The organism is Anaerolineales bacterium (assembly GCA_003105035.1).
GTDB lineage: Bacteria > Chloroflexota > Anaerolineae > Anaerolineales > UBA4823 > FEB-25.
Map to the genome: position 1 here is coordinate 1 of PQAL01000002.1, position 115,343 is coordinate 115,343.

At 52.7% G+C, this 115,343-nt stretch carries 97 protein-coding genes, 1 tRNA gene and 3 pseudogenes (1 of these 101 running past the window's edge); 51 read left to right on the forward strand and 50 right to left on the reverse strand.

Going from position 1 to position 115,343, the window contains the following annotated elements; translation table 11 throughout:
* The first annotated feature begins 198 nt into the window (after positions 1–198).
* Complete coding sequence (locus C3F13_00295; protein ID PWB56553.1) at positions 199–1,221, forward strand: hypothetical protein; 1,023 nt, start codon at positions 199–201, stop codon at positions 1,219–1,221.
* Positions 1,222–1,311: 90 nt separating this feature from the next.
* Here C3F13_00295 and C3F13_00300 read toward each other — a convergent pair whose 3' ends face one another.
* Positions 1,312–2,085 (reverse strand): 2-deoxy-D-gluconate 3-dehydrogenase, encoded by a 774-nt coding sequence (locus C3F13_00300; protein ID PWB56554.1) that lies wholly within the window; start codon positions 2,083–2,085, stop codon positions 1,312–1,314.
* 742 nt (positions 2,086–2,827) lie between these two features.
* Here C3F13_00300 and C3F13_00305 point away from each other — a divergent pair.
* From C3F13_00305 to C3F13_00350, 10 genes and pseudogenes are all read left to right on the forward strand, one after another.
* Positions 2,828–3,070, forward strand: a complete 243-nt coding sequence (locus C3F13_00305) for a hypothetical protein (GenBank protein PWB56555.1) — start codon at positions 2,828–2,830, stop codon at positions 3,068–3,070.
* Positions 3,071–3,096: 26 nt separating this feature from the next.
* Positions 3,097–3,753, forward strand: a complete 657-nt coding sequence (locus C3F13_00310) for a hypothetical protein (GenBank protein ID PWB56556.1) — start codon at positions 3,097–3,099, stop codon at positions 3,751–3,753.
* On the forward strand, positions 3,746–4,177 hold the full coding sequence (locus tag C3F13_00315; GenBank protein PWB56557.1) for a hypothetical protein: 432 nt from the start codon (positions 3,746–3,748) through the stop codon (positions 4,175–4,177). The genes C3F13_00310 and C3F13_00315 overlap by 8 nt, the downstream gene beginning before the upstream one ends.
* Before the next feature lie 11 nt (positions 4,178–4,188).
* Complete coding sequence (locus C3F13_00320; protein PWB56558.1) at positions 4,189–5,421, forward strand: NADH-quinone oxidoreductase subunit F; 1,233 nt, start codon at positions 4,189–4,191, stop codon at positions 5,419–5,421.
* Between the two features lie 30 nt (positions 5,422–5,451).
* Positions 5,452–6,027: a (2Fe-2S)-binding protein gene (locus C3F13_00325; protein ID PWB56729.1), complete on the forward strand. Its 576-nt coding sequence runs from the start codon at positions 5,452–5,454 to the stop codon at positions 6,025–6,027.
* On the forward strand, positions 6,024–8,453 hold the full coding sequence (locus C3F13_00330) for a xanthine dehydrogenase (GenBank protein ID PWB56559.1): 2,430 nt from the start codon (positions 6,024–6,026) through the stop codon (positions 8,451–8,453). Before C3F13_00325 ends, C3F13_00330 begins: the two co-directional genes overlap by 4 nt.
* A 10-nt stretch (positions 8,454–8,463) precedes the next feature.
* The gene (locus C3F13_00335) at positions 8,464–9,432 is read left to right on the forward strand and encodes a molybdopterin dehydrogenase (GenBank protein PWB56560.1); all 969 of its coding nucleotides are present in this window, start codon (positions 8,464–8,466) and stop codon (positions 9,430–9,432) included.
* Positions 9,433–9,480: 48 nt separating this feature from the next.
* A pseudogene (locus tag C3F13_00340) lies at positions 9,481–10,026 on the forward strand (pyruvate ferredoxin oxidoreductase).
* Between the two features lie 342 nt (positions 10,027–10,368).
* Positions 10,369–11,577 (forward strand): pyruvate ferredoxin oxidoreductase, encoded by a 1,209-nt coding sequence (porA, locus tag C3F13_00345; protein PWB56561.1) that lies wholly within the window; start codon positions 10,369–10,371, stop codon positions 11,575–11,577.
* A 114-nt stretch (positions 11,578–11,691) separates the two neighbouring features.
* Positions 11,692–12,558 (forward strand): pyruvate ferredoxin oxidoreductase, encoded by an 867-nt coding sequence (locus C3F13_00350; protein ID PWB56730.1) that lies wholly within the window; start codon positions 11,692–11,694, stop codon positions 12,556–12,558.
* Between the two features lie 78 nt (positions 12,559–12,636).
* On the opposite strand, the gene C3F13_00355 is transcribed toward C3F13_00350, so the two are convergent.
* From C3F13_00355 to C3F13_00435, 17 genes are all read right to left on the reverse strand, one after another.
* Positions 12,637–13,554, reverse strand: a complete 918-nt coding sequence (locus C3F13_00355) for a hypothetical protein (protein ID PWB56562.1) — start codon at positions 13,552–13,554, stop codon at positions 12,637–12,639.
* A 17-nt stretch (positions 13,555–13,571) separates the two neighbouring features.
* The gene (locus tag C3F13_00360) at positions 13,572–14,567 is read right to left on the reverse strand and encodes an anion permease (protein ID PWB56563.1); all 996 of its coding nucleotides are present in this window, start codon (positions 14,565–14,567) and stop codon (positions 13,572–13,574) included.
* Between the two features lie 13 nt (positions 14,568–14,580).
* Positions 14,581–15,198, reverse strand: a complete 618-nt coding sequence (locus C3F13_00365; GenBank protein ID PWB56564.1) for a DUF47 domain-containing protein — start codon at positions 15,196–15,198, stop codon at positions 14,581–14,583.
* Between the two features lie 18 nt (positions 15,199–15,216).
* Complete coding sequence (locus tag C3F13_00370; GenBank protein ID PWB56565.1) at positions 15,217–16,149, reverse strand: hypothetical protein; 933 nt, start codon at positions 16,147–16,149, stop codon at positions 15,217–15,219.
* Between the two features lie 45 nt (positions 16,150–16,194).
* Positions 16,195–17,625, reverse strand: a complete 1,431-nt coding sequence (locus tag C3F13_00375; GenBank protein PWB56566.1) for a hypothetical protein — start codon at positions 17,623–17,625, stop codon at positions 16,195–16,197.
* Between the two features lie 194 nt (positions 17,626–17,819).
* Positions 17,820–19,079 (reverse strand): hypothetical protein, encoded by a 1,260-nt coding sequence (locus C3F13_00380; GenBank protein PWB56567.1) that lies wholly within the window; start codon positions 19,077–19,079, stop codon positions 17,820–17,822.
* Positions 19,080–19,241: 162 nt separating this feature from the next.
* On the reverse strand, positions 19,242–20,330 hold the full coding sequence (locus tag C3F13_00385; protein ID PWB56568.1) for a sugar ABC transporter ATP-binding protein: 1,089 nt from the start codon (positions 20,328–20,330) through the stop codon (positions 19,242–19,244).
* A 12-nt stretch (positions 20,331–20,342) separates the two neighbouring features.
* A complete protein-coding gene (locus C3F13_00390; protein ID PWB56569.1) occupies positions 20,343–22,178 on the reverse strand; it encodes an iron ABC transporter permease in 1,836 nt (611 codons plus the stop codon).
* 27 nt (positions 22,179–22,205) lie between these two features.
* On the reverse strand, positions 22,206–23,123 hold the full coding sequence (locus tag C3F13_00395; protein PWB56570.1) for a hypothetical protein: 918 nt from the start codon (positions 23,121–23,123) through the stop codon (positions 22,206–22,208).
* Positions 23,124–23,295: 172 nt separating this feature from the next.
* On the reverse strand, positions 23,296–24,252 hold the full coding sequence (pfkB, locus tag C3F13_00400; protein PWB56571.1) for a 1-phosphofructokinase: 957 nt from the start codon (positions 24,250–24,252) through the stop codon (positions 23,296–23,298).
* Between the two features lie 6 nt (positions 24,253–24,258).
* On the reverse strand, positions 24,259–25,107 hold the full coding sequence (locus C3F13_00405) for a hypothetical protein (GenBank protein ID PWB56572.1): 849 nt from the start codon (positions 25,105–25,107) through the stop codon (positions 24,259–24,261).
* Between the two features lie 10 nt (positions 25,108–25,117).
* A complete protein-coding gene (locus tag C3F13_00410; GenBank protein ID PWB56573.1) occupies positions 25,118–26,329 on the reverse strand; it encodes a hypothetical protein in 1,212 nt (403 codons plus the stop codon).
* A 29-nt stretch (positions 26,330–26,358) separates the two neighbouring features.
* On the reverse strand, positions 26,359–27,708 hold the full coding sequence (locus C3F13_00415) for an MFS transporter (GenBank protein PWB56574.1): 1,350 nt from the start codon (positions 27,706–27,708) through the stop codon (positions 26,359–26,361).
* Positions 27,677–28,882, reverse strand: coding sequence for a phosphoglycerate mutase (locus C3F13_00420; protein ID PWB56575.1), 1,206 nt, complete (start codon positions 28,880–28,882; stop codon positions 27,677–27,679). The genes C3F13_00415 and C3F13_00420 overlap by 32 nt, the downstream gene beginning before the upstream one ends.
* Positions 28,883–28,975: 93 nt before the next feature.
* Complete coding sequence (locus tag C3F13_00425; GenBank protein ID PWB56576.1) at positions 28,976–30,568, reverse strand: phosphoglycerate mutase (2,3-diphosphoglycerate-independent); 1,593 nt, start codon at positions 30,566–30,568, stop codon at positions 28,976–28,978.
* Between the two features lie 23 nt (positions 30,569–30,591).
* Positions 30,592–31,368 carry a hypothetical protein gene (locus tag C3F13_00430; protein ID PWB56577.1) on the reverse strand — a complete coding sequence of 259 codons (777 nt, stop codon included), beginning with the start codon at positions 31,366–31,368 and terminating at the stop codon, positions 30,592–30,594.
* A 24-nt stretch (positions 31,369–31,392) separates the two neighbouring features.
* Entirely contained in the window at positions 31,393–32,127 is a 735-nt protein-coding gene (locus C3F13_00435; GenBank protein ID PWB56578.1) for a hypothetical protein, read from the reverse strand.
* A 187-nt stretch (positions 32,128–32,314) separates the two neighbouring features.
* Here C3F13_00435 and C3F13_00440 point away from each other — a divergent pair, with 187 nt between their 5' ends.
* The 11 genes from C3F13_00440 to C3F13_00490 all read left to right on the forward strand — a co-directional run bounded on the left by C3F13_00440 (position 32,315) and on the right by C3F13_00490 (position 45,658).
* Complete coding sequence (locus C3F13_00440; GenBank protein PWB56579.1) at positions 32,315–33,349, forward strand: LacI family transcriptional regulator; 1,035 nt, start codon at positions 32,315–32,317, stop codon at positions 33,347–33,349.
* Positions 33,346–34,821, forward strand: a complete 1,476-nt coding sequence (locus C3F13_00445; GenBank protein PWB56580.1) for a hypothetical protein — start codon at positions 33,346–33,348, stop codon at positions 34,819–34,821. The genes C3F13_00440 and C3F13_00445 overlap by 4 nt, the downstream gene beginning before the upstream one ends.
* Before the next feature lie 11 nt (positions 34,822–34,832).
* Positions 34,833–35,666, forward strand: a complete 834-nt coding sequence (locus tag C3F13_00450) for a D-mannonate oxidoreductase (GenBank protein PWB56581.1) — start codon at positions 34,833–34,835, stop codon at positions 35,664–35,666.
* A gap of 63 nt (positions 35,667–35,729) precedes the next feature.
* Entirely contained in the window at positions 35,730–36,995 is a 1,266-nt protein-coding gene (locus C3F13_00455; protein PWB56582.1) for a hypothetical protein, read from the forward strand.
* A 33-nt stretch (positions 36,996–37,028) separates the two neighbouring features.
* A complete protein-coding gene (locus C3F13_00460; GenBank protein ID PWB56583.1) occupies positions 37,029–38,495 on the forward strand; it encodes a phosphogluconate dehydrogenase (NADP(+)-dependent, decarboxylating) in 1,467 nt (488 codons plus the stop codon).
* Positions 38,496–38,569: 74 nt separating this feature from the next.
* Positions 38,570–39,616, forward strand: a complete 1,047-nt coding sequence (locus C3F13_00465) for a hypothetical protein (protein PWB56584.1) — start codon at positions 38,570–38,572, stop codon at positions 39,614–39,616.
* Positions 39,617–39,623: 7 nt separating this feature from the next.
* Positions 39,624–40,643 carry an inositol 2-dehydrogenase gene (iolG, locus tag C3F13_00470; protein ID PWB56585.1) on the forward strand — a complete coding sequence of 340 codons (1,020 nt, stop codon included), beginning with the start codon at positions 39,624–39,626 and terminating at the stop codon, positions 40,641–40,643.
* A gap of 67 nt (positions 40,644–40,710) precedes the next feature.
* A complete protein-coding gene (locus C3F13_00475; protein ID PWB56586.1) occupies positions 40,711–41,835 on the forward strand; it encodes a creatininase in 1,125 nt (374 codons plus the stop codon).
* Between the two features lie 59 nt (positions 41,836–41,894).
* Positions 41,895–43,088 carry an alcohol dehydrogenase gene (locus tag C3F13_00480; protein ID PWB56587.1) on the forward strand — a complete coding sequence of 398 codons (1,194 nt, stop codon included), beginning with the start codon at positions 41,895–41,897 and terminating at the stop codon, positions 43,086–43,088.
* 71 nt (positions 43,089–43,159) lie between these two features.
* Positions 43,160–43,984: a hypothetical protein gene (locus tag C3F13_00485; GenBank protein PWB56731.1), complete on the forward strand. Its 825-nt coding sequence runs from the start codon at positions 43,160–43,162 to the stop codon at positions 43,982–43,984.
* A 231-nt stretch (positions 43,985–44,215) separates the two neighbouring features.
* Positions 44,216–45,658 carry an IMP dehydrogenase gene (locus C3F13_00490; GenBank protein ID PWB56588.1) on the forward strand — a complete coding sequence of 481 codons (1,443 nt, stop codon included), beginning with the start codon at positions 44,216–44,218 and terminating at the stop codon, positions 45,656–45,658.
* A gap of 96 nt (positions 45,659–45,754) precedes the next feature.
* On the opposite strand, the gene C3F13_00495 is transcribed toward C3F13_00490, so the two are convergent.
* The 15 genes from C3F13_00495 to C3F13_00565 all read right to left on the reverse strand — a co-directional run bounded on the left by C3F13_00495 (position 45,755) and on the right by C3F13_00565 (position 64,292).
* The gene (locus C3F13_00495) at positions 45,755–47,623 is read right to left on the reverse strand and encodes a peptidase S8/S53 subtilisin kexin sedolisin (protein PWB56589.1); all 1,869 of its coding nucleotides are present in this window, start codon (positions 47,621–47,623) and stop codon (positions 45,755–45,757) included.
* Positions 47,624–48,068: 445 nt separating this feature from the next.
* Positions 48,069–48,920 (reverse strand): short chain dehydrogenase, encoded by an 852-nt coding sequence (locus C3F13_00500; protein ID PWB56590.1) that lies wholly within the window; start codon positions 48,918–48,920, stop codon positions 48,069–48,071.
* A gap of 159 nt (positions 48,921–49,079) precedes the next feature.
* A complete protein-coding gene (locus C3F13_00505; GenBank protein ID PWB56591.1) occupies positions 49,080–50,156 on the reverse strand; it encodes a peptidase M24 in 1,077 nt (358 codons plus the stop codon).
* A gap of 101 nt (positions 50,157–50,257) precedes the next feature.
* Positions 50,258–51,220: a xylose isomerase gene (locus C3F13_00510; GenBank protein PWB56592.1), complete on the reverse strand. Its 963-nt coding sequence runs from the start codon at positions 51,218–51,220 to the stop codon at positions 50,258–50,260.
* A 118-nt stretch (positions 51,221–51,338) separates the two neighbouring features.
* Entirely contained in the window at positions 51,339–52,166 is an 828-nt protein-coding gene (locus C3F13_00515; GenBank protein PWB56593.1) for a sugar phosphate isomerase/epimerase, read from the reverse strand.
* A gap of 30 nt (positions 52,167–52,196) precedes the next feature.
* Complete coding sequence (locus C3F13_00520) at positions 52,197–53,072, reverse strand: hypothetical protein (protein ID PWB56594.1); 876 nt, start codon at positions 53,070–53,072, stop codon at positions 52,197–52,199.
* A 94-nt stretch (positions 53,073–53,166) separates the two neighbouring features.
* Positions 53,167–54,318, reverse strand: a complete 1,152-nt coding sequence (locus C3F13_00525) for an ABC transporter substrate-binding protein (GenBank protein ID PWB56595.1) — start codon at positions 54,316–54,318, stop codon at positions 53,167–53,169.
* Positions 54,319–54,638: 320 nt separating this feature from the next.
* Positions 54,639–55,646: an ABC transporter permease gene (locus tag C3F13_00530; GenBank protein PWB56596.1), complete on the reverse strand. Its 1,008-nt coding sequence runs from the start codon at positions 55,644–55,646 to the stop codon at positions 54,639–54,641.
* A gap of 12 nt (positions 55,647–55,658) precedes the next feature.
* Positions 55,659–56,654, reverse strand: a complete 996-nt coding sequence (locus C3F13_00535) for an ABC transporter permease (protein PWB56597.1) — start codon at positions 56,652–56,654, stop codon at positions 55,659–55,661.
* Positions 56,655–56,658: 4 nt separating this feature from the next.
* Positions 56,659–58,185 carry a sugar ABC transporter ATP-binding protein gene (locus C3F13_00540; GenBank protein ID PWB56732.1) on the reverse strand — a complete coding sequence of 509 codons (1,527 nt, stop codon included), beginning with the start codon at positions 58,183–58,185 and terminating at the stop codon, positions 56,659–56,661.
* 92 nt (positions 58,186–58,277) lie between these two features.
* Positions 58,278–59,126 carry a sugar phosphate isomerase/epimerase gene (locus tag C3F13_00545; GenBank protein ID PWB56598.1) on the reverse strand — a complete coding sequence of 283 codons (849 nt, stop codon included), beginning with the start codon at positions 59,124–59,126 and terminating at the stop codon, positions 58,278–58,280.
* 10 nt (positions 59,127–59,136) lie between these two features.
* The gene (locus C3F13_00550; GenBank protein ID PWB56599.1) at positions 59,137–60,450 is read right to left on the reverse strand and encodes a hypothetical protein; all 1,314 of its coding nucleotides are present in this window, start codon (positions 60,448–60,450) and stop codon (positions 59,137–59,139) included.
* A gap of 315 nt (positions 60,451–60,765) precedes the next feature.
* On the reverse strand, positions 60,766–62,097 hold the full coding sequence (locus C3F13_00555; GenBank protein PWB56600.1) for a hypothetical protein: 1,332 nt from the start codon (positions 62,095–62,097) through the stop codon (positions 60,766–60,768).
* A gap of 129 nt (positions 62,098–62,226) precedes the next feature.
* Complete coding sequence (locus C3F13_00560) at positions 62,227–63,390, reverse strand: dehydrogenase (protein ID PWB56601.1); 1,164 nt, start codon at positions 63,388–63,390, stop codon at positions 62,227–62,229.
* A 38-nt stretch (positions 63,391–63,428) separates the two neighbouring features.
* Entirely contained in the window at positions 63,429–64,292 is an 864-nt protein-coding gene (locus C3F13_00565) for a hypothetical protein (protein PWB56602.1), read from the reverse strand.
* A 527-nt stretch (positions 64,293–64,819) separates the two neighbouring features.
* Here C3F13_00565 and C3F13_00570 point away from each other — a divergent pair.
* The 13 genes from C3F13_00570 (at position 64,820) to C3F13_00630 (ending at position 77,225) form a co-directional block, all read left to right on the forward strand.
* Entirely contained in the window at positions 64,820–65,593 is a 774-nt protein-coding gene (locus C3F13_00570) for a GntR family transcriptional regulator (GenBank protein ID PWB56733.1), read from the forward strand.
* A gap of 51 nt (positions 65,594–65,644) precedes the next feature.
* Positions 65,645–67,180, forward strand: coding sequence for a xylulose kinase (locus C3F13_00575; protein ID PWB56603.1), 1,536 nt, complete (start codon positions 65,645–65,647; stop codon positions 67,178–67,180).
* A 37-nt stretch (positions 67,181–67,217) separates the two neighbouring features.
* Positions 67,218–68,261 (forward strand): oxidoreductase, encoded by a 1,044-nt coding sequence (locus tag C3F13_00580; protein PWB56604.1) that lies wholly within the window; start codon positions 67,218–67,220, stop codon positions 68,259–68,261.
* A 21-nt stretch (positions 68,262–68,282) separates the two neighbouring features.
* Positions 68,283–69,326: a Zn-dependent alcohol dehydrogenase gene (locus C3F13_00585; protein PWB56605.1), complete on the forward strand. Its 1,044-nt coding sequence runs from the start codon at positions 68,283–68,285 to the stop codon at positions 69,324–69,326.
* Between the two features lie 5 nt (positions 69,327–69,331).
* A complete protein-coding gene (locus tag C3F13_00590) occupies positions 69,332–70,279 on the forward strand; it encodes a hypothetical protein (protein ID PWB56606.1) in 948 nt (315 codons plus the stop codon).
* A gap of 20 nt (positions 70,280–70,299) precedes the next feature.
* A complete protein-coding gene (locus tag C3F13_00595; protein PWB56607.1) occupies positions 70,300–70,872 on the forward strand; it encodes a glucose-6-phosphate isomerase in 573 nt (190 codons plus the stop codon).
* A 78-nt stretch (positions 70,873–70,950) separates the two neighbouring features.
* Positions 70,951–71,910: a shikimate dehydrogenase gene (locus C3F13_00600; GenBank protein PWB56608.1), complete on the forward strand. Its 960-nt coding sequence runs from the start codon at positions 70,951–70,953 to the stop codon at positions 71,908–71,910.
* 14 nt (positions 71,911–71,924) lie between these two features.
* Positions 71,925–72,368: a hypothetical protein gene (locus C3F13_00605; protein PWB56734.1), complete on the forward strand. Its 444-nt coding sequence runs from the start codon at positions 71,925–71,927 to the stop codon at positions 72,366–72,368.
* A 27-nt stretch (positions 72,369–72,395) separates the two neighbouring features.
* The gene (deoC, locus tag C3F13_00610; protein PWB56609.1) at positions 72,396–73,094 is read left to right on the forward strand and encodes a deoxyribose-phosphate aldolase; all 699 of its coding nucleotides are present in this window, start codon (positions 72,396–72,398) and stop codon (positions 73,092–73,094) included.
* A 296-nt stretch (positions 73,095–73,390) separates the two neighbouring features.
* On the forward strand, positions 73,391–74,362 hold the full coding sequence (locus C3F13_00615) for a sugar phosphate isomerase/epimerase (protein PWB56610.1): 972 nt from the start codon (positions 73,391–73,393) through the stop codon (positions 74,360–74,362).
* A gap of 27 nt (positions 74,363–74,389) precedes the next feature.
* Positions 74,390–75,448 carry an alcohol dehydrogenase gene (locus C3F13_00620; protein PWB56611.1) on the forward strand — a complete coding sequence of 353 codons (1,059 nt, stop codon included), beginning with the start codon at positions 74,390–74,392 and terminating at the stop codon, positions 75,446–75,448.
* 74 nt (positions 75,449–75,522) lie between these two features.
* Positions 75,523–75,912, forward strand: coding sequence for a hypothetical protein (locus tag C3F13_00625; protein PWB56612.1), 390 nt, complete (start codon positions 75,523–75,525; stop codon positions 75,910–75,912).
* A gap of 71 nt (positions 75,913–75,983) precedes the next feature.
* Entirely contained in the window at positions 75,984–77,225 is a 1,242-nt protein-coding gene (locus tag C3F13_00630) for a 2,4-dienoyl-CoA reductase (protein ID PWB56613.1), read from the forward strand.
* 115 nt (positions 77,226–77,340) lie between these two features.
* On the opposite strand, the gene C3F13_00635 is transcribed toward C3F13_00630, so the two are convergent.
* Complete coding sequence (locus C3F13_00635) at positions 77,341–78,192, reverse strand: hypothetical protein (GenBank protein PWB56614.1); 852 nt, start codon at positions 78,190–78,192, stop codon at positions 77,341–77,343.
* A gap of 333 nt (positions 78,193–78,525) precedes the next feature.
* Here C3F13_00635 and C3F13_00640 point away from each other — a divergent pair, with 333 nt between their 5' ends.
* Together C3F13_00640 and C3F13_00645 are read left to right on the forward strand one after the other, a co-directional pair.
* Positions 78,526–78,909: a hypothetical protein gene (locus C3F13_00640; protein ID PWB56615.1), complete on the forward strand. Its 384-nt coding sequence runs from the start codon at positions 78,526–78,528 to the stop codon at positions 78,907–78,909.
* 130 nt (positions 78,910–79,039) lie between these two features.
* On the forward strand, positions 79,040–79,942 hold the full coding sequence (locus tag C3F13_00645; GenBank protein ID PWB56616.1) for an MBL fold metallo-hydrolase: 903 nt from the start codon (positions 79,040–79,042) through the stop codon (positions 79,940–79,942).
* Positions 79,943–80,196: 254 nt separating this feature from the next.
* Here C3F13_00645 and C3F13_00650 read toward each other — a convergent pair whose 3' ends face one another.
* On the reverse strand, positions 80,197–83,520 hold the full coding sequence (locus C3F13_00650) for an endonuclease/exonuclease/phosphatase (GenBank protein PWB56617.1): 3,324 nt from the start codon (positions 83,518–83,520) through the stop codon (positions 80,197–80,199).
* Positions 83,521–83,921: 401 nt separating this feature from the next.
* On the opposite strand from C3F13_00650, the gene C3F13_00655 reads away from it, so the two are divergent.
* From C3F13_00655 to alr, 3 genes are all read left to right on the forward strand, one after another.
* A complete protein-coding gene (locus tag C3F13_00655) occupies positions 83,922–84,272 on the forward strand; it encodes a hypothetical protein (GenBank protein ID PWB56618.1) in 351 nt (116 codons plus the stop codon).
* Between the two features lie 42 nt (positions 84,273–84,314).
* The gene (locus tag C3F13_00660; protein PWB56735.1) at positions 84,315–84,734 is read left to right on the forward strand and encodes a hypothetical protein; all 420 of its coding nucleotides are present in this window, start codon (positions 84,315–84,317) and stop codon (positions 84,732–84,734) included.
* 111 nt (positions 84,735–84,845) lie between these two features.
* Complete coding sequence (gene alr, locus C3F13_00665; protein PWB56619.1) at positions 84,846–86,000, forward strand: alanine racemase; 1,155 nt, start codon at positions 84,846–84,848, stop codon at positions 85,998–86,000.
* A gap of 60 nt (positions 86,001–86,060) precedes the next feature.
* Here the strand turns inward: alr and C3F13_00670 are convergent, their stop codons facing one another.
* The 10 genes and pseudogenes from C3F13_00670 to recO form a co-directional block, all read right to left on the reverse strand.
* Positions 86,061–86,939 carry an EamA family transporter gene (locus tag C3F13_00670; GenBank protein ID PWB56620.1) on the reverse strand — a complete coding sequence of 293 codons (879 nt, stop codon included), beginning with the start codon at positions 86,937–86,939 and terminating at the stop codon, positions 86,061–86,063.
* 194 nt (positions 86,940–87,133) lie between these two features.
* Positions 87,134–89,110, reverse strand: a complete 1,977-nt coding sequence (locus C3F13_00675) for a hypothetical protein (GenBank protein PWB56621.1) — start codon at positions 89,108–89,110, stop codon at positions 87,134–87,136.
* Positions 89,111–89,322: 212 nt separating this feature from the next.
* Entirely contained in the window at positions 89,323–90,174 is an 852-nt protein-coding gene (locus tag C3F13_00680) for a hydrogenase (GenBank protein PWB56622.1), read from the reverse strand.
* A gap of 3 nt (positions 90,175–90,177) precedes the next feature.
* Positions 90,178–91,179: a sulfite reductase gene (locus tag C3F13_00685; GenBank protein PWB56623.1), complete on the reverse strand. Its 1,002-nt coding sequence runs from the start codon at positions 91,177–91,179 to the stop codon at positions 90,178–90,180.
* Complete coding sequence (locus C3F13_00690) at positions 91,176–92,594, reverse strand: hypothetical protein (GenBank protein PWB56624.1); 1,419 nt, start codon at positions 92,592–92,594, stop codon at positions 91,176–91,178. Before C3F13_00690 ends, C3F13_00685 begins: the two co-directional genes overlap by 4 nt.
* An 11-nt stretch (positions 92,595–92,605) precedes the next feature.
* Entirely contained in the window at positions 92,606–93,010 is a 405-nt protein-coding gene (locus C3F13_00695; GenBank protein PWB56736.1) for a hypothetical protein, read from the reverse strand.
* 939 nt (positions 93,011–93,949) lie between these two features.
* Positions 93,950–94,963, reverse strand: a pseudogene (locus tag C3F13_00700) (hypothetical protein).
* 246 nt (positions 94,964–95,209) lie between these two features.
* Positions 95,210–96,016: pseudogene (locus C3F13_00705) on the reverse strand (pyridine nucleotide-disulfide oxidoreductase).
* Positions 96,013–98,037 carry a disulfide reductase gene (locus C3F13_00710; GenBank protein PWB56625.1) on the reverse strand — a complete coding sequence of 675 codons (2,025 nt, stop codon included), beginning with the start codon at positions 98,035–98,037 and terminating at the stop codon, positions 96,013–96,015. The pseudogene C3F13_00705 and the gene C3F13_00710 overlap by 4 nt, the downstream one beginning before the upstream one ends.
* A gap of 326 nt (positions 98,038–98,363) precedes the next feature.
* Entirely contained in the window at positions 98,364–99,170 is an 807-nt protein-coding gene (gene recO, locus C3F13_00715; GenBank protein ID PWB56626.1) for a DNA repair protein RecO, read from the reverse strand.
* A gap of 126 nt (positions 99,171–99,296) precedes the next feature.
* Between recO and C3F13_00720 the strand changes: the two genes are divergently transcribed.
* The 3 genes from C3F13_00720 (at position 99,297) to rimO (ending at position 102,647) form a co-directional block, all read left to right on the forward strand.
* Positions 99,297–99,872 carry a 50S ribosomal protein L9 gene (locus tag C3F13_00720; GenBank protein PWB56627.1) on the forward strand — a complete coding sequence of 192 codons (576 nt, stop codon included), beginning with the start codon at positions 99,297–99,299 and terminating at the stop codon, positions 99,870–99,872.
* 95 nt (positions 99,873–99,967) lie between these two features.
* The gene (locus tag C3F13_00725; GenBank protein PWB56628.1) at positions 99,968–101,290 is read left to right on the forward strand and encodes a hypothetical protein; all 1,323 of its coding nucleotides are present in this window, start codon (positions 99,968–99,970) and stop codon (positions 101,288–101,290) included.
* A 13-nt stretch (positions 101,291–101,303) separates the two neighbouring features.
* On the forward strand, positions 101,304–102,647 hold the full coding sequence (rimO, locus tag C3F13_00730; protein PWB56629.1) for a 30S ribosomal protein S12 methylthiotransferase RimO: 1,344 nt from the start codon (positions 101,304–101,306) through the stop codon (positions 102,645–102,647).
* Positions 102,648–102,771: 124 nt separating this feature from the next.
* Here the strand turns inward: rimO and C3F13_00735 are convergent.
* The 5 genes from C3F13_00735 to C3F13_00755 all read right to left on the reverse strand — a co-directional run bounded on the left by C3F13_00735 (position 102,772) and on the right by C3F13_00755 (position 106,343).
* Positions 102,772–102,847, reverse strand: a tRNA-Arg gene (locus C3F13_00735).
* A 121-nt stretch (positions 102,848–102,968) separates the two neighbouring features.
* On the reverse strand, positions 102,969–103,670 hold the full coding sequence (locus C3F13_00740) for a succinate dehydrogenase iron-sulfur subunit (GenBank protein PWB56630.1): 702 nt from the start codon (positions 103,668–103,670) through the stop codon (positions 102,969–102,971).
* Between the two features lie 14 nt (positions 103,671–103,684).
* On the reverse strand, positions 103,685–105,478 hold the full coding sequence (locus C3F13_00745) for a succinate dehydrogenase flavoprotein subunit (protein ID PWB56631.1): 1,794 nt from the start codon (positions 105,476–105,478) through the stop codon (positions 103,685–103,687).
* A gap of 30 nt (positions 105,479–105,508) precedes the next feature.
* A complete protein-coding gene (locus tag C3F13_00750; protein ID PWB56632.1) occupies positions 105,509–105,937 on the reverse strand; it encodes a hypothetical protein in 429 nt (142 codons plus the stop codon).
* Positions 105,938–105,956: 19 nt separating this feature from the next.
* The gene (locus C3F13_00755) at positions 105,957–106,343 is read right to left on the reverse strand and encodes a hypothetical protein (protein PWB56633.1); all 387 of its coding nucleotides are present in this window, start codon (positions 106,341–106,343) and stop codon (positions 105,957–105,959) included.
* A gap of 281 nt (positions 106,344–106,624) precedes the next feature.
* Between C3F13_00755 and C3F13_00760 the strand changes: the two genes are divergently transcribed.
* The 8 genes from C3F13_00760 to C3F13_00795 form a co-directional block, all read left to right on the forward strand.
* Positions 106,625–107,110, forward strand: coding sequence for a hypothetical protein (locus C3F13_00760; protein ID PWB56634.1), 486 nt, complete (start codon positions 106,625–106,627; stop codon positions 107,108–107,110).
* Positions 107,111–107,112: 2 nt separating this feature from the next.
* Entirely contained in the window at positions 107,113–107,772 is a 660-nt protein-coding gene (locus C3F13_00765; GenBank protein PWB56635.1) for a cytochrome b6, read from the forward strand.
* Positions 107,679–109,028 carry a hypothetical protein gene (locus tag C3F13_00770; GenBank protein ID PWB56636.1) on the forward strand — a complete coding sequence of 450 codons (1,350 nt, stop codon included), beginning with the start codon at positions 107,679–107,681 and terminating at the stop codon, positions 109,026–109,028. The genes C3F13_00765 and C3F13_00770 overlap by 94 nt, the downstream gene beginning before the upstream one ends.
* Positions 109,029–109,048: 20 nt before the next feature.
* The gene (locus tag C3F13_00775) at positions 109,049–111,079 is read left to right on the forward strand and encodes a hypothetical protein (GenBank protein ID PWB56637.1); all 2,031 of its coding nucleotides are present in this window, start codon (positions 109,049–109,051) and stop codon (positions 111,077–111,079) included.
* A 327-nt stretch (positions 111,080–111,406) separates the two neighbouring features.
* Positions 111,407–112,735 (forward strand): hypothetical protein, encoded by a 1,329-nt coding sequence (locus C3F13_00780; protein PWB56638.1) that lies wholly within the window; start codon positions 111,407–111,409, stop codon positions 112,733–112,735.
* A gap of 65 nt (positions 112,736–112,800) precedes the next feature.
* Complete coding sequence (locus tag C3F13_00785) at positions 112,801–113,700, forward strand: hypothetical protein (protein ID PWB56639.1); 900 nt, start codon at positions 112,801–112,803, stop codon at positions 113,698–113,700.
* Between the two features lie 75 nt (positions 113,701–113,775).
* Positions 113,776–114,522, forward strand: a complete 747-nt coding sequence (locus C3F13_00790) for a tRNA (guanosine(37)-N1)-methyltransferase TrmD (protein ID PWB56640.1) — start codon at positions 113,776–113,778, stop codon at positions 114,520–114,522.
* 56 nt (positions 114,523–114,578) lie between these two features.
* Positions 114,579–115,343: the 5' portion of an MFS transporter gene (locus tag C3F13_00795; GenBank protein PWB56641.1), read on the forward strand. Its footprint extends 513 nt past the window's final position; the window shows 765 of its 1,278 coding nt (coding positions 1–765); its start codon is at positions 114,579–114,581; its stop codon lies beyond the right edge, outside the window.

Sequence of the window (115,343 nt, forward strand, 5' to 3'; positions counted from 1 at the left end):
GGATTCGAGCAGTTAATCACGCATTTTATCAACTGTGTACAGCAGCGCACCACACCACTTACCTCGGCTCAGGAAGCTTATCGCACCCAGCTGCTCTTGGAACAGATGGTAGCAGCCGGTTCGTGAGCTTCAATCCAAGAAAACCCGACCGCGTTCTGAACAAGCACGCGGTCTTATATTATCTTTAGGAGATTAGACATGGCAAATCATAACCGCCTCACCGTGCTCAACACGATTGTAGAAACCGGTCTCATCCCGGTGTTCTATCATCGGGATGTTGAGGTGGCAAAAAAGATCGTAGCAGCCTGCGTGGCTGGAGGGGCACGTGTGGCAGAGTTTACCAACCGGGGCGACTTTGCGCCACATGTGTTCCATGAGCTTTCACAGCACTTCGCCAAGGCTGACCCGAAGGTGATCCTGGGGGCGGGCTCCATTGTAGATGCGCCGACGACTGCCCTGTACATAGCTTCAGGTGCCAGCTTTGTTGTCGGCCCAAACCTAAATCCTGAAGTAGCCCGGCTGTGCAACCGCCGCAAGATCTCTTACAGCCCAGGCTGCGGCAGCGCCTCAGAGATCGCTGAGGCTGAAGAGCTGGGTGTGGAGATTGTCAAAGTTTTTCCAGGCGATTCGGTCGGTGGTCCACAGTTCGTAAAATCGATCCTGGGTCCTTGCCCCTGGACGCGTATCATGCCCACCGGCGGCGTGAGTGATACCCGTGAAAGTATCTTCGCCTGGTTTAACGCTGGGGTAGCAGCGGTTGGGATCGGCGGCAACCTGATCAGGAAGGAATGGCTGGCGGAAGGCAACTATGATGCAATTTCGGAGCGCGTGGCACAGGTCTTAGCCTGGATTCGCGAGGCGCGCGGCATGTCTCCCATCGCGGGGATTGAACATGTGGCCTTGTATCCTTACGCTGGGTCTTCCGCGCAAAGCCTGGCAGAATGGTACGGGCAGGTATTTGGCTTCAAGGTTCAAGATGGCAAATCGAGTATCATGCTGGAAGCCAGCGGTCCTGGCCGGATTGAGCTCATGAAAGAGGGTCAAACAGACCGTTGCCACATCGCGGTAAGGGTGTTTGACTTTGACAAGGCAGCTGAAATGCTCAGAGCTAAGGGAGTCGAGCTGGAAGAACCCAAGGTGGGTCAGGATTTTAAAGCCGCATTTTTAAAGCAGACGGACCCGGCCGGAAATCAGGTCCATCTGCTATGGAGACGCGTCTGAGTGAATTGACGCCTGTCTATTTTGAAAACGGGATGGATTCGTCCCTGGTCAACTTATCGGCAGAAGACCAGGGATTTTTTTACGATTTGACTACCAGGCAAGCCACCCACCATCTACTGCAATATTGGTTCCATGGATATAAGCACCGGCTTCCGAGGCAAGTAGCAGGGCTGCACCTTGCAGGTCTTCGATCGTACCCCAACGCCCCATCGGGATGCGTGCCTCGATGTCGATTTTCTCACGGTGGTATTCAGGGTCATTCACCAGCGGGTCGGTTAAATCGGTATGCATATAGCCGGGGGTGATCGAGTTCACGTTAATGCCCTTGGGTGCCAGATCATTCGACATGGCTCTGGTGAAGCCCAGGACACCGTGCTTGGAAGCCGTATAGGCAGGGACGAGTAAACCACCCTGGTGTGACAATAGCGAGGCGATGTTGATGATTTTCCCCTGGCCTTGCTTTACCATCTGCCGGGCAGCAGCCTGAGCGAGGAACCAGGGCGCATTCAGGTTGACCTGGAGTGTATTCTGCCAGTTTTTCACGGAGTATTCTAAGATCGGTTGACGTGGGCAGATGCCAGCGTTATTTACCAAGATATCCAGCTTGCCAAATTCGGTCACTACCTCATCAATCAGGCGTGCGAAGTCATCTGGGGTAGCAGTCAGTAAATCCACTTGTTTCCAGGCGTGCTTGTGACCCAAGGCCAGTACTTTAGAGCGCAACTCGATTGGATCATTACGATCAAAACTCACAATATCAGCTCCCGCTTCAGCCAGGCAAAGGGCAATCCCTTTTCCCAGGCCACGGCGGCTCCCAGTGACGACTGCAACTTTCCCATCGATGCGAAATTTGTCCAGAATCATCTTGATCGCTCCTCAGATTAGTATCGTTGTACGTTTATCACCTTGCGGTGGCTTGTTTGCAAACTTAGCTCAGCGGCTGAAAATATGCCAGCATTTAGCAACAATGCAGGAAGGCATAATTCAATTATCTGAGAAAGTTCTTTCCTTTCGCATGGTCAGGTAAATATTAACTTAGTGCAGTATTGCTCATTTGGATTATAGCATCTCCGATTAATGAAGAGAAGTAGTGAAACAGATTAAAGAGTAAGCTAATTGTAAAGTCTGAGTGACAAAGGTAATTACTTGACAGCATGAAGAAGTCTGTTATACTCCAAAGTTGTAATTACAACATAACATTACTACAATTTGAGCATTTTGTAAACCCGAATTAATATCGTCTTTGATTGTTCCTTGAGCATGTAGCATTATTGGTTACATGAATACCCAAGCGTTGGCTGCCAGGAGTTTCTACCCCACTTTTTCATCATGTCTCGGAATGAATTCTTCGCACAGCTTTTGTATTCTCGGCACATCATTTAAACACCCGGTCCAGGTAATTTCGGGTCATATTTTTGATAAGGCTTCGCAGGTTGAGCAGGGTGCGGACGAGGGTTCCTCTTTTCAAGAATTAGTTATCATGCAGGTTCTCTTGAGTTATCACCTGACCCTTTCTCACAATCCAGGCATAATCAGTGGTTCTACCGCACACTCATAATGATATACTTCCTTTCCAAACGGTAGGAACGAGAATGAGGAAACCCCGATGTCTGTCCGAGTCGATCTCAACCCAATTTTGAGAAGAATGTACCAGCCAGGTTACGACCCTGACAAAGGGTTGATCCTTACCGATGCGGTGGGGAAAACATTGCACGAGATAGTCACCGGCTTGGGTATTCCTCCTGACGAAGTATCTTCGATCCTGGTAAATCATCGTGTTGAACAGCCAAATTACAAAGTGCAAGACGATGACGTGATCCATCTCTCGGTTGCTATTAGTGGCGGGTGACGGAAGATACTGGGCGAGGTAAGCATATGACAGAAGTACAGCTAACAATAAATGGTAAAGCAACCCGCTGCCAGGAGGACCTAACCATCTTACAAGCTGCCGAGCAGATCGGTATCGAGATTCCGACGCTCTGTTATAGCCCTGACCTGCATGCCACAGGTGTCTGCCGCATTTGTGCCGTAGAAGTGGAAGGTTCACGGACACTGGTTGGCGCTTGCCATACTCCGGTTGCACCTGGGATGGTGGTTCGCACACATTCCCCCAAGGTTTTAGCTGCGCGGCGAGCTAACGTCGAGCTTTTGCAAGCCGCACACGATGCCATCTGCGTCACCGACCCCACCTGCGAGCTGTGCGATCTTCATAAATTGTGCTCCGATTTGCAGGTACGGCGTAGTGGATTCCGTGTCAGGCAGCGCCGTTCTTATCCTATAGAGGTAGACAATCCCTATGTTCTCCGCGACATGTCAAAATGCATTCTATGCCGCAGATGTGTTTCGGTATGCAATGAAATTGCTAAAAAGAATATCTTCTCCATCGCGTATCGAGGCTATGGCTCTAAAGTGGTGGTGGATTGTGATGTAGCCCTGGTCACCGAAGCCTGTCGAGATTGCGGAAAATGCATCGATTACTGCCCGACCCAGGCCTTGAGGCTACCGGAGAAAGTAGAGGTAACCAATGCCTGAAAAGTTGACCGTCAAAGGACGTGAGCAACTGCTGTCATTGCTGCAAGCTGAGCATGAGCGTAACAGCCACATCTCTGAGAAATTTATTGAGCAGACCGCAGTATCATTAGGTCTTTCTGTCAGCGAAGTGTACGGCGTAGCAACTTTCTACCACTTACTCTCGATCAAGCCATTAGGCCGGAATGTCATCCGGGTATGCAAGTGCTTTCCTTGTTACCTCAAAAGTTCGCAGCTGGTGGTGGAGACCATCCAGAAAGAGTTGGGCATCTCACCCGGTGAGACAACTCCAGACGGCAGGTTTTCCTTTCAATTAACCAATTGCATTGGCGCATGCGACCAGGCCCCGGCGATGTTACTGAACCATGATCTGCACGGCTGCCTGACCCCCGCCAAGATTGTTAAGGTCCTTCAGGCGTATCCGTAGAGCGGAAAAGAATGCCAGAAAAGCAACTTGTTCTCAAAAATTGTCAGGTTATAGATCCCAGGGACATCAACACTTACCTGGAACAGGATGGATTCAAGGCATTAAATCGGGCATTGGGTATGACACCCGAAGCGGTTATCGCTGAGGTCAAAGCTTCAAATTTAAAGGGCCGCGGGGGGGCGGGTTTTCCCTGTGGATTGAAGTGGGAGCTTACCCGAAAATCTGCCGGTGACGAGAAATATTTTATTTGCAATGCGGATGAAGGTGAGGTAGGGACGTTTAAGGATCGTTACATCTTGCAACAAGATCCTTTCACCCTGATTGAGGCGATCGCGATCGCAGCCTATGCCATAGGCGCGCAACGAGCTTTCATGTACCTCCGCGCAGAGTATCACTATTTGCTTGATCAATTGTTGGATGCAATTGCCCAGGTAAAAGCCACGGGGTTCCTGGCGCATGTAAATATAGAAATTTTCGAGGGTGCAGGTGCGTACATTTGTGGAGAAGAGTCTGCGCTCATGGACTCGATCGAGGGCAAACGGGGTGAAGCCCGTTTCAAACCCCCCTATCCGCCGAGCAAGGGCTTGTGGGGTAAACCGACGGTAATCAATAACGTCGAAACCCTGATGAACATTCCCCTGATTATGCTGCATGGCGCGGCATGGTTCAATCAAATTGGGACCGAAAAGAGTAAAGGCACCAAGGTTTTTTCCGTCAGTGGAGACGTGGCAAGGCCCGGCGTGTGTGAGTTTGTAATGGGCAGCCGGCTCGATGAAATCGTCCTGGATTGGGCTGGGGCCAAAGATATCAAGATGGTCCAGGTTGGTGGAGCGACAGGTGCGGTCATCCCGTTTGCGTCGCTCAAGACACCTCTGGCGTTTGAGACGGTGCTGGGTTCAGGTGCAATCACTGTCTTGAATAACAGCCGAGACACATTGGATTTTGTCACCCGCACTATCCAGTTTCTCGCTGAAGAATCGTGCGGGAAATGCACTCCTTGCAGGGAGGGGAGTGAGGTAATGCTCGAAATTCTGGAACGACTGGCCAAGGCGGATGGTCAACCCGAAGATATCAACACTCTGTCGGAATTATCCACGGTATTGTCTCTTACCTCGTTGTGTGGGTTGGGGCAGGCCACTTCGATCCCGGTGCTGGATACCCTCAAATATTTCAGAAACGATTATGATGCTCGCATAAGACAATCCGTTCTCTTACGCGCTGTGCGGCGCCAGACAAACCAGTGATGGGATGAGATACGAAAGGTGCTCAACCAGATGACGGACTCCTATCTGTGCCCTTACTGTGCGGTAACGGTCGATGCATTCGATGCACTGAAAACACATGTCATCGCCGAACACTCGACAGAACCGCTTCCATTGCCTGATGGCGTGATCCAGCTCACGATAAATAAACAAGCCTATCAGCTTTATGTAGAGCCAGAATGGACACTGCACCATGTCATCCATGACCGCTTAGGGCTTACCGGAACGAAGACGTTTTGCGACCGAGGCGCCTGTGGCTCCTGCACGGTCAACATTGATAGCCGGCCGGTACTCTCCTGCATGACGCTTGCGATCGAGTGTAAGGGCAAGACCATCGAGACCATTGAAGGGATTTCAGCTGACCACCATCCTTTGATTGAAGCGTATGTCACGCAGCATGCCATGCAGTGCGGCTATTGCACGCCCGGTTTTATTGTGACTGGCAAGGCGTTGCTTGACCACAATGCCGATCCAACTGAGGAAGAAATTAAGGAAGCATTGGCGGGTAACCTTTGCCGCTGCGGTACCTACCCTCAACATCCCAAAGCAGTGCTTGAGGCAGCTCAGGTTCTCAGGGAAGGAAGATGACCATGGCGGACGAACCGGGATCCTATCAGAAGCTACGCACAGAAGGGCAGTACAACGTCGGTCCTGAGCCGCTGGATATAGCCTTCAGGGAGATTGGCAAGCGTGGTCAACGTCGTTTGGATGGCTATGAGAAGGCGACCGGAAAAGCACTTTACACGCGCGACATGGAACTCCCCGGGACATTATATGCGCGAGTACTGCGCTCACCCTATCCCCATGCAAGAATCATATCGATGGATACCCAACAGGCGGAGACGTTTCCCGGGGTCAGGGCTGTGTTACGTTATGATGATCCAGAAATCAGCGGCCGGATATTGAATGGCAGTTATTTTGCCCAGGGATGGTCACGCCCAAAGTTGGCTGGATGGGCTCTAAAACCAATTCACCTGGTCTTGGCAGATGAAGCCTGGTACGAAGGACAACCGATGGGTGCCGCGGTCGCCGCTGAAAGTGAAGATATCGCACAGCAAGCTTTGAGCCTCATCCGCATTGAATGGGAGGAGCTGCCCTTTGTCCTTGACCAGGAAGAGGCGCTTAAACCTGATGCACCTATCTTGCGCCTAGGTGCTTCGAGTAATGAGGTTCATGACCCGCGCAAGTTTTTTGAGGTGGGTGATGTGGCGCAAGGTTTTAAGGAAGCTGATCAGGTGATAGAATTCAAAGCCCGACGCCGGCCGCACCTGTGGGCTGGTGCGGAGATGCCCAGCGCCTTGGTGCGCTGGCTGGACGGCCGCTTGGAGCTGTGGGTGCACCAGCAACAACCTTACATCGCCAAGCAGCTGATCGCTGAATGGCACAACCTCCCCATGGACAAAGTCACCGTCAACACCCTCTATCAGGGTTGCTCATTCGGTGGTCGTGGCAACCCGGCCAACCACTCTGAAAACGGCATCAATATTTTAGCCAGCCTGTTATCGAAGGCAACGGGACGTCCGGTCAAGATGCTCTACGACCGGCGCGACACTTTCTTCGGTGAATCTGGTGATATGGCGGTAAGCGATTTTAAGGTGGGCTTCAAGAATGACGGAACCATCACCGCGGTTCAGATGAAAAACATCTTCGCTGTCTACCTGGCTGCCACAGGGATTGACCATTTTGTGGATAACACGCGCATCAAGAACCTGGCATGCGAGGCAACCCCGGTGGATGTGAGCATTGGTCCAGCCTGGTGGGCACGTTGTGAGCATCTGACCAGTTGCCTGGCCTTGACGCTGATCTTTGATCATGTCGCGGCGACATTGAAGATGGATCCCATTGAGGTAGCTCTATTAAATGATGGTAGCCATGGGCATGATACCAGCTATCTAGACGAGTACAAACGTGAGTATGGATTCCCCGCTCGCGATAGTCTCAAGGAATGTGTCGAAACCGGTAAACGGGTTATTGGCTGGAATGAGAAATGGCACTTGCCGGGTACCCGGCGATTAGAGAATGGCAAGCTGCATGGGATTGCCTTCACCTGGTCTCACAACTGGGACGATACACGCGGCGCAGGTTCAGCTGCCGTGATGATCGAAAATGACGGCTCGGTCACCATCATTGGACAGCATGTGGACATTGGCCCGAATCCGTGGACGCCACTGTGCCAGATTGTGGCTGATGAGATCGGGGTTCCCTTCGAAAGCGTGCATATCAAGCCCTGGACCGGCGATACCGGATTTGTGCTCATGTCACCTGATGGCTCCTGCAATTTAGTCACCAATGGAAACATTGTGCGCAAGGCCGCCCACAAAGCCAGGCAGATGCTTCTTGAACTGGCGGCTGAAAAGTTCAAAGTAGAAAATCCCGAAGAGCTTGAGATCCAGGATGGGCTAGTTTTTCTCAGGGCCGATCCTACGCAGGCCCTTCCAGTCCGGGAGATTGTGGCCCGCTCGGTACCCATGCATGTTTCTAGTGCCTTCTGGACTCAGCCGCCCATCATCGGTTGGGCATGGCACAATCAGGGTATCTGGGGTCAGGCGAATGAAACCGGACGACCACGCTTATGCCGTCAGGTACATTTCATGGAAGTCGAAGTCGACCCCGACACAGGCCAGGTGGAGGTGACCCGCGTGGTCAACGTTAATGATGTGGGCAAAGCAGTCTCGCCTGAAGGAGTAGAGGGGCAGATGTATGGTGGCACGGTCATGGGTGTGAGCCGTGGGACAACCGAAGAGATGATTTGGGACCCCAATACGGGTGTGCTGCTCAATGGCAACCTGCTGGATTATAAATATGCCACGATCCTCGACTGCGGGCCAATCGACACACCGTTTATTGAGACCGGATTAGGGCACGGCCCATATGGAGCATCAGGTATTGGTGAAGCCACGGCTACGATCATCCCGGCATTGGTTGGCCCGGCTGTATATAACGCGATCGGCTGCTGGGTGGACGATTTTCCTATCACTCCAGACAAAGTACTAAAAGCTCTGGGGAAGATCTAAGGGTACCGCGATGAATAAATTCACCCACATAAATGCCACCAGCATCGAAGAAGCCGTCTTGCTCTTGCAGCGCTATAGAGGCAGGGCAAATCTCATCGCGGGAGGGACTGATCTCCTTGGAAAATTGAAGGATGAGGTCATGCCAGCCTATCCCGAGGCGATCATTAATCTCAAGTCGATCCCAGGTCTGGATTTTATCCACTACGAAAATGAAATGCTCAAGATAGGTGCATTGACCCGGTTAGCAGATATTGCCGCTGAGCCGATCATTCAAAGCCAGTACTCTGCATTAGCCCAAGCAGCCAGTCGAACCGCATCGCCTCACCTGCGTGAGATGGGCACGCTGGGCGGTAATCTTTGCCAGGATATCCGCTGCTGGTATTATCGCAGCCCCAATAACCGCTTCCCCTGCTTGCGGAAAAGCGCCGGTCGCTGCTACGCACTTACTGGCGACGATCGCTATCACTCCATCTTTGGCGGAAGTGTGGAAGAAGGCTGTATCGCGGTACACCCGAGCGATACCGCACCAGCACTCATTGCGTTGAATGCTCAGATAAAGACCTCCAGGCGTATCATCCGCGCTCAGAATTTTTTCCAAGTCGATGAGTGCCGGACTACCATACTGGAGGACGATGAAATTGTGACTGAGATCCATGTGCCAAAGCCGCACGGCAAGAGCGCCTTTGAAAAATTCGCCCTCCGCAAAGCGATTGATTTTCCGATCGTAAATGGAGCAGCTGCGATTGAAGTACAAGATGGTTTAGTGAAGACTGCCAGAATTTGCCTTAATGCGGTTTATGTCATTCCTTACAAAGCAACCTTGGCTGAGCAAGCCCTTGTTGGCCAACCGCTCAATATTTCCAGCGCCCAGGCGGCTGCAGATGCGACCGTTTCAAATGCTCTACCCCGCCATCGCAACCAATTTATGGTCGAGTTCACCCGGGCGTTGGTGAAGAGATTGGTTCTGGCCTGCCAATAATGATCTGTTTTTATAACCTTTATTTTATTTAGAGATGGGAGAAAAATCTTGAAAGAAATACGGCTTCATGGAAGAGGTGGCCAGGGTGCAGTCCTGGCGGCTGAATTAATGGTTGTGGCAGCCTTCGAGGATGGTAAGTATGGTCAGGCGTTCCCTGCCTTCGGAGGCGAGCGTAGAGGTGCTCCGGTACAGGCGTTCGTCCGCCTGGACGAGCATCCGGTGCGAGTGCGCTACCGCGTCAATCAGCCTGACCATGTCATCATCATGGATCATACCCTGCCAAACATGGTGGATGTGTTGGATGGTCTTAAACCTGGCGGGCTGGCACTGATCGACAGTGAAAAATCACCAGCCGACTTGCTGTGGTCCGTCGATGCACCGGTTTATGCAGTTCCAGCCACGCGCATCGCCCTCGAGGTATTCGGCCATCCGTTCGTTAATCCCGCCATGCTAGGTGCCTGGGCTGCCGTTACCGGTGAGGTCAGCCTTGAAGCAATCACACATGCGTTCCAGCATCGCTTTCCCGGTTCACTGGGTGAAAAGAATGGCCGCGCCGCAAAGCTGGGTTATGAATTTATCCGTGACGGGGCAGCCCCAGTTCAGGTAAAGAAAGCCGCCCAGGCAGTGGGGCGTCCCTCCGTATGGCTGCGGGAAGAGGTGGCAGGCGTACCGGGGCAACCCTTGCATTTCGCTTCAGTAGTAGCTGCACGCACCTCCCTGGCATACCCAACGGGGAGCTGGCGTTACAGCCGACCCGAAATCGACCTGGAAGCTTGTAATGGTTGCACGATCTGTGAAACGTTCTGCCCCGACAGCTGTATGGCCATCGTGGACGAGAAAGCTGTTGTTGACTTCGAGTTTTGTAAAGGCTGTGGTATTTGTGCCGAAGTATGTGCTCGGGATGCAATTCAAATGGTGAGCGAGGAGGCGTGAGAAATGGCAAAAGGTAAACTATCTGTAATGGAAGGCTCAATGGCAGTCGCGCAGGCTGTCAGAGCCTGCCGACCAGCAGTGGTCTCTGCTTATCCTATCACGCCCCAAACCCACATCATCGAGTTTCTCGCCCAGATGGTTGCCAATGGCGAGCTCGAGGCTGAGTACATCCGGGCAGACTCAGAATTTTCTGCAATTTCTATTTTAGCAGGTGCCAGTGCCACAGGCGTGCGCACCTACACCGCCTCATCGTCACAAGGTCTGCTCTTGATGACCGAGATGATCTATTACCTGGCTGGCACAAGGTTACCGGTGGTATTAACCGGTGCGAATCGCCAGATCACTGCCCCGATTGGTTTACAGCCTGACCACCAGGACACGATGAGTTTTCGCGATGCAGGCCTTATCGAGCTCTATGTGGAGGATGTTCAAGAAGCTTATGATACCCATATCCAGGCGTTCAAAATTGCCGAGGATCACGATATTTTGTTGCCGATCATGGTATGCATGGACGGCTTCGTTTTGACGCATGTTTATGAGCCGGTAAAGACCTTTAACCAGGAAGATGTAGATGCTTTCCTGCCTCCATACGTACCCATCCATTATATGACCCCTGAAAAGCCCATGGTCTTTGGTTCCGGAACCGATGAGCCAAACACCATGGAATTTCATTACATGGGTCAGCAGGCTGCACTGCGGGCCATCAACAAAATCGAAGTTGTGGCGCGTGAGTTTGAAGCCAGCTTTGGGCATTATCGGGGTGGCCTGATTGACACGTATGCCACGGAGGATGCAGAAGTAATCCTGGTAGCCATGGGCTCTGTGATCGGTACCCTGCGCGAAGCTGTAGATATCCTGCGGAGTGAGGGGACAAAGGTCGGGTTGGTCAAAGTGCGCAGTTTCCGACCTTTTCCAGCTGAAGCACTAAGGCAAGCGATCAGCCATGCAGGTGCGGTGGCTGTGTTGGATCGGGCCCTGTCTTTCGGTTTCGAAGGGATACTTGCCACCGATGTCAAATCGGCACTATACGATGCACCCAAACGCCCCCTGATATTAGGCATGATGGTCGGTTTTGGTGGGCGAGAAGTAAATCTGGAAACCATTCGTGAGGTTGTCCAACGCACTCAGCGGGCGTTGGATACCGGCAGTGTTCCCAACCAGGCCGAATTCATCGGATTGAAGACGGATACCCTGCCATCGTTTAGAGTATAGCCTGCCTGGCATATTCGATATTTTCTCCGAGCGTTTCTACGCCGGACGACCTATTTTCATTATCGTAGATGAGGATGTTTTATGGATCAACTCTTGCTTGACAAATATGACAAAATGCTCTTCACACCTGGTCATCGCGCCTGCCCTGGCTGCGGGGCTACCATTGCCGTGCGCGCCATCCTGGAAGCGACCGGACCGGACGTGATTGTGGTCAGCCCGACAGGTTGCCTGGAGACTTTTTCCGCTCAATATCCCTACTCGCCCTGGGGTGTCCCCTGGTTGCATGTCCTGTTTGAAAACGCAGGAGCAGTCGCCTCAGGGGTTGAAGCCGCCCTCAAAAAACGCGGGCTTGCCGATAAGGTTAAGGTTGTCATCATCGGTGGCGATGGTGGCACGCACGATATTGGTCTGGGCGCACTCTCAGGCATGTTGGAACGTGGTCATAATGTGACCTATATCTGCTATGACAACGAAGCATACATGAATACCGGTGTGCAGCGTTCCAGCTCCACGCCTGTGGGCGCTTCCACAGCGACCAGCCCGGTGGGTAAACAGTCCTGGGGCAAAGAACGCCCGAAGAAAAACCTGCCTGCTATCGTCATGGCACATGGCGCTCCGTACGTAGCTACCGCGTCGATTGCCTATCCCAAGGATATCACCCGCAAAGTAAAGCAAGCTTTGTCGATTGAGGGGCCGAAATATATCGAAATTCACAGCCCATGCCCTATCGGGTGGGGGTTTGAATCCGCATCAACCATCGAGCTGGCCAAGTTAGCTGTCCAAACAGGTCTTGTGCCAATCTATGAGGCTTTTCAGGGCCAACCTCTCAAGGTACGCAAAATCCCCAAGCGTGTCCCCGTGACCGAATATCTGCGGGGGCAAAAGCGGTTTCGTCACCTCGTTGAAGGTGAAGGCGATGAGCTACATATCGCGCAAATACAAGCGATTGCCGATGCAAATGCGGCTCACTACGGGTTGTAACATTGGCGTAATTGAATTGAAATCAGAGGTTGATTTACACAGGTTGTAATAAACCTGAGTTTGGTGTGCGGTGCCAGATCATTTAGATAAATGTTGAGGTGGCACCGCATACTCGTATTTATCCAGCAATAATTCTTCCACCTCGCTGATCGGGCGATCGAACGGGCCCAGTCTTTCCATTTTCAGGCTGGTGACTGCCGCAGCCCACACCATGGCCTGGTATGGCTGCATGGACAGGCGCATGGCCATGTACGCCCCGATACAGGTATCCCCACGGCCACTCCGGCCGTCCATCTGCTGCGAGTAGAACCCGGCCGAATAAAATTCACCACCAGCAAATAACAGCAGCCCATCTCGATGGGTGACAATGATTTCCTTTGCCCCCAGGCCGGCAAACATTTCAGCGGCTTTGTGGATATCCCTTTCGCCAGTGAGGTGCTCCGCTTCGACTGCATCGCTCTTAAGCACGTCAATATAAGGTAGCGCTTCGGGCATCTCGTCCCATGCTTCGTATTTCAAGCTTTGACCTCTCAGCACGCGTACGAATCCCTGCATGTCAGCCCCCAGCAGGACTTGCTTTTCGTTAAGAAAGCGTATGACATCCAGGCCGACCTCACCCCGCAGGCTTGTGCCGATCACCGCTGCCTTCATCTGCAGCGTAGCCACCTCCTCAACCGTGATCGACCCGGCGGTACTGGCTACGGACAGGGAGCGGAAATCCGGGTCAAGCGTGGGGTATTCCAATCGCATCGTAGTCGATGTGGGTGTATAGGTGGCGAAGCAGTCAATCCCCGCCTGAGTGAATTTATCCACCACGCGCTGGTCCTCTTTGGCCAGGCGAGTCACCACAGCGACTTTTATTCCAAGCCGATTGGCAGCATGCGCAGCATAGTTCATTGCACCGCCATCCACGTAGCGTGTACCAGCCGGAGAAATGATTGTATCCTTGGTGTAATTGCCAATACACACCAGGTCATATTTTGGAATGTTATTCATATGCGGTTTCAGTATTATTAATTAAATAGACCGATGATCAAGCTGATCACCCAATAAATGCCAGCCCCCACCAGCGCAGTAGCCGGGATGGTCAGGAGCCAGGCCATGCCGATTTCCTGCGCAACGCCCCAGCGTACCTTGTTCTTTCTCTCAGCAGCCCCGACACCCATGATGGATGAGCTGACCACCTGGGTGGTGCTTACCGGACCTCCTACTAATGAAGCGCTCAAGATCACGACCGAGGAAGCGAGCTGAGAAGAAAATCCATCCACGGGTCGGATGCGGAAAAATTTCGCGCCCAGGGTCTTGATCAACCTCCACCCGCCCAGGGCTGTACCGGCCGCTATCATCGTTGCACAAGCTAGGATGACCCATTTGGGCACTTCAAAAGTTGATAAATATCCTCCGGTGACCAATGCCAGGGTGATGATGCCCATCGTCTTTTGAGCATCATTGGTACCGTGGGAGAGCGCCAGAGAAAGAGAAGTGAGAATCTGACCACGATTGAAGTATTTATTGACCCTTGGCGATGCATTCCAGCAGGCCAGGTAGATCAAGCGTAAGACAATGAAACCGAAGGCGAAGCCAATCATCGGGGATAGGAACAAGGAGAGCAAGACTTTGAGCAAGCCTGGCAGCATGATGGCACTCCAGCCTGCATCGATGAGCACCGCGCCGATCAAACCGCCGATCAATGCGTGTGACGAGCTGCTGGGGAACCCCAAGTACCAGGTGAGCAGGTTCCATAATATGGCACTGGTCAGGGCGGCCAAGATCACCAGCAGGTTAATCGCCGCCGATTCAACCACCTCATTGCCGATCGTCTCCGCGACTGCCACGCCAAAAATGAACGGGCCAACAAAATTCGCAGCCGCAGTCATCCACAAGGCAACCCGAGGGGGTAATGCCCGTGAAGAGATCATGGTCGCCACGACGTTGCTCGAATCGTGGACTCCATTTAAGAAATCGAAGACCAGAGCCAAGATGATGATGACGATAATTAATGGGCTCATTGGTATGGTCTTCCTACGTGATCTTCACGACGATATCGGCGATGACATTGGCAGCTTCGTCACCCCTGTCAGCCGCATTACTGAGATGACGATAAACCTCGCGCGATTTCAACATCTTCATCACATGCTTGATATCCTCCGCACCGCTGAAGAGATCGGCCAGTGCCTCTCGGTAGACTTCCTCAACCCGGTTTTCAAGGGTCTTAGCCCGCTGGGCATGCTCATTGGCAACTTCAGGATGGAGCTCCAGGCGGTCAACCGCCATCAACAATTCATAAGCCGCATCCCTGAGTAATGATGCAATTCGCAGCATGAACGCTGTTGGGCGCACGCGTAGGACTTCCATCTCGGTCACCGTGCTGTAAGCATAATCCAGCACATCATCTATGGTGCGTGATAGTGAAAAGATATCCTCCCGATCGAAGGGGGTGACGAAGGTCTTATTCAGCTCAGAAATCAGGATTCTCCGGGCTTCATCAGCTTCTTTCTCATTGGTTTCCAATCGTGCAGCCGCGGTCGTGTCTTCAGCCATGTAGGCTTTCAGGGCTTCTAAGCCTTGCAAGGTTAGCGCGGCTTGATCATGGATCAGCTTGATGAAGACGCTCTCTCGCTTTTTAAAATAACTGCGCATAATACCACTCCTCACCAACTACAGATATTTAATACAGCCAGCCTCAACCAGAAGAAGTAATCCATGTTTAACCTGTGCAAGTGTGTTGCCAGGTCGGAGCTCAAGGGTCCGAAATGCAGTATCCGGCAGGTAATGTGCGATTATACCAAAATCAATCTCTCCCAACCCAGGTGCAAGGTGATCGGTCAAACCGTTCACATCATGCAGGTGGCATCCAACCATGCGGGAAGCGTACCGTTTAAGCCAATCCTCGTGCTTAAAAAACCCCAGGCGGTCAAGTGCCTGGGCATGCCCCACATCGTAGATAAAACCCAGCCGGCCTGGGTCTGCCAGGTCAAGCAGCTCTTCCATTTCATCCATGACGGGGATATCCATATAGTGATAACGATTTTCTAACCCGAGTATGACATTACGGGTCGCAGCATACTTGAGTAGCTCATCCAGGCTTTTTCTGACAGCATCCAGACGTGGAGCAGCCTTCGCCGTACGTGCTTGACTGATTTCAATTTTATACTTTTGGTATTCAGTCGTGTGCGTTTCGCTCTTCTTGAATAATCCTCGTAATTTGTTTTCGTGTCCCATGTCGGCAGCCACGTTCCCACAATGGACGACGACTATTGGTGCGCCTCTTTCTGATGCCAGCTGGATGCTATTCATCACCGCTCGCACACCTTGCCTGCGGCAGTCTTCATCATTGGATGAAATCACCCAATCACGATTGACCAGTTCCTTGGTGGAGACGTCCGCCGGGCAGGGTTCGTGGATACTACTGAGTTGATAGTGATTCCAATTCACAATAGATAACATTAGTGAATCAATCTGGTGATTCAGCTCAATTTTTGTTGCCCCCAGGGTCTTTGCAATCCGAAAAAATTCATTCAGATCGGAATAATTGGTGATAGCCCACATGGTCGACATCGAGGCAGTGGTGGGTAGGTTTTCAGCTGTCATGATACGTTCACATCAAAATCCAGTGCTCAGGTTCAAATATGATAGCTACTTTAGTATTTCCAATTGACTCAAGTCAGAAAATTGCCTAATAAAAATGTCAGCTTTAGCGCCTGGCTCATAATTGTACGCCACCGTGGTTATGCCACTATTCTGGGCTCCTTCCAACTCGGAGGACTTATGACCAACAAATATTGCCTGATCGGCTTCGATTCCCAATTGAGCTAACGCCAACCGGTATATCCGGGGATCCGGCTTTTGCACACCTACCTCACTGGATGGAATGATCGAATCCCACAGGTTTCCAATACCGCCGCGCTCTAATTTGCTGAGTTTGAAATGCAAAGGGTGAGCTGTGTCAGTAATGATCCCAAGATATAACCCACGTGCTTTCAGTATTTTCAAAGTCTCAAGCGTATCGTTCCAAAAGTGGACCTGTTCTTTTTCCCGGATTGCTGTGGCGATCCCTTCAGCCACTAGATTGGGGTCGGTGATACCATACAGGTTAAGGACGCCAGCTTTGTATTGTTCAAAGGACATCTGTCCGACGAATGCCTGATGGCGGAGTTTAGCGATCTCTGACTCTAAATTGTCGGGGCAAGGAATCCCGTGTTGTTTTATAAAGGGGGCTAACTCCTGATCCTTGTTTTTTCGATAGTAAAGCACCCCATCTGCATCAAATAAAACCGCTTTAATCTTGCGGGACAGCTTTGTTCCCTTGGCTTTCTGTAAGCGGTTGCGATATTCACGTTTAAGCAGGTCCAGCAGCTCGATCATGTTGCTAATGATGAGATCAGGTATAGCCCCGTCATCGCTCTCACCATGGTTAAAAGCGTGCCTGATCTGGATGGCGAGCTTGAAACCGGCTCGCTTTGAACCCACGATATCTCTTGATATGCGATCTCCAATATATATGCATTCACTAGTGGGGCTATTCGATAGACGGGCTGCATAGTGAAATATTGCTGGGTCAGGTTTTCGTCGCCCATATTCACTCGATAATACAATCGGATTGAAATACTGTTTTATTCCATATTGGCATAAATTTTGAGGCACCTGCCCATGGCTGGTGACATTACTGATCAGACCGATTTTGTATCCCAGATTTTGAATTTCAGCTAACACTGATGGCATTTCGGGCCGCATCTGTCTGCAATAATAGTGAGTTTCAATCCAGACCATCAAGTCATCGGCATTTGCATCCAGCCGAGGGAAGTCATACGGATAATCAGCCAAGATATAATTACGCCAAACCGCACTCACTGGTAGTTCTTCGAGGGTTTCCAGCCTCCATTGGTGATAGCGTGCAAGCCCACCTGTAACCAGGTCATATAAATGCGCATCGGATAGGTGTAGATCTATCCCATGAGCCGAAAGAAGCTGTTGAAGTCCAGGTGTAGCCTGCAGACGCATTTCTGGTGAATACCAAAATGTTTCTATTGTGCCACCCATATCGAAGAATACGGTCTTGACAGTCATTTATATTTTCCCTTAAAACCAGAATCTAAATCCTTCCCATCTGGATTAATTCGAATTCCGGTATTCAAAAAGACAAAATAACAATAATAATTATTTGACAAACAATTACGTTATTGTTTTGGGACACGGACAGACTGCGTCCGTGTCCCAAAAGCACAGCGAGCTAGGGTTAAGTTATGAGCAGCTTATTCTGATTAAGGAGCAACAAGCAAGCTAGCCGCCCAAAAATCGCGTACTTTACTAACGTTTTCCCAGTCGAAGACTGGATCCATCTCCCAGACCTGAGGCAGTAGCTCATCCAAAGGCAGGTTGTCTTCAAAGACTGGAAGACCTTCAGCCGCTGGGTATGTACCAATCTCGTTCCAGGGTTCAAAACCTGCTTCCGAGAGAATAAAACGGATGAAGAGTTTGGCTGCGTTAGGATGTGGGGCATTGTTGGCTACAGCAAGGAAGCTGGTCTTGAAGATGCCCATGACCGGTTCCATACCAAAACAAGGAGCCATGTTCAATTCGCCTTCTTGGGTAGCTTCGTAGCTCGAGTAGCCTGTCCAACCAAAACCAGGTTCTTCGCCTTCGGGTAATTCAAGCCCGGCAAAGGCTGCATCCACCATATCGCCATCGTCAAGAACCACCACATCGTTATACGCCAGTTTCTTGAGCCACAGATAGCCGGCATTCTCCGGGACCATACCAGAAGCATCCGCTACTGCAAGCTCATCGGCAGTCCAGTCTTTGCCATAAAGATCCTTATAAGCCTGGGCCATTTCGTCTGCATTTTGAACGAAAGTGGCAATCTTTGCCATGGTGCTGACGTCTGACATCGGGTCTTCCATGAAGAATTTACCCTTGTAAACGGGTTCTGTTAGCTGCCAGATGTTGGTGAGTGGACAGCCATCCGGGTGGATCTTGTTGTTATACCCGATTACATCGGTCGAGTGGCGCGCGACTGCAAACGGACGCTCATCAGTTAGCTCAGGGATAGACACATCCCTTGGAACGAACGACCATAACCACTGGTTTGGAACGAATTGGCCAAACAGGATGTGCCCATCGCTGTTGAACCAAACATCCCCAACCACATTCCCGCTTTCCTGCTCTGCAGCCATCTTGGTATCGATGCCATCGGTGTCAGCAACATCGAATTCAATGTCTGGGTATAGGGCATACCATGCATCAGGCAAATCCTCAACTCCGCCTGAATTGGCATAGACTGTCACCTTCCCTTCCTTAATTGCCGCAGCTTCGATAGCCTCCCAGTCATCAGTGGCTGGCTGGTAAGGACCAAAACCGTTATCCTTTGCCCATTGTTCGTTCGGGGTGAGTGATGGCTCAGGGACAGTCGTGGATGCTACTGGCTCGATTGCAGGCGCTGTTGTTGGGGTAGCCGTGGTAGTACAACTGGTAATGATACTGAACAAAATGCAAATTACTAAAAACCTCACAAAAATCTTCATTACATCCTCCTTACTGTTAGTTAGCCTGAAAATAAGTGAAAAAATCCAAAGCACTGAGTTTATTTTGAGTTCGTTTGAATAGTCCTCCTTTCAATGGTTTTTTCTCCCATTTCATTAATTACAACTGTCATTAATTCATCTAGTGATTCCCATGATCCTTGATTAATTATTGGGGGTAATCAAATTTCCGCTTGCTTTATCGTAGAGGTTTAGCGTTTCAGGATTAAATTTTAACCAGATCCGGTCATCCATCTGGATTTTGCTGATGCCCATGACTCTAACGGTCAGTTCCATCTCACCCAGGCGAGCAATAATGGTCGAGTCTGCTCCGGAGGGCAGGACGGAATAGGCGCTGAACTCCACTGCTTCAGGGAGAGGTTGGGAGAATATGGCGATATCTTCAGGCCGAATGCCTACTACTACGCTGCCATATGCGTTACCGGTATTTATCGTGATCATAAATTTCCCTAGGTCGACAGAATTCTTCCCACTAACCACACCATCCAGCAAGTTCACTTTTGGATTACCAATGAAATCCGCTACGAAAAGATTAGCGGGGAAATGGTAGACCCTATCGGGGGTATCATACTGTTGCACAACACCTCCTTTCATGATAGCAATGATGGTGGACATGGTTAATGCTTCCACCTGGTCGTGGGTCACATAGATGGTGGTAGCGCCGGAAAGATGATGCAACCGTTTGAGTTCGGTGCGCATGTCCATGCGCAGGCGGGCATCCAGATTTGAGAGCGGTTCGTCCATCAGGAACACCTTCGGGCGATAGGCGAGCATACGAGCTAATGCAATGCGCTGCTGTTGGCCTCCACTCATTTCGCGTGGATAACGATCTTCAAAGCCTTCCATCTGTACTTCTTTGAGCGATTCTTTCACCCGCTTTTCCATCTCAGCCTTGGGCATTTTCTGGATTTCCAGGGCAAAAGTAATGTTCTTATCCACCTTCATATGCGGCCATAAGGCATAATTCTGGAAAACCAACCCTAAATCGCGCTTACTGGAGGCAAGCGAAATACCCTTGTCGTAAGAAAAAACCAACTTATTACCAATATAGATCTCGCCGCCATCTGGGTCTTCCAAACCAGCCACGCAGCGCAGCAGCGTCGTCTTGCCGCACCCAGATGGCCCCAAAAGTGTTACGAAGTTCCCTGGTTCGATTTCCAAGCTGACATGATCCAGGGCAACCACTTTACCAAATTTTTTTGTTAAATTTTTTATACTGATGGTTGTTTCCATGAAGTCCTCGCTTTACATCCCGAGACCCTTTTTTAGACTGCCGCCTGAGAAGCGACTGATGATGGCGTTCCCTATGATTGTGATGATTATCAAGATCAGGACGACAATGTTCCCCATTTGATCTCTTCCGGCTTCGATATACCTCATGGTCAGGCTTGCCAGCAACTGGGTGTCACGGGTGACAAGCAGGATAATTAAGGACAGCTCGCGCATGGTAGTGATAAACGTCAGCAGGAAACCGGAAATGAAACCACTCATGGTTAGCGGAAAGATGACACGTCTGAAACGCTGCCAGACACTAGCACCGGACACTTGGGCAGCCTCCTCCAGTTCGTGCCCCACCTGCATCATAGCTGAGACCCCTGAACGCGAAGAGTAGGGGATGTGTTTAGCCACCGAGACAATCACCAACAGGGCAAATGTTCCATATAAGGAAGGCAATGGTCCTATCTTCTTGGCGAACATGGCAATATAAACCGCGCCAAAAGCGATGCCCGGGATGACATACGGAATGTATGCAAGCTGGTCGATCAGCTTAGCAAGCCGGGTACCACGGCCTTTAACGATGGAATATCCAAGCAGGACACCAAGCAGGGCGGTGAAAAACGATGTATACAAGGCAAGCCGTATGGAATTCCAGGCGGTTTTGTAGATTTTCGGGTTAAGAAGGACTCCCGGTTCGCCGTCGTTGTACAACGGGTTAGGTTGTCCGATCCAGTTCTGCAAAGTCAGATTGCTTAAGCTGTAATCCCCCGTCCGCAGCAGGAATGTGTCATAAATCAGCAATCCCAACGGTACTACAAGAACCATCAGCTGAAAACTGATCACGACCACAAAGAGAACCTTCTTCATATTCCTTAATTTACTTGGATTGGAGACAAACCCTCGCCCCCCGATTGTCTCATAACTCCTGCGCGTACCGGTCAGTCTCTGGTTGAGCGAAATGGTTACCATGGAGAACATGATCAGGACGATCGCCAGCACGAAGGCATCAGCCTTGTCTCCAGCTGCCAGACTGCCTCGGATCATGGTAGCAACCACATAATACCGAACCGGTGAGCCCAGGATATTCGGTCCGCCGAACGTGCCCATCACCTTGGAGAAAGTCATAATGAAACCAGACAGTAAAGCCGGTAGAACCAACGGCAGGGTGATCTTCCGTAAGATACGCCATCGGTCAGCACCCATCAGTTCTCCTGCTTCTTCAAGGTTGGAATCGATCGACATCAGCGCTGCTGAAACAAATAGAAAAAAGAAGGTGTAATAGTGCAGCGCACAACAAATGATAATCGGCACGGGTCCATACGACAACCAGTCGGGCGGACTTACTCCAAAAATGGATTCAATCATTCCCGGGGCTCCACCGACTGTCCTATTCTTGAACAGCACCAGCCAGGCTTGAGCTAATGTCCAGGAAGGCATAATGTAGGGCAAAACCGCTAGTGAGGTGACAAGCTTTCTACCAGGCATATCGGTACGCACAACCAGCCAAGCCAGCGAACCGCCGATGATTAGAGCAAGGACAACCGTGCCCATGGCGATGGTCATCGAATGCATCAGGGGGGTGTAGGTATATATTCGGCCAAATATCCCCGTCGACATCCTGATCCAGTGAAAAAGCGTGAATTCACCGTTCACAGCACCAGGGATACGGCTGGTATCAACAGGCTGCCAGGTAAACGTGGTCTCAACCAGTTGATATAGAGGGTTGACGACCATTATGGCCATCAGCCCGAGCATGATCAAAGCTAAGACGACGTGTGGTTTGGTCAGCCAGTGAAAGAATCTACGGGAACTAGCCTGAAGCTTCAGTAAGAAGGGTTGTGAGGAGGTCGCAGGGATTTGCATGAATAAGCTCCGAGTAATCCACTCTACCTAGTAAAGTGTTTCATTGGTTTTCTTCAGGCGCGCGCGCATTTGATCCAGCTTATCCAGGTTTGTCATTACATACCCCTGGTCTTCCTGAGCAACTGCCAATAGAAGAGTATTAATAATAGTCATAGGCACAACCAAGGAATGGAACTCTGAAACAGGACCGCGCTTTGCAGAGAGCACCACGTCTGCTTTATCACCTATGATTGAGCCAAGCGTGTCGGTTAAGATGATCACCGGGCATTTGATTTCATTCGCATAATCCAGGATTAGCTGCAGAGTCCCCGAGATATCAAAAAAACATATCGCAAACAAGAGGTCCTGATCGGTCATTGACAACAGCGGTTCCAGCATTTCTCTACCGGCAGTGGTCAGTGGAACAACTTGCCACCCAAAACGACCTAACCGAATTTCCATTAAATTTACCAGTGAGACAGATGGTCCAACTCCAAAGATAAAAATGCGTTTACGTGAGCGGATCATCTCCACAGCCCGATTCAGAGATTGACGATCAATTGTCTCAAGGGATAAGGTCAGGTAATCGATCTCGGAAACGACCAGCCGCTCAAAGATATCGCCGCCCTGGCGCAGGTCTTCAAGCCTGCCGCGCAGGCGGGCTGAATGGGTGACTCTTTGCCTGAAAGCCTCCTGAATAACAGTCCGCATGGCCGGGTAGCTGGCGAACCCAAGGGTACGGGCGAAGCGTACCAGGGTAGCCTCGCTTAAACCCAACCGGTCGGCAATCTCACCCGCGGAAAGAAAGGCAGATTCCTCCTGGTTTTTCCGCAGGTAATTGGCAATACGCTTCTCACTTTTGGTAAGTTGTTGGTAGTGATCGCTGATGATCTGGCTGAAATCAATGATTCTTTGATCGCTTGTTTCCATAGCGTCCCTCTTCCGTATATCGGTAGCAAGAATCATACAATTCAGGAAAACATGAAAGTTCTGTTACATTTGAAGATGATACATCATTTTTGTTAACTATGCAAGCAATCTTTCAGAATTCATCTAAGATTAATGTTTAATTTGCTGCACTCAGCTCTACAGCACAAAAATACCCCATTTTGAGACAGGTCTTCGATGGAAAAGCGCATCACAGCTGAGACGCCTTGCCTTTTTCCAGGTATTCACCTGACTTTACATTTTCAAGCAGCGTTTCAATGAGTGGAAGCGTTCCCACAGCGGTGCCGTCCAGGCTGGCTGCTGCTGCTCCGCAAGCCACCCCCCAACGCAAGGTGTCCTCTCCTGGCAGCTGTTGGGATAAGCCGTAGATCATGCCTGCCAGCATGGCATCTCCTGCCCCAATGGGATTGTGTTCTTCAATCGTGGGTGGGATTGCCCACCAAACCCGATTGCCATCCGAATAGACAGCCCCTGCTTTCCCCAGCGAAATCACTGCTTGCCTCGTACCGAGGTCATGAATCTTAAACAGAGTCCTGGCTGCGCGGGTGGTTGTGGATGTGTCCCTTCCCGTCAAGCCTGCGGCTTCGTAGGCGTTCGGTTTGACCAGGAATGCACCCGCTTTACAGGCCGTTAGAAGGCAAGCGCCTTCCATGTCCACAGCAGCATAGGCGCCCACAGATTGAATCCGGTTGATAATCTTAGTAATGAAGGAGGGCTGTATGCCAGGCGGCATGCTCCCCGCCAGGATCCACCAATCCCCTGGGCTTGCCAGGGCGCTGATCTTTCCCAGCAGGGCTGCCGTTTCAACCTCAGATACCCACGGACCAGGCTCATTTACTTTGAGGTAATTACGATGATCCGCATCCACCACGCTCAAGTTGGTGCGCGTTTCACCCTGGATGTGCACGAAGTCGGTGTGGATTCCCAGGCTGGATATTCCTGCCGCCAATTGAGCGCCCACGCTTCCCCCGATAAATCCCAGGGCGGTGCTTTTAACTCCCAGGGCAAGCAAGGCGCGCGAGACATTAAACCCCTTGCCTCCATAATCGATCTGAATGGACTGGGAGCGCAGGACGCGGTTCAGCTCAATCTGGTGAACCGTCAATTCACGGTCAAGGGCAGGATTAAGCGTAATGGTGTAAATCATCGCTACCTAAATAGGGAATGCGGATTTTTCGCGATGTGAAAAACTCGTCAGCATGCTCACCTGGTATTTCTGCAGTGTCTGAATGACCCCTGAGATGCCATAGCCCACATCCTGGGCTTTATGCGCATCTGACCCGACGGTGATGATCGGGTCATTTCCTAGCTCTTTCGCCCGGGCAAGATATCGCTCCAAGAATTGATCCGAAGGATAGGTCTCCTGAACAGGCAGTTTCAGCCCTTTGGTATTGATCTCGATCCCAACCCCGTTGGAGATGAGTTCCTTGATATATGCCTCAATCTGATCTGCGTAACTTTCCCATGGTACCGGTGAGGTCAGCAGGTAGGTATATTTTTTTATCAGGTCAGGGTGCGCCATGATGTCGAAAAGCTTGGATTGCGCCGCACAGGCTGCCAGCTGGTAGTATTCGCGATACGTGGTCACCAGGTCGCGCATTTCGAAGAACCCCACCGCTACAGCTTTATTTGAAAAGAAGCCACCGTGAATATCATGGATAGATCCAAGAACCAGATCAAAGGATCGGTTAATGAGACCTTCATAGAACTGAATTTTTTTGCGAATTTCACCCTCACGACCCGGATAATAATCCATCTCAATCCCCAGGCGGATGCGTATATTCGGATACCGCGCCTGGCAAGCCTGGATGTTCTCCCAGTGTCGTATGAAGGCATCTGGCGCTATCAAATAGTCCGACTGGTTGAGCATGACATGGTTGGTAAAGGCGATTTCCTGGATGCCTAATGCCATGGCGCGCTCACAGGCTTCAAGCTCGGACATGTTGCCATCAACCGTCACCGCCGTATGGAGATGGTAGTCCATATGCTTTGCCAACGCCATAACTCAGTCCCTATTCTGCCTCAGGGGCATCATCCAAAACAGCTTTTATCTCCGGAGTGGTCCACAATGCCGCACCGGTCGTATCCACCAGCAGGTCGCAGGTTTCCATCTGGGGGATGAATGCAATTTGAGCCATGATAAATTGCTCTTTAAAAAAGCGGTTGCGAAAGTAGGTGGGTTCATATTTCTTGCGATAATCGATATCCCGCTTCCATTTGCGTTTTATCCTGACAGGGTCATCGGTGAGATAAACGACTTTGATGTTTATCAGATAGGCGATTTCTTCGAGTAAGAAGGGAAAATTCCCTTCCATAAAAATGATATCTGCGGGTTCTACCTCAATAGGCACACCGCCCGGCTTCAAGTTACCATCCAGGTCATGGCTTGAAGTGGCATAGATGAAATCATACCTCGGGATGCTGATCTTTTGCCCCCGACAGATCTGGGCCAGGCATGATTTTAATAATTCAAAGTGCAAAGCGGCCTTACCCTGGGTATGGATACCCTTGGCCTCCCGGTAATCCCGGTCGGTCAGGAAGTTATCCATCTCAATCGAAGTGGTCTTCTGACCCACTTTACGGAATGCAGTGTGTAAACGCTCCACGATTTCGGTTTTGCCGGCTGCGGTAGGCCCGGCAATGGCAAGCAGTACCGGGGTTCCCTGCTTCGTGATCAACTTTTTTACGGTTTCGATAAAGAGGGCGTCAATCTCCTGGTTGGCATGTTTGAAATCGCGGTATCCGATGTCCTGGCAACGCTCTAACCGTTTCTGCTTTGGCTCAAACTGCCGGTAAGGTTGGTTGCCCAGGTGGGATAGAACCTTTTCAGTGAAATAATGGGTGCGGTGGAGAAAGTAAAACCCACGCACGTCAAAGTAGAAGTGCTGGTTTACCCACTCGGGTGGGTAATCGCCAGTGACCAGGCCGACGAAGATCATATTAGTCAGATTGATGATCTTCTCATCCAGAACGATGCGACCGTCGATAATGGGCTTGATCTGGATACCGTCATAAAACGGCCGTGAATTTACCCGTTGCTCAATCTCCGCAGTCGAGTCCAACATGACTGATGACCAGCCTGTATCAGGAATCAGGTTATTTAATCCATACCGAAACTCATATAGTTCCATGCCTCCGACTGCGGGGGCGAGTATTTTCATCTTGCGGAACAATCGTTGGGTAAAGTCATCCAGGTTATTCAGAGCCCTTCCAGCCTTAGTCATACTGCAAGACCCTCCGACCGCATCATGATTTATGCCATTTCCCGCACGCGCGGGAACTTGAAGAAAACGAAGATTCCATAAAGCAAGGAAAGCGTGGCACCGATTGCCACCGATAATGGTGCGCCGATCCAATCGGCGACAATGCCAGCCTGTAAGCCACCCAGCTGGTGCATCCCTTGCGTCACCAGCGAATATTGGCTCATCACCCGGCCGCGCAGGTTATCGGGAGAATTAATCTGCACCAGGGTGTTGGCTAGCGTGTTCTGGAACACCTGTGCCATACCTACCAATGCCATGAGCACTAAGGAGGTGATGAATAGCTGCGAAGAGACAAAAGCTAGCAACAAGACCGGCAGGCCCAGATTTCCCACCGATAGCAGCCGCCCACGCCGTGCGGCCGGCGGGAGTGAGGCTACTAACACTGCCCCTGCCACCGCGCCGATCCCGATGGCAGAATATAGCAATCCCAGCGGCAGGGCTTCCGGCTGCTGGCAGGTCAGCGTCCGCAAGGGTCCGTTACAGAAAAAATCGACCAGTGGCTGGGCACTGCCACCCAGCATGTTATCGGCGAAAACGGGTAGCAAGGTCTGGTAAGGCCGCGACAGAAAAGAGGTGACCGCCACCAGGCTCATCAGCACAAGCAGCAATTGCTGTTTGATCACAAAGCGGATGCCTTCACGCGCATCGGCGAGTACCTGTGACAGATGCTGTTTCGAGCTGGTCGGTTGAGGCAGGTTACGCATGAACAGTAAGCTGATGATCACCGCCAGGAAGCTCAGGCTGTTCAGGAAGAACGCTACTGCTTCACCCCGCGTGGCAACCACTATACCCGCGATCACCGGTCCCAGGGTACGGGCTGTGTTGTGGATGGCCGAATTCAAGCCTATGGCGCTGGTCAGGTCATCTTTACCCTCCACCATCTCCACCACGAAGGACTGTCGAGGCGGCATGTCAACTGCCTTCAACACCCCCAACAGGAAAGCCATCAGATAAACCTGCCAGACTTGAACAAGCCCCGTCCAGGTGAGGGCTGCCAGGATGACTGCCTGGATCAGCATGAGGCTCTGGGTGATTAACAATATCTTGCGCTTGGAAACCCGATCGGCCAGCGTGCCACCCCAGAAGGAAAAGGGCAGGAGGGGGAGCACGGTCATCAGGTTTACGATGCCAAGCGACACCGCTGAACCAGTCAGGCGGTAGACCAGCACCTGTTGAGCGACTGACTGCATCCAGGTGCCGATCAGCGAGACCCCCTGCCCAAAGAACCACAGTTTATAGTTGCGGTGCCGCAAGGCCCGAAAAGTCGTGCCTGCTTTCGACCCAGGATTAATTCCAGGCGGATGGATCCTAAGCGCCATATTTTTCCAGCCGCCGGGCATTGGCCAGGGCGATGGGCATGATGGAGGTTGCCGGGATGGTTCCCAGGCTACCCCTGGAACAGGCGCGCTCACCGAACTCAGCCGTCCCATCCGGGCAGATAAAATGTGAGTAGACCAGAAGCGGCACAGGGTGCCACGAGTGAAATTTCATGACTGCCGGAGAGGAGTGATCACCACCCACAATAACCACATCGGGCCGCAGAGCCATCAGCCGCGGCAGGAATGCATCCACCGTCTCAATCGCCTTGACCTTACCTTCGAAATCTCCCTGCTCGCCGCAGGTATCCGTCTGCTTCACATGGAGGTAAAAGAAATCAAATTGATCCCAGTGCTGCTCAAGGGCCTCGAATTCATCCTGCAGAGAGGGCCCTGCTAGCGGGAGTACCTGCATGCCCACTAGGCGGGCAACCCCGCGGTACATACCATTCACCGCGATCGCTGCTGCATGCAGTCCGTAGCGTTCCTGGAAAGCGGGCAGCGCCGGCGGCCGGGCAAAGCCACGCAGCAGGATCATGTTGGCGGGTGATTGTCCTTCCAGTAGCTTTTGCGCTCGATCGATGAACTGATTGGCCAGGCTGGCTGCTTTTTGCGACCGACCATCCAGGGCGCGTACTGGCCAGGGAGCTATGCCTGTTTTTTGAGGGTCGGTTTCGGTTAGCGCATCATCCAGGCCCGCTGCCCGTAGGATGAATGCAAAGCGATGTTCTTTGACAGGCTCGATGAAGGTTTCAGCCTCTGCCAGCTTTATCGTGGAAAGAAGACTGGATAAATGCCGGTTGACCTCGGTGGAGATACGGCCGGCGCGGCGGTCGATGATGCACCCATCTGAACCGACCGTGCAGTAATTGCCGCGCGCTGCCAGGTCGTCTGGCCCAAGCTCAAAATCTACCCCCAGGGCTTCCATGGCACCCCGTCCTATCTCGTGCTGGATGGGATCGTACCCAAACAAAGCCAGGTGACCCGGCCCACTGCCAGGGGTGATGCCAGGGGCAACCGGGATGGTCAGGCCCAGGTTGGACCGTTCTGCCAGAGCTTCCAGGTTGGGGGTGTTGGCAGTCTCCAGCTCGGTCTTGCCGCCGGGTTCACGTGGCAAGCCTCCCAGGCCGTCCATGATGAGCATGACGATTTTGGTCTGAGCAGGGGTGACTAATCTCTGGATCAGGTCCGAATCCATCCATTCGCCTCAATATTTCAGGATGCAATCCGTATTAAGATCACTACTCATAATTGGAGGCCCCGGCCTTTCATGTATATCCTGAGCTCTGGCTCAGCCCTTCTCAATGCTGTGATGTCTGCCCGTTCCATACACCAGGGCTTCATATACACGGCGGGTTTTCTGGTAATTCCCATCGCGATCAAGCGCTATGCCGCGCCCGACGCCGGTAACGATCCTCCCGATACCAATCTCCCGGACTTTGCTTTCAAATAATCGAAGCAGCTCCGGTGCGCTGCCTGGTTCCGTGCTGCGCCCGTCAAAGATCACATGGATGTAGACATCGTTGAGTTCCTGTTTTTTTGCCATGCGTAGCAACGCCAGGGGATAATCGATCGTACCGTGTGAGCTCTTTTCGCTTAGCAGGCAGATCAGGTGCAAGCAGGTGTGCCTGTCCTTTACGCCGCTAATTGTTTTCAGGAATATTGGGTTGGTATAGAATGATCCATCCTGCATGGCGGCATCCAGCCTGACATCATCCTGCTCGATGACCCGGCCTGCCCCCAGGTTGATATGCCCGGCTTCTGAGTTACCATTTTTACCAGCTTGCAAGCCGACTGCTTCACCAGCCGCTTCCAGCTGTGTATGAGGGTATGACGTTAACAGGCTATCCCAGTAGGGTGTACGGGCTTGATGAATCGGGTTAGTTTCATCAGGCTGGCCAATTCCCCACCCATCCAGGATCACCAATAGCACCTTCATCGCTATGGGCATGCCAGCCTGGGTGATCAAGCATCGCCCACTCATTTCTGCTGGAGTATCGATGCCCTGGATCGACAGGATGGTAGGAGCCACATCCGCAAGCTTCCCCTCCATCAGCTCGATCGGATTCAAATCGCTCGGTGTAGCCAGTATGAAAGGCACAGGGTTTGTGGTATGCGAGACATGCGGGGAGCCATCTGTAGTGAAAAGCTCTTCCAGGTTGCCGTGATCTGCGGTGATCAGCACGGCATATTCCGCCGGCAGGGAAGCCTGCACCACCTGTTGTAAATAATGGTCGATAGCTTCAGCGCACAGGATCTTGGCTGCGCTCGATTGGGTGTGCCCGATAACGTCGCCGTTGGCAAAGTTGACCACAATCAGGTTGTATCCTTTGTTAATCCCCTCCACCACCTGTCGGGAAATCTCCGCCAAACGTAATTCCGGGTTCTGCTCCAGCGGACTATCTCTTAGCGATGGTACGTGAACATCTGTCTCGCCAGCAAAAGGCTGGTTGGTGCCCCCATTGAAGAAAAATGTGACGTGGGCGAACTTTTCCGATTCCGATATGTGCAGTTGGCGTAACCCTGCCCGGCTGATCGTTTCAGCCAGTGTGTGCTTGATTTGCGTTGGGGCAAACGCTACCGGCAGGTCTTTAAACTTCTCGTGGTAAAGGGTGAGGATGACAAAGGGCTGGTTTTCAAATTTACAGCGCGGGAAACCACCTGTTTCAGGCTCAACAAAAGCTTCCGTTAGCTGGATCTCCCGCTCGCCGCGGCGCAGGCAGAAGATGACTGCATCACCATCCTGGATGCGCCCCAATGGCCTGTCAAGCGCATCTGCCAGGATTACCGGCTCGAAGGAGTAATCGGTCTGGCCGAGCGCATAGAGCTCAGCCAGTGCCTCAGCCAGCGCTGCACCTCCAAAGGGCGGATGATCTACGCACATGCTCATTTCCTTATCACAGACGGCTACCTGCCCGGAAACACATCCAGCAATTCGCTGAACCCATGGATGATCAGGTCTGGCATCGTTTCTCCCTTTGGTGGATCCTTGGCAAGGGCCTGAGCATTCATCAAAAGGATGATCATGCCGAACCCGGCATCGCGAGTGCCCACCACGTCTCGGGCCGGGTTGTCGCCCACGTAGACGCATTTTTCGGGAACGACTCCGATTCTCCGGGCTGCCTCCCAGTAAACTTCCGGGTCAGGCTTGCGCCGACCTAGCAGCGAGGAAAGGATTACGGATTTGAAATACGGGCTGAAGCCATCTGCTTCCAGCCAGTCAGGAATCTCCTTGCTGGAAATGACGTTGCTGATGATTCCTAAACGATAACCGCGCCGGTCCAGCTCGACAACCACCTGCCTGGCATCCTTCTGAAGCTCCCGTCGGCCATTCGACTGGCGGAACTGGTAGGTCAGCTCGGCGGCGATTGGAGCGAGCTGTTCAGCCGGGTATTCGGGCAGCAGCCAACGGCTCCAAAGCTCGCTTTCAGGCGCTTCAATCATGGTTTGAAACGCCCACTTCCGATAGGTTTTATAGCCTTCATCGATGCGCTGGCAAAGTTCTTCTGGGCTCTCCTGGCTTCCAACCAGCTCGGCGATTTTCTTTCTGGCTTGTGATTGGTGGGCTTCATCCTTGACCAGGACGCGCATGGTGTTTCCAAGGTCAATAAAAATAGCTTCGATTTCAGGTCTCATGCGTTCCACCTTCGGGAGGTTATCGGGTAAGCTTTGGAACTTATCCATTCAAACCAGGTCGGCTGAGGTTGATTACAGCACACGCGCAGGAAAAATCTCTAGCAGGTCGCTGCAATCGCGGATGATGTGGTCGGGACGGTTCTCTCCCTGCGGTGGTTCTTTGGCTTCTTTCTCCGGGGACATCAGGATGATTACCATGCCAAAACCTGCTTTGCGGGTGCCGACCACATCTCTCAACGGGTTATCGCCAACATATACGCAGTGGGCTGGCTCAATTCCCAGGCGGCGTGCTCCTTCCCAGTAGATTTCCGGTCCGGGTTTGCGGTAACGGATCTTGGAGGAAAGCACCACGGCTTTGAAGTAACGCGTCAGCTGGTCATGTTCCAACCAATCGGGGATCTCTGTCTCAGTGATCGTGTTGGCGATGATCCCCAATGTGTAGCCGCGCCGGTCCAACTCGATGACAACCTGCTTGACATCCGGGCGGGGGATACGTCGTCCGTCCTTGTCCCGCCAAAGGCGGGTGAGTCGCCCGGATTGCGGGGCGATCGCCTCAGCCGGGAAATCCGGCAGCAGGAAATGGGTCCACAGCTCTTTCTCAGAGGCTTCGGTCAGGTTTTCGAAAGACCATTTACGGTAGGCTTTCCAGCGCTGATCCAGCTTTTCAAAAAATATCGCCTCCGGTTCATTGGCTCCCACCAGGTGCATGAGGTTCTGGCGTGCCTGAACCTGGAAGGCTTCGTCTTCAACCACAATCCTCAGGGTATTTCCCACATCCAGGAAGATTGCCTTGATATCCAGCTGCATGCCTCCTCCTTATTCTATTTACGCAATGTAAGTATACAAAAATGGAAAACATGAAATTATACTTTCATTTGTATATCATACAACATTCTGATAAAAAATGCAATCAGTCTTTCAAAAAACGGTTGACTTTTCTCACCGAATCCTGTACACTATATTGGGTGCACACGTGTGCATAACGAGCTAAACGATGGCTACAACCATTAAGGATATTGCCAGGCAGGCCGGGGTTTCTCACACCACGGTATCGCGCGCCTTGCACCATAGTCCGCTCATCTCCCAGGAAACTACCCGGCGGATACATGCCATTGCCCTGGAGCTCAACTACCATCCGAGTTTTGCAGCCCGTAGCTTGAAAACCAACCGTAGTCAGGCCCTGGGGGTGATCGTCAGTCACATCGACGATCCATTTTTCAGTGAAATCCTGCAGGGGATTGATGATGTGGCTCAGGCAAATGGCTATAGCCTGTTCATCGCCGCCTCCCAGCATGAGCTTGGGCGTGAAAAGGCTATTGTACAGACCATGCGCGAGCACCGCGTGGATGGCGTCATCCTGTGTTCTCCCCGCTTTGCAAGGGAGCAGGGACATCCGCTGTACTCATTCGATATCCCCCTGGTGGCCATTAACAACCAGGCAGAGGATGAATATCCCTTCTCGATCTACCACGATGATGTGGATGGTGCCCGGCAGGCATGTGAGCATTTGCTTGGTCTTGGCCACCAGCAGATTGCCTTTCTGGGTGATGCTACTTCCGGGCGCACGACCCAGGAGCGGCTGGCAGGCTTTCAGCAGACGATGCAAAGATCCGGATTAAAAATATCTGCAGAAGATATCCACCTGGTAGCTGGCAGCGGTGCCAGGCAAGGATATGAGGCCGTGGAATATTTCCTGGGCTTGGAGCATGTTCCCTCCGCTTTGATTTGTTATAACGATATGCTGGCAGTCGGAGTGCTCAAGGGGTTACGCCAGGCTGGCCTGCGGGTGCCGGAAGACATCTCCGTTACCGGCTTTGACAACATCGTTGTGTCAGACTATACCACTCCACCGCTTACCACCATCGACCAGCCCAAACGTTTTCTTGGTGCGGAGGCGGCGCGCATGATGCTTGAACAGCTTGGTGAAATACCTGGTCCTGGCGATGGATCAGTTAAGGTTAAACGGCTCAAGGGGATGCTGCTGATCAGGCAATCCACCTGTCGTGTGGCGCACACTGAGGTTCTATGAAAAAACGATTGGCATCAGCCAGACTCAATCTACTCACGCACTCGTTGGTTATCACAGACCAGGCTGAATATGGCCTGGTGGCAACATCCCAGGGCCTCCGCCTTGCGGTATGGATGCCAGCAGATGCGAAGGCGATCAGGAAGTTTCGAGGTGAGACATCCGAATTTGAGGGGGGTACGCTGCTCATTGGTGAGCTCAGCCATGCCAATGCTGTTTCCTTACGCTCGCGCTTGGAATGGCTGTGCCCGGCTTTACTGGGGTTGAAAACTTCCGCCGGCCTGGGCGACCGTATCGGGGTCGCCACACCCGGACATGTGCGTTCTGTGCGAGATATGAATGGGTCAATCGCCCCGATCTTTGCCCAACAGTCGATACGTGAGATGCAGCGTACTGGTCGCAGCCCGCAACAGGTGCTGGATGATGCCACCTGGGGCATTTTTGAAGAGGGATGGCAAACCGGGACCGGGGCAGATGCCGATCATTTGAAGACTAACCAGGATATTGATGCCTGCTTCGAGGCTGGGTTCTCTTTCTTTACCTTTGATCCCGGCGAATATGTCGATGCGACTGCCCAGCAGGCGCACAAGAAAACGCTGGAAGAAAAACTGAACGGTATCCCCGAATATCTACAGCCCTGCGCAACTGGGCTGGTTGGAACGTCGCTGGAGGTTGAGGGGCATCATATTCATCTCAGCAAGGAAGCGGTAGTCAGGGCGGCAGTCAAATATGGCCGGGCCATCGACCATGTTGTAGATATGTACGAGCACCTGAAATATGTGGCAGGTTATCTGCCATTCGAGGTGGAGGTATCGATGGACGAGACAGTCTCACCTACCACTCCAGCCGAGCATGTATACATCGCCAGTGAGCTTAAGCGCATGGGGGTCAGGTGGGTCAGTTTTGCCCCACGCTTCGTGGGTCAATTTGAAAAAGGCGTGGAATATATCGGTGATCTCCTGGCTTTCCGGGCTGATATCGCGGTACACGCTGCCATTGCCAGGCGGTTCGGCCCCTATAAACTAAGCTTGCACTCCGGGTCCGATAAATTCAGCCTCTATCCCCTGTTCGTGGAAGCCACGCGTGGCCTGGCTCACCTGAAAACCGCTGGCACCAGTTATCTTGAGGCTTTGCGGACCATTGCAGCGATTGCCCCGGTATTTTTTAAGGAAATCTATGCCTTTGCCCGGGAGCATTTTGAGGCCGACCGTCTCAGCTATCACCTTTCGGCGGAACTTAGGCGGGCACCCATGCCAGCTGATATTAAAGATGCTGGCATCCTTTTTGAGCAATTCGACGCCCGCCAGGTTCTGCACGTCACTTTTGGATCGGTTTTAACTGAGAAAAACGACGATGGAAGTCCCCGGTTTTACGATCGCCTCATGGAGATCCTGCGACAGAATCGTGAAGCTTACTTTGACAACCTGGAGAGACATTTCAGGCGCCATTTAGAGCCATTTCGATATATCGAATAAGAGACGGAAATATGAAGAAAAACCCTACTCAAACATTATTTAACCTTTCCAACCAGGTGGCAGTGGTTACGGGTGGGGCAGGCATCCTGTGTGCGGCCATCTGCCGTTATTTAGCTGACCAGGAAGTGAAAGTAGCCATACTGGATATCAACCGCCAGGCTACGGATTGGCTAGCAAATGATATTATCCGGTCGGGGGGTGAAGCGATCGGCGTTCCATGTGATGTGTGCGACCGTTCCAGCCTGGAAGCGGCTGCCAGCCAGGTAATCAGCACCTGGGGAAAGGTCGACATGCTCATCAACGGGGTCGGTGGCAATCGTCCGAGCGCCACCACCCGACCTGACCTGCCATTTTTTGATATCTCCGCCGAAGCGCTGGAGGGGGTATTCAATCTCAACCTCATGGGGACGATCCTGGCCTCGCAGGTATTTGGACGGTTGATGACAGCCCATAAAAAAGGCACCATCCTCAACCTGTCTTCGATGAATGCCTACCGGCCGTTGACCAGAATCCCAGCTTATTCAGCAGCCAAGGCAGCCGTGAGCAACTTCACCCAGTGGCTGGCGGTACACATGGCTCTGGAATACTCAGCTTCAATCCGCGTGAACGCCATCGCACCAGGTTTTTTCCTCACCAATCAGAACCACGATTTGCTCATCGACAGAGAGAGCGGTGAGCTAACGGAGCGCGGGCAATCGATCACTACCCATACTCCGATGAAACGGTTTGGCATCCCAGAAGACCTGTTGGGGGCGGTGTTGTGGCTGCTTTCACCAGCTTCCAGCTTCGTAACTGGGATCGTAGTACCTGTTGATGGAGGTTTCTCCGCCTACAGTGGTGTATAAAAAACAGCCATCGTTTGGTCTGTACTAGATCGAGACATTATGTTGATTCATACGAGATAGGTAATGTCAGCAGTTCTTGGTAAGGGTAACTCGGAAGGTTATCTCACTCCATCGGAGATCCACGCCATCCTCAAGGAGGGGCTGGCTTTGTTACATCTGGAAGGCAAGCGGGTGTTGTTCGTGGTCCCCGATGCAACCCGCACCATGCCCATGCCGCTGATCTTTGAATACCTTCAGGAGCTGCTCGAAGGCTGTATCAAACAGCTGGATTTCCTGGTGGCCCTGGGAACCCACCAGCCGTTAAGCGATGCCCAACTCAGCAAATTGGTAGGGACGCCGGTGAACCATGGGAAGGTGGGCAACATCAGGCTTATCAATCACGCGTGGGACAGACCCGATACGTTCACCCACATCGGAACGATCTCGGCTGAAGAAATCAGCCAGATTTCAGGGGGATTGTTCTCGCAGGAAGTACCCGTCCAAATCAATAAGCTGGTCTATGAGTATGACCAGGTCATCATCTGCGGGCCAGTCTTTCCACATGAGGTAGCCGGGTTCTCCGGGGGCAATAAATATTTCTTCCCGGGCATCGCCGGGCCCGAGATCATCAACTTCACCCACTGGCTGGGAGCTCTTATCACCAGCTATGCGGTTATCGGCAGGCTGGATACACCGGTGCGCCAAACCATTGAAAGGGCAGCTGAGTTCATCCAGTGCCCAACCGCCTGTTTCAGCTTTGTGGTGGATCACCAGGGCGTGGCTGGGCTGTTCTGCGGTCCCCCCAAGCAAGCCTGGAAAGAGGCAGCGCGCCTCTCTATGGTACGGCATGTCACCTATATGCCGAGACCGTTCCAAAGGGTGCTATCGATCATGCCACCCATGTATGATGACCTGTGGACGGCCGCCAAAGGTATGTATAAGCTTGAGCCAGTGGTTGCCGATGGAGGTGAGGTGGTGCTCTACGCCCCCCATATCAACGAAGTGAGCTACACGCATGGAAAGCTGATCGATGAGATCGGTTATCACTGCCGTGATTACTACCTGGGGCAATGGGAAAAATTCAAGGGATATCCTGGAGGTGTCCTGGCACACTCCACTCACCTAAAGGGTCAGGGCACGTACGATCCTGCCAGTGGAATTGAGTGCCCACGCATTAAAGTGACTCTGGCCACCGCTATCCCTGAGAAGCGTTGCCAGCAACTCAACCTGGGATACCTGTCCTACCAGGAGGTTTCCATTAAAGAATGGCGCGACCGGGAAGATGAGGGCGTCCTGGTGGTGCCACGGGCTGGCGAGATGTTGTATCGCCTCAGGGATGATCAGCGGTGATGAAGTTTTTGGTATTAAGCACAGGAGGCAGATATGGATAAAGCAGACCTCGGATTGATCGGCCTGGCAGTGATGGGGCAAAACCTGGTGATGAATATGAATGACCATGGTTTCAAAGTGGCAGTGTTCAACCGCACCACCTCGAAGGTGGATGATTTCCTGAAAGGTCCGGCGCGGAGGTCGCAGGTGATCGGCACCCATTCGCTTGAGGAGCTGATCAACAGCCTAACGAAGCCCCGGCGAGTGATGCTAATGATTCAGGCCGGGAAACCGGTGGATGATTTTATTGACCTGCTGATCCAATATCTGGAACCGGGCGATATCATCATTGACGGCGGAAATTCCAACTACAACGATACGATCCGGCGAACTGCCTACGTCGAATCGAAAGGCCTGTATTACGTAGGCACTGGCGTATCCGGTGGGGAGGAAGGTGCTCGCCACGGTCCTTCGATAATGCCTGGTGGGTCTGCGCAAGCCTGGCCTCATATCAAGCCGATTTTCCAGGCCATTGCCGCCAAGGTAAAACGCCCTGACGGTGGAGAGGACGCCTGCTGCGATTGGGTGGGTGAAAACGGGGCTGGCCACTACGTCAAGATGGTGCATAACGGCATCGAGTATGGTGACATGCAGCTGATCTGTGAGGCTTACCAGCTGATGCATGAAGGCCTGGGATTGTCAGCCGATAAGATGTCGGTCGTTTTTAAGGAATGGAATAAAGGCAAGCTCGAATCTTATCTGATAGAGATTACCGGCGATATCCTGGCTTATAAAGATGAAGATGATCAACCCCTGGTGGATAAAATCCTGGATGTAGCCGAGCAGAAGGGCACCGGCAAATGGACAGGCATCTCCGCCCTTGATATGGGGGTGCCGCTGACCATGGTGGTTGAAGCCGTGTTCGGGCGGGCGCTCTCCTCCCTTAAGGATGAACGTACTCGGGCCGCCAAAGCCTTGTCTGGTCCCCACGGCCAGTTCAAGACCGACCCATCCAGCTTTATCTCTGACCTGGAGCAGGCAGTATATGCTTCCAAGATCATGTCTTATACGCAAGGCTATATGCTCTTCCGGGCTGCTGCACAGGAATACCATTGGAACCTGAATTATGGTGGCATCGCCCTGATGTGGCGAGGTGGTTGTATCATCCGCTCGGCTTTCCTGGGAAAGATCAAAGAAGCCTTTGAGGTTGAGCCTGCCTTGGAAAACCTGTTATTAGCGCCGTATTTCACTGAACAAGTGACCTCTGCCCAGGCAGGCTGGCGCCGGGTAGTAGAAGCGGCAGTAAAAGGCGGCATACCCGTCCCGGCCATGTCCAGTGCCCTGGCATTCTTTGACGGATATCGCCATGCGCGCCTGCCTGCTAACCTGCTGCAGGCCCAGCGCGATTATTTCGGTGCTCACACCTACCAGCGGGTGGATCGCCCGCGCGGCGAGTATTACCACACCAACTGGACCGGCCATGGCGGCCAGGTGACTTCCACAGTGTGGAAAAAGCCATAAGCGTGTGAAACTTTGGATATCGCCTGATTCAATGATAGATACTTGATGGTCTATTCGATTAAGAAGGAGGAAGAATGCAAACCATGAAGGCGCTTGTGTTCAGGGAGGTCGGCAAGATCGAGTTTTGTGAAATACCGATCCCCGAAGTGACCCAACCGGATGACGTGTTGATCAAGATTTCTGCCGTGGGAATCTGCGGCTCAGATATCAAGATCCTGGAAGGCAAGCATCATTATAAGGAGAACACCGTGTTGGGCCACGAATTCTGTGGGACTGTGGTCGAGATCGGCAGCCACGTGACCCATTTCAAGGTGGGTGACCGCGTGGCCGTGGATAATAATATCCGCTGCGGGTTCTGTTCCTTCTGCCGCATGGGGCTCACCAGCCAGTGCGTGGAGATCAAATTCAATGCCATTGGTGTGATGCGGAATGGCGGATATGCCGAATACTGCCTGGTGCCCGAGAAACAGTGCTATGCGATACCTGACGAGCTCGATGACATGCTGGGGACACAGGTCGAAACCCTGGCCACTGTTATCAATGGGATGAACACCCTGCTCATGCTGCCATACGATTATGTATTGATCTTAGGATTTGGCCCGATCGGATACCTGTTTGCCCAGTTTGCGAAGAATATTGCTGCCAAGGTGGCGGTGACTGAGATTGATCCGTTTCGCATCGGTGTTGCCCGACAGTGCGGCCTGACGGTGTGGAACCCGCTTGAAGAGGATATTGTGGCAAATATCACCGAGTTCACCTATGGGCGCAAGGCTGATATCGTGATTGAAGCCACCGGCAATGCCATTGAGCAAGCTTTGCAGTGCGTCACTCCGGGAGGCAAGGTGCTGCCGTTTGGGATGGATTCGAGCATCCAGGCGACGGTGATCCCCAATGACATCACCCGCTGGGCGACCAAGATCCTGGGCCTTTACCTGGGGCAGAACACTATGCTGCCTGCCATCCGCATCTACCAGGAGAAGCGCTTAAATATGGAGCCTTTCTTCACTAAAGTCATCCGTTTGGAAGACGGCTTACAGGCGTTTGACGACCTGGGGCTGGATATAAAGACTTTGACACACCATCCAAAGAGCGCCATGAAGCTTGTGATGAAGGTACAGTGAGGTGACTATGAAACGACAGGTTAATATGGCAGTGATTGGCACGGGGCGCATTGGCAGCGTGCATACGCGTAACCTGGTACGCAGCGTCCATGAGGCCAACGTGGTGGCGGTCTGTGATATCCGCCTGGAGGTGGCTCAGGCAGTGGCAGATGAGCTGGGCATCGCACGTGTGGTGAGGGATTATCACGAGCTGCTTGAAGACAAGGATATTGAAGCCCTCTTGATCGCCACCAACACCGATACGCATGCGTTTATTGTCAAGGATGCCGCCCTGGCCGGTAAGCAGATATTCTGTGAAAAGCCACTTGCCCTGCATCTCGAGGATATCGATGAGGTGATGAAAACGATCGAAACCACCGGTGTGAAGCTCCAGGTGGGATATAACCGCCGCTTTGATAAAAGCTTCCAGCGTGTTCACCAATTGGTAGCCTCTGGCGAGATTGGTCGGCCATGCATCCTGCACATCACCAACCGCGACCCCGAACCGCCCTCCCTGGAATATGCGCGCACCTCTGGGGGCATGTTCCTCGATATGAGCATCCATGACTTTGATATGGTGCGCTACCAGATCGGTGAGGTAGATGAGATCTACGCCGTCGGCAACGTGCTGGTGACCCCTTACCTGAAGGACATCGGCGATATAGACGTGGACATCATCACCCTGAAATTCTCCAATGGAGCCATGGGCACGATCGATAACAGCCGCCAGTGTGTCTATGGGTATGACCAGCGCCTGGAAGTCTTCTGTTCGCTTGGCACAGCTATGGCTGGCAACGAATATGAGAATACCGGCCTGATGGGTGATAAAGCGGGCTTCCACTCAGCCAAAGTGCCCTACTCATTTATCGAACGCTACGCCGAGTGTTATATTGCCGAAGTGCGCCAATTCGTCCAAAATGTACGCGATAGCAAGCCCGTGTCGCCGACCGGTTACGACAGCCGGGCATCCGTATTGCTGGGCATGGCCGCCTGGGAATCTTACCGGCAGAACCGGCCGATCAGCATGAAAGAATTTACCGGCAATTAGCGAGACATTTGTCTCATTTGGATTAAGCAACGGCACGAGAATTCATAAATTATCGAGGAGTAATCAGATGAAAGAAAATAATCCACCCAATGGATTTATCCCTACCAACCAACCCGATTTATTTTTTGAAGATAACCCCACCGGACGAATGAAAAAGGAAATCTGGGAAGCCACAGACCATGAGATTGATACCATCCTGACTGACTACGGCATCCCTTCACCCGTAGAATGGGGTAAACCGGGCTCTTACATCCAAACCACTACCCGCTGGCAGGTGGAAGAAAACCGTAAGCGCAACGATGTCGTTTTCATTCCGGTCGGCTGTACCGAGCTGCACGGACGGCATCTCCCCAGCGCAGCTGATACGCTATACGTCTCTGCGATCTGTGAAGGGGTTCGGCGCTACACTGCCAGGCGGGGAGCAGCAGTCAACCTTGCCCTGCCGCCTTTGATGTACGGAGGCCACCCATATCACCACCTGGGCATGCCTGGCACCGTGATTGTCAGGGAGCATGTGGTGCGCGAGATGATGATCGATGTAATGCTGGGGCTGTGGAATGATGGCTTTCGCAAGCAGCTGATCGTCAACAACCATGGTCAGCTGTGGATGCTCGAATCAGCCGTGCAGGAATTTCAGAAGCGTTACCAGCTCCCTGGTATCTACCGGGTGATCGACTGGCACCGAGGCGTGCGCGAGTTCTTCCGCACCTCTGAGCGTGGCGGCCAAATGGGCACGAATTTCGTGCACGCAGACGAGTGCGAGACTTCTCTCAGCTTGCTCCTGCACCCCGAGATGGTGGATATGGGTTATGCGGTGAACACTGAGGGCAAGAATTACTTGCCTGATGGTCATTTTGACAAATCAGTCGATCCCTTTGGGCGACCCAGCCGGTGGTCTGAAGGCGAAGGCCATTTTGCGATTGAGATCAAATCTACACCCGAAGGGGTGGTGGGCAAGGCCAAAGATGGCTCCGCCTATAAGGCCAGGCGCCCGATTGCAGCCATCCTGAAATACCTTACCCTGTGGAATGATGATATCCTGGCCGCTTTTCCGCCGGGAAAAGTACCACCTGTAGAAGAGGTGACACTGCGGTCCGCTGAAGAGATGGAACCGTTCTTGCGTGAGCCGCTAAGCCCGGGGTGGAAAACAGTCTATTCCATCCCGCGCATCGGGCAGGGGACGGAAGTGTGATGCAGACGTTGATTGGTCGAATACACATGGATTGGTCCTTTTGATCAAGGAGAGTAATTATGAAAGGTAAAATGCCGGGTGTGACCCTGGTCGCAGATTGGGATCCAAAACCAGGGTTTAAGCTGGGATCCAAAGATATCGAAGGCCGCCAGACCTACCTGGGGAGCCAGGTGTGGCGGAACCCGCGGCTCGAAATCAGAGAGTACGACATCCCTACGCCTGGGCCTGAACAGGTGCTGCTGGAGGTGAAAGCGTGCGGGATCTGTGGCTCGGACGTGCACATGGCCCAGGCTGACAAGGATGGCTATATCTTTTACCCCGGGCTGACAGGGTTCCCGAGCATCCTGGGGCATGAGTTTTCAGGGGTGGTGGTGGAGGCCGGCAAGAATGCCATCAACAAGCGCACCAACCAGCCATTTAAAGGTGGCGAGTTTGTCACCTCGGAGGAGATGCTGTGGTGCGGGCAATGTAAACCCTGCGCGGATGGCCAGCCCAATCACTGTGAACGCCTGGACGAGGTCGGTTTCAATGTCAATGGAGCGTATACCAAATACCTGCTCCTGCCCTCCCGCACGGTATGGAGCCTGGAGCCACTTAAAGGGCGCTATGCTGAAAAGGATATTTTTATCGCTGGCAGCCTGGTAGAGCCCACCGCAGTAGCCTATAATGCCGTGATCGAACGGGCGGGAGGCATTCGGCCTGGCGACCGGGCGGTTATTTTAGGCGGTGGGCCGGTTGGGATTGCTGCCTGCGCCATCATGAAGCGCGCCGGCGCCTCCAAGGTCATCATTTCAGAGACCCAGACTGAACGCGCCCAGATGGCCTTGAAACTAGGCGCAGATTATCACATCAACCCGCTCAAAGAGGATTTCGCTTCGCGCGTCCTGGAGATAACGGAAGGGATGGGTGCTGATCTATTCATGGAGGCAACTGGCTTGCCTGAGCTGGTCTATCCGGGGATCGAGCGCGTGATCTGGGAGGGTCGTACGATCAACAGCACCGTGGTGGTGACAGCCCGGGCTGACACCAAAATGCCGGTCATGGGAGAGGTGCTGCAGGTCAGGAAGGCCCGTATTGTCGGTGCCCAGGGCCATTCGGGGCACGGGAATTTCCCGCGCGTGATCGATTGCTTGGCTTCAGGGATGGACATGACCCCGATGAGCACTAAAAAAATCAGCCTGGAAGAGCTTCCGGAGAATATCCTCAAGCTGCAGACCGACCGAACCGAGTGCAAGATCACTTACCTGGCCTGACCGGATCGGCTATACGGCCTTGTAATCAAGCAATCTCGTGAATTGGGAGCATGATGGATCACACCTCTGAGCTGAAGCTTTCGATTGTCCTTTCCACCCACCAGGCGCAGTTCGAGGCAGTGGCTTTCAAAGGTGATTTGGAAGCCAACCTGGCTAAGGTTGCTGGGTGGGGATATAGCGGGGTCGAGTTGGCCATTCGCGATCCTGATCTTGTGGATGGTGAAGTGCTGGATGGGCTCCTGAGGCGTTATAGCCTGCGGGTACCCGCCATTGGCACCGGGCAAGCCTGGGGGGAGGAACGGTTGTCTTTCACCAGCCCTGACCGCGCAGTGCGGGAAGCGGCTGTCAGGCGTATCAAGCGACACTTGCCTCTTGCGCACCATTTAAACGCATTCGTCATTATTGGACTGATCCGGGGGGTAACCCCTCCCGGTCAGTCCAGGACTGAGTCAATGAAATTTCTCATCGGCTGTTTGCAGGAATGTGCCGAGGCTGCATCGGTTGAAGGTGTATGCCTGGCGTTCGAGCCTCTCAACCGCTATGAGACCGACCTGGTCCATACCGTTAGCGAGGGTCTGGAATTGATTCGCCAGGTGGATGCGAACAGCCTGGGCTTGTTGCTGGACACATTCCACATGAACATTGAAGAGCCGGATATAGAAGAAAGCATTCAGCGCGCCGGCGAGAACATTTACCACTTTCACGTGGCTGATTCCAACCGCTGGTATCCTGGGGCAGGGCATCTTGACTTCAGAAAAATTTTCAAAGCCCTGTATTCGACCGGGTATACCAGCTGGATTTCAGGCGAGTTCCTGCCTGCACCCAATGCTGACAGCGCAGCAGAGCTTGCGATAAAAACGCTGACCCGCATGCTAACCTCGGAAAACTCCCAATAAACCTGGTAAATCCTTTGGAAAGCAGGTATCTCCTATGCTGCTGAAGCATAGGAGAATATTTTTGTTACCCGACATACCGATTGTGATTAGTTTATGGTTGCAGTAAGCTTATAATGCATTAAAGCATGAAGTCAACGCTAATTCGTGATGTGCGGTTGGGTGCGATCCAAACCCGGTGTTATAAATCAGGAATTGACTGTACAATTGAGGTATCCCAATGAAGGACTGCCTATGAAAATACGACCTGATCTTGGTTTAACCTTCGATGATGTCCTGCTGGTTCCACAGCGTTCGGCGATCAAAAGCCGTAAAGACGTGTCCACCTCGACGAGCCTCGTGCCGGGCATACAGCTATCCATTCCCATCCTTTCTGCAAATATGGATACCGTGACCGAGTCGCGCATGGCAATCGCCATGGCCCAGCTAGGCGGCATCGGTATCCTGCACCGCTTTATGACTATTGAGCAACAAGCCGATTGTGTAGCGCGGGTCAAACGCTCAGAAAGCCTGATTGTTGAATCACCGCTCGCCATCTCGCCCGTAGCCACCATCGGAGAAGCCCGCCTGCGCATGGAAAGAGACGATGTGGGTGGCTTAATGGTAGTCGATGAAGAAAACATCCTGCTCGGAATTATCACCAGCCGTGATGTGCTACTTGCGCCGGATACTGAGATGCCCATCGATAAAGTGATGACTCCCCGTGAGCAGCTGGTAACAGCTTCCAAAGTAGAATCGCCAGAAGAGGCGCGGCGCAAGCTGTTTGAGCACCGCATTGAAAAATTGCCCCTGGTGGATGAAGCAGGTCACCTGGCTGGCTTGATCACCGCCCAGGATATTGTCAAGATCCAGCAGCACCCGCATGCCACGAAAGACAACCGTGGTCGCCTGCGCGTGGGGGCGGCGGTGGGTGTGCGCCCGGAAGATATGGACCGGGCAGCCAGCTGTCAGGCGGCTGGCGTGGATGTGCTGGTGGTGGATATCGCCCACGGACATTCAGAGCACGTCATCCACATGCTGCGTGGCTTAAAGCAGCGCTTCCCGAGCCTGCCGGTCATTGTCGGGAATGTGGCCACCGCCCAAGGGGTAAAGGACCTGGCGGAGGCGGGTGCGGATGCGGTCAAGGTGGGGGTGGGGTCGGGCTCGATTTGTACCACCCGGGTGGTGACCGGTTTCGGAGTGCCCCAGCTGAGCGCCATCCTGGAATGTGCTGATGCGAGGAGAGTCCTGGGTGTGCCGATCATCGCTGATGGAGGCATCCGCAACTCAGGTGACCTGACCAAATCCATAGCTGCAGGAGCAAGTACGGTCATGATCGGAGGCATGTTTGCCGGGACCGACGAGAGCCCTGGAGCAACGGTCATTCGTGAGGGTCGGCGTTACAAAATTGTGCGCGGCATGGCTTCTCTATCAGCAAATATTGAACGCCGGCTGCTGGCCAATGGTGAGCTGGCGATTGAAGAGTGGGGTGAGGTTGTGCCGGAGGGAGTGGAAGCCACGGTACCATACAAGGGGGCGGTGGCAGATGTGGTCTACCAGCTGGTGGGTGGATTGCGCTCCGGGCTGAGCTATGCCGGCGCTTGTTCGATCGAGGAACTCTGGCAGGCAGCTGAGTTCATCCGTATCACTCCCTCGGGGGTACAGGAATCCCATGCCCACGACGTGGAGCTGATCTAAAAATAGTGGGTGGGGATCAGACGATCACCCACCCACCAAAAATTATTGATTCAATCCTGACCGGTCTTTATGATCAGGAATTTGCCCTGTATTCGCTTACCGTTTTGGCGTCGTTGCTGTAGCGATGTTCGAATAGGCCGAGTTACCGCTTTCATTGTAGGCATAGACGCGGTATTGATAGGTTGTGTTGGCGTTTAGTTTGGTATTAGAAAAGCTGGTGACATTGGCGCCCACAGTAGTGATCAACGAAAAATTCGTGCAGGTCGACCCCTTGCAGCGCTCGATCTTGAAACCAGTCTCGTTGCTCGAGTTATCCGTCCAGCTCAGGTTAATCTGGTTCTTCGATACTGCGGTTGCCGCCAGGTTGGATGGTGGATACGGTACGGCTGGGGCTGCTTGGGTTACTGCGCTGGCGGTACTTGAATAATCCGAATCGCCGGCCCCATTAAAAGCCCTCACCCGGTAGCTATAACTTGTGGATGCGGTCAGACCAGTATTTGAAAAACTGGTAATGTTCGAGCCAACCGTAGCGATCTGGGCAAAATCTGTGCAGCTTGCACCAGTGCAACGTTCGACTTTAAAACCAGTTTCATTATCAGAGGCATCCCCCCAGGTCACGTTGATCTGGCTGCTGGATACGGCTGTGGCAATCAAGTTGCTGGGTGCTGCAGGAGGCATGCCGCCTGTTCCAGGAACCAGTGTCGGGTTGAAGATTGCGGTGTTGCTGACGTCCAGCAGTGGCTCCTGGATGCCATCACCTGAATCATCCGTCCAGTTGTTGTTTCCCGCTGCCTTCACCTGGTTATAAAGGTTATAGACATCCGTAGCATTAGAAGGGTTATTGACACTTGCCAGTAGCGCCAGAGCACCTGCCGCGTGGGGGCTGGCCATGGAGGTGCCACTGATCGTCCCGTATTCACCTTTTTCGAGTGGGTAGGTGCTTAGGATGCACACACCCGGTGCCGCAACATCAACTTCAGGGCCCCAATTGCTAAAATCAGCCAGGGTATCGTCCAGGTCAGTCCGGCAGGTGGGGCTGCCCAGGCCACCAGGCAGGCCATCGAAATCGGCTAAAGCACTCACCGAGAGGACGTTATCAAAACCACCTGGGCTGTAGTTGTTGGCGTCGTCATCTTCGTTACCTGCTGCCACGGCAAAAGCCACTCCAGCGTTCACCGCACCCTGGATAGCATCATACTCGGCCTGGCTGAAACCACTTCCGCCCAGGCTCATATTAGCCACTTCGATCGTGTTGGCGTTGTCTGCAACCCAGTCAATCCCAGCGATGATCCAGGATGAATAACCACTTCCCTGTTTATTGAGCACCTTGACCGGATACAGGCGGGCTCCGGGTGCCACGCCAACCACGCCAATGCCGTTGTCGAGCGCACCGATGGTTCCGGCAACGTGGGTGCCATGGTAATGATCATCATCACCACCCGCAACGCAGCTGGGGAAGAAAATACTGGTGGTGCAGTTCACCCCGTTCATTACATTAAGGTCGGGATGTTGGAGGTCGATCCCCGTATCGATCACGGCCACATCGACGTCCACCCGGTAATCATCCACGCCGTTTATGGCGATTTCCGGATTGGTATCGGCGAAGATGCGCTGGATGCCGGTGGGCATGCTCTGGGCATCGATTGAGCGCGGCAGGTCTTCCACCACATACGCCACGCGTGGGTCATGCTGCAATGCCACCAGCCGGCCTTCTGGAACCACGGCAGACATCCCCTTCAACGCGTGCTGGTAAATGAAACCCGTTTGCAGGCCATACGCTTTGGCTACTTCTGGGGCCTGCGCAGCTGAATTGACTTCATCTTTGAATACAATAATATAAGAACTGCCAGCTGTAGTACCTGCATTTGCCAGGCCGGCTGGCACGATCAGACTAACCATAATGACAATAATAAATATGATGGATAATACTGGTCTAGATATTCGATTTTTACTTGTATGGATCATGGCTTCGTCCTTTCTTAATATTAGATTAATACTATTATAGCGATACTACCAAGAGAATTCAAGCTTATTTAACTATTTAGTTCCTGGCAGCTGCCTCACCCAATTTAAAGTGGTAGATGCGCAAGGTCCTGAAAATCGCATCGATGAGCTTTAGCCAGCACATACGCTGAAGGTGTGGCTCAGGCTCGTCGAAAAAACCTCCGCTCGTCGAGCAAGTGGATGTCATTGCTCCAGCGCTCAACCTGCTCGTCTTGCCAAATGCCCTGGTGAGCCCGCGTGAATACCTTAAAGCCTGAAGTCTGCAGGTTGTGGTGCCAGACATGGATTGGCTAATAAATGTCAAAGACCAGCTACAAGCCTGGGAAATGATCGAGCAGCTAATGTTTCTGGTATCCCGCTGATCTTGGGCCGTGCAGCCTCAGGCATTGCTACCTCCCCGGGGTTTCTATTCCCGTTTTGCCTGGGCTTCCCTGGCGCGACGGGCGGCTGGTTCCAGGAAGATTTTGATTGATAGCCAGTCCAGGAAACCCGGGGCGATCAGTTTTAGCCACACCGCCAGAAGCCCTGGGCCCATCAGCACCTCGCGGCGACGCTTGTATGCCGCTTGCAGGGCGATCTCCGCGCAACGGTCGGCGGTCATGGTCTTGCTGGTGTAGTAGTCTTTGCCACGCGGCGCTCCACGTGGCACACCATCCTTATTCAACTGGGCGGCGTGGAACTCGGTTGCCACCCACCAGGGGCAGACCACAGTGACACTCACCTCGTGTGGCTTCAATTCCATACGCAAGGCGTCGCAAAACCCATGCAGGCCATACTTGCTGGCACAATAGGGCGTGTTATAGGGGATGGCGGTTTTACCGCCCAGGCTGGAGACGGCCAGGATACGGCCCTTGCTTTGCTTGAGGTATGGCAAGGCGTAGTAAGTGCAATTAACAGCCCCAAACAAATTAACATCCATCGTGTGGCGAAATAGATCCAAATTGTGATAATCGTCAAACAACGCCGAAGCCGCCAGCCCGGCATTATTCACCAGCATGTCCAGCCGGCCAAAGGTTGATAGGGTGTTATCCACAAGTGCTTTACACTGGCTTTCTTCGCCGACATCGGTGGGGGCAACCAGCACCTCCGCCCCCGAAGCACGGCAGGCAGCCGCCAGTTCCTCCAGGCACTCGGCCCTGCGTGCGGCAATCGCCACCCTGGCTCCCTGGCGGGCCAGCTGAACTGCCATAGCATGGCCAATCCCAGCCGATGCCCCGGTGATGATCACTACCTGGTCACGAAAAGTAGCAGACTCCATAGGTTATCTCCCTTTTGCATGCCTTCGAGAAGGTTGCCTGAATATAAGTATAGAGCAACTTCGCTATTTTGTTCCCGACGATTCAACGCTCCACTCAACAAAAAAAACCTACCGGAATGGCAGGTTTGATAACGATCAAGGTTGGAAAGCTGGTATCTTTTACATAACCAGGATGGCTGGACGGTCAAATCCATCGACGGTGATCATCGGCCAGCCTGCGATCTCGGTCAGGACCTCGTTTTTCTTCTCGCCGATGAGGATCGTGTCTTCCGACTTATAGCCGGTGATCGAAGGGTTCCAGGCATAAGCCTGTCCGACTGCCACGCAGTCGGTTGAGCCAGGCACCGCCAGGTACTCGCGCGGCTCGTAACCCGAGGTACCACCCTGGTGGTGAAGTTGCCACTCATTTGGATAGCCTGATTCGGCATAGGCAGCAATGGCTTTATCGAAGATGCTCCCCAGGGTTACATTTGGCCGGGTGGAGTTAATAAAGGTGGCGTCAACCCTGGCGCAGGCAGCCATTTTACGCATTAGGTCATCCGGCAACGGGCCAAAATGGACCAGGCGTGTTAATGAACAGATCAAACCATGTTTACGGCCGCACAGGATCAGCATAGCATATTTCTCCAACTTCTTCCCGGTCGGCAGCGGATGGCGATAAGAAAAGATACGCTCATCAGTGGCGATGAGATTCACGACTGCTTGCACACCCTGGCTCTCCGCCTCTGCCGCCAGGATAGCGGCGATCTGGTATTCGGTTTGCCCGTGCCTGACGGCCTGGCAGGCTGCCAGCATAGCCTGGGCACAGGATTTCCCCAATTCGATAAATCGCATGCCCTCTTCAGGGGTTAAATTCGCACGCAGCCTGGCTAAATCAGTTGAGAGATTGACAGCACCCGGATATGCTCCATCCGAAGCCAAGGTAAGACCATGGCTCACCTGATCAAGTGTCGGTGGGGCCTCATACCACGGGTTGGCTAAAAATTCCCAGCCCTGGGGTCCCAGGTGTTCTTCTATTTCCAGGCGAGGGGCTTCAATGTTGGTCGTAAGTACATACTGATGCTCGTGGGTGATCAACAGGGCTGCCAGCCCGTTCGTCGATGCCGTATTGATATAAGAAGACGCTCCACAGGTGGCCCAGGCGAAGCTACCAGCGGTCTGCAGGTAGAGCGCACCCAGCTTGCGGGTGGACATCCAGGTACGGATGATTTCAAGCTTGCTTTCTTGTTCATTCACAATCTCACCTCGGTCTCTGGTGCAGGGTGTGTTGCCTTAAAGTGTGCTTTGCTAAAAAACGACCTGCTCCGCGGATTATTCTTAAATCGTTACTGGCCTCTTCACGCCCAGAACATCTCACCAGGGCTCTCCACAGTGACTACCTCACGTAACGCCGCTAACCCCTTCTGCACTCCCTCGTCGAATGACATCATGCCATCTTCGTGCTCGAGCGAGATGACGTGATCATAACCCACCATGCGTAGCGCAGAGACGATGTCTTTCCACACTTTCAGGTCATGACCATATCCGATGGTGCGGAAGGTCCAAGAGCGGTGAGGGATGTCGGTGTAATTCTTTTGGTCGTTGCAGCCGTTCACGGCTACGTTATACGGGTCAACGTAGCAATCCTTGGCATGCACGTGCACGATTGCCTCACCCAGTTTATGGATAGCCGCCACAGGATCCACTCCATTCCAGAACAGGTGGCTGGGATCGAAATTACAGCCCATGGCTGGACCGCAGGCGTCGCGCATCCGTAGCATGGTTTCAACATTGTAGATCAGCATACCCGGGTGCATCTCAACGCCGATCTTTACATGGTGGTCTTCGGCAAATTTCGCCGCTGGCTGCCAGTACGGGATGGCAACCTGGTTCCACTGGTAATCCAGGATTTCGAGAAAATGTGGCGGCCATGGGCAGGTTACCCAATTAGGCATCTTGTCGGTGGCAGAGCCCGCTGGAAGGCCAGCCATCAAATTAATGGCAGGCACTCCGCACATTTCCGCCAGCCTGACGGTCTTGCGAAAGAGCTCATCCGAAGCCCTGGCGATATCCGGGTTGGGGTCAAGCGGGTTCCAGTGGCAGCTGAAGGCACTGATGATCATACCCCGTTGCTCAACAGCCTTCAAATATCCCCTCAGTTTTTCAGGGCTGGCCAGCAGCTCATCGATCGGGCAGTGGTGAGCACCAGGCAGTCCGCCAGTGCCGATTTCCACGGCCGTGGCTCCATAAGATAAGATTTTGTCCAGGGCTTGTTGAAAAGGGAGTTGTTGGAAGATCACTGAAAATACACCAATGCGCATAATAACTCCGTCAAGTGGATAGTACAAAGAGTAGGATAGGGTAAAAATCGTGAGGCGCCTGCGCAGGTTTGAGAAGCCTGCCGGCACCTCGGCTGGGCACTTAAATAATTAAGTAAGTTTAAATCAGCTTGCTCAGGTGCTCGTAGCTGCGGATAGCATCGGCCACAGTGCCGCACTCAACGCTGAAGACGATATCATTGGGGCATTTCTTGACGATATCAATCATCCGCTTCCAATCTACCACGCCATCACCACAAGCACAACCGGTTGGCGTGCCGGTCACCTTGCCGTGCTCAGCTTCGCTCTGCTTGATGCTGATATCCTTGGCATGCAGGTGTACCAGGCGGTCGACCACATGGGTGAGCCACTCATAGGTGTCATCGGTTCCTGCCAGGTAGCTGTTCCCGGTGTCGTAGTTGATACCAATCGCAGGGCTCTTCACCAGGGCATAGATGCTATCCAGCCCTGCCTTGGATTTTGAATATTGCTGGTGGGGTTCCAGGCCGATTTTTATCCCATGCCGTTCGGCCACGCGGGCAGCTTCAGTGAGGGTATAGGTCATCAAGGTGTAATCCATCTCCTTGGTGGTCCACAGTTGCTTGGGGCCCTCGTCCGTGTTTACCACGGGTGCGCCTGCATCGGCGGCCCAGCGGATGGCGAGCTTGAGATACTCTACGCTGATCTCCGGCTTGCACAATGGGGTATGCGCTGATAGACCGGACAGCTTGATATTGTGCTTGTCGCATAGCTCGCGCACCCATAGGGGGTCATCGTACATGGAAACACTGTGAAAATAACCGGCTTCACTTAATAATTCACGGCCCCAATGGACCATCGGCTCAATATACTCATAACCAATTTCCGCAGCCTTCTCAACGCCCCAGGCGAACGGCTTGTCGTGCGAGCGAATGAACTCCATGTTCACACCTAAAGATATCTTGCCCATTGCTCCTCCAACACTCTTCGAATTTGATGATTATTTTGCTGCCAACCTGCGGTTGGCGTCATTTACGAGCTCTTTGACAAAGACCAGGCTCTTTTCGATCATTGGGCCACCCTGGCCTTCACATTCCAGGCTGACGACCCCGTCATATCCGATATCCACCAGGATATCGAAGCATTTTTTAATGTTATCCCGGTTCACGCCGTCACCGATGGCGCATTGGCTGACTGCAATGCCGGTCAATTCCCCACGCAATGATGCTGCCAGCGATGCGCTGACATCCTTCACATGGACATGACTGACCTTGTTTTTAAATTTATTCAGGAAAGCCACCGGATCCTGTCCGGCGATGAAGGTATTCCCCGTATCCATGTTCATGCGCAGGTATGGGCTGTCGACAAAGGTCAGCATTTTCTCCATGAATTCGGGCTTGGTAGTGTAATACCCGTGTGGTTCTATGTCGATAATCATTTTATAGCGTTCAGCGATATCAATGATCTGTGCATAAGCGCGTTTCATGATATCGAGGGCTTCTTCGTCGGTTAAGCCCTTGGGTGCAAAGCGGTCATCGGTGGTATCGATGTGATCGCACCCAGCCAGGTATGCCCAGCGGATGGTACGCAACACATATTCCACACCCAGGCTCGTGCCATTAGGCAGCGACATGGGGTAGGCGGCATCAATTTGCGAGAACCTCACGCCATAGCTGGCTGCTTTTTCCTTCCACACCATGGGGTCCTCCCACATGGCCACATGCGGCTGGTAGCCCAATCCATGGATCCAGCTCACACCATCGATCATGCCGCATTCGATCCAATGCACATCGTTCTTTTGGGCCCATTGTAAGGCCTGTTCAAAACTCCAGTAACTGCTATTGAAAGCATCTGTATGAAATCCGATCTCGATCATGTGTTGCACTCCTGCTGGTGATTTTCTATATATTTTAGTTGAGCCTGCTCAAACTTCGAGCAGGCTCACATTTACACGCTTACATGCTTACAAATTACGGCATCACGTCCACGTACTTGTTGATGTCGGGGTTCTTCCAGGAATCTGGGTAGTTGGTCATATCTTCACAGCCACACAGTGCGTAGTGCAGAGGGGGCATCTCGGTGTTGATGTAGGTATCCAGGTTTTCATTGGTGACATCCGGCTGGGGCATATACCAGTGATGCTGGACAGTCTTGCCTTGCAGGAACATGACCGCAGAAAGGACAGCAGTGCGCCACTGGAAGGTGGGGAAGGTGGGGGCGATGGCGAGCTTCAGGTTAGCTTTCCAATACTGCAGGTAGTCTTCCTGGTCTTCACCTACCATAACGGTCGGATAGGGGGCTCCAGCATCCTTGAAGGCTTCCAGGATGGTGACGGCGGTACCACCAGCGTCCATCCAGACTGCATCAATGGTGCCGTACTTGGCCAGGTAATCACTCACCACGGTGTTGGCTTTGAAGGAGTCGTAACCAACGAATTCAACACCAATGATATTCAGCTGAGGATTCTCCTCAAAGATCTTGCGGGCTGCACCCCATCGCTGTTCAAGCACGTCCACGCCGGGTAGGATGCGGAAGGCAAGCACGTTACCGCCCTTAGGCAGGTTGTTAACAATGTACTCGGCGCCGGAGATACCGAAGGCATAACCACCGATGGTGCGCTCTGATACAACCGGGCAGTCAGTCTGGGCGTAGCGGTCAAACTGGACTACTGGCATGACCTCGCAGGCCTTCTCGACGATGGGGGTCAGGGCTTCACTGGTGTTGGAAGCAACGATTAAGATGTCGCATTTCCCTGGGGTGTTGATGATGTCTTGGATGTCAGCGATCTGCTTGGCATCATCACCCTGGGCATCCAGGTGGTAGAAGTTCTTGACCAGGCCTTCAGTGCGCAGCTGCTCAACCTGCTCGCGGATGTCGATGTAACCGACCACACGCCATGGATTGTTAACGCCAGCATTCGAGAAGCACACATTGTAGGGGGGCTGCTTCTTAGCGAATTCAGCATATTGCGGGAACTTGGTGATGTCAGTGGCAGTGCTGTCATCCAGGTACTGCAGGTAAATGGGATCGTTCGGATTCAGCGCAGTCTTGGTCATCAGTTCTTTGGATTTATTGTATTCGTCGTCGCTCCAGAACTGTGGTGCTACCTGAGCCGATTCCATCTGTAGACCAGGATTTGCTGCTGGGGCTTCAGTGGCTGCCGCGGGAGCTTCGGTAGCAGCAGCAGGAGCCTCAGTGGCAGCCGCAGGGGCTTCGGTCGCAGCTGGTGCACAAGCAGCCAGGATCATGCTGAATGCGACCAACAAAGAAACAACTAAAAACCAACTCTTTTTCATTAGGAAATCTCCTCCATAAAATTTTGTTTTAACGTTTGTGTTGCTTAATGGTTTGATGGATGTCTCTTGTCTATTTTCGGTGTTCACCTCCTGTATCGTACCTGTTCTCGCGTTTTAATCATTCAATGCAAGTGCTCAGCGAGTTTCTATTTCTTTCTCTGTGACGATAAACCGACATATGCGACTGCACCGATAATGATCAAACCCTGTACCACATCGGTATAGGGTTTGGGCAAACCGAGCATATTAAGCAAGTTAACGATCGCCTGCAGGGTAAATGCCCCGAATATTACGTTAAGCACTGAACCCTTTCCTCCACCAAGCAACACGCCGCCAACCACGCAAGCTGCGATAGCGTTCATTTCGTACCCTTCACCAATGGTAACGTTGACGCCCCCATACCCGCCGGTCATGATGCCCCCGATGATTGCAAAGACTGCACAGAGGATGAAAGTTAGCACACGTACTAAGCGCACCCTCACTCCCGAGAGTTGGCTGGCACGCACGTTATCGCCAATCGCCAGGATTTCCTTACCAAAGTTCATGCGGTTGAACAGCATAATGGCAATGAAGGCTACGATGATCAAAACGATCAGGCCGTACGGCACCCGCCCGAATAGTGGGACATTCTCAATATAATTTCGGCCGAATGCCCGCCAGTTATCTGTCAGGTAACCCTGAGGTGCTCCACCCACATAATACAGGGCAGCCCCACGGACTAACAGCATCATTCCCAGCGTGGTGATGAAGGAAGGTACCTTTAAATAACTGACAATTACGCCATTCAAGAACCCGATCAATACCCCAATCCCCAACATCAGAAGGATTGCCGGGTAGGCATTGGCAGGATCATTGGCAAGCACTTTTGAGCTCACCAGGACTACAAATGTGACGATTGCGCCTACCGTTAAATCAAAACCACCGATCGCTAAAACAAACATCTCGCCTACTGCGATCACGGCCAGGGGTGAAGCTGTGCGCAGGAAGGTCATGATGCCGTTCATCGACTGGTATTTCACCGGGTTCAGGAACCCTAGCACGATGAAGATAATTAAGAAGACCGGGTAGACAGGCGGGATTTTCTTGATCCATGCCCAGGTATTGCGCATGGCGTTGGAGAAACCACCTGGTGAGGTATATGTCGTAGACGTCATTCGATGCACTCCTTACGCTGCTTCTTTCTTTGAGCGTATCGTGTAGGAAGCCACAGCCAATACAATGATCGCACCACGGAAGACCATCTTGAGGTATGGATTGACACCCAGCTGGTTGAACGTCGTGTCGAGGATGCCGAAGATCAACACACCCGCCAGGGTACCCCATACGCCACCTTTGCCACCAGAGAGGGCAGTACCGCCGATCACTGTCGTGGCAATCGAATTAAGGTCATAAATACCGTTCGGACCAACCCACGGTGCACCAGAACGCATCTGGCTGACCAGGAATAAACCTGCCAGGATGGCGGTCATACTGCACAAGATATGGGCACCGATCAGCACTCGGTCGGTTCGCACGCCTGATAAGCGGGCAACTTCGGCGTTCCCACCTACCCCATACAGGTGGGCGCCAAATTTCGTCCGTGCCAGCAGGAACCACCCCAACACAAACACCAGCAGCATAATAATGATCGAAACCGGGATGGATCCGATCGTACCGTATCCGAAATACTCGAAGCTCTTTGGCACACTGCCAGTGTAGTTGGAAAAGGTTGCGTTGATGATGCCTTTGATGATCAGGCTCATGCCCAGGGTGGCGATGAAGGGATTTACTTTTAGTTTCGTAATCACCAGCCCATTCACCAGGCCAATCCCGATCCCAATCACGAAGACCGCGGGAATTGCCCAAGGCAGGTTGGCTGTTTCACCCTGCATGAGGTAAGATGACATCACTGCGGTGATGCTGATGGTATACGCTACCGACAGATCGATGGAAGCGCCCAGGATTACCAGGGTTTGCCCGACCGCCACGATACCCAGAGCCACCGACCGCACCACGATGTTGAGCATGATGGCAGGATTGGTAAATATCTGGCCATCAGCCATCACCTGATCCAAAATTCCACTAACCAGGAAAACGACGATCAGGAAGAAATAAACAGGAGGGATATGGATAGAGCGGGCAGTCCGCTTGAACCAACTGTCAGTTGCAGGTATGGTTGTCATTTCATCAGGCTCCTACTGTGGCAGGTGCCTCTGCCTGGGTCTCTTTTGCATGTCCGATAGCCATCAACATGATCTCCTGTTCCGTCGATCTGGCTGGAAGCTCTCCGGCGATCCGATGGTCTGCCATGACCAGCACCCGGTCGCTCATCCCGATGACCTCAGGCAGCTCCGACGAGATCATCAGAACGGCAATCCCCTTCTTGGTTAATTCGCGGATCATATCGTGAATACCCGCCTTCGACTCCACATCAATCCCGCGCGTCGGCTCATCAAAAATAAATACATCCGCATCTGAGGCCAGCCACTTGGCGAGCACCACCTTTTGCTGGTTTCCACCACTCAGGAATTGTGCCTCTCGGTCGAAGGAATCTGTGCGAATATCCACCTGTTTGCCGAGCATGGGTACGAGTTTACGGGAACTTCGGATACCATCCTTAAAAATGAGTCCAAATAAGAATTGAACAGCCCTTACTGTCAATAGCATGTTATCTCTGATTGGCTGCCGCGAAGCGAGTCCTTCCGATTTTCGATCTTCAGTGACAAAGCCGATTTTATTCTTGATCGCTTTGGCCGGACTCTTAAGCGCCATTACCTTGCCATGCAGCTCTAAGGTGCCAGTTTTAAAAGGCATAACCCCGAACAAAGCCTGGGCCAATTCTGTTCGCCCCGATCCTTGCAGGCCAGCTACCCCAAGCACTTCACCGCTGCGTAGCTCAAAGTTAATATCCTTCAAGATCTGGTTGGAAGCATTCGATACTTTTAACACTACCTCACCAAAGTCCTCCGGCTTGCCCAGGGGCGGGAAGTAGTGGTCAAGGGTACGTCCGACCATCAAATACACCACATCAGCCGGGGCGACGTCTTTTTTCATGACCGTCTTAATCAGCTTGCCATCTTTCAAGACCGTGATCTTTTCCGCTAGATCAAACACCTCTCTCAAGCGGTGGGAGATAAAAATGATTGAAATGCCTTTTTGCTTCAGCCGCCCAACCAGGTCATTGAGCAGACCTACTTCGGTGTAGGTTAATGCGGCAGTGGGCTCATCCATGATCAGCACTTTTGCCTTGAAGGAGATGGCCTTGGCAATCTCAACCAGCTGTTGCTCTGCCACTGACAGGCTGCTTACTAAAGCGGTTGGTGAGATCAATTTCTCCACACCCAGATCTTTCAATACTTCCACGGCTTCCTTGTTCATTTTGCGGATGTCGAGTGTCCCTAGTTTAGACGATTCACGCGCCAGGAAGATATTATGGGCCACGGTACGTTCGGGAAGCAGGTTGAACTCTTGATAGATAATGCTGACGCCTTTCATCTGGGCTTCGCGCGGGTGAGAAAATGATACTTTTTCTCCACCCAGGTGCATCGTCCCAGAATCAGGGATATACGCGCCAGACATAACTTTCATCAGTGTAGACTTACCTGCGCCGTTCTCTCCCACCACAGCATGAATTTCTCCAGGGAAGAATTGTAATGACACATCGTCCAGGGCAACTACACCTGGGAAACGTTTGGAGATATTCTGCACTTCCATCGTGGGCTGGATGGTTTCGGGTGGTATTTGTTCGGTTTCTGCTACAGCTACATTTTCCATAAGCGAATCCTCGTTGCTTTTCTAACGACCGATCAAGCAAATAAGGTTTTCAAGAATTGCAGACCTTGTTGGGCGATCGCATCCTGGCTTGGGGCGATTTCACGCCAGATACAGACTGCACGGGCGATCTCTTTTACTTGCGAAGTAAATGATTCGATTACAACCTGCCCTTGATAATTGGCGCTCTTGAGTGCCTGGGCGATTTCCTGCCAGTGTACCTGGCCGGTACCAGGCACGCCGCGGTCATTTTCGCAGGCATGGAAATGGAAAATCCTATTTCCTGCCAGGCGGATTGCTTCAGCGCTGTTCTTTTCTTCCAGGTGCATGTGGAAAGTGTCCAGGTGGAATCCGATGTTATCCCTTCCAACATCCTGGATGAAATTTAGTCCTTGTGAGACAGTGTTGATCATGTCGGTTTCAAAACGGTTTAATGGCTCGAGGGCTAATTTTACCCCGTTTAATGACGCAAAGTCACAACAATCGCGAAGCTCTAATACTGCAGTCGACCACTCCACTGCTCTGGCCCGGTCATCTTCCAGGTGAGGTTTACCGACCGCCGAGTACATGGGGCCGCAGATCACTGGAGAGCCAGTCTGGGCCGCCGCATCAATCATCCAGTGGATATATCTACGAGAGTTATCACGGATAGCCGGGTCGGAACTGCTGATATTGCGGTCGGGGCCAAACACACCGCAGATAATCGTTGATAACTGGTTCTTATCAAGTGCTTCCTTAATACGGGGAACATCGAGCAATGCAGGATTTTCGCAGGCGATTTCCAGGATATCGAAACCCATCGCCTTTACCTTGGGAGCCAGGTCGATTACCGCTTCAGTTGTGCTAGGTGACACCCAAACAAATGAATTTACACCGAATTTCATCAATTGCACCTCATTCAGCAACAACTCCCAACCGGTTGGGTGATAGGGCGAATATGTTGTCCATCGCCAGGTTGATGGCTCCAATTACCCCTGCATCCGTGCCGATTTCGGTAAACACGATCAACAGGTCACGCGTTGCCAGGGGCAGGGAGCGGCGTAAGACAGTCTGGCGGATGGATGACAACAGCAGGTCACCCAGGTGACTGACCCCTCCGCCGATAACGATCATCCCGGGATTATAGAAATTAACCATGCCAGCCAGTACATCACCGATGGCTTGGCCGCTCTCGCGAATGATATGGGTAGCCATGGCATCGCCTTCACCGGAGGCGTTCCCCACGTCTTCTGCTCGCAGGGTGTTGCCATTCGTCTCATAGTACTTTTGCAGGATGAGGCTGCTGCCTGCCTGAACGGCGGCGATCGCACGATCAGCAATTGCCGGCCCACCAGCCACCGCTTCCAGGCAGCCGCGGTTACCGCAGTGACACACAGGACCATTTTTATCGACACAGATATGACCGATATCCCCGGCACAGCCGCTGGCCCCCCGATAGATTTTCCCCTCACAGATGATGCCTGCACCGATGCCTGTGCCGATTTTTATAAAGATGAGATTATCCGTCTCCCTACCTGCGCCTTGGTAAATTTCACCCAGGGCCATCAGGTTCACGTCATTATCCACGACCACATTCGCCTGGGGAAACCATTGCTGGACTGTTTGAATGATGGGGTAACGGTCCCATCCAGGCATGATGGGTGGCGACACCAGGGTGCCCACCGAAAAATCCACCGGTCCGGGCACACCGATCCCGATGCCGTTTAATCTGGCAGAATCAGAGCCATTTTCCTGGGTGAGTTTTTCGAGTAAAGAACATACCCGGGCCAGGATCCTGATCGGCCCTTCCCTCACCGAAGCAGGCTCTGAATAGCGTACTAGCAGCCTGCCCGAGAAATCTGCAATCCCCAAGTCGATGCTGGTGGCGCCGATATCCACACCAGCCACCAGTCCGAAATTTCCGTTCAGGCTGAACTTCTTCGAGCGCCGCCCGCCGGTGAATTCGGTATAGTGGTTGGCTACCAGGATGCGTTGTTCGAGCAATGAGCTGATACAGGTTGTGATCTTTGTTCGAGAATAGTCAGTGAAACTCACCAGATCCGCTTTCGAAAATTCCCCATATCTGCGGATCAGGTCTACCAGTACTTTTTCGGAATGAGTAATGAAATATTGATTCGGTGAAGTACCTACCTGAAACTGCCTCACCGGCTTGTCCAGAGAGGGCACTGTCCGATATTTCTTCTGCAGCACCTCGCGTGCTATACCCATAAAGAGTTATGCTCGCTTTTTATTCAGAGATAATTTCGTCATGTCTGGCACACTAGTATGCCAGGCGTAAAAATCCCATTACTTGATCGGTCTACCCGACCAAAATACGCGCTTTAGATCCAATATAAAGGACCGGAGTTTCCGGATATTCAACTGTTAATTACAGGATTACAGATGATTATAGCTGTAATTGGGATTCTGTCAATATCTTTTGTTCAAAATAGAACAAGTTATGACAGATTTGGTTATTAGTTTATCTTTCCCGTAATTAACCGCGTGCGAACTCCAGTCCTTTGTGCATCAGCTCATTATTTGCTACAGTGTAATGCACTCCAGGTCAAACACCTTCGAGACCATTTCTAGCTCATTCAAATTGTGCCCGGTGGTGATGATGTAATGGTGTGAAACCAGGTCATCCACCAGCTTCTTGCCATTCGGCACACGAATAACCGCCCCGTTCAGGCAATGAGAATTCTCAAAACCGGCATATTTGGGCAGGCTGCCTTCCACGATTGACCAGCGATCAAATGGCGGCATTAACTTCACCAAGGTGATGTCTCCTTCGGCGAGGCGTGCATCGATGGCTGTGGCGTTGTCATCCACGATTGCCAGGACCTTTTCCTTGAGCGTCCATTCGGTTGAGAATGATTGGGGTACCACACCAAGGTAGCCGCAGTGGGCAGCCAGGATATAGTCTTCTGGTGCGCCTTCCACCTCGGGGAAGTATGGGATATGCTCGTGCTTTAATGCCGCATAGCCCATCTGAAATGGATAAAGGTTAGTCATCATAAATGGCACATCGATGGTCTTACCGATCAAGATCTTGGTCATCATTGAGACCAGGTCAGCCTCGCAGCCCCATACCAGGCGCTGGTCTTCATAGAGGAAGTTCCAGGCCAGGCAGGGGGTGGTATCGGAAAACATGGATTCATTAAGGCAGTTGATGCCGGCTGCGAGGATATCCGGGTCCTGGTCGAGATCATTTTTTACCGCCAGGTAAACCTTTACCGCGCTCAAAATGGCGCGACTGGTGAGCTTACCGATCGGAGTAGTTGCTTTACGCCGGTCCCATTCTATTTGGGCGGTATCATCTGGTATGGCACTGGCTCGCTTGCCTAACTCCTTGAAGCTCTTCTTGATTACCTTGACGCCATATTTTTCCTCGATGGCTGTGATGCATTCCGGCTCCCACCAGTAGAAGCGCTTGAAGATCTCATCCTGGTTGCCGCCACCGCTGGCAGGCTCGTCCTGGTAGACAAGGAGTTTCGATTGTTTCAGCTGTCGCCTTAGTGCAAAAGCCCGGCAGACCTGCTTGGTTTTTTCAAGGTTCGTTGGGCCGATCACCTTGATACCCTTGGCGGCCAGGAAACTGTTGATCTCCCAATCCCACATGGATACGGTCCCAAATTCAGAGGTGACGATCAGCAAAGGCTGGGGGAGTTTTTTGATTTTCTCCACCTCGCGGAAGGCTGCCCCCAGCATTTCCGGGAAGATAACACCGTCCGTATCGGGTAGGGGAGCTCCCAACAGTACCGGCTCTAATATCTCTGCATCCTCGGCTAGCAGCTCGTGCAGCTTATGCAGCTGGGTAGCGAAATCTGGCGCATCGGGCGACTTGTAGTAAATGGGGACAAGTTTTGCTTTCATGATACTCTCCTAATCACACATCATTTGCTCTGTTACCGGCTAAGGTCAAATAAAGGAGGAACAGGATGCTGGTGCAGCCTGCCCCTCCACGTCGAGTAGCCTTTATCGATTGGGCAACCAAAAACACATTTACTTAATATCAGCAACCGTTACTTTTTTACCTGTCTCGGCAGATTTAATTCCTGCTTCCAAAACCTGCATGGCCTTCATTCCGTCATAGAAGTTCGGTGCGATCTTGGTGCCTTTCTCAATGGCACCCAGGAAATCCACCATGGCATGCACAAATTCGTGCTCGTAACCAATGATGTGACCGGGCGGCCACCAGGCTGCTACGTATGGGTGGGTGGAATTGGTCACCAGGATGGTCCGGAAGCCCTGTTCATCGGCTGTATCTGACAGGTCAAGGTACTGAAGTTCATTCATGCGTTCCAGGTTGAAGACCAGACTACCCTTGCTGCCGTAGATTTCGAAGTAGTTGTAGTTCTTGCGCCCATTGGCGAAACGGCTGGCCTCGAAGGATCCCAGGGCACCGTTCTCGAATTCCACCAGCATGAAAGCGGCATCATCAACGGTGACTTTACCAACATCCGTAGCGCCGGTGCCAGCTTTGAAAGTACCTGCACCTTTACCGGGCAAGGGTCGCTCAGGGATGAAGGTCTTCATCAGGGCGGTTACAGCCTGAATGTCACCTACCAGGTAGCGCCCCAGGTCAACACTATGCGAGTTCAAATCATAGTGCGGTCCGGCACCGGCAAATTTCTTCTGCAAGTGCCAGGTCAATGGAAATTTCGGGTCGGTGATCCAGTCCTGCAAGTAAGTGCCGCGCCAGTGGTAGATCGTGCCGATCTTTCCTTCTTCGATCAACTTTTTAGCGAAGCTCACTGCTGGAGCACGGCGGTAGTTGTGGTTCAGGTAGTGTACCACACCGGCTTTTTCGGCAGCTTCGAACATTTCTTTGGCCCCGTCATAGTTCAGCGTGATCGGCTTTTCGCAGAAAATGTGCTTTCCATGTTTTGCAGCTGCAATGGCCATATCCTGGTGCAGCCAGGTTGGTGTGCAGATATCGATAATATCCACATCCTTGCGTTCGATCACTTTACGCCAATCGGTCTCGATATCTTCCCAACCCCAGTTCTTGGCAAAATTGGAGGTGCAATCCACTTCTGTGTCACACGCTACCTTCAACACTGGCTCAATTCCCAATTGGAAGAACTTTGGCGCCTGTCTCCAGCCGTTGCTGTGGGCTTTACCCATGAAGCCGGTTCCAATAATGGCTACGTTTAGTTTTTTCAAGGCATGCTCTCCTTTTTCTAAAATATTCCCGTTTCTGCCTAATTTAAAGCTGCCGCAATTCTCTTCAATTCCGTGACGCTTAGGGCAACCGCTTCATCCTCGCGTTCCGTCCAATCAGTGTGCGGGTGATCGATTTCTACGGCCAGGAAGCCCTTGAAATTGGCCTTATGAAGCATTTCAGCCAGCGCCTGGTTATTAATCAGGCCCATTCCCACCGGAACGCCGGCAAAGAAATGCCAGTCGGTTGGCTTGGCATTCTTGTCGGGCATAAGGTCCTTGACGTGCGTTGCCAGGGTATGCGGGGCGAGTTTTTCCATGCCTTTGACGGGGTCATCCAGCAGGCGCAAGAAGTTGCCGGTATCAAAATTCAATCCGAAATATTCCGAATCGACTGATTCCATCAGTTGGAGGATTTCCGCCGAGGTAAAGTCGATATGATTCTCAACCGCCAGCTTTACACCGTGGTCTTTAGCTACTACCACTGCTTGCTTGAACATCTTGACCAGTGCTTCGATTTGCGGACCATGCGGTTCATGGCGGAACATCAGGCTGCTGCCGACCACGCGCATCACGTCGGCGCCGATCTGGACGGCGTTTGGGATGCCTGCCACCATCTCGTCGTAGGCGGTCCAATTCTGACCACGTTCGAGGCCATCCGGGTGCCCCCAAGCATAGACACGATCGAATTTATACTCATCCAGCTGGGCTTTCAAGTCTTTAAACCATGCCTTGTCGACTCCCGTGGGGAAGAAGCACGATTCGAGCGAAACCCCATCCACGCCAAGCTCCCTGGCACGTTTCAGGAAATCCTGCATGGTCATATTCTTGGCAGGTGGTTTTTGATCTGGGTAAACCTCACCAAAAAAACGATGGTAACAATAACTGTCGATGCCAACTTTCATTTTATGCCTCCTGAATTAAGTATGGTGAACTTATGATTATGGTTTCCATATAGGATATTCGGTTTTATTTAGCCCATTGATAAGCCTGGATGATCCGATTGGATAAACAACAAAATTGTCTACTTGTCATTACAGGATAACATTATTATAACGATTAAGTCTTCATCGTTCAAGTTAAGATAGTGTCCCTTATTGAGATACTGATATTGAATGTAGGCACTTCTGCGAACTCTGAAATCGCGCTCATCTCTACTTATTCAGATCCAATCTTCAGCCGCTTCGGAAACATTGCCTCGCAAATTTATAAATTATATTGTTTAATTATTATCGTTTGCGAAGATAATTATACTGCCTTCCTTTTATGCCTTCGATGAGTCTGGTTTCTCACCCTTCTATTGACATGTGAGGTGTTTATTCCTATAATCAGTTGTAATGACAGGATTACAACAATTTCGATGTAAGCTGAGGAGGGCAATGTGAAAGACTCTATTGATTTTGCCAGTCATATTCCTTATTACATCCAATTGATGGACATCCTGCGTGAAAAAGTCCATCTAGGTGAATGGCTTCCGGGAAGCCAGATACCGGGCGAGCAGGGTTTGTGTGAAAGTTTTCAAATCAGCCGTACGGTGGTGCGCCAGGCGCTAAGGGAATTGGAATATGAAGGTGTGATCACTCGTCAAAAAGGGAAAGGCACTTTCGTTTCGCCACCCAAGATCAGTGAAGGGCTGGCTCAGAAGTTGACCGGCTTTTACCAGGATATGGTTGAACGGGGTTTGACACCTCATTCCAAAGTGCTCCTCCAGGAGGTAAACCCCGCCAGTGAAAAAGTGGCGCGCTACCTTGGCATTGAGCCCGGCGAAAAGGTGGTGGAAATCCAGCGCTTGCGCTTTGCGAATGACGAACCAATTCAATTAGACACCACCTATATCCCGTATGAGATTTGCCCGGCAATAGCGAGTGTTGACCTGACCAATCGATCCTTGTATGAGTTTCTTGAGCAGCAATGTAATATTTTTATTGCCAGGGGTAAGCGCAACATTGAGGCGGTCTTGGCCAACGAGCACGAAGCTGCCCTGCTAGGGATTGAGCGTGGAGCTCCGCTGTTGATGCTCGATAGTGTCAGTTATGCGGAGGAGGGGCGCCCGATTGAGTATTATCACGCCTTGCACCGCGGCGACCGCTCGCGTTTTGAAGTTGAGCTGGTCAGGCGGCGCGAGTTACCCCCGAAACCGGTTGAGGTCGCTGGAAGCCGTGCATCTACTCACCAAAACCTGGCAACCAACGGTAGTTCCAGGTAGCTGAAAACCGGTCGATTTCTCAAATCCAATCTGAAGGTGGACGGAGAACACATGCAGAAAAAATACCTGATAGGCGTGGACCTTGGCACGAGCAGTACCAAAGCGGCGCTGTACCAGATTGACGGGACCCTCGTCTCGGAGGCTACGGTTGAGGTACCTATTTATTACCCCAGGCCCGGCGTGGTGGAGCAGGAAAATGAGGATTTCTATACCTCAGCTGCCCAAACCATAAAGCGCTGCATTGAAACCAGTGGGATCGCCCCCAAAGATATTGCTGGCATTGCATTTGATTCGCAGATGGCAGGTATAGGGATGATAGATGATGATTATCGCCCGGCGGGCAGGTTTGACTCGTGGCTGGATATGCGCTGCCAACCTTACATCGCCTGGATGGACAAGGAGGCTGGCGATAGGGTGACCCAGCTCACCGGCTGCCCACCCACGTGTGATCATGGCCCCAAGATGCTGTGGTGGAAGCATGAGCAGCCCGAAACCTACGCCCGCATTGCAAAGTTCTTGACGCCCTGCGGCTATGTGGCGGGCAGGTTGGCTGGGTTGAGAGGTGACCAGGCCTTCATCGACCACACCTTTATTCACTTTACTGGTTTTTCCGATGCGCAGAATACGCAATGGTCGGAAGAATTATGCAGCCGCTTTGGGTTGGATATGGATAAACTTCCCAGGATCATTGAACCCTATGCGGTGGTGGGCGAGGTGCAAGAAGGTCCGGCAAAAGAGTTCGGGCTGGCGCCAGGCACGCTCATCGCGGCTGGTGCCGGGGATACTGCCGCCAACGCCCTGGGGGCGGGCATCGTTCACGCAGGCATGCTCTTCGATGTGGCTGGCACGGCGGCCGTCCTGGCGGGCTGCACCAGCAAATTTGTAGCCGACACCCAGCACCGGGCTTTAATAACGATGCGGTCGGTAATCCCCGGCTTGTGGAACCCGCTGGCATATATCGGCGGGGGCGGGATTGCCTTGCGCTGGTACCGTGACCAATTCTTCAACCGATCCCGCGGTGAGGCCCTTCCAGTACCCGAGGTAGATCTCTACACACAGATGCTGGCCCAGGTTGAAGCTGTTGCACCGGGTGCGGATGGGCTGTTCTTCTCACCCCACCTGGGAGGCCGCATCTGTCCCTCTAGCCCGGAGATGCGCGGGGCGTGGATGGGCCTTTCCTGGTCACACACCCAGGCGCACTTCACCCGGGCAATCCTGGAAAGCATCGCCTATGAGTATGCCTATTACCTGAAAATTTTGAAGGAATCCCTGCCTGACCTGGTGCTGGTCGAGGCCCGCGTGGTAGGTGGTGGAGCCCGCAGCCCCATTTGGAACCAGATCAAGGCAGATGTGCTCAATGTACCTTACCAGCGCTTGAAGGGCAATGAATTTGGTGCCTGGGGGGCTGCCATGATCGCTGGGAAAGCCGCCGGTCTGATCGATGACCTGGCCTCGCATGCCGAACACACCGCCATACTGAACGGCAAACCTTTCAACCCCTCCAAGGAAAATCACGAAATATACCAGCCTCTGGTCGAAAGATATATTCATCTGGAAGAAGCGATTAACCAGTTTTATACAGTGTGACTGTTTGCTTGAATTTACTTTAACCATATATTGAGGAATGCGAATGAAAAAACCGATTAAGATCTGTATGATTGGGGGTGGTAGGGTGGGTAAGAACCACTCCCGCGCCATCACCGGATACGTCCCTGGGGCGGAGATCGTCGCCCTGGTTGAAATGATGGAAAACGTACGCCAGGAAACAGCTCGCGAATTTAATATTGATAGACAGTTCGATGCGCTCGAAAATGCCCTCGAAAAGGTGGACTTCGATGCGGTGGTGATCACCACCCCCACTCCCACCCACCTGCCTATCGCAGCCTTAGCAGCAGAACACAAGAAGCACGTCTTCCTTGAGAAACCCATGGCTCTATCTTTGGCTGAGTGCGATGCGATCCTTGATGTGGTTGAAAAGAACGCCGTGCTTTTACAGCTGGGGTTCATGCGCCGTTTCGACCCCGAATTTATAGTGGCAGCCGAGCGTATCGAAGCGGGTGAGATCGGCCAGCCCATGATGATTAAAACCAACACCCATGGGCCAGGTCTGCCGCCTTCCTGGGCGCGCGATCTCAAGACCTCCAACGGGATGCTGGCGGAGGTCAATAGCCATGACTGGGATACCCTGCGTTGGTTCATGGGCTCGAACCTTGAGCGGGTGTACACCGAAGTGGCGAATTTCAAGGGTGCCGCTAATAACGTGGATACACCTAATTTCTATGACAACGTCTTGGTCAACGTAAAATTCGAAAACGGTGGCCTGGGGTTGATCTCAGGGGTCTGTCCTTGTGGATACGGTTACGATGCCCGAGTTGAAATCGTCGGCGAGAAAGGCATCCTGCAGATCGGTGAGCTGAAAGGTCAGGCGCTGGTCGTCTGTACCGACCGTGATCATGGCCTGGTCACCCCCATCTACCGCACCTGGCCTGAGCGTTTCAAATGGGCGTATATAAATGAAATGCAACACTTCGTCTCCTGCATTCAAAATGAAACCCAACCCCGTGCTGGCGGTATCGACGGACGTTGGGCTGTGGCAGGTGTTCTTGCGGGTACGAAATCCTTCATTGAGCAACGCCCTGTTTACCTGAAGGAGATCCTCCAGGCGTAAGCCTGGGGTGAGCGAGGAGCTATGTTAGCTGCTGTTTATCACGGTCCAAATGACCTGCGCCTGGAAGATGTGCCTATCCCTGGAGTAGAAAAGGGCGAGATATTGGTAAAGGTCGTCAGTGCCAGCATCTGTGGGACTGACTTACGCATCCTCCACGGCAACCACCGCATGTATCCGCCCAGCACCATACGCATCCCCGGGCATGAAGTGGTGGGCACGATCGCAGAGATCGGTACCGAAGTGGATAACTACACCATCGGACAGCGCGTTTTTGTTGCCCCCAATACTGGTTGTGGTCATTGTGAGCAATGTGTGTCTGGAAACAATAACCTGTGTGCCAATTACGATGCCATCGGGGTGACTTCCGATGGTGGTTTTGCGGAATATGTGCGTATCCCGGCCAATTCGGTCCGGCAGGGCAACGTGATCCCCATCAGCGAAGCGGTCGATCCGGCTGTAGCCGCCCTGGTGGAACCCTTCGCCTGTGTGCTCAGGGGTCAGAATGCCCTGCGAATGCAACCCGGTGAAGTTGTCTTAATCATGGGTGCTGGGCCAATCGGCGTGATGCACCTTAAGCTTACCCGAGCACGCGGCGCGGGTCGCATCCTGGTAAGCGAGCCTGCACCCCAACGGGCAGCCCAGGCCAGGCAGATGGGAGCAGACCGGGTGGTAAATCCCACGGTTGAAGATCTGAAAGAGGTCCTGAACGAGGAAAGCAACGGCAGAGGCGCGGATATCGTCATTGTTGCTGCCCCTGTGCACGTCTTACAGGAAAGTGCCCTCGACCTGGCAGCAATCGGCGGGAGGATTAATTTCTTTGGTGGTCTCCCCAAGGATCGGCCGGTGATCAATTTCAATTCCAACCTGGTGCATTACAAGGAGCTGGTCATCACCGGAACCACAGCCTGCAGCACAGCTGATTGCTGGCAGGCTACCCGCATCGTCAATTCTGGCCTGGTCGATCTCTCCGATATCGTTAGCCAGCGTTTCCCACTGGCAGAAGCCGTGCAAGCCTTTGCCGCTGCGGAAGATGGGAAATCGCTCAAGATCGTGCTTGTACCGTAAAACGAATGACAACTTCGCCCAAACCGATCATCACTGTGCTGGGGCCAGTCACCCATGAGCAACTGGGCATCACTGACGCTCATAATCACGTGTGGATCGAGCCTGTTTCTGGGGCGAACCCTGGCAGCCCGGTTCTAGATCAATACGCCTCGATCCTTAAAGAATTGGTGGAGTACCAAGAGCAGGGAGGATCAAGCCTGTTGGATTGCCAGCCGGGTGGTTGTGGCCGTAACGGGAATAAGCTCATCGAGCTTTCGATGGCCTCCCAGGTGAATATCATTGCCTGTACGGGATTTCATCGCCGCAAGTATTACGCCCAGGGCTTCTGGCTGTGGGAGGCTGATGCTCAGAAAGTGTCAGATTACTTGTTCGCTGAGCTGCAGGATGGTCTGACAGAAACCATCGGCTCACCCGTAACCTGTCGGGCCGGATTCATCAAGATTGCCTTGGAAGCAACCTGGGCAAAGTGCCCGCACTCAGCTTTGGAAGGGGCGGCACGCACAGCTGGAAGAACCGGAGCTGTGATAGAGATCCACACCGAAAAAGGTGCCCTGGCTGAGAAAGCACTAAATTACTTTGAAGATCGAGGGGTATCACCTCACCAGCTGGTGTTCTGCCACATGGATAAGCGGCCAGACATCAGCCTGCATCAGGCCCTTGCCAGCCTGGGAGTGATGCTTGAGTATGATACCTTTTACCGGCCCAAGTATGAGCCGGAGAGGCTGCTTTGGCTGCTGATCGACGAGATGGTTAGTGCAGGTTACTCGAACCGGGTTGCCCTGGCCACCGATATGGCTGAAGTAGCCCTTTATCACAACCTGGGTAGTGGTCCCGGGCTAAAGAGCCTGCCTGGTGAGATCCAGGCAAAACTTATTAAAAAAGATTACCCGGAAAGTGTTTGCAAACAGTTGCTGGGTGGGAACATCGCACAGCGGTTGGCCGGGATAAATTAAAGAGAGTTCAGGAGAATATGATGGTAGACTTACCTTTTGCTTTTACACTGCCCATGCCGCAGGTGATCCCCTCCAGAGTGGATAACCACATCACGCGGCGCCTATCAGCACTGCGCGGTCAATTCCTGGACCAGGAAACGTACCAGCAAATGCTGGACGAAGATGACCGGTTGATCTATGAAGTCTACGAGATCAAACGCCCCGAAATTGAAGGCGAGCTGCTGATGGGTGTCACATTCGTCCATCCCGGAAAGGTTGGCAATGAATTCAATATGACCAAGGGGCACTTCCATTCTGTGTTGGATACTGCCGAAATGTATTACTGCCTGCGCGGCGAAGGCTACATGGTGATGGAAACTCCTGAAGGTGACACTTCAGTGGTACGGCTTGTTCCTGGTGAAGTTTTATATGTGCCGCCTCGCTGGGCACACCGCTCGGTGTGTACCTCCCGCCAGGATGATTTGGTGATGTTCTTCGCTTACCCGGGTAATGCTGGGCATGATTACGGGACCATCGAACGCCAGGGATTCCGCAAACTGGTCGTTGACGGACCCGGCGGTCCTGAGATCATCGACAACCCCCGTTGCCAGTGACCAGGGGCATGAAAAACCTCGAGGAATGATTCAACTGTTTTTTTTACAGCATAAGAGCCCTATTGAAGGATAGCGAGTATGACTGATCAAAATTACCATGTAGTAACTAAAACTATTCCCACGTTTTATTTTATTGGTGTCACCACCACCAAATCTTCGATTATGAAAGTCTTCCCACTCTGGATGAAGATTCTTGGGCGGGAAGAAGTGGTGATGGAAGGGATTGACTGCAAAATTCACGATAAGCCTGAGGCATATCGCCAGGCAGTTGCCCAGATCAAGGTTGACCCACTATCTTTGGGTGCACTGGTAACCACACACAAGATTGACTTGCTCAGTGCGGCCCGCGATATGTTCGAGTATCTCGATCCTTATGCCCTGATCACCGGCGAGGTCTCCTGCATTTCCAAGCTGGAAGGCCGACTGGAAGGCCACGCCAAAGACCCGCTCACCTCAGGCGCCAGCCTGGATGCCATCATCGAGCCGGGTTATTTTGGGCGAACAAACGGCCAGGTATTATGCTTTGGGGCCGGTGGCTCGGGGGTCGCTACATTGTTACACCTGATCAATAAGAAAAATAAGGCTGATCGGCCTGCCAGGTTCACCTTTGTCAACCGCTCACAAGGCCGGCTGGATCATGCCAGGGAAATGGTAAGCGGCCTAAGCACCGACATTGAGATTGAATATATCTGCAACTCCGACCCCGCAGTCAATGACAAGATCATGGAGAAGTTCCCTCCTTACAGCATTGTCATCAATGCCACCGGCATGGGTAAAGACACCCCTGGCTCGCCCATCACCTGGGATGGCAAGTTCCCGATGCACAGCATCGCCTGGGAATTTAATTACCGCGGTGAGCTAGACTTCATGCACCAATCACTGGCGCAGGTGGAAAGCCGCAAGGTGAGAGTGGAGGATGGTTGGCTGTATTTCGTCCACGGCTGGACTCAGGTGGTCGCCCAGGTGATGCACTTTGATCTGACGCCCGCGCTGTTCGATCAGCTGAACCAGGCTGCTTCAACGATGCGCGGCAAATGACAGGCAACCTGACCATGAAAAAAACGGACCTGGCAGCAGGATACCACGAGCGTGGCTATGGATGCGCTCAGTCCGTACTGGCCTCTTATGCAGGTGATTTCGGACTAGAAGAGGGGCTGGCACTTCGTCTGGCAACAGGCTTTGGCTCAGGAATGGGCCGTATGTGTGAGGTGTGCGGGGCCCTCACCGGGGCGTTCATGGTGATCGGGATGAAGTACGGCAAGGATAAGACTGACGGTACTCGCTACGGGTACGAGACGGAAACTACCTACCGTCTGGTGGCGGAGGCAGCTGAAAAATTTAAAGAACGGAATGGGTCCATCTACTGCCGTGAACTGATCGGGCATAACCTGATGGATGCGGTGGAACGGGCCAAGGTGGTGGAGCTCGGATTATTTAAGACCACCTGCCGGAAATGTATCCTGGATGCGGTAGAGATCCTGGAGGAGATTCTTTGAAGTGGTTCGACGAACGGTGAGACTGGTATGAATCTAAACCCAGGTGACATTGCCAGGATGATCGACCTTTCGTGCGTCCGGACGGCTTCCTCCCGGGCAGACGTTGAGGAGATGGTTCGCGCGGCCATCAAGTACAGGTTTGGCCATGTTTCAGTGTTGCAGAGCTTCATTCCCCTCACCAAACAGCTGCTCAACAGTCACCCAGAGGTTCATCTGGTTGGAAATGTGAGTTTCCCATCGGGCTCCGATTCCACTACCATAAAAATCAATCAAGCCAAGGAGCTTGCCGTAGCTGGCTGTGACGAGATCGACATGGTCATGAATATTGGCAAGCTACGCTCAGGTGAGCTGGCGGAAGTGGAAAGCGATATCCGCTCAGTTATTGCCACCGTGGATCCCATCCCGGTCAAGGTGATCATCGAAATTATGCTCCTGACCGCAGCTGAAACCGCCGCGGCTTGTGCGATCTGTCTGCAATCAGGTGCCTCTTACATAAAAACCGGCACCGGTTGGGCCGACCGGGGTACCACTGTGCAGGATGTTCAATTGATCCAGTCTTTGGTGGGTGATCGCATCAAGATCAAAGCTTCCGGCGGCATTCGCACCCTGGATACACTCCTGGAAATGTATGCGGCCGGTGCCTGTCGTTTTGGTGTGAAGCTTAAAGCAGGGATCAAGATCGTAGACGAAGCCATGGCGCACGGTACACCGCTGGTGGTACCCTAAGATCATGACGATGAAAATCAGCTCCTCTACCTTCAGCGGTGTTGAAAATATAACTAATCTTCATGGCTTGACCCGAATGTGGCTGATGCGTACTCCCATTCCATACACTGTGCTTTATTTACAAGTACGCAGGCACAAGCATCGCCCGGATGATTGGTTCAATGGCATCATTGAATGATTAAGATAGCCAAAGGAAATGAAAATTTCAGCCTGGAGGAACAGCGTTAAAAATCTTTCAACTTGCAATTTGGATCGTCAATGCAATCCATCAAAACTCTCATAGAAAGGAATAGAATATGAAAATAGGTTTATTTACGGCTACGTTTCTGGATACGCAAATTGAAGATGTGTTCAAAATGGCGTCAAGCCTGGGGTACGGGGCTGTGGAGATGCCTGCCTTTGCCAACAATCCCCACCTGGATATTGAGGAGATCGTCAAGGGCAACAAGGCAGCTGAGCTGAAAAAGCTGGTGAAAGACTACGGCCTGATCATTTCGGCCCTGGCCAACCACCCTGAAGGCCAGATTGTGTTAGGTCCGTATGGTAAGGATACCGACGCGATCTGTCCGGGTACCAAGGAGGAGAAGATCAAGTTTGGCACCGAGCGCATGATCAAGACCGCCCAGGCTGCCAATGCCTTGGAAGTGCCGGTGGTCACCGGTTTCATCGGTTGTGAGAATTTTGGGCGTTTCTTCCCCTGGCCATACTCGAAGGGTTGGTCTGACATGGAAGCTGAGTTTGTTGAACGCTGGGGCAAGATCCTGGATAAATTTGGCGAATACGGGGTCAAGTTTGCCCACGAGCCACACCCCAATGAGCTGGCCTACAATGTGGAGACTGCCCTGCGCGCCGTAGAGCTGATGGGTGGGCGCAAGGAATTCGGTTTCAACTTCGACCCTGCCAACCTGATCTACCTGGGCATCGATGTGGAGAACTTCATCGATGCTTTGGCGGGCAAGATCTTCCACGTGCATGCCAAGGATGGGGAAGTGGTGGTACACAACGTGCGTCGTTCGGGTGTCATCCCACAGGGTGATTGGCAGCGCCTTGGGCGTGGGTTCCGCTTCAGAATCCCCGGCTGGGGTTCGGTGCCATGGAAGAAGGTCATCACCGAGCTATCCCTGATCGGCTATGATTATGTCATGTCATACGAGCACGAGGATGTGACCATGAGCCGCAATGATGGCATCACCAAGACGATCGCCTACTTAAAACCACTGATGATTGATAAACCTTACGAAGGCCGCCACGACGTTTTATTCCAATAGAGATTATAAGCTCAAGGAGCAGATGATATGTCAAATATGATGAAAGCAGCAGTTTTTGAGAAGGTTGGGGTCATTAAAGTAAAAGAGGTACCCATTCCGGAGATCGGTGATGATGATGTGCTCATCAAGGTCAAAAACACGGGTATCTGCGGCACGGATTGGAGCATCTACAACGGCTGGTATTCTGCCGATAAGCTGCCCATGATCGCTGGGCATGAATTTTCCGGCGTCATCGCCCGCATCGGGAAGAACAATAACGGCTTCAAGGAAGGTGACCGGGTTACAGCCGACATCAACATGAGCTGCGGGACGTGCTTCTACTGCCTGCACGGGCAAAAACTGCTGTGCGATAGCTTCACCCAGCTTGGTATTCACACCGACGGCACGTTCGCCGAATATGTCAAAGCCCCGGTTGCCCTGCTGCACAAGCTGCCCGACAACCTGAGCTTTGAGGAGGGCGCTTTCATAGAACCAGTCTCCTGTGTAATCCATGCCGCCAAAGCCATGGATGCCTGTCTGGGCAGCAGTGTGGCGATCATTGGATGCGGCTTGGGCGTGCTGCACGCTCGCATGGCAGTCCTACGCGCCTGCGCCCCGGTCATCATCTTTGGTGATAACCGCAAGCGCTTGCAGATTGCCAAGGACATGGGCGCCGATTATGCCATCCATATTGATGATGTAGCAGACCCGGTAGCAGAGGTGATGCGCCTGACCAACGGCCGCGGCGCAGATTACGCTATCGAAGCAGTGGGGACGGTTGAGACCTACGAGCAAGCCTTCGCCATGCTACGCAGGGGTGGCAAGCTCTCAGCCTTTGGCATCACCGGCGAGCAGGATGTAATGCGCATGCGGCCTTTTGAATTCGTGCTGGGTGAAAAGAAAGTCACCGGTTCGTGCGCCGGGGTTGGGGCCGACTGGCCAGATGCCATGACGCTCATCTCCGCTGGGCGGATTAACCCGAAGCCGCTGTTCTCCATGAAGGTCCCGTTGGAAGACCTGGAGTGGGCTTTGCATGAGCTACGCCGTGACCCCAGCCTGTTCAAGATCTTCGTCTCACCTGAAGTCACCAAGCGCGAGATGTTATAGGATTACCGGGCAGGCAGCTCAAGGATAATGGGCTGACTGTAGGCGCATATTTGTTGTAACCAAGGAGCTTACCCGTGAAGATCAAGCAGATCGATCACGTCTCGATCAATGTCACTGATATCCAGAAATCCCTCGATTATTACGGCCGCATCCTGGGGTTAACCCAACAGCAAACGGTGGATATGGGGGAGTTCACCATCACGTATTTCGCCTTACCGGGTGGCTCTCGCCTGGAGCTGTTTGATTACCATGGTAAGAATCCTGCCAACCCACGTGCTGAGGATGAGGTGGGTCTCAGGCATATCGCCTTCCAGGTTGAGGATGTGGCAGCACATGAGGCTCGTTTACGGTCTGACGGGGTTCAAATCACCTTGCCGACCTGCGCTCTACCTGACCTGGGCATGCGGGTGCTTCTGTTTCTCGACCCGAACGGCGTAACGCTTGAATTTTGCGAAAAGCTTTAGCCGGTTGCGTATTATTGGTATTTACATAAAAAGTTATCCCTGATGTAAAATCTTACTGGAGGAAACTGCACATGGAACCTAGAGATATCCTGCTTACCCCGATCATGATCGGCACGCATCGCAGTGAGAACCGTTTCTTTAGCCAGGCAATGGAATGCACCGATGCTGATTTTGAGGGAAATCCATCTGACCTGACCTACGCCCGCTACGAGAACCTTTTCAAGGGCGAGGCTGGCATGGTCAGCCTGGAGGCGATCACCATCACCGATAAAAACCGCTCGCGCCTGAACCAGCTGTTCATCATGCCTCAAAACCTGCCCGCCCTGACGAAGTTTGTCCAGCGCCTGCGTGAGGTCAACCCCAAGACAATCTTCATCTATCAGTTAACCCATTCTGGTGAGCTGAGCAATCCTGAGTTTTCAAAGCGCCTGTCAGTAAGACCCCTGCCGGGCTTTAAGGCGGATGTCTTCACCGAAGACGAATTTGAAAAGATCATGGATGACTTCGTCCTGGCTGCCAAGATCACTTACGATTCAGGCGCGGATGGGATCGACATGAAGTTCTGCCATGGCTACCTCGGCTCACAGATCCTGCGCCCGTACAACACCCGCAAGTGGAAATACGGTGGTAAATGGGAGAACCGGCGCCAGTTTGCCTTCGATCTTTACGAACGCATCCAAAAGGCAGTGCCAGACAAAAACTTCCTGATCGGCTCCAAAATCTCGGTCTGGGAAGGCTTTCCGGGTGGCTTTGGCACGGCTGGGCCCGATACCCCGGTGATCGACCTGACTGAACCCATCGACCTAGTGAAAGGCCTGGAAGAACGCGGTGCTCAGTACTTCATCCAATCTGCCGGTAGCCCATCGATCACTATCAGCCTGACACAGGCGGATAAGGACCACCCCTATTTCGCCTACCTGCACCAGTATTTTGCTAAAGAGATGCGGGAGAACCTGAAGAAGGAAACGGTCGTGATCGGCTCTAACTATTCGGTGTTCGGCAAAGGTAAAAGCAAGCTGCAAGCGGTGAGCTCCAAGGACAGCCACTTGTTGGCATACGGGGCCCAAAATATCTCCAAGGGCTACGTAGATATGGTTGCAGTAGGCCGCCAGTCTTTGGCTGACCCATTGTTACCATTAAAGCTGCGCGAAGGCCGGGAGAAGGAAATCAACTATTGCACCACCTGTGACAACTGCCTGGAACTGCTCATCCGCCAGCGACCGATTGGCTGCTGCACCTACAATAAGTACTATACCAAAGTCCTGCAAGACACTCGCAAGGAGTTTGGTAGACTGAACGAGATGCACACCTAAGCGCCTGTTGTAACGCTTTCCATGAAACCTGCCTGGAATTTTCAGGCAGGTTTTTGTTTGCGTATTCACATCAGGCAAGCATATCCAGGTATATCTATGACAGGAATGGGCAAAGTCAGGTTTCGTGAGGGCTACCTTGTTGGCTCATTACGTCATTGCGCCCTGACTCGATCATGGCTGTCAGCTTCTCCCCCGCCTGGTGAGAATGTTGCAAAAATGACATTTCATCCTGGTAACCGGTGTGATGGATGCCCACCTCCAGGTTCACACATGCCTGGTATGCCGAGGACGCGATTACCCTGGCCAGCTCAGGCCAGTTCACGCTGCCAGTGAAGGGGATCTTATGCTGATCGCTCACCCCATCGTTATCGTGCAGGTGCAGGGCGATCAACCGTCCTTTTAGCTGGTCCAGCTTCTCCAGCCCGGGTCCACCCAGGTTGGCATGTCCTGAATCGAAACATAAGCCAAGGTAAACTGGGTCATACTCCGCCAGCAGCGTTTCCAGCACCAAAAAATCATCGCCATCCATGTTTTCCAGGGCCAGGCGGACTGCCCGGCTGCGTGTAAAAGCTTCCAGCTCGTCCAATGACCTGCGGATTTGGACCATCCGGGCCGTGCGAAATTCATGAGGCTCGGTGGTTGGGATGTGGATGATCGTTACGTTTCCACCCAGGCGGGCGGTCATTGCGATGCGGTTTTTAACCAGTTCCAGGCCAGCCAGGCGCCGCGTATCGTCAAATGAAACCCAATACTTTTCCCTTCCCTGGCTGGCATGCAGGTTCAAAAGTAGTAAATTGAATTGCTTGAACCATGCCTTAATTTCACCGATTTCGTCATCTGAATAGAGATAATCGTTGGACCAGTGGTGGCACCAGTGGACGTGGGTGAAACCGGCTTCGGCAATACGCCGGAGGTACGGGAGTGTGTCGCCTTCACTTTGATAATAGTCAGAGGTGATCGAAAGCATGGATTTTCTGATTATATGTGATTATCCATGCATCCGAACCGGCAGTTTCCAGGAGGTGAAATCGCCAGATAATGCATGAGCGACTTTGATGTTTTAGACGAAGTGATCGGGTCAGGAAATTGCTCCACATGAAAAATTGTTGTATACTGGAAAGGTCCATCCTGGGGGAGTATTGGCTGCCAACTTATCAGTCAGCGATCCGTATTAATAGTGGTGCTTCATGTGATCATCGTGTGAAAGGAAGTGAAGATACAGGCAGATACTGTTCCTAAAAGATCTAAACCGTCGTTAATACCAAACACTTGAATGTCTCATAAAGGAAAGGATGAAGAAATGGCGCACAAATATCATGCTTTAAGGACAATCGGCTCCATCTTTCGGGTGGTCGGCTACATATTTCTGGTCCTCACCATTCTGTCTGCCCTGGCAGTGTGTGGTCTTACCGTCATAGGAGGGACAACGGCGGAGACGCTTGCGCAGGAGTTCGGAACCAGTACCACTGGCGCGGGATTCCTGGGGGGCCTGGTTGGCGGATTACTGCTTGGCCTTCTCGTGATCCTTTATGGCGGATTGATCTCCCTCATGCTGGTGGCCTTTGGTGAAGGCATATATTTATTGATCGATGTCGAGGAAAATACCCGCAGGACCAGCTACCTGATGGAAAATCAAAACAAGCTTCAGCCCGCCGAGCCAAAACCATTACCACCTACGTCGTGAACCACTCTGGCGAAATTGGCCACGGAAGAAACGCTAAATTCGGACAACAGTAATATTGGAACATCAATTCGCGTGAAAGCCGAGTCAGGTGTAACAACCTGCAGCTGGTCATTCAACCAACAAGGTATGAATGAAAGCTAGAGTCCGTTCACTGGTTGCGATAGCATTCATTGTCTTTTGCTCCCTGGCCTACCTTGATAGGGGTGCGTCAAATCAGGAATACTCGCTTCAAATTTCCTTTATCGATGTGGGCCAGGGAGATGCGGCATTAATTCAAACTTTTGAGGGTTTCAACATATTAATCGACGGCGGACCGGTACCCGCCGGTCCAGTGGTGTTGGCATATCTGCGGGCGATGGATGTAACCGAACTTAGTGCAATTATCGCTTCGCATCCCGATAGTGACCATATCGGCGGATTGATCAGCGTCTTGGCTGCGACGGATATCCTGGTCGATTCTGTGATTTATAATGGCTACCCAGGGTATACGCAAACCTGGAAAAACTTCGCCAGCGCAGTTGAAAATGAAGGCCTGGTTTTGACCGTCGCTCAATTTCCAGGTGAATTGCACTGGGGCGCAACCACTGCGTATGTTCTCAATCCACCCTCAGGTTTGGCCGATCCTGACACGAACGCAGCCTCACTGGTGTTGCTGCTCGATCATAACGAAGTTGACACCCTGTTCAGCGGGGATATTGACAGTACGGTTGAGGCGCAAGTCCTGGCGCGACAGACACCCGTTGCCGCGGATATCCTGAAGGTAGCCCATCACGGCAGCAATTACAGCTCCAGCTCCGAATTCCTAGGGGCGGTTCAACCAGACGATTCCGTTATTTCTGTTGGTCCTAACCCCTATGGGCATCCTGGGGCTGAGACGCTTTCACGCTTGATAGCCAGTGGTTCGAGTATCTGGCGGACAGATTTGCTTGGGACAATCTTGATTACTTCAGCAGACGGATTGTCCTACCAGGTGATCCCAACGAAAACCTGGCAAGAAGTTTACCTTCCGGTTGTAATGATCAGTAAGCCATAATCAACTTCCCCCATTTCAGGTATTGATAAAAAAACTCGCTATTTAAAGTCATCCAATCGGCAAGTTTGAATGACCGAGCAAGTAATAATAATTCTTGTGAAAACGGCTCTCTAAAAGACAAGAGCTGAAACTGAATTGAAGCAATTCAGTGATAGCTGTAGGATTACGCTCATCATTCATTTTCGATTGACACGAGATAAATTCAAAGGGGCTGCCCTTATTTGAGCAGCCCCTTCGGGCATCATTTTATTCCTTTATTGGCTTAAATCGCGTGGCACGCGTACGGTGACTGACGCAAGAGTGCTATTTCCACAGGCATCTGTCACCTGGTAAGTGATCGTATAGACCCTGCCTTGGCCAAGTCCTGAACGCTCAGCTCGCAATAATAAGGTATATGTATCCAAAATGACGATGTCGTTTGGCTTGTCGCCATCGCCCAGGCCATTGTCCGGTTCATTCGATGTCACTGAAACCAATGTTATGGTTGGATCTGGGTCAAAGTTGTCCCACGCAACTACTGTGGCAACCACCGTTGTGTACTGGTGATTGGGCGGCCACAGCACAGCCTGATTCACGGATACCTCCAGCGCGGGTGCGATCTCGTCGCACACGTTCAAACCCACGATCACGGGATCATGATCCGAGGAGCGGAATGCATCCGGCGCATAGAGCGCATCCTGTGCAGGTAGCTTGAACGTCATGTCATAATCGATGAGATCAGGCTCGTCTGCATTGATATGCCATTCCGTTACGCCCGTAACCTGCGGCACCAGATTAGCGCTTGCCAGGGCCTGGTCCAGGTAACCCTCCTGGCCATCGAAGACATAGGTATAAGCATACATGCCATTATATTGGTCGACGAGGTTGACGTAGTCGTCGGCAGTGCCGATCATATCATCCGGTCCGGCTATGATCGCATCGATCGGGTCTTCCTTGGTGTAGGAATTGAGATCCCCCATGATGATGTAATCCTGGTCACCGCTTCCGGTTGGGTCGCCTGCCAGCCAGTCCACCAGGGCTTGTGCCGCATACATGCGTGTCAGGTTGCAGTTGCCGGCACCATCAAGAAGATCTGGATCCCCCACATCATTACAATCCGAACCCTTCGACTTGAGGTGGTTGACGGCCATCGTGAAAATTCCACCCGTCGAGTTGGATTGGAAGGTTTGGGCTAAGACCGGTCGATTTTTATCGTCCAGGAAGCGAGGGTCAACAGATGAGTCAAGGATGGCATAGGCTCCGAGTGGAGTGACCGTGGCTGGCTTATAGATCAACGCCACGCGGATGGCATCTGTGCCGATAGCACCCGTGGCAATGTAATCATATGTACTCTCTCCCAACGCCTCGTTCAGGCCACTCACCAGATCCGCCGTGGGTACATCACCAGGATGATTCTCGATCTCAATCAGCCCAACAACATCGGCATTGATGGCTGACAGGGCAGCCACGATCTTGGCTCGCTGGCGGGTGAATTCCTCCGCCGTATCAGCCCCCCGGCATTCCTGGTCACTTGCTGGGCCACAGATAAAAGCGCCCGTGTCAATGGTCGTGAAGTAATTCAGCAGGTTAAAGGAGGCTACCTTCAAGTTTCCACCAACATCGTCCGGATAGGCTGTTCGAGGGTTCGTTGAAGAATAGGCTGCTCCCTGTGTGGGCTGGATGCGGTATAACTCGTAACTATAGTCCATCACCCCGGTGACGTTCGTAAGGGTATCGCCACCTCGGAAAAGGTTGGTAAGGTTAAAGACCGCGCCGTTGGGATGGAGCGCTGGATCAAGGTTCTGTGCGCTGCGCCCGTCATCCAGCGTGATGCGGCTAAGCAGGTTCGCCTGGGTTAAGGCCGCTTGTTCAGGAGAGCCGGGTTCATAGAGGACGGTTGGAGTGTACTGCCGGTCGGCGGTCAATACGCTCTCGCCATAGCGGTCGAAGTTAAAATATTCAGAGATATACAGTGTCTGGGGGAAGGTTACCAGCATGCCCTCGTATGGCTCAAAATCGTCCAGGCTCTCCACAGGCAGGGAAATTGGGGTGGCTGCCACGCTGTTCCCAGCAGAGCAAATCCATAATTGGCTCACTGTCACCTCAGTCATCCCGTTGTATTCGGATACATTCCCCCGTACGCGCACACCATCACCAACGAAGACATTCACTGCACCAGGAGCATAGATAAACACGCCATCCGAGGTAGCAGAGTTCCCGTCTCCGGCTGCGTCCTGGACGTGGAAGCCATTCAAATTTCCATTGTCAGGCGTTGCATTATTCTGAAAATCACCCACGACGATCCCTTCCAGGGCAACCTCGGTGCCAACCAGCGGGCTGGTCAGTCCACTTCCTTGTACTTCATAGATAGGTGTAAAGGGATCGCCACAGGCTTCAGGTGGTGGCACGTAGATCTGGTTGGGTGCCCCCGGCGTATTGTAAGCCTCGCCCAAGACGATTGTGCCTGCGTAGCCAGGTATGCCCGCCAGGTCAAAGTCATTGCGGACCCAATCGGTAGCAGCATCGGTGTCAGCACCATCCGGGAAGCGTGAAGCGCCACCGGGTGCATAAGGCAGACCGTCGTAGGAAATACCTAGCGAGGGAGGGCCATAAGTTATATCTCCAGCCCCACCGTCGTTTACCGATACACTATCTGCGATCAGGCTCCACGGAGTGACTTCGAATACACCGTCATTGTTGGTGTCAAGATCATTATTGAGTGCTCCAGTGAAATCTTTGACCAGCAGAAGGCTCAGCGTGCCGTTCTCCAGTGCATTGGCAGCAAGGTTCTGAAGCCAGAACCCGCTCGCATCCGTGGCGCCAACTGAAATCATCTCATCAACCACACCCGCGCCAGTGGTATCACCTTCGATCTCAAGGATGGTGTACGCTGAGTAATCGGTGCTTGCTGAACCGAAGACTTCAACATATTCCACATCCGTCCCCACTGTGCTGGCTGAGAACTCATTGATCACAGGCTCTAATGTGGTAGGGGCGCACGAGGAAGTATGTGTACCCAGTCCATCAAAAGTGTCTTGAGCAAACCCGGTCCATTCAATGGATGGACTAAATGCATCGCTTCCTATTGGGTCACCAGCACAAATTGTGTCGATACGCCTCATGGTATTGTCCGCGGTGCTCACCAGGCCACTCCCCCATTCTGTCCCCGGGTCAAAGCCAATCTGGCCGATTACATCGATGATATCGGTGCCCTTGCGCAGGATGACTGCGTCGTCACCATTGAACCATCCAGCGCCATTCGTCTGGTCAGCTTGAGCTAAAATGGTGGCGTTAGCAGATGATTGGGCGAGTACATATACATCCCCATCGGCTACAGTTCCGGTGAGGTTTATGGTCAACCCTGCAGTCGCACTCCCGTTAAAAAACATCTGAACATTGTATCCGCCTGCAGCCAGGTTTATGGCTGAGCCAGTCCCGTTGTATATCTCCAGGGCTTTATTGTTACTTGACCCCTCGATATATTCCGAGAAAAACAGGTCAACCGACGGTGATGCTGTGGCTGTTAATGATGTGGGCATCAACAAAACCATGCTTACCAGAAGCATGGCAGATAAGCAGAAAGCAGTTATTCTTTTCATGGCATCTCCTCTATATTTTGGTTGGTTATGGTTAAAAATGCCGCTCACGACAGGCATTGTGAAAAACGGTGATTCAGTGTGAGTGGTTAGAAATACTGATTTCTTCGCCCGTCCCCTGGTTTGATGTGCTTCATCCAATCACCCCAGACAACTAAAATAACGCATCCAGCTTCTCGATTGGAATCTTGCTTTCATCTCGCTTGTTACAACGAGCGAATTGTGTTTACCTTGTTCCCTGATTATTTTGATTATTTTAATCTCTTCCTAACAAATATGCAAGCTGGAGCGATTCCGGCGTATTGTCTGACTATTTCTCAAAGGAGCCACTGAATAACTCGATCCGGTGGATAGCTTAGCTGGTATGATAAAATTGTGCCCACACTATTTTAGGAGTTATATTAATGACAGACCAACCTCAAGGAGAAAAGCCCGCCCTGACTGTGGTGATCCAGTCATGGTGGACTCCCGCTCTGGCTGTGATCATGCTGGTGGTTGGGTTGCTGGTCGGGTATTTCGGTCGCGGCATAATCAGCAAGAGCCCTGTGACCACCGGAGAAGTTGCTGCGGTGGCAACCACTGCACCAACCCAGTCGGGAGTTCAGGTTTCGGTACCAACTCCTACCATCGATCCAACGATTGCGGCCTTCAAAACCCGTGATGATTTAATGGCTTATGTCGTCAGTAAAACGAATCATTTCATGGGTAACGCAAACGCTCCCGTAACGCTGATCGAATTTAGCGATTATCAATGACCCTACTGTGGGCAATTTGCCACTGACGCGGGTCGTCAGCTCATAAAAGATTATGTCGATACGGGTAAAGTACGCTTCGGATATTTTCCATTTACATTCCTTGGGGATGAATCATTTTGGGCAGCTGAAGCAGCTGAGTGCGCAGGTGACCAAGATGCTTATTGGGAATTTCATGATTATCTATTCAGCCACCAAAACGGCGAGAATCAAGGGGCTTTCAGCCAGGATAATCTGAAGCAGTTCGCGGCTGACCTTGATTTAGATACAAAGGCCTTCAACGAGTGCTTCGATTCTGGGAAGTACTCCCAGCTGATCCAGGATCAGTCTCAGATTGCATCTGTCATTGGGGTATCAAGCACTCCCACTTTTATCCTTAATGGGCGGGGAATGCAGACACTATCCTTTGATGACTTTAAGCAAGCCATTGAAGCCATTATTAATCCAGTCACTCCGACCCCATAGGTTTTGCTTTCAAAGATAGCTAAACGAGCAGGTGCCAGCCACCTGCTCGCTCTCTTTTATTGATATACTTTGGGTTAACACCAGAATAAATACTGTGTTGGTTACTGGCACATGTCGACCATCAATGAACCCACGATAAGTTCGAGCGAGATCGTTCGACCAACCCTGGTAGAAGTCAACCTGAACCGGTTGGCGGCTAACTTTCAGGCTATCCGCCAGCATGTGGCGCCAGCCAAAGTCATGCCAATCCTCAAGGCCAACGCTTACGGTCATGGGCTGCTGCGCGTAGCCCAGCTGATGGAATCACTGGCGGCTGATTATCTGGGGGTTGCCGTTCTGGAAGAGGGCATCCTCCTGCGCCAGAATGGCGTTCAGTCACCCATCCTGGTCCTGGGGGGGATCCTGGGCAACCAGGTGCCAGGCTTCCTGAAACATGACCTGACCATCACCGCCTCATCGGCAGACAAGTTATTCCAGGTGGATGAGATCGCTGCGCAAATGGGCGTGAAAGCCCGCGTGCATCTCAAGATCGATACCGGAATGGAGCGCATCGGGGTGCATTATTACAGCGCGCAACCATTCCTGGAAGCTGCCTTAAAATGCCGCTCGATAGCCATTGAAGGGATTTACTCGCACTTCGCAAATGCTGATCGGACTGATTTAGCCGACGCTCGACAGCAGCTGGAGCGTTTCCAGGAGGTGCTAGACTTTTTTGAGCGTCACAGCCTGCCCAACCCGCCCCTGCGGCACATGGCGAATTCCCCGGCCATCCTGCAGTTACCTGAAGCGCACTTCGATATCGTCCGACCCGGGCTTCTGCTCTACGGGGTTTACCCTTCATTTGAGATCCCTCACAGCGTGGTTGTCAGGCCTGCTCTCAGCTGGAAGTCGCGCGTGGTGTATTTCAAGGTCATCCTGCCCGGTCACCCGGTGGGCTACGGTTCCACCTGGCAGACGGACCGTATGGTACGAGCCGTCACCGTGCCGGTGGGTTATGGGGATGGTTATTTTCGCAGCATGTCATCTAAAGCGAAGGTGCTGCTGCGAGGGAAAAAATACCCGGTCGTGGGGCGCATCTCGATGGACCAGATTGTGGTCAATATCGAGTGGGATAGCGCTTATAACGATGACGAAGTTATCCTGATCGGAGAAGCCGACGGCCTATCAATCACCTGTGAAGACCTGGCCGATTGGGCTGGGACGATTCCCTACGAAATCCTGACCAATATCAATACGCGCGTGCCGCGCGTCTATACGGGCGATTAACCCAATTCAATAGCAGTTCCAAGCCATAGAAATTACGTATTGTTGTTTGCTTCCTCCGGTTTAGGCAACTTGATGGGACGGTTTAGCCTTCTCTGTTGAAAGCACCGCCAGGCCTGAGAAGATCAAGAGGATACCCAATAAAGCGGGTTCGGTTATCGGCTCGTGTAAAAAGAAAACCCCTAAAAGCCCGGCAGTCAGAGGCTCACCCAGGGTGAGCGTGGCGGTAGTGGATACCGGGATCAGACGCAGACCACGCGCATACAGCGTGTAACCCACTGCGGCAGTGATCACGCCCAGGTGTAGGATGACTAACCTGCCTGAAGGTTCTGCCAGCCAACTGAGGTTGGCCGTGAGCAGCAACGGTGTGAGTAGTAACGCCCCCACGGAGAAAGTGACAGCCATGACGGCCTCCGGGGCATGTTCTTCGATCAGTCCTTTGCTCATTGTGGTGAACACTGCATACGACCCGCCTGCGCAGATGGCCAGGAAAATTCCCAACGGATCCACATGGATTTTTTCACCCGCTGTAATAAGCAGCGTGCAGCCGATCACACCCAGGGCGGTTGCGATCGCCCATCGGGCTGTTGGTCTTTCTCGGCGCACCAGGTAACCGATTGGGCCCGCCAGGATGGGTGTGCTGCCGATACCCACGATCGTTCCCACTGCCACTCCCGTGCGGGCTACCCCAGCGAAGAAGAAAACCTGGTAAGCCGCTATCGAGAATGCGGCCACCAATGTAGGCAGGAACGCCCAGCGCTTTCCGTCACGCAGGGTTTTTCGCCAGGCAGCAAACGCTAAAAGGGTAAGCCCTCCCAGGATGATGCGCAGGGTACCGATGATGATGGGTTGTGCACCTTCCGGGGCTAACGCCTGGGCTGTGCCGTTGGTTCCCCACAGACAGGCCGCTACCAGAACCAGCCAATACCCCTGGTTTTTCATTCATGCACCAAATTTTCGGAAGGAAAGATTATCACGAGGCGGGACACCTTTTCTTTACCAGTGAGCTGTCAAATAAATTGCTAGAGTATTCAGTAATGACCACTTGTTCTTTAGCCAATGGGCATGCCGAACAAGGTTGGCTGATTCTACCCAGGAATGAGAATTATGGGAATCAGTAATATGTTGGAGGATATTTACGGCAGCGAGCTGATATCGAATCCATCAGCTGAAAGGCGATCGTAGACCGCTTGCTTGATCTCCAGCAATCCCTTCATCTGCTCCGGGTTGCATGGGTTCACATAGCCTGCCACCTCGCCATAAGACCATTGATATGTGGTGAGGTCAAACCGATACCACTTCTGGCAGTCTATGACGCCGATGTAGCTGAACTGGTAGAAGGGGGGACGGTTGAGTCTTTCATCCAGGAAGGCGACGCTGTTCTCGTTCGGCCGTGTTTCAGTCGTGCCGGCGCTGAAGATCAATTGGTGCTCAGGCCTATTATTTAGGAGTGATGCTCCATTCATCCATGCCGGTTGCGGCACACCGAGGTAGTCCAGTACCGTTGGGGCGATATCTATATTTTCAGCATTGGTGGTTATCTTGCCTGCATACTCGCCATTTGGGAAACGGATGATCAACGGAATGCGCTGGTTGACCTCGAACTGCCTGTTATGGTCGGTATAGATGATCAGGATCGTGTTCTCAAGCTGTCCATTTTTCTTTAAGTGATGGACTACTTTTCCTACGAAAGCATCGAAAGCACGCAGGGTATCATCGTAGAAATCGTCCATCCAGGGCCGGGTCTGGCTCTTTCCGATTGAGAAGAGCTGGTCGGGAGGTTTATAGTATCCCCCATGGGTGCCTAACAGATGGGCATGGATGAATATCGGTGCTTCTGCATTATCCAAGGATGTCAGTAATTGGTCAATTTTATCGCTGTCACTGATGTTTGGCACTACCTGGGTGACGATATCAAATGGGTTTTGTGTCTCCCGGATGTAGAATATGTGCAACAGCCGATCAGAAATCCGCCACAGCAGGCGTGACAAGAAGTATACCTGGTTATCATAGCCCAGCTTGCGGCCCAGCTCTCCTAGCTTTCCCACGTTGAGGGTGCGGTTGTTGACCACGTCGAAGCCATTCTGCAGGTTGTAGTTGTATGCGTCCACATAAAACGGTGCGCCAAACTCAATCGCCTGGTAGCCAAGTTCCTTGAGCATGCCGGGCAGGTGCTGGTATGCATCTGTCCCAGTCAGGATGTTGGGTGGGTAAAGCACCCGGGTTTGGGTGGGAAGCTTGCTGGTCAGCATGGAGATGACCGACCCGGCAGAATTGCCGGCGTTGGTGAAGGCGTTTTCTGCCACCAGGGAAGACTTGGCCAGCTCAGCCAGTTGTGGGGTGGTAATGCGCTTGTAGCCATACGCCGAAAGGTGGCCAGCCTCCAGTCCATCACTGCCCAGCAGGATGATGTTGGGTAGCTTGCTGGTGGTCGAGGTAGTAACCTCCAAAGGTGTATTAAAAAGCGCAGAATAATCCAGTTTGACGAGCGCCAGAGCCAAACTGATGGCGAGGATACCCAATGAAGCAAAGAAAAATCCTCGCGCGTTTTTTCTCTGCGGGTCTAGGTCGCCTGAACTGAGATACTTCCAAACCCTGGAATAAGTGTAAATAAATATGGCCACGAACAGTAACGCATAAACTCCCCTGGCAATTCCTGTTGACGTATTGACGCCGAACTTGAACAGGGTGTAAGTGAAGTTATCCAGGATCAAGAATCCAAGCGCAGAGAGGATCACGGCAGGTAGCAAGGCTCCCAGGTGAGTGGTGAGCCTCGTCAGGTTGGAATAGGAAGCAATGATATCCAGAATGATGAAGCCAATGATAATGATCAGGCAAAATAAAGACAGCCCCAACCCTGAAAGCAGGAAAATTTCCAACCTGGTGAAAAAGGGCATGAGGCCCATGAAAGATGGCATGGTTACAAAGAAAACCCATTCCATTAACACATACAGGTAAGATGCCAGGATGGTAATCGTGAACAGGCGCATCCAAAATTGATGGCGTGAACCTGCCAGTTGCCATAGTGTGTTGACGAAGGACTTTGATCCCTGCGTAAATCTGCTAAGCAACGTAGGGTCTTTTTTCAAGGCTGGGCTGGGTGCGAACGACATAGAATGAAGGCTAGAAAATATGGAGAGACCTGGAGTTTTGCTAGAATTTATCTGGACGATTCCCACATTATTGGCTATCGTACAGGCCAATTATACTTTAGCCCCTGCTTAGCTGAACTTCCCGAAAGGCACGAGCTGGTTGGCTTTTGGAAAAAAAACAGCTTTCCTCAACCAGGAGGAAAGCTGCATTAGCGAGTGTCTGAAACGGAAATTTACAAGAAGCTCTCCAGCAATGCGCCTACCTCAGCCATGGTGAATACCGGCCCGTCCACGCAGATTAATTTACTGCCCAGGTTGCACCGCCCGCATTTGCCGATTCCGCAGTGCATGCGTGCTTCCAGGGTGACATAATTTTGCTCGGGCTTGAAATTAAGCTTATCCACCAGCACGCGGTTGACGAAGTGGATCATGATGGGTGGGCCGCAAGTGATGGTGATGGTATTGCGCGGTGATGGGGCTACTTTTTCCAACAACTGGGTGATCAAGCCGACGTTATCCGTCCAGGTGCTGTCACCCTGGTCGACGGTCAGGTGCAGCTCGGTGTTGGGGGTCGCACGCCATTGGTCGTACTCATCGGTGAAAACCAGCAGGGAAGGATTACGGGCTGCCCACAGGATGATGAAGTCACGGTAATCGTTGCGATGCGCCATCACCGATTGGATGACTGGTCGCAGCGGCGCGCCTCCGATTCCACCCCCAATTACGATCAGGTTTTTATCTTTGAACTTCTCCATGGGAAAGCCGTTCCCCATCGGGCCGCGCACTCCGACCGTATCCCCCACTCCCAGCTCGTGCAGGTCGGTCGTCACGCTCCCCAGGCGGTTGATGGCGAAATCCAGGATGGGCTCGTCGTTCTGGGGGATGTTGGCGATCCCAAAGGGCGCTTCTCCCGCACCAAATGATGAGACGAATGCAAATTGGCCGGGCTTGTAATCATGGAACGCTTCAGTTCCACCATTTTGCATGGCCACCTTAAACAGCTTGATCTCCGTGGCGATATCTTTCACCTCGACCAATGTTCCGAGGTAGGGTAGCATGGGGTTGGTTTGCAGGTAGTCCGACATAGATCAGCTCCTCCCAATGTATCCCAGAACCTCGGTGATATCGATATTCACCGGGCAGGCATCAATGCAGCGTCCGCAACCCGTGCAGGAAACCGGTCCATAATGTAGTGGGAAGTAAAAAAACTTGCAGTAGAAGCGGTTGCGCAGGCGCTGATTTTTCATAAAACGCGGGTTGTGCCCGCCAGCCACCCGTCGATAGGGGATTCCGTTGCACGAATCCCAACAGCGGATGCGTTCAGATTGGTTATGACCATTCCCGCCTGGCAGGGCCTCGTCGCGCACATCGAAGCAGCGGCAGCTGGGGCAAACGTAGGCACAGATGCGGCAGCTCAAGCAACGCTCAGCCATCTCAGCCCAGAAATCATCGTTGAATTTCGCTGGCCAGACTTCCTTGGGAGCAATTTTCAGCTCGCGCTTGCGGGCATGGGTCGGATGCGGGCGTATTTCCGACAGGCCATCAAATACCGGGAATTTCCTGCTGATCATCTCGCCCTTCTCAGTGATGATCTCAGCTACATAGCCACCATCGGAAGGGGTGAGCATGATATCCATCCCAGACGGGTCATCGGGGGCCCCCCCTAAGTTCGTGCAAAAGCAGCTCGGCCCCAGCGAATGGCAAGCAAGGCCGATCAGGGTGGTGTTCTCACGGCGCCGGGCAAAGTAGGGGTCGACAGGCTCATTTTCGATGAACAAGGCATCCAGGGTCAACAAGCCGCGTGCATCACATGGGCGAACCCCGAAAATGACCGTTTGGCCTTCTGGGAGGGTTTCGGTAAGCTGTACCCGATTGCCCAGTTTCTCGATCAGCATCAGCCGCTCGGTTTGGGGGAAGAAAACATCCTTGACTGACATGAATGAACGGTCAAAGTCCCATACTACCTCGCTCGTATCTGAAACGGGACGGTACAGGATATTCCCAGCGATGTCCAGCGGGGCGATCAGGGTTTGCTCTTGGGCCAGGTGATCCAGCCAGGCTACCAGTTCCTGCTGCGTAAGGTAGTTCATGGTAGGTTCTCCTCTCCGCCCAGGATGGTCACAAATGGCGGTGCCACCGCGGCCATTCCAGCCTGGTAGTTAAAAATGGTAACCATTTCCTGCGCCATCTTGCGGTGGATCAGGCTGAGAGGGATGTCCATTGGGCAGGCTCGCTCGCATTCATTGCAGCCTACGCAGCGCCCTGCCAGGTGATAGGCTCTCCCCAGGTGGAAGGCCCTTTTCTCATCCACGTCGATTCCCATCCCCACCCACAGCGAATCGTCCCGCTCATACAGGCAGATGGGACAATCACACATCGGGCAGGCCTGCCGGCAGGCATAACAGCGGATGCAGCGGTCGAATTGGCTCAGCCAGAAGTTCATCCGTTCCGTAGATGACAGCGCATCCACGTGGTCGATCCCCGGATAGATATGCTCAGGTGGGATCTCACGGAAGGTGGCCTCAGGATCACCGATCAGTGTATCGTACACGACCGGCGTGCGCACCTGGCAGGCTGCACAGCGGGTTTGGATGGGTCCGCTTTTATCATTGTTGAAACCCGATCCCTGGCGGATGCCATCACAGGCCAAACCGATGATGTAGACCTGGTCGCGTAAAAAGCGGTTCTCAGCCAGTAATACGTTAATTGAGCGGCTGTCACAGGGTTTAACCACCACAGCCGCTTTCGGCAGCTTATCGGGTTGCTTTTTCTTACCACCATCGGTGCCCCAACCCAGTTTTTTGCTGAGGTACGCCGAGAGGTTGTGAGTACAATCCTGATTCCATACCAGGCGCTCCACATTTTCTGATTGGTGGATAAAAGCCGGGCGGGTCCGGCCCCTGGGACCGACCTCGAAGCCGATCACACAATCCACCTGCTGGTTAGCCAGCAGGTCGCGGGCTGCAGACTGCAGGGCCAGGGTCTGTTCATCATGAATGGGGGTGTGATACACGACGTGTTTGGGCTGCTCGTCACTGAAGGCGGAATAGCGGTGGCTGATGGGTTCCTGATTCCAGACAAAACGCGTGTGCCGGTCGAAAACTGTCCAATGAATTGGTCCGAGTGCCCGCACGGTATCGGTGAAATCGGTGGCGATGCGTGAATAGCGCTCACCCTCTGAGGCTGATACCCAATCCAGGCGCACGCGTTCGGGTTCCAGCCCGGCATAAGCCATGAGTGCTTGAAGGACGGGCAAGCGTTTTGCCGCCCGGTGGTTGCCAGTGTTGTAGTGGCACTCGCCGATATGGCAGCCCAGCACCAGCACACCATCTGCACCCTGCTCAAAGGTGCGCATGATGATCTCGGGTGATACACGCCCTGAGCATGGCACGCGGATATCGCGGATGTTGGCAGGCGATTTCAGGCGGGCGATACCAGCCGTATCTGCTCCGGTGTAGCTGCACCAGGAACATAGATAAGCAATGATTTTGGGTTCAAATGGCACGCTACCACCTCCTATGGGTTCAAGATCCCGGGAACCACCGGTTCAACCGCTAATGCCCCGATCATCTCATTGACGATTTGCTGGTCATCGAAATGGATCAGGGAGATGGCCTTGTCTCGACAAGTAGCTGCACAAGTGCCGCAACCTTTACACAGGTATGTATTGACGGAAGCCACACTTTCCTTTAGCTCAATGGCGCCATAAGGGCAAGCCGTGATGCACAGACCACAGCCTGCACAGCGCAGCAAATTCACATTTGCCACAGATGGGTCCAGGGCGATGGTGCCCTGGTCAAGCAAGGAAAGTGCAGCCGCAGCGGCCCCTCCAGCCTGGGCAACACTATCGGGGATGTCCTTGGGGCTCTGGCAGGCTCCTGCTACGTATATGCCTTCTGTGGAGGTCTCCACCGGCGCCAGCTTGGGGTGCTTCTCCAGGAAGAAACCATCCGGACTGCGACTAATTCCAAACAGACTGGCTACCTGAGCGGAATCCTCCTGAGCTTCAAAGCCGGTGGACAAGATGACCATATCCACATCAATATGATCCGGCTGGCCGTAGAAGGCTTCATCCCACTTGACCACCAGGTGCCCATCCTGGCGCTGGATGCTCTTCACCCGCCCGTGATAGAAGTTCACGCCTTTTTTGCGAGTACGGTTATAAAACTCTTCATAGTCTTTACCAAAGGTGCGCATGTCGCGGTAAATCTCGTGCACCTCGGCATCCACATAATCGTGGACCAGCTGGGCGAGTTTAAGCGAGTACATGCAGCAGGCGCGTGAGCAATACTCGTTGTATTTTTCATCCCTGCTGCCGACGCAGTGTACAATTGCCACGCTTCTCGGAGAGCGGCCGTTTTTTAGGGTTACTTTGCCACTGGTTGGTCCACTGGCATTAATCAATCGCTCGAATTCCATGGAAGTCAGCACGTTATCCAGCTGGCCATAGCCCAACTCGGGCATGCGGGCGGGGTCAAAGTCTTTAAAGCCAGTCGCCAGGACGATTGTGCCTACCGTCAGGTCCAGATGACTGTCTTTCATATCATGGTTGATCGCCCCTCTCTCACAGGCTGACAGACACTCCAGGCATTCGGAGCAGATGCCACAGCGCAGGCAGCGCTCGGCTTCAGCTAGGGCTTCTTCCTCGGTGAGGGCAAGATCAACTTCTCTGAAGTTGTTGACTCGCTTCTCCGCGGGTATTGTGTGGGTCTTGGCGCGCGGGATATCAGCCGCCCAGCCGATTTCCATCTTTTGCAGCACCTCTTCCTTTGTGAAAGTGGCTGTAGGCAGCCGGGGTGGTTCCTGGATACCTTCTGCGCCACGCAGGTAACGGTCAATGCAGCGGGCTACGTGGTGACCTTCGCCAATTGCATCCACCACGAAGAAGGTCGTACCGCGCCTGACGTCTCCAGCCACGAAAACTCCCGGCATGGCAGTCATCATCTCGTCATCTGTTTCGAGGCCCATTGAGCTGAGCTTGCGGATCATGGTGCCTTCAGGCAGGAAAGCGAAATCCGGCTGCTGGCCGACCGCCCAGATCACCAGGTCACATGGGATGACATGCTCAGTCCCGGGGATCTCCTCAACCTGGCGCTTGCCGTTGACGATGCCGCCAACCTTAGCTTCCACGCATCCGATCCCGATGATCTTCCCGGACCATATGACGACCTCCTTAAATACCCGGTTGCGGATGATTTCAATACCTTCCTTATTCGCTTCATCGATCTCATTGAATGAGGCCCGCATGCCTCGACATACGATCTTTACCTTGGGGCTGCCCAGGCGCACAGAGACACGCGCAGCATCCAAAGCCACGTCGCCAGCGCCAATCACGGCAATATCACGCCCGCTCAGGTCAATTTTCTCCCCCAGGCAGGCCCTGCGTAACAGGTCCAGGCTCAGCCAGTTATCGGGGTGTTCAGCACCCGGAAGATTGAGCTTCCAGGCGCTGTGCGCACCCGTGGCAATCACCACTGAGTCAAAACCCTGTTTGAACAGTCCGGGGATATCATAGATGCGGGTGCTGAGGCGCATCTCCACGCCCTCATCGATGATCTGTTGGATTTCCCAATCCAGGCGGTCATAAGGTAGCCGGTGGGGTGGGATACCCACCCGCATCATACCGCCGGCAATGGGTAGCGAATCAAAGACTGTGGCGTGATGGCCGATGCGCGTCAGGTCAAGGGCTGCGGTCATCCCAGCCGGACCAGCCCCGATGATGGCAATATTCTTGCCGGTGGGGGTTGGCTTGTGGGAGAAAGGTGTGCCGACCAGGGATTTGTCGCGCATGTTGGGCAGCTCATGACGGTGGGCAAAAGCCCAATCCGCCACAAACCACTTCAGCTTCATGATGCTTACCGGCTCGTCGTACATACCCCGGCTGCACTGCTCTTCGCAACGCCGGTTACACACCCGCCCGCAAACGGAAGGGAAGGGATGCTCGCGGCGGATGGCCCAATATGCATCCGCGTAGCGTTTCTGCTTGATCAGAGCGATATACCCCTGAGCACGCTGATCTGTTGGACAGGCTGCCCGACAGGGTGCGATGCCTTGTTTTTCAATGACATAGGCTCCAGGCACTGCCTGGGCAGAATGCCGGTAGGTAGCCTTGCGGGTGCTTAACCCCTTATCAAATGTATTGATCACGTCCACCGGGCATACTTCGGCGCATTTTCCACAGCCAGTACACTGTGTTTCATCCACAAAGCGTGCCTTGCGGCGAACCCTCACCTGGTAATTCCCCACATACCCGGAGACTTTTTCTACTTCGCTGTAGCTGAGCAGGCTGATGTTTTCGTGGCGTCCAACGGACACCATTTTGGGTGTGAGTATTCAGGCCGCACAGTCGAGCGTTGGGAAGGTCTTATACAGTTGGGCCATGTGCCCGCCAATACTTGGCTCACGCTCAACCATGTAAACCTTTTTGCCAGCATCAGCCAGGCGCAGGGCTGCTTCGATCCCGGCGATACCTCCGCCCACCACCAGCGCTGATTGTTGCATATCCACCGAGCGCATGTTCAGCGGCCGGTGGTGGTGCACGCGGCTGACTGCTGCGCTTACCATGTGCTTGGCTTTTTCGGTAGCCATGCCTGGGTCATCCACCACCCACGAGCAGTGCTCACGGATGTTCGCCATCTGGAAGTAGAACGGGTTCAAACCACCTTCGCTGCATGCCCGGCGAAAGGTCGGTTCATGCATCAGAGGCGTGCAGGAAGCCACCACCACCCGGTTCAAGCCTTGTTCGCGGATATCCTGCTTGATCAGGTCCTGCCCTGGGTCAGAGCACATATAGGTGTAGTCGCGCGCCATCACAACGCCGTTCAACGTCCGGGCAAAATCCACTACGGCTTTGACATCCACCTTGCCGGCGATGTTCGTCCCGCAGTGGCAGATATAAACTCCCGTTTTTACTTTGGAGAGGTTCATGCCACCTCCTGCTCAGAGATTACAGATAAATTCACTACCGATAGGATTCCATCAATTTCAGCCAGGATCTGCTCCTGGGTAAAGCCATTTTGGATGGCAGCCTGAGCTGGGCAAGCTGCCGCGCAGGCACCACATCCCTTGCATAACACCTCATTGACATATGCCACCAACCGTCCTTCCAGCTCCATCATCTCAATGGCGTGATAGGGGCATAAGCCTTCGCAGGTACGGCAGCCTCCGCACTTGGATTGGTCGATATAGGTTGTAAAAGGTTCTAGGGTTACGTGCCCGGCATCCATCAGTGAGAGGGCTACTGAGGCAGCCGCGCCTCCCTGTGCGACACTATCGGGGATATCCTTTGGACCCTGGCAGGCACCCGCCAGGTAAACACCGTCTGTCGTGGTCTCAACTGGGGCCAATTTGGGATGTTTCTCGAGGAAAAAGCCATCGGGGCCGCGGCTGATGCTGAAGGTTTGGGCCACCTGAGCCGCATCTGCCTGTGGCTCAACGCCGGTGCTTAACACCACCATATCCACCAGCAGGTCCGAGGGTTTCCCGGTGTACAGGTCCATGCTCGAAACTTTTAGCTGGCCATTATGGCGGCTGATCTCCAGGCCGCCTCCTGGCAAATCCTGGTCGAAGCGGGCAAAGTGAACCCCTGCCCGTTCCACGCGTTCATAGAAAGCTTCGTATCCTTTTCCGAAGGCGCGCATGTCGCGGTAATACTCATGAACTTCCGCACCCACATAATCGCGCACCAGCTGGGCCAGCTTGAGGGAATACATGCAGCACACCCGCGAGCAGTATTCATGGTATTCCTTGTTCCGGCTGCCCACACAATGGATGATGGCAACGCTGTCCGGCTTGCGGCCGTCTTTGAGGCGCACTTCCCCGATGGTTGGCCCACCGGTATTGATCAGGCGCTCCAGCTCCATGCTGGTCACCACGTTGTCCAGTTCGCCGTAACCGTACTCATGGATACGCTGGGCTTCGAAATCCTTGAAGCCCGTCGCCAGGATGATTGCCCCAACATCGATGTCAAGGTGCTCTTCCTGTTGCTCAAAATTGATCGATCCGGTCAGGCAGAATTTTTCGCATGCCCGGCATTTACCCTTTTGGAAATAGGCGCAATTCTGGGTATCGATCACGGGCACGCGTGGCACAGCTTGGGCAAATGGGAAATAGATGGCCGGTCGGCTTCCCAACCCCAGGTCGAATTCAGATGAGATCTTTTTCCAAGGGCATTTTTCCACACACGTCCCGCAGCCAGTGCACGTGTCTTCATCCACATAGCGTGGTTTGCGACGCACCTTGACGGAAAAATTGCCAACATAGCCTGATACCGACTCGACCTCGCTGTAGCTCAGCAGGGTGATGTTTTCGTGGCGTCCGACGGACACCATTTTGGGAGTGAGAATTCAAGCGGCACAGTCTAGCGTTGGGAAGGTCTTGTACAGCTGGGCCATGTGCCCGCCAATACTCGGCTGCCTCTCCACCAGATAGACGTGTTTGCCGGCATCCGCCAGGCGTAGGGCAGCTTCGATCCCAGCAATGCCAGCTCCAACTACCATGGCGGATTGTTTCATGTCCACCTGGCGTGCTTCCAGCGGCAGGTTGTACTGTACGCGTTCGACGGCTGCAGAGACGAGAGCCCTGGCTTTTTGCGTGGCAGACTGCGGATCATCCGACACCCAGGAGCAGTGCTCCCGGATATTGGTCATCTGGAACAGGAAGGGGTTCAACCCAGCTTCACCACATGCCCTCCGAAACGTGGATTCATGCATCAGTGGAGAGCAGGAGGCCACTACAACGCGATCCAGACCCTCATTACGGATGTCATCCTTGATGAGAGCCTGGCCTGGATCTGAACACATATAAGTGTAGTGCCTTGCGATCTTGACGTTTCCCAATGTAGCCGCGTGGTTGCTCAGCGCCTCCACATCCACCATCCCGGCAATATTGGTTCCACAATGGCAGATATATACACCAATCTTTGGGCTACCTCTAGTGGTAGGTTTCATCCGCTGCTTCTCCTAACAGAAGTTGTAACATTCCGGTAACAAAGCACCTAATAAATCCAGCAATGTGGAAAATGCCGGTCTATAAAAATGCAAAAGCGTCGCTCTGGAATATGTTTAAAGCGACAAAAGGGATGGTTTATATAGCTGTATGCTTCTGAATCCCGGTTTCTCCTCAGGCATTATATATAGCATACTTGTGCAAGGATGCACAATATAGTGTAATATAGCACAAAATAGATAGGATGAATGTGACATAAGTCTTATTCCCTGGTGCCCCCATACATTGCCCCTACGGGATAGTTCCGCTGAGTTTAATCAGCGTCGCATCAATTTTCTCCGGACTCAGTGATCTTCTTCACCTGCTTTAAAAACGCCGGCGAGTTCAGACCCCTCTCAAGGAGGTAGGTCAGGTAATTCCCCATCATACTTTCCAGCTCACGGTCAATATTTGATGACAGCGTCAGGCGTTGCGCTTCAGCGTAATTTGAGCGCTGGAAATGACGTAAGATGCGCAATGCCTGCACGCTCACCGGGCGAATGCCCCCTTCTTTGGCACCACACCTGGGGCAGATCACCCCTCCCTTCTCGAATGAGAAGTACTGGTCTTCCGCCTTAATTTCATCCCCGCAATTTACGCAGCCAAGCAGCTGAGGGCGGAATCCGGCCAGGTCAAGCAGCCTGACCTCATAATAGCGTACTGCAAAGGCTGGCTCAGTTTCCTTATTGATTCGAGAAAGGGTTTCACTCAATAGGCGGTATAAGGCATGGTTCTCGCCTTCTTCATATGTGAAACGGTCCAGCAACTCAACCACATACGAGGCATATCCCACCCGCACCAGATTTTCACGCAGCGCCGGGTGGACATCCCTGGCTTCTGCCTGGGTGACGATAGGCAGATCGCGACCCTGAGCCAACATTAGCTCCACACGCGTAAACGGTTCCAGGTGACCGGCTTTGCGTGAGCGGGGCTTGCGGACGCCTTTTGCAATGACCTTTACCTTTCCCAACTCGCGCGTGAATAGCCACAGTAAGCGGTCAGCCTCTCCCCAATCGCTATGACGGAGAACGATAGCCTCCACCCGTTGGGAACGTGTGCGGTCTGGCATGAGATTATTATAATCGTGCCAATCCAAAGTTGAAATTGCCTTTATTCAACTTTGGATTGACTCTCCTCCATATTCCTGGTAAAATCCCCCCTTGCCTGTGGCGTTGTACCCTTCGCCCAGGCAAAATTTTACGAAGCGAAAGGGCTTGGGAAAATGAAAGTACTCCTCCTGAAAGACGTATACAAATTAGGTCGTGCTGGTGATGTTAAGCGGGTTGCCGATGGCTATGGCCGTAACTACCTGCTTCCGCAAGGTATGGCGGTGTTGGCCACACCCGAGGCGTTGAAAATGTCTGAGCGCATCCGGGAAAAAGCCAATGTCCAGCGTGCCATTGTGAACGAAGAGATGGACACTGTTGCCAAGCAGATTGTTGGGCTCACCCTGGCATTCCCTGCCAAGGCTTCCGAAACTGGCAAATTGTATGGTTCTGTGACGACCCAGATGATCGCCGATGCCATCAAGGCCAAAGCTGGTGTAGAAATTGCCCGTCGGCAGATCGATTCACAACCCCTACGTATGCTGGGCGAATACAAGGTGCACATCCGCCTTACCGTCGACCTGATCCCCACCATCGATGTCATTGTCTACCGTGAAGGTGAAGCCTTCACTCCTTCTACAACCCCGGTTACCACCCCGGCTACCGCTCCGGCTACGACTGGCAAGCCCGCCCCCGTGGTTGAAGAGCTCGAGGCGGAAGAAGAACCGGCTGCCGAACCCGAAGATGAATGATTAATAATTTTGTTGAAATTCGACGGGTGCCTGGTGGATATGATATCCCTACCGGCACCCGTGATGTTGTTTAAGCCTGCTGTATAATACAATCTATGTCCATCGGATCTCAGCTCAGGCAGAGGCGCGAGGAATTGTCGCTCAGCCTGGATCAGGTCTCCCAGGCGACGCATATCCGCTTGCACTACCTGGAAGACCTGGAGGCAGATAAGTTTGACTTATTGCCCTCCACGGCACAGTTGCGTGGGTTTTTGCGCGCTTATGGAGAGTATCTTAAACTAGATACCAGTGAGCTCATCCGATTGTTGGATAAAGACGCTGTATCAAGCTCTGCGCTTCCCACGCCCGTCTCCCCACCAACTGCTGAAAGCGAGGCAGGCGTGACATCAACGGCGATCTTCAAAGAAATCGGCGATAGGCTTAAGTCGCAGCGCGAGCTCATGGGTTTATCCCTTGGTGATGTTGAGCGGCATACCCATATTCGGATGCATTATATCCAGGCCCTGGAAAGCGGGGATATTGGCCACCTACCATCTCCGGTGCAAGGAAGGGGCATGTTGAGTAATTACGCTTCGTTCCTTGGTCTGGATACCGAGGCAATCTTACTGCGCTTTGCCGATGGGCTGCAGGCAGACCTGAATAACCGGCGGGCCGTCAGGAGTACGTCGGTTCAGACGGCAAGCAGTCAGGAAGAAGGCCGTCTACCTGCCAGACCATCCCAGCTGAAGCGCTTGTTCTCTATGGATTTCTTTGTAGGTGGATTTATCATAATTTTCCTTTTGGGTTTTTCCGTCTGGGGAGTGCTGCGTATCTCGCGACTCAATGCTGGGAAGGAACCCTCACCAACTGCGCCATCTGTCTCAGAGATGCTGTTGGCTACACAGGTTGGTGGTGCGTTGATAACAACGACTCCTTTTCCTGGTACCCAGCTTTCAGCTGCCCCTTCATTGATCGCCAGTACAATACCCATCTCCGGCACAGTCCAACCCGTATTGACTGAGACCGCGGTGGTATATGCCGCCACCCCCGGCATTGTCAATGCCCCCATCCAGGTAAATGTTGTTGCCAACCAACGTGCCTGGATGCGCGTGATCGTAGATGGTGAAACTTTGTTTGAAGGGCGGGTGATTCCGGGAACTGCCTACTCCTTTGCTGGGAGTGATCAGGTCAGCTTGCTGACCGGCGACGCTTCTGCTCTACGGGTTTATTTCAACCAACAGGACTTGGGTATTTTAGGTTCGTTCGGTGAAGTGATTGAGCGGGTTTTCAGCCTCTCAGGCATGCAGGTTCCCACCCCGGCAGTCCCAGCCACAAGCACACCGGCACCTACCTCGACCATCACGCCCACGTCCAGCCAAACTCCCATGGGTGCTGCCAACACACCGACACCAACACCAACACCTACACCCAGGCCATAAATTTCCAATAAAGATGAAAAATAAATCATTTCACATGATCTCACTTGGGTGTGCCAAGAATACCGTCGATTCGGCCTCGATGGCGCAGCTACTCGCGGTTGGTGGTTACCAATCGACTGACGACCCAGCTGCGGCTCGCGTGTTGATTGTCAACACTTGTGGTTTTATCGGGCCTGCCAGGGAAGAGTCATATGAAGTACTACAGGAGCTGGCCGATAAGAAACAGGCTGGGCAACTCCTGATTGCTGCAGGTTGCCTGACCCAGCGTTATGGGGCTGAAGTGACCCGCAGGGTGAAGGGGATCGATGGCATCCTGGGTACCCGGCGCTGGATGGATATCCTTGAGGTGGTGGAGGCATTACGCCATGACAAGCACCCTGAACCGTTGTATCACCTGCCTGAAGTGCCCACCGTCGGCAAGGATGAACATGGCGTGCTGCGTGCGGGGATCCAGGGGAATAGTGCCTTCATCAAAATCGCCGATGGATGCCGCCGCCCGTGTGCCTTTTGTGCCATCCCGCTCATCAAAGGCACGGCGGTCAGCCGGCCGATGGAGGTGATCATCGACGAAGCCCGCCAGCTCAGCGAGATGGGCATGCATGAGCTTAACCTCATTGCCCAGGATACGACCGATTACGGGTATGACTTGGGGATGAAGGATGGGCTGGCCCGCCTGCTTGAGCATCTGACCGTTGCCGTACCAGCCATTGACTGGATTCGTATCATGTATGCCTACCCTGGCTATGTGACTGACCGGCTGATCGAGGTGATGGCCTCCAAACCCCAGGTATTGCACTACCTGGATATGCCCTTGCAACACGCCCACCCAGATACCCTGCGCAGGATGAAACGCCCTGCCAACATTGATTGGGTCTACCACACCCTGGAGAAGATGCGAGTTGCAATGCCTGACCTGGCCCTGCGCACGACTTTCATTGTGGGCTATCCGGGTGAAACAGAGCAAGAATTTCAAGCCCTGTTGGATTTTGTGAAGGAAATCCAGTTCGATCGGGTTGGCACCTTCCAATTCTCTTTTGAGCCGGGTACAGCCAGCGAGCTGCTGGGTGATCCTGTGCCTGCTGAGGTGAAGGAAGAACGCTATGATCGTCTCATGGCGCTCCAGCAGGATATTTCAATGGCAAGCAACCAGCGCTTGATGGGAAAGGTGTTGGATGTGCTTTTCGAAGGTCAGGGGGATGGCCTGTCTTTGGGACGCAGTTACCGGGATGCTCCAGAAATTGACGGTCTGGTCATCGTGGAAGGAGAAGCACTACCTGGTGAGCTTCTACCGGTGCGAATCACTGGTGCGATGCCATACGATTTGAGCGGAACTTTGCTCCACAAGCGGGGAAAATAAAATTACCGTGAATTAAATGATGAACGCCTGGGTGAGGGGGGCACCCAGACGTTCATCGTTGGCAATAATACACGAATGTTTGAATTTTGACAAGGGTTCAAAAACCAAAATGTATGACAACTTTTGGTGCCCCAGGCGGGAGTCGAACCCACAGCCTAGGCGTTAGGAGTGCCTCGCTCTATCCTTTGAGCTACTGGGGCGTTCGCCCGAGATTATAGCACGGAAATTTATCTCGTTTTAAAGCTCATGGCTGTCAGAGGCAGCCATGACTTTGACATCTTGGGGATGGAATCAATTGGGGTTTATATTAGCGATGATCTCTCACACTTTGCCCGTCATGATGGCAGCTTTTACCTCGCCGATTGCCTGGGTGATTTCGATTTCGCGCGGGCAGCATTCGGTGCAGTTGAAGATTGTGTGGCAGCGGTAGACACCGAACTGGTCATTCAGGATCCTGAGGCGGTCAGCTGCGGCCTGGTCGCGGCTGTCGAAAATGAAGCGGTGGGCAGCTACAATGGCCTGCGGGCCAATGTAATTATCACTCGCCCAAAAGATCGGGCATGAAGTGGTGCAGCAGGCGCACAGGATGCACTTGGTTGTATCGTCGAAGCGCTCGCGATCTTCAATCGTCTGCAAGCGCTCCTGGGCAGGTGGGGGATCGTTGTTGATGAAATATGGCATCACCGATTTATAATGCTCGAAGAATTTCTCCATATCCACGATCAGGTCTTTGATTACGCGCAATCCCAGGATGGGCTCCACGGTGAGCTTATTGGTGTGCAGGTCTTTAAGCAGCGCTTTACAGGCCAGGTAATTTCGCCCGTTGATCCGCATCGCATCCGAGCCGCATATACCATGCGCGCATGAACGCCTGAAGGAAAGGGTGCCGTCATAGTAACCCTTGATATACTCCAGCATGTCCAAGACTCGGTCGGTGGGTTGGGCCTCCAGTTTGTAGGTTTCGTAATGAGGTTTCTTGTCTTGTTCAGGATTGAAGCGGAAGACTTTTACTTTTACTTCCATGGCTGCCACCTCTTTTAGTAGACTCGTTCCTTGGGCTGGAATTTGGTGATCACAACAGGTTTATAACGAAGTTCAATCTCACCATTGGGCTTTATCCACGAGAGGGTGTGTTTCAACCAGTTGGCGTCGTCGCGTTTCGGATAATCATCACGGGCATGGGCTCCCCGGCTTTCCGTGCGGGCGGCGGCACACACCGTCACAACTTCGGCGATCTCAAGCAGGTTTCCGAGTTCCCAGAGATTGATCATTTCAGTGTTGAAGATTTTCCCCTGGTCGTGCAGTGGGATATGCAGATAGCGTTCACGCAGCTCACGCACCGTTTCAAGAGCGGATTGCATGCCTTCCCCGGTGCGGAACATGCCCACGCAGTCCATCATGACTGTTTTCATTTTGCTGGAGATATCCAGGATCTTCTCATTTCCTTCGGCATTGCGGATGCGGTCAAACTGAGCGCGGGTGAACTCGGTCGGGTCGGCGGGCAAGGGCTGGAAATTTGAGCCGAGGGCAAATTCTGCCGCCCGCAACCCGGAATGTTTGCCGAATACGATCAAATCTAGTAATGAGTTCGTTCCTAACCGGTTGGCGCCATGTACCGAGACGCAGGCAACTTCACCGGCGGCATATAAACCGGGCATGACCGTGTTGTTCTCATCGATCACGGCTTCGCCATACTTGTTGGTCGGGATGCCACCCATGGTGTAGTGGGCTGTGGGTTGGACGGGCATGGGTTGGGCTACCGGGTCAACCCCCAGGTAAGTCCGGGCGAAATCCACAATGTCGGGTAGCTTGGCGATGATCTCCTCACCGGTCATGATGTATGGCGTGCCATCCGGGCGTTTCCGTCCATCCAGGGCAGCATACTTGTTGACGGTTTCGGGGCGGACGTCCAGGTACAGGTAATTCTGGCCGTTGACGCCATTGCCAGCCTTGATCTCCAGGTACATGGCCCGGCTGATCACGTCTCGGGATGCCAGATCTTTCACCTTGGGAGCATACCTTTCCATGAAGCGCTCCCCTTTCCCATTGAGCAGCACTCCACCTTCGCCGCGCACGCCTTCCGTGATCAGGATGCCCAGCTTATAGATTCCCGTCGGGTGAAATTGGAAGAATTCCATGTCTTCCATCGGGACGCCATGACGCATGGTGATGGCAATCCCATCCCCGGTATAGGCGTAAGCGTTCGAGGTGATGTCCCACACCCGCCCGTGCCCGCCCGTGGCGAGTACCACCGATTTTGCGTGAAATACATGCAGCTCGGATGTACCGAGCTCGATCGCTACCACCCCGGCAGCCGCTCCATTGACTACCAGCAAGTCAACCACCTGGAATTCATCGAAGAAATTGACATTATTTTTCAAGCATTGCTGGTAAAGGGTTTGCAGGATCATGTGCCCGGTGCGATCAGCCGCATAACATGCCCGGCGCACAGGCTTGCCGGTCACGTTGTTGGTGTGGCCTCCAAATGGGCGCTGGGCAATCTTCCCCTCTGGGGTGCGCGAAAATGGCAGCCCGTAGTGTTCCAGTTCATAGACCGCCTGGACTGCTTCGTAACACATGAATTCGATCGCGTCCTGGTCGCCCAGATAGTCGCTTCCTTTGACCGAGTCAAAGGTATGCCATTCCCAGTGGTCTTCTTCTTCGTTACCAAGCGCGGCACCCACACCCCCTTGGGCTGTCCCGGTGTGTGAGCGGGTTGGGTAGAGCTTACTAATCACGGCGGTGTTGGCAGTCTTTGATGCGTATAGGGCTGCCATCAGGCCAGCTCCGCCTGCTCCAATCACGATGACGTCAAATTGATGGTTTTTCATTGTCAAGGCTCCTTACATCCCGTGTTGAAGCTAATATGCTGAACCGATGATTACATAAAAGGCGATAATGGTCATCGCTACCCACAGCAGAGCAATAAAAGCTCTTACAAACGGCTGCCACAACGTGTGACCGACATAATCCTCAGCGATCATTCTTATCCCATTGGCGGCATGGGTGAATGCGAAAAACACGATCAGGAATTGCATGATCTGCCAGAAAGCATTGGCCCAACCGGGTACTACGTCCGGGATGTTGCTGTTGACCACATGGCTGGGATTGGGTAAAAATGTCCAGCGAAGAACGGTGGGCAGGTCCATCTGCAGGCGAGCCCCCATGTACATGGCAGCAGCAAGGCCGATTAATGCTAGCAGGATGATCCCTAGCCCAGAGATACGCGTAAACAGCCACATGAGATAATCTAGATTTAGGCCACGATTTGGAGCGTAATGAGATCGCATGTTATTCTCTCCTCAGCCCTTACCCAGCAGAGATCGCGTTAGTAACAAGTAAGAACACAGTCAGCAAATAGATCGGGGTAAAGATTGCCCATAAGAGGTAGACTGTCTCCCGTTCATACTTGATCAGCCTGGGCCAAATATCGAGGATGGCAACCCGAAACCCGTTCAGCACATGGAAGAGGACGCAGAAAATGACGATGATTTGAAACCATGCCGACTCGTAGATGGTGTTGATGGTCGTCCCCCACGTCCCCAGTACTTGCTGCATTGAAAATGATGATAGGACATGGAGCCCCACGAACAAGATGATACCCATTGCGGTGAGGCGGTGAATCGCAAATGCGTAGTAAGGAGTGCTTCCTTTATATAGCCAGCCTTTTAAGCCGGTGTACTTGCCATAAGCCATATTTTCCTCCTTCAAACTCACCAGAATCGCGGAAAATGGATTGCACAATTATCCCATTTGAACAACATTAGAGAAAAGTGATAAAACTCATGGATTATTCATATTACTTATCCTTATCATCCTGTCATGATATGTTCTAAAATTATCAATGCGGGATTAGGCGATCTTCCTGTGTCATTGATGTACAATAAGCCTACATACAATTCACTGCAGCCATCAGGAAGATCGTCTTCCCAATTTTTAAGGGTTTATCGATTTATATCGCTCACCAGGAGGTATTAATGCCCAAAACTCCCCATATGAGCCGTCGAGAGTTTGTCGCTGTTGTGGCTGCTGCCACAGGTACAGTGATGGGAGCCACAATCGGTCTCCCGGCGATTGGCTACCTGATTGCCCCTGCTCTCACAAAGGCATCAGCCGATGCCTGGATACCGGCAGGCCCGGTGGATAATTTTCCGGCCGGCGTCCCCACATTATTCAACTTTAACCGTACTAAGGTCAACGGCTGGGAGACAACCGTAAACAGCTACGGGGTCTACATCATCCGCAATGAGGATGGATCGATCGTGGCGCTCTCCAATAAATGCACGCACCTGAGCTGCCGGGTGAACTGGGCGCCTGATGCCGAAGCCTACATCTGCCCCTGCCATGATGCCTATTTCAACATTGATGGGCAGATCATCAAAGGCCCACAGCCCCGGCCTCTCGACCCTTATGAAACCAAGGTCGAGGAAAATATTCTCTACATCCATTTCGTGGAGAGTTAATTATGCTTCAAAAAGTTTATACCTGGTTGGATGAACGACTTGGATTAAAAACCATCTACGATACGGTCCTTGACCGTAAGGTGCCCAAAGTCAATTGGTTCTTTACCCTGGGTAGCGCGAGCCTGTTCCTGTTTCTCCTTCAGGGTATTACTGGGATCATGCTCACGGTTTATTATGTCCCATCGCCCGACCATGCCTACGACAGCATTCAATATATTATGACCGGGGTGAGTTATGGTTGGCTGATCCGTGGTGTCCATCACTGGGGTGCCAGCCTGATGGTGCTGATTGTATTTTTCCATATGTTACGCACGTTTTATTTTGGCGCTTATAAATATCCACGTGAGTTTACCTGGGTCACCGGTGTATTCCTGCTCCTGCTCACCTTGGGAATGGGCTTTACTGGCTACTTGCTTCCCTGGAATCAGCGTGCCTATTGGGCTACCACCGTTGCCACCTCCATCGCTGGCACGGTACCATTCATCGGCGAATTCATCAACCAGGTGCTAAGAGGTGGGCCTGATCTTTCAGGTGTGACCCTGGCCCGCTTCTTCTCAGTGCACATCTGGTGGTTCCCTGCAATGATTGGCAGCCTGATCGGCGTTCACTTATATATGGTCATTCGCCTGGGCATCTCTTCGGTTCCCAAAGTAGACGACTAGAAAAGGAGACTGCCGTGAACGAAGAGCAAAAGAAACAATACAAAGAGAAGTATGCTCAGGCTAAGCAGAACGGCGTCAAATTCTGGCCTGATATCATTTATAAAGATGTTGTCATCACTTTCGCTATCTTTATCATCTTGATCATCCTGGCCACCTGGGTGGGCGTCGCTAATGAGGCCAAAGCCGATCCATCCGATTCCGCCTACGTCCCACGCCCAGAATGGTATTTCTTGTTCCTCTTTCAGATGCTCAAGTACTTCCCAGGGAAACTGGAGTGGCTTGGGACGACGATTATCCCGATCATCGCTGTGCTGGCTTTGTTCTTGGTGCCGTTCTACGACCGTAATACACGCCGTCATTGGAAAGCCCGCCCGTGGGCGATTGGCATCATGACGGTCATGGTGGTTGGGATCGTTGTGTTGACAGTCATGGCGGTGGTCACCACCCCACCCCAGGAGGTAACCGGAACGATCGCCGGGACTGTCCCGGAACAAATCCTGGCCGGGCAGGACCTTTATTCAGTAAATTGTACGGAATGTCACGGGCCGGAAGGTGAAGGCGGTGAAATAAAAGGTGTCGAAGGGCTGGAAGGCTTCATTATGAAGCCCATCAACAGCAAAGACGAGATGTATACCCACACAGACGAAACCCTCTACAATATCGTCGCCTATGGTCAGCAGGATCTGGGAATGCAGCCCTTTGGGCGTGCCTACGGTGGCATTTTAGGACCTTCTGACATCGACGCTCTGGTCACATTCATGCGCTACACCTGGGATGACCGGGTTGAGCTTCCAAAAGAGGTAGCTTCAGCTAATGCTATTCCAACGCTTGCTCCGGGCCAGGTGCCTTCTTATGAACTGCAGATTTCTGCCATCCAAAAGCGCTACTGTGTGTCCTGTCACCGGGCTGGCAAGAAGAACAACAATTACATCATGGATAATTTCGAGGATACGATTAAAACGGGTGACCACGCCCCGAACCTGATCGCTGGTGATTTACTGTGCAACACCATGCAGATGCTGAACCGGGTGGAAGGGCTTGAAGCGGGTAACCCGATGCCGCCCACCAAGGCCCTACCGCCCGAGCTGGTTGAAATTTACAAGCAGTGGATCCTGGCAGGGATGCCGAATACCGCGGCAGATGCAGCTGCCCTTTCGGCGGGGTCAGCAACCCCTGCTGTTTCGCAGGTCCCGGCAGCCTCTGAAACCCTTGCACCCTCCGAAGCTGTGACACCCGGAGTGACACCAACACCTTAAGTTCATCTTCCAAGGGCACGATGATCGAATCATCGTGCCCTTTTGATTCCTGTTGTGCTACAATACCGAGCATGTTTGCAAGACACGGGCGATTTTTACCCCCGGTTATTATCCTGGTCTTATTCATCACCTACGCAGGTAGCTCTGTAGCTCAGTCTGGCCCTACAGTTACCTTATCCACCCCTGATCTGACTGGTTTCCCATACCTGACGGCCTACCTGGATGTGCACGATACGCAGGGCAGCTTTATCCATGGCCTGACACCAGAGCAGGTGACGATACTTGAGGACACGACCTCGTTGCCTGTCTCTGACATCAAGGAAATCATTCCAGGTGTCCAGTTCGTAATTGCAGTGTCACCCGGAGAATCATTCCTGATTCGGGATGGTGAAGGTGTCTCGCGATATGAGTATTTCCTGCGGAGTTTTTTATCGGGCTCTTGGGCGAGCCAGCCAGCCGGCATGGATGATTACAGCCTGCTCACAGCAAGTGGCCCTCAATTAACCCACGCGGCAAATCCTGCCGAGCTGGGCTCATTATTCGAAACTTACGTACCAACGACAACAATCACGGCTCCAGGGCTGGAAATATTGGCCTCCGCCCTGCAAGTAGCTTCTGACCCTACCGCCATGACTGGTATGGAACGGGCGATCCTTTTCATCACTCCCCCCCAGGAATCAGATGTATCCCTGGGGCTGCAGTCCATAATCGCCAGCGCCAATCAACAGAATATCCATATTTTCGTGTGGGTGTTAGCTGCCGCTGATGTTATTGACACACCTTCGGTTGTTCAGCTGCATAACCTGGCTGATCAGACCGGGGGTAGTTTTTTTAGTTTCTCCCGTGACGAGTCCATACCCGACCTGCAGGTTTTGCTCGATCCACTACGCTACGCATATCAGCTGGGATACAACTCGCAAGTGAACACCCCAGGCCCCCACCAATTTTCCGCCCAAGTTGCGCTAGATGGCGCAGCAATAGCTTCACCGACGCAGGCATTTACAGTGGACCTTCAACCACCGACGGTTATGCTGATCGACACTCCAGCTGAGATCGTGCGTAATTTTCCGGTTCTATCCACTACTGAGCCTGTGAGTGCTGCCGTTGATCTTGTCCCCGAAACTCAGACGATATCCATCCAGGTGGAATACCCTGATGGTTATGAGCATGTTACGTTATCAACCAGCCTGTTTGCAGATGGGATCCTTGTCGCTCAAAACACATCTGAACCTTATGATGAATTTGTCTGGGATTTACGATCGTGTACCCAGGATAGCGAACATCACCTGGTAGCTGAAGCCACCGACAACCTGGGCATGATAGGGAAATCAAGTGAGGTAACAGTCAGGATTATTGTTCCCTCTCCCACCCAGGGGATGATGGCGGCAGTAACCCAAAAACGACCTCTTATTGTTGCCGCATTTGTCATTATCCTGGCTTCCCTCCTGGTTCTGGTGCTCATCGTGGGTGGGCATATCCGCCCCAAACCGCATCCCGGGCAAAGAAAGCCGCCGCTAAAGAACGGTCAGAAAAGCAAAACGGTGGGTGATAGGTTACCCAGCGATAGACCAGGCATTCCTTTATCTGGGCCGAAAGACTCTAGCCAGATGCCTGATCGGCCTGCTGTATTTCATTGGATGCAATGGTTTGACCGTTTGCCATGGCGGAAGCAAAAACCAGCGCCTACCCCAGCCATTGCCTATCTCATTCCCCTGGCAGGTTATGACGAGCCCAGCATACCAGCCCGGTTGGAGATCATTGACCATGATGTCTCTCTCGGCAGCGATCCGCGTCTGGTTTCGATGGTCTTTGAAGATGCTTCTGTTGCGGGAGTGCATGCACGTATTCACCATGAAGGGCATGCGTTTACCATCACAGACAACAACACGGTTGCGGGTACCTGGGTGAACTACATACAAGCTCTTCCCACGGGAACGACTCTCGAGCATATGGATATCATCCACCTTGGAAAAATCGGTTTTCGCTTTCAATTAACAGAACCCGGTCAACTACGCAGGATTAATGTCACGCCATTGGAGCAGCATCAGTGATGCCTGCTGCCTGCGCATCGGCAGCATGGTAGATATGCATGGGAAAATCTTGGTTTACGGTACTTATTAATGAAACGAGTGTTCTATCAAATTAGTGTTACCTTGCTCTGCGGATTGCTTTTAGCAGGCTGCGTCAATTTGCCTTCCCCTACTCTTGATCCAGCTAATTCGATTCCCACCCGGCAGGTTGAAACTACCAGCCCTCTCGTTACTGCATTCCCGGCTACGGATAATCCGACTCTCCCCACTACAGTTCTTACGGGTCAGCCGTCACAGTCCCCTGGCACCCCAGCGGTATCCACCCCTGCCCCAGAAGTGGAAGATCTTGTGCCTGCGCGATATACCCTCGATGCCAGCCTGGACTACTTTGCCCATACCGTCTCGGTCACCGAAACGGTCAGTTATACCAATACTACCTCCGGTTCCCTTTCCGATCTGGTCTTGGTGGTCGAGCCAAACCGCTGGAGCGGGTGTTACAACCTGATAACCATAACCTGGCAGAATGGAGATCCTTTGGAGGACTATGAGCTGGATAAAGCCCAGCTGCGCATTCCATTGCCGAGCCTGCTCGCCAAAGGGCAAAGCCTGGGGTTAAGGCTGGTCTACCTGCTTGACCTGCCTGAGATCCCGGCGCCATCTGAAGAAATTCGGCCAGTACCGTTTGGTTACTCGGCCAGGCAGATCAACCTGGTGGATTGGTATGCATATGTGCCACCTTACCAGGCAGGCGAGGGATGGTTGACTCACCCTCGCTGGGGCTTTGGGGAACACCAGGTGTATGATGTGGGGGATTACGATGTCAGGCTCAGCCTGGCAGAGCCAGTTGAGGATCTGGTGATAGCTGCCTCAGCACCAGCGACGCAAGCAGGGGAGCAGTATTCATATCACCTTACAGCAGCACGCTCTTTTGCCCTGTCTGCCAGCAATGCGTATTTGGTGCAGTCCACCTCTGTTGGTGATGTGACGGTTTATAGTTATTCATTCTCCTTTGATAAAGCTGCTGGTGAGCAAGCACTCCACGATACAGCCCAGGCTGTGGAATTGTATAGCAGCCTCCTGGTGCCATACCCGCACGCGACCCTCAGTGTGGTGGAAGCTGATTTCCTGGATGGGATGGAATATGATGGCTTGTTTTTCCTCAGCCGGGGTTTTTATAACCTGTATGATGGCACACCCCAGGGGTACCTGACCTTTATTGCCGCACACGAGACTGCCCACCAATGGTGGTATGGATTGGTGGGAAATGACCAGGCTTTGGAACCCTGGCTGGATGAAGCCATGTGCACTTATATGGAGCATATCTTTTACGAACGGGTCTATCCCGATTACCAGGCCACCTCCGGGGGATCTGTGCTTGACTGGTGGTGGTCTTACCGGGTTGATTATTACGAGCCCACTGGCTGGGTAGATGATGCGATTTATGATTTTCAGCTTTTCCGCCCATACCGGGATGCGATTTATTTGAACGGGGCGAAATTTTTAGAAGACCTGCGCAGTTTGATGGGTGACCAGGCTTTTTTTGAATTCCTTAAGGATTATGCTGTCTCAGAAAAACACAAAGTTACCACCGCTAACGATTTTTTCTCCATCCTGAAGCGCCATACAGCACAAGACCTGGATGGTTTGCTTGACGCTTATTTCAAAACCAGCTATTAACTACCCGGCAGTTGAAACAAGGTCTCGGCTGTTAATTTGTTCATCGATATCAGGGAGGGGATGCATTGGGAGAAGCTAGACTCGCAAAATACTGGGGGGCAGCCTGTCTCAGGCAGGTCTTGCTTGCTTTTGGAATATTTTTAATATTTGTTGTAGTTTTCGTAGGGCTGATTGTACTGGCGCTTGCCTTACCCATTCCGCAAAGCCAACGACCCACGGTGATCTTTGGTGGATTGATGGCCGTCATATTTCTATTGGTCCTGGGGGCAATCAACTGGGGCATCATTAGCACCCGGCGCAGGGCGTACCGGCTGGATGCAGTTTTTGCACCCTATAGTCTGACTGGAAAAGCCTACCTGTGGAACGGCAGGCAGTATCATGGCTTGGTGTCGGGTCGCCAGGTGGATGCCTATTTCTACCGTGGGCTAAACCTTGACCTTTATTTGGCTTCGCATCTCCAGACTCGGTTAAGCGTAGGCCCAAAAGGACGCCTCACTCAAAATGCTGCGCGGATCGCGGTACAGCACCTCCTCACTGTCCAGGATTCCAATTTACAAACGCTTGAAATTTATACGCTAGACGAGATATGGAGCAGGGAATTGTTGGGGGATCCAATCGCCAGGTCTGTTATCCTGAGATTGATTTCACATCAGCCTGGATTTCAATTCCGCAACATGTTACTCCAGCCTGAAGCAATCCAGCTACAGGTCAATCACCTGAATTTGGATGACATCACCGCTGAAGATTTACTTTCCTGGGTGGATGACCTTACCACTTTAGCAAATATCGCTGAAGCTTTGCCGCCGACCATCAACCCGGTAGAGTCCACTTCCCTGGAACACCGGTCACGTACGGATCGCAGCAGTTTTACCAAGCTAATCTTTCAGACTACCTGCGGTGTGATCATTCTTCTGATCGCCGGCTTAATATTCATCTTTTACGGAGTGATGGAAACGTTGCCGTAAATGTGATATCCTATTCATCGTGTAGACCCCAATGAGATTACCTAATTTTACCCAAGTAGTTGGTATCGATCATCTATGAACACTCCCCTCAAGTTCGATGTGTTTACCTTGTTCCCAGAAGTATTTCAGCCGTACCTGGATACCAGCATCCTACAGCGTGCGCGCCAGAATCACCTGGTTGAGATTAATCTCTATAATATCCGCGATTGGACCTCTGATCGCCATCACGTTTGCGACGATATACCTTATGGTGGGGGAGGCGGAATGGTGATGAAGCCTGAGCCAATTTTTACCGCCGTCGAAGGCGTGCTCGGAGCTCCCCCAGCTTACCCGGTGATTTTGCTCGACCCGCAAGGGCGGGTCTTCACTCAAGCAGTGGCACAAGAGCTTGCGCAACAACCACACCTGGCGCTATTGTGCGGCCGTTATGAGGGGATCGATGAACGCGTCCGGGAGCACCTTGTGACGGATGAAATCTCCATCGGTGATTATGTGCTCAGCGGGGGAGAGCTGCCAGCCCTGGTGCTGATCGATGCCATCACCCGCCTGATCCCGGGAGCCTTAGGAGACCCACAGGGTGCCTGGGACGATTCGCATGCCACCGGCCTGCTGGAATATCCGCATTACACCCGCCCGCCTGAGTTTCGCGGCTGGGCAGTACCTGAGATTCTGCTCTCCGGAGACCATGGAAAAATAGCCATCTGGCGGCGGCAGCAGGCATTATTACGCACCCGGAAGCGTCGGCCCGATTTATTAGAAAAAGCAGATCTATCTGACAATGACCGCGACTTTTTGACGCGCGCGGAGTTAGATGTTACATAAGCGCCTGGTATTATCTCTATGCCGTAAAAATCTAAAATCCACATCCGGAGGTAGGCATGCGTTTTAACTATGGCAAGATATTTCTGCTGGGGTTTGGCTTTTTTGGTGTCAGTGTCATCTGGGCCACATACAATGCATTTGTGCCCATCTTTCTTCAAGACCGGTTCGGGTTACCACCAGCCCTGATCGGCTTATTCATGACCCTGGATAATATTGCCGCACTGTTTATCCAGCCTCCGGTAGGCGCCTGGTCCGATCGCTTACGCACCCCAATTGGCCGGCGTATGCCATTCATCCTGATTGGTGCTCCAGTTGGTGCGATTGCCTTCGGCATCATCCCCATTGCTGCCATCTTGCCGTTGTTTGTGGCCTGCACTACTACTTTGTTGCTGAGCATGGCTTTCTGGCGTACACCAGTGGTCGCGCTCATGCCTGATATTACCCCCTCACCAAACCGTTCCCAGGCGAATGGCGTCATTAATTTGATGGGTGGACTTGGGTCTATCATCGCATTTTTGGGCGGAGCAACCCTGTATAAGATAAACCCGGCATATCCATTTTGGCTTGGTTCAGGCCTGGTCATCCTGGCTGCCCTGTTGGTCTTTGTTTTTATCCGTGAGCCAAAGACCTATGAACAAGACCAGGAGGAAAAACCAGGCATGTTTAAGAGCCTGGTGGAGGTGTTCAACGACCCGGACCATAGCGCTTTGCGTATTTTCCTGGCAATCTTCTGCTGGTTCGTTGCCTATAATGCCGTGGAGGCTTTCTTCACCCTGTATGCCAAGAACCACCTGCTGATGAATGAAGCCGACGGCACGCGC

Excerpts from the sequence above, each read along its gene's own strand:
- C3F13_00295 (PWB56553.1), top strand. The coding sequence starts at position 199 with ATGGCAAATCATAACCGCCTCACCGTGCTCAACACGATTGTAGAAACC.
- C3F13_00300 (PWB56554.1), bottom strand. The coding sequence starts at position 2,085 with ATGATTCTGGACAAATTTCGCATCGATGGGAAAGTTGCAGTCGTCACT.
- C3F13_00305 (PWB56555.1), top strand. The coding sequence starts at position 2,828 with ATGTCTGTCCGAGTCGATCTCAACCCAATTTTGAGAAGAATGTACCAG.
- C3F13_00310 (PWB56556.1), top strand. The coding sequence starts at position 3,097 with ATGACAGAAGTACAGCTAACAATAAATGGTAAAGCAACCCGCTGCCAG.
- C3F13_00315 (PWB56557.1), top strand. The coding sequence starts at position 3,746 with ATGCCTGAAAAGTTGACCGTCAAAGGACGTGAGCAACTGCTGTCATTG.
- C3F13_00320 (PWB56558.1), top strand. The coding sequence starts at position 4,189 with ATGCCAGAAAAGCAACTTGTTCTCAAAAATTGTCAGGTTATAGATCCC.
- C3F13_00325 (PWB56729.1), top strand. The coding sequence starts at position 5,452 with ATGACGGACTCCTATCTGTGCCCTTACTGTGCGGTAACGGTCGATGCA.
- C3F13_00330 (PWB56559.1), top strand. The coding sequence starts at position 6,024 with ATGACCATGGCGGACGAACCGGGATCCTATCAGAAGCTACGCACAGAA.
- C3F13_00335 (PWB56560.1), top strand. The coding sequence starts at position 8,464 with ATGAATAAATTCACCCACATAAATGCCACCAGCATCGAAGAAGCCGTC.
- porA (PWB56561.1), top strand. The coding sequence starts at position 10,369 with ATGGCAAAAGGTAAACTATCTGTAATGGAAGGCTCAATGGCAGTCGCG.
- C3F13_00350 (PWB56730.1), top strand. The coding sequence starts at position 11,692 with ATGCTCTTCACACCTGGTCATCGCGCCTGCCCTGGCTGCGGGGCTACC.
- C3F13_00355 (PWB56562.1), bottom strand. The coding sequence starts at position 13,554 with ATGAATAACATTCCAAAATATGACCTGGTGTGTATTGGCAATTACACC.
- C3F13_00360 (PWB56563.1), bottom strand. The coding sequence starts at position 14,567 with ATGAGCCCATTAATTATCGTCATCATCATCTTGGCTCTGGTCTTCGAT.
- C3F13_00365 (PWB56564.1), bottom strand. The coding sequence starts at position 15,198 with ATGCGCAGTTATTTTAAAAAGCGAGAGAGCGTCTTCATCAAGCTGATC.
- C3F13_00370 (PWB56565.1), bottom strand. The coding sequence starts at position 16,149 with ATGACAGCTGAAAACCTACCCACCACTGCCTCGATGTCGACCATGTGG.
- C3F13_00375 (PWB56566.1), bottom strand. The coding sequence starts at position 17,625 with ATGACTGTCAAGACCGTATTCTTCGATATGGGTGGCACAATAGAAACA.
- C3F13_00380 (PWB56567.1), bottom strand. The coding sequence starts at position 19,079 with ATGAAGATTTTTGTGAGGTTTTTAGTAATTTGCATTTTGTTCAGTATC.
- C3F13_00385 (PWB56568.1), bottom strand. The coding sequence starts at position 20,330 with ATGGAAACAACCATCAGTATAAAAAATTTAACAAAAAAATTTGGTAAA.
- C3F13_00390 (PWB56569.1), bottom strand. The coding sequence starts at position 22,178 with ATGCAAATCCCTGCGACCTCCTCACAACCCTTCTTACTGAAGCTTCAG.
- C3F13_00395 (PWB56570.1), bottom strand. The coding sequence starts at position 23,123 with ATGATTCTTGCTACCGATATACGGAAGAGGGACGCTATGGAAACAAGC.
- pfkB (PWB56571.1), bottom strand. The coding sequence starts at position 24,252 with ATGATTTACACCATTACGCTTAATCCTGCCCTTGACCGTGAATTGACG.
- C3F13_00405 (PWB56572.1), bottom strand. The coding sequence starts at position 25,107 with ATGGCGTTGGCAAAGCATATGGACTACCATCTCCATACGGCGGTGACG.
- C3F13_00410 (PWB56573.1), bottom strand. The coding sequence starts at position 26,329 with ATGACTAAGGCTGGAAGGGCTCTGAATAACCTGGATGACTTTACCCAA.
- C3F13_00415 (PWB56574.1), bottom strand. The coding sequence starts at position 27,708 with ATGCCCGGCGGCTGGAAAAATATGGCGCTTAGGATCCATCCGCCTGGA.
- C3F13_00420 (PWB56575.1), bottom strand. The coding sequence starts at position 28,882 with ATGGATTCGGACCTGATCCAGAGATTAGTCACCCCTGCTCAGACCAAA.
- C3F13_00425 (PWB56576.1), bottom strand. The coding sequence starts at position 30,568 with ATGTGCGTAGATCATCCGCCCTTTGGAGGTGCAGCGCTGGCTGAGGCA.
- C3F13_00430 (PWB56577.1), bottom strand. The coding sequence starts at position 31,368 with ATGGATAAGTTCCAAAGCTTACCCGATAACCTCCCGAAGGTGGAACGC.
- C3F13_00435 (PWB56578.1), bottom strand. The coding sequence starts at position 32,127 with ATGCAGCTGGATATCAAGGCAATCTTCCTGGATGTGGGAAATACCCTG.
- C3F13_00440 (PWB56579.1), top strand. The coding sequence starts at position 32,315 with ATGGCTACAACCATTAAGGATATTGCCAGGCAGGCCGGGGTTTCTCAC.
- C3F13_00445 (PWB56580.1), top strand. The coding sequence starts at position 33,346 with ATGAAAAAACGATTGGCATCAGCCAGACTCAATCTACTCACGCACTCG.
- C3F13_00450 (PWB56581.1), top strand. The coding sequence starts at position 34,833 with ATGAAGAAAAACCCTACTCAAACATTATTTAACCTTTCCAACCAGGTG.
- C3F13_00455 (PWB56582.1), top strand. The coding sequence starts at position 35,730 with ATGTCAGCAGTTCTTGGTAAGGGTAACTCGGAAGGTTATCTCACTCCA.
- C3F13_00460 (PWB56583.1), top strand. The coding sequence starts at position 37,029 with ATGGATAAAGCAGACCTCGGATTGATCGGCCTGGCAGTGATGGGGCAA.
- C3F13_00465 (PWB56584.1), top strand. The coding sequence starts at position 38,570 with ATGCAAACCATGAAGGCGCTTGTGTTCAGGGAGGTCGGCAAGATCGAG.
- iolG (PWB56585.1), top strand. The coding sequence starts at position 39,624 with ATGAAACGACAGGTTAATATGGCAGTGATTGGCACGGGGCGCATTGGC.
- C3F13_00475 (PWB56586.1), top strand. The coding sequence starts at position 40,711 with ATGAAAGAAAATAATCCACCCAATGGATTTATCCCTACCAACCAACCC.
- C3F13_00480 (PWB56587.1), top strand. The coding sequence starts at position 41,895 with ATGAAAGGTAAAATGCCGGGTGTGACCCTGGTCGCAGATTGGGATCCA.
- C3F13_00490 (PWB56588.1), top strand. The coding sequence starts at position 44,216 with ATGAAAATACGACCTGATCTTGGTTTAACCTTCGATGATGTCCTGCTG.
- C3F13_00495 (PWB56589.1), bottom strand. The coding sequence starts at position 47,623 with ATGATCCATACAAGTAAAAATCGAATATCTAGACCAGTATTATCCATC.
- C3F13_00500 (PWB56590.1), bottom strand. The coding sequence starts at position 48,920 with ATGGAGTCTGCTACTTTTCGTGACCAGGTAGTGATCATCACCGGGGCA.
- C3F13_00510 (PWB56592.1), bottom strand. The coding sequence starts at position 51,220 with ATGCGCATTGGTGTATTTTCAGTGATCTTCCAACAACTCCCTTTTCAA.
- C3F13_00515 (PWB56593.1), bottom strand. The coding sequence starts at position 52,166 with ATGGGCAAGATATCTTTAGGTGTGAACATGGAGTTCATTCGCTCGCAC.
- C3F13_00520 (PWB56594.1), bottom strand. The coding sequence starts at position 53,072 with ATGATCGAGATCGGATTTCATACAGATGCTTTCAATAGCAGTTACTGG.
- C3F13_00525 (PWB56595.1), bottom strand. The coding sequence starts at position 54,318 with ATGGAATCGGCTCAGGTAGCACCACAGTTCTGGAGCGACGACGAATAC.
- C3F13_00530 (PWB56596.1), bottom strand. The coding sequence starts at position 55,646 with ATGACGTCTACGACATATACCTCACCAGGTGGTTTCTCCAACGCCATG.
- C3F13_00535 (PWB56597.1), bottom strand. The coding sequence starts at position 56,654 with ATGACAACCATACCTGCAACTGACAGTTGGTTCAAGCGGACTGCCCGC.
- C3F13_00540 (PWB56732.1), bottom strand. The coding sequence starts at position 58,185 with ATGGAAGTGCAGAATATCTCCAAACGTTTCCCAGGTGTAGTTGCCCTG.
- C3F13_00545 (PWB56598.1), bottom strand. The coding sequence starts at position 59,126 with ATGAAATTCGGTGTAAATTCATTTGTTTGGGTGTCACCTAGCACAACT.
- C3F13_00550 (PWB56599.1), bottom strand. The coding sequence starts at position 60,450 with ATGGGTATAGCACGCGAGGTGCTGCAGAAGAAATATCGGACAGTGCCC.
- C3F13_00555 (PWB56600.1), bottom strand. The coding sequence starts at position 62,097 with ATGAAAGCAAAACTTGTCCCCATTTACTACAAGTCGCCCGATGCGCCA.
- C3F13_00565 (PWB56602.1), bottom strand. The coding sequence starts at position 64,292 with ATGAAAGTTGGCATCGACAGTTATTGTTACCATCGTTTTTTTGGTGAG.
- C3F13_00570 (PWB56733.1), top strand. The coding sequence starts at position 64,820 with ATGGACATCCTGCGTGAAAAAGTCCATCTAGGTGAATGGCTTCCGGGA.
- C3F13_00575 (PWB56603.1), top strand. The coding sequence starts at position 65,645 with ATGCAGAAAAAATACCTGATAGGCGTGGACCTTGGCACGAGCAGTACC.
- C3F13_00580 (PWB56604.1), top strand. The coding sequence starts at position 67,218 with ATGCGAATGAAAAAACCGATTAAGATCTGTATGATTGGGGGTGGTAGG.
- C3F13_00585 (PWB56605.1), top strand. The coding sequence starts at position 68,283 with ATGTTAGCTGCTGTTTATCACGGTCCAAATGACCTGCGCCTGGAAGAT.
- C3F13_00590 (PWB56606.1), top strand. The coding sequence starts at position 69,332 with ATGACAACTTCGCCCAAACCGATCATCACTGTGCTGGGGCCAGTCACC.
- C3F13_00595 (PWB56607.1), top strand. The coding sequence starts at position 70,300 with ATGGTAGACTTACCTTTTGCTTTTACACTGCCCATGCCGCAGGTGATC.
- C3F13_00600 (PWB56608.1), top strand. The coding sequence starts at position 70,951 with ATGACTGATCAAAATTACCATGTAGTAACTAAAACTATTCCCACGTTT.
- C3F13_00605 (PWB56734.1), top strand. The coding sequence starts at position 71,925 with ATGAAAAAAACGGACCTGGCAGCAGGATACCACGAGCGTGGCTATGGA.
- deoC (PWB56609.1), top strand. The coding sequence starts at position 72,396 with ATGAATCTAAACCCAGGTGACATTGCCAGGATGATCGACCTTTCGTGC.
- C3F13_00615 (PWB56610.1), top strand. The coding sequence starts at position 73,391 with ATGAAAATAGGTTTATTTACGGCTACGTTTCTGGATACGCAAATTGAA.
- C3F13_00620 (PWB56611.1), top strand. The coding sequence starts at position 74,390 with ATGTCAAATATGATGAAAGCAGCAGTTTTTGAGAAGGTTGGGGTCATT.
- C3F13_00630 (PWB56613.1), top strand. The coding sequence starts at position 75,984 with ATGGAACCTAGAGATATCCTGCTTACCCCGATCATGATCGGCACGCAT.
- C3F13_00635 (PWB56614.1), bottom strand. The coding sequence starts at position 78,192 with ATGCTTTCGATCACCTCTGACTATTATCAAAGTGAAGGCGACACACTC.
- C3F13_00640 (PWB56615.1), top strand. The coding sequence starts at position 78,526 with ATGGCGCACAAATATCATGCTTTAAGGACAATCGGCTCCATCTTTCGG.
- C3F13_00645 (PWB56616.1), top strand. The coding sequence starts at position 79,040 with ATGAAAGCTAGAGTCCGTTCACTGGTTGCGATAGCATTCATTGTCTTT.
- C3F13_00650 (PWB56617.1), bottom strand. The coding sequence starts at position 83,520 with ATGAAAAGAATAACTGCTTTCTGCTTATCTGCCATGCTTCTGGTAAGC.
- C3F13_00655 (PWB56618.1), top strand. The coding sequence starts at position 83,922 with ATGACAGACCAACCTCAAGGAGAAAAGCCCGCCCTGACTGTGGTGATC.
- alr (PWB56619.1), top strand. The coding sequence starts at position 84,846 with ATGTCGACCATCAATGAACCCACGATAAGTTCGAGCGAGATCGTTCGA.
- C3F13_00670 (PWB56620.1), bottom strand. The coding sequence starts at position 86,939 with ATGAAAAACCAGGGGTATTGGCTGGTTCTGGTAGCGGCCTGTCTGTGG.
- C3F13_00675 (PWB56621.1), bottom strand. The coding sequence starts at position 89,110 with ATGTCGTTCGCACCCAGCCCAGCCTTGAAAAAAGACCCTACGTTGCTT.
- C3F13_00680 (PWB56622.1), bottom strand. The coding sequence starts at position 90,174 with ATGTCGGACTACCTGCAAACCAACCCCATGCTACCCTACCTCGGAACA.
- C3F13_00685 (PWB56623.1), bottom strand. The coding sequence starts at position 91,179 with ATGAACTACCTTACGCAGCAGGAACTGGTAGCCTGGCTGGATCACCTG.
- C3F13_00720 (PWB56627.1), top strand. The coding sequence starts at position 99,297 with ATGAAAGTACTCCTCCTGAAAGACGTATACAAATTAGGTCGTGCTGGT.
- C3F13_00725 (PWB56628.1), top strand. The coding sequence starts at position 99,968 with ATGTCCATCGGATCTCAGCTCAGGCAGAGGCGCGAGGAATTGTCGCTC.
- rimO (PWB56629.1), top strand. The coding sequence starts at position 101,304 with ATGAAAAATAAATCATTTCACATGATCTCACTTGGGTGTGCCAAGAAT.
- C3F13_00740 (PWB56630.1), bottom strand. The coding sequence starts at position 103,670 with ATGGAAGTAAAAGTAAAAGTCTTCCGCTTCAATCCTGAACAAGACAAG.
- C3F13_00745 (PWB56631.1), bottom strand. The coding sequence starts at position 105,478 with ATGAAAAACCATCAATTTGACGTCATCGTGATTGGAGCAGGCGGAGCT.
- C3F13_00750 (PWB56632.1), bottom strand. The coding sequence starts at position 105,937 with ATGCGATCTCATTACGCTCCAAATCGTGGCCTAAATCTAGATTATCTC.
- C3F13_00755 (PWB56633.1), bottom strand. The coding sequence starts at position 106,343 with ATGGCTTATGGCAAGTACACCGGCTTAAAAGGCTGGCTATATAAAGGA.
- C3F13_00760 (PWB56634.1), top strand. The coding sequence starts at position 106,625 with ATGCCCAAAACTCCCCATATGAGCCGTCGAGAGTTTGTCGCTGTTGTG.
- C3F13_00765 (PWB56635.1), top strand. The coding sequence starts at position 107,113 with ATGCTTCAAAAAGTTTATACCTGGTTGGATGAACGACTTGGATTAAAA.
- C3F13_00775 (PWB56637.1), top strand. The coding sequence starts at position 109,049 with ATGATCGAATCATCGTGCCCTTTTGATTCCTGTTGTGCTACAATACCG.
- C3F13_00790 (PWB56640.1), top strand. The coding sequence starts at position 113,776 with ATGAACACTCCCCTCAAGTTCGATGTGTTTACCTTGTTCCCAGAAGTA.